The 113,091-nt window shown below is 70.0% G+C and carries 114 protein-coding genes, 3 tRNA genes and 1 pseudogene (2 of these 118 only partly in view); 94 read left to right on the top strand and 24 right to left on the bottom strand.

Features of this window, described 5'->3' with window-relative positions:
* The 8 genes and pseudogenes from FHY05_RS08395 to FHY05_RS08360 form a co-directional block, all read left to right on the top strand.
* On the top strand, positions 1-1,038 hold the 3' end of the coding sequence (locus tag FHY05_RS08395) for a PAS domain-containing sensor histidine kinase (protein WP_183943913.1). 1,299 nt of this gene lie to the left of the window's left edge; only the last 1,038 of its 2,337 coding nucleotides appear in the window; the start codon falls outside the window, past its left edge; it ends in the stop codon at positions 1,036-1,038.
* Positions 1,035-1,499 (top strand): tRNA (adenosine(37)-N6)-threonylcarbamoyltransferase complex ATPase subunit type 1 TsaE, encoded by a 465-nt coding sequence (gene tsaE / locus FHY05_RS08390; RefSeq protein WP_183943912.1) that lies wholly within the window; start codon positions 1,035-1,037, stop codon positions 1,497-1,499. The genes FHY05_RS08395 and tsaE overlap by 4 nt, the downstream gene beginning before the upstream one ends.
* Positions 1,484-2,473, top strand: coding sequence for an aminoglycoside phosphotransferase family protein (locus FHY05_RS08385; RefSeq protein ID WP_260181402.1), 990 nt, complete (start codon positions 1,484-1,486; stop codon positions 2,471-2,473). Before tsaE ends, FHY05_RS08385 begins: the two co-directional genes overlap by 16 nt.
* A complete protein-coding gene (locus FHY05_RS08380; RefSeq protein WP_311732410.1) occupies positions 2,470-3,225 on the top strand; it encodes a nucleotidyltransferase family protein in 756 nt (251 codons plus the stop codon). Before FHY05_RS08385 ends, FHY05_RS08380 begins: the two co-directional genes overlap by 4 nt.
* Complete coding sequence (gene addB / locus FHY05_RS08375; protein WP_183943911.1) at positions 3,218-6,214, top strand: double-strand break repair protein AddB; 2,997 nt, start codon at positions 3,218-3,220, stop codon at positions 6,212-6,214. The genes FHY05_RS08380 and addB overlap by 8 nt, the downstream gene beginning before the upstream one ends.
* Positions 6,189-9,662 carry a double-strand break repair helicase AddA gene (addA, locus tag FHY05_RS08370; protein WP_183943910.1) on the top strand — a complete coding sequence of 1,158 codons (3,474 nt, stop codon included), beginning with the start codon at positions 6,189-6,191 and terminating at the stop codon, positions 9,660-9,662. The genes addB and addA overlap by 26 nt, the downstream gene beginning before the upstream one ends.
* A gap of 39 nt (positions 9,663-9,701) precedes the next feature.
* Positions 9,702-10,034, top strand: a pseudogene (gene trxA / locus FHY05_RS08365) (thioredoxin); the annotation flags it as partial.
* 93 nt (positions 10,035-10,127) lie between these two features.
* Positions 10,128-10,412: a virulence factor gene (locus FHY05_RS08360; protein WP_183943909.1), complete on the top strand. Its 285-nt coding sequence runs from the start codon at positions 10,128-10,130 to the stop codon at positions 10,410-10,412.
* A gap of 109 nt (positions 10,413-10,521) precedes the next feature.
* On the opposite strand, the gene nagE is transcribed toward FHY05_RS08360, so the two are convergent.
* From nagE to FHY05_RS08330, 6 genes are all read right to left on the bottom strand, one after another.
* Positions 10,522-12,222, bottom strand: coding sequence for an N-acetylglucosamine-specific PTS transporter subunit IIBC (gene nagE, locus FHY05_RS08355; protein ID WP_183943908.1), 1,701 nt, complete (start codon positions 12,220-12,222; stop codon positions 10,522-10,524).
* The gene (ptsP, locus tag FHY05_RS08350) at positions 12,219-14,690 is read right to left on the bottom strand and encodes a phosphoenolpyruvate--protein phosphotransferase (protein ID WP_183943907.1); all 2,472 of its coding nucleotides are present in this window, start codon (positions 14,688-14,690) and stop codon (positions 12,219-12,221) included. Before ptsP ends, nagE begins: the two co-directional genes overlap by 4 nt.
* Positions 14,691-14,719: 29 nt before the next feature.
* Positions 14,720-15,889 carry an N-acetylglucosamine-6-phosphate deacetylase gene (gene nagA, locus FHY05_RS08345; protein WP_183943906.1) on the bottom strand — a complete coding sequence of 390 codons (1,170 nt, stop codon included), beginning with the start codon at positions 15,887-15,889 and terminating at the stop codon, positions 14,720-14,722.
* On the bottom strand, positions 15,886-16,944 hold the full coding sequence (locus FHY05_RS08340; protein ID WP_183943905.1) for an SIS domain-containing protein: 1,059 nt from the start codon (positions 16,942-16,944) through the stop codon (positions 15,886-15,888). Before FHY05_RS08340 ends, nagA begins: the two co-directional genes overlap by 4 nt.
* A gap of 69 nt (positions 16,945-17,013) precedes the next feature.
* On the bottom strand, positions 17,014-17,748 hold the full coding sequence (locus FHY05_RS08335) for a copper homeostasis protein CutC (protein ID WP_183943904.1): 735 nt from the start codon (positions 17,746-17,748) through the stop codon (positions 17,014-17,016).
* Entirely contained in the window at positions 17,745-18,767 is a 1,023-nt protein-coding gene (locus tag FHY05_RS08330) for a N(4)-(beta-N-acetylglucosaminyl)-L-asparaginase (RefSeq protein ID WP_183943903.1), read from the bottom strand. Before FHY05_RS08330 ends, FHY05_RS08335 begins: the two co-directional genes overlap by 4 nt.
* Positions 18,768-18,951: 184 nt before the next feature.
* Between FHY05_RS08330 and FHY05_RS08325 the strand changes: the two genes are divergently transcribed.
* Positions 18,952-21,993 carry a TonB-dependent receptor domain-containing protein gene (locus tag FHY05_RS08325; RefSeq protein ID WP_183943902.1) on the top strand — a complete coding sequence of 1,014 codons (3,042 nt, stop codon included), beginning with the start codon at positions 18,952-18,954 and terminating at the stop codon, positions 21,991-21,993.
* Between the two features lie 78 nt (positions 21,994-22,071).
* On the opposite strand, the gene FHY05_RS08320 is transcribed toward FHY05_RS08325, so the two are convergent.
* The 6 genes from FHY05_RS08320 to FHY05_RS08295 form a co-directional block, all read right to left on the bottom strand.
* Complete coding sequence (locus tag FHY05_RS08320; protein WP_183943901.1) at positions 22,072-22,470, bottom strand: DUF6165 family protein; 399 nt, start codon at positions 22,468-22,470, stop codon at positions 22,072-22,074.
* Complete coding sequence (locus tag FHY05_RS08315) at positions 22,427-23,356, bottom strand: glycosyltransferase family 9 protein (RefSeq protein WP_260181401.1); 930 nt, start codon at positions 23,354-23,356, stop codon at positions 22,427-22,429. Before FHY05_RS08315 ends, FHY05_RS08320 begins: the two co-directional genes overlap by 44 nt.
* Before the next feature lie 311 nt (positions 23,357-23,667).
* A complete protein-coding gene (locus FHY05_RS08310) occupies positions 23,668-24,888 on the bottom strand; it encodes a dihydroorotase family protein (protein ID WP_183943900.1) in 1,221 nt (406 codons plus the stop codon).
* The gene (locus FHY05_RS08305; RefSeq protein WP_183943899.1) at positions 24,885-25,874 is read right to left on the bottom strand and encodes an aspartate carbamoyltransferase catalytic subunit; all 990 of its coding nucleotides are present in this window, start codon (positions 25,872-25,874) and stop codon (positions 24,885-24,887) included. Before FHY05_RS08305 ends, FHY05_RS08310 begins: the two co-directional genes overlap by 4 nt.
* A gap of 12 nt (positions 25,875-25,886) precedes the next feature.
* Positions 25,887-26,417: a Holliday junction resolvase RuvX gene (ruvX, locus tag FHY05_RS08300; protein ID WP_183943898.1), complete on the bottom strand. Its 531-nt coding sequence runs from the start codon at positions 26,415-26,417 to the stop codon at positions 25,887-25,889.
* A 142-nt stretch (positions 26,418-26,559) separates the two neighbouring features.
* Positions 26,560-27,660, bottom strand: a complete 1,101-nt coding sequence (locus FHY05_RS08295) for a DUF3089 domain-containing protein (RefSeq protein WP_183943897.1) — start codon at positions 27,658-27,660, stop codon at positions 26,560-26,562.
* Positions 27,661-27,799: 139 nt separating this feature from the next.
* Here FHY05_RS08295 and gatC point away from each other — a divergent pair, with 139 nt between their 5' ends.
* From gatC to FHY05_RS08255, 8 genes are all read left to right on the top strand, one after another.
* Positions 27,800-28,087 (top strand): Asp-tRNA(Asn)/Glu-tRNA(Gln) amidotransferase subunit GatC, encoded by a 288-nt coding sequence (gatC, locus tag FHY05_RS08290; protein ID WP_183943896.1) that lies wholly within the window; start codon positions 27,800-27,802, stop codon positions 28,085-28,087.
* Positions 28,088-29,572 (top strand): Asp-tRNA(Asn)/Glu-tRNA(Gln) amidotransferase subunit GatA, encoded by a 1,485-nt coding sequence (gene gatA, locus FHY05_RS08285; RefSeq protein WP_183943895.1) that lies wholly within the window; start codon positions 28,088-28,090, stop codon positions 29,570-29,572. It begins immediately after the preceding gene.
* Between the two features lie 32 nt (positions 29,573-29,604).
* Entirely contained in the window at positions 29,605-29,901 is a 297-nt protein-coding gene (locus FHY05_RS08280; RefSeq protein ID WP_183943894.1) for an AbrB/MazE/SpoVT family DNA-binding domain-containing protein, read from the top strand.
* A complete protein-coding gene (locus FHY05_RS08275) occupies positions 29,898-30,314 on the top strand; it encodes a type II toxin-antitoxin system VapC family toxin (protein WP_183943893.1) in 417 nt (138 codons plus the stop codon). Before FHY05_RS08280 ends, FHY05_RS08275 begins: the two co-directional genes overlap by 4 nt.
* Positions 30,307-31,770, top strand: coding sequence for an Asp-tRNA(Asn)/Glu-tRNA(Gln) amidotransferase subunit GatB (gene gatB / locus FHY05_RS08270; RefSeq protein ID WP_183943892.1), 1,464 nt, complete (start codon positions 30,307-30,309; stop codon positions 31,768-31,770). Before FHY05_RS08275 ends, gatB begins: the two co-directional genes overlap by 8 nt.
* 79 nt (positions 31,771-31,849) lie before the next feature.
* Positions 31,850-32,617, top strand: coding sequence for a hypothetical protein (locus FHY05_RS08265; RefSeq protein ID WP_183943891.1), 768 nt, complete (start codon positions 31,850-31,852; stop codon positions 32,615-32,617).
* Positions 32,617-33,786 (top strand): M48 family metallopeptidase, encoded by a 1,170-nt coding sequence (locus FHY05_RS08260; RefSeq protein WP_183943890.1) that lies wholly within the window; start codon positions 32,617-32,619, stop codon positions 33,784-33,786. Before FHY05_RS08265 ends, FHY05_RS08260 begins: the two co-directional genes overlap by 1 nt.
* Before the next feature lie 11 nt (positions 33,787-33,797).
* A complete protein-coding gene (locus FHY05_RS08255; RefSeq protein WP_183943889.1) occupies positions 33,798-34,391 on the top strand; it encodes a hypothetical protein in 594 nt (197 codons plus the stop codon).
* A 39-nt stretch (positions 34,392-34,430) separates the two neighbouring features.
* Here FHY05_RS08255 and FHY05_RS08250 read toward each other — a convergent pair whose 3' ends face one another.
* Both FHY05_RS08250 and FHY05_RS08245 read right to left on the bottom strand, forming a co-directional pair.
* A complete protein-coding gene (locus tag FHY05_RS08250; RefSeq protein WP_183920670.1) occupies positions 34,431-34,631 on the bottom strand; it encodes a hypothetical protein in 201 nt (66 codons plus the stop codon).
* An 11-nt stretch (positions 34,632-34,642) separates the two neighbouring features.
* Positions 34,643-34,804, bottom strand: a complete 162-nt coding sequence (locus tag FHY05_RS08245; protein WP_165927005.1) for a hypothetical protein — start codon at positions 34,802-34,804, stop codon at positions 34,643-34,645.
* 410 nt (positions 34,805-35,214) lie between these two features.
* Here FHY05_RS08245 and FHY05_RS08240 point away from each other — a divergent pair, with 410 nt between their 5' ends.
* From FHY05_RS08240 to FHY05_RS08215, 6 genes are all read left to right on the top strand, one after another.
* Complete coding sequence (locus FHY05_RS08240) at positions 35,215-37,833, top strand: DNA-directed RNA polymerase (protein ID WP_183943888.1); 2,619 nt, start codon at positions 35,215-35,217, stop codon at positions 37,831-37,833.
* A gap of 189 nt (positions 37,834-38,022) precedes the next feature.
* Complete coding sequence (locus FHY05_RS08235; RefSeq protein ID WP_183943887.1) at positions 38,023-38,643, top strand: ssDNA-binding protein; 621 nt, start codon at positions 38,023-38,025, stop codon at positions 38,641-38,643.
* Entirely contained in the window at positions 38,591-39,058 is a 468-nt protein-coding gene (locus FHY05_RS08230) for a hypothetical protein (protein ID WP_311732408.1), read from the top strand. The genes FHY05_RS08235 and FHY05_RS08230 overlap by 53 nt, the downstream gene beginning before the upstream one ends.
* A 16-nt stretch (positions 39,059-39,074) precedes the next feature.
* Positions 39,075-39,578 carry a glycoside hydrolase family protein gene (locus FHY05_RS08225; RefSeq protein WP_183943885.1) on the top strand — a complete coding sequence of 168 codons (504 nt, stop codon included), beginning with the start codon at positions 39,075-39,077 and terminating at the stop codon, positions 39,576-39,578.
* A gap of 10 nt (positions 39,579-39,588) precedes the next feature.
* Entirely contained in the window at positions 39,589-39,825 is a 237-nt protein-coding gene (locus tag FHY05_RS08220; protein WP_183943884.1) for a helix-turn-helix domain-containing protein, read from the top strand.
* Positions 39,825-40,007 carry a hypothetical protein gene (locus FHY05_RS08215; protein ID WP_183943883.1) on the top strand — a complete coding sequence of 61 codons (183 nt, stop codon included), beginning with the start codon at positions 39,825-39,827 and terminating at the stop codon, positions 40,005-40,007. The genes FHY05_RS08220 and FHY05_RS08215 overlap by 1 nt, the downstream gene beginning before the upstream one ends.
* A 43-nt stretch (positions 40,008-40,050) precedes the next feature.
* On the opposite strand, the gene FHY05_RS08210 is transcribed toward FHY05_RS08215, so the two are convergent.
* Positions 40,051-40,452, bottom strand: coding sequence for a hypothetical protein (locus FHY05_RS08210; RefSeq protein WP_183943882.1), 402 nt, complete (start codon positions 40,450-40,452; stop codon positions 40,051-40,053).
* 232 nt (positions 40,453-40,684) lie between these two features.
* Here FHY05_RS08210 and FHY05_RS08205 point away from each other — a divergent pair, with 232 nt between their 5' ends.
* From FHY05_RS08205 to FHY05_RS08115, 19 genes are all read left to right on the top strand, one after another.
* Complete coding sequence (locus tag FHY05_RS08205; protein ID WP_183943881.1) at positions 40,685-42,451, top strand: DnaB-like helicase C-terminal domain-containing protein; 1,767 nt, start codon at positions 40,685-40,687, stop codon at positions 42,449-42,451.
* Positions 42,452-42,458: 7 nt separating this feature from the next.
* Complete coding sequence (locus FHY05_RS08200) at positions 42,459-42,764, top strand: hypothetical protein (RefSeq protein ID WP_183943880.1); 306 nt, start codon at positions 42,459-42,461, stop codon at positions 42,762-42,764.
* Between the two features lie 16 nt (positions 42,765-42,780).
* Positions 42,781-43,314 carry a hypothetical protein gene (locus FHY05_RS08195; protein ID WP_183943879.1) on the top strand — a complete coding sequence of 178 codons (534 nt, stop codon included), beginning with the start codon at positions 42,781-42,783 and terminating at the stop codon, positions 43,312-43,314.
* A gap of 84 nt (positions 43,315-43,398) precedes the next feature.
* A complete protein-coding gene (locus tag FHY05_RS08190) occupies positions 43,399-45,549 on the top strand; it encodes a DNA polymerase (RefSeq protein WP_183943878.1) in 2,151 nt (716 codons plus the stop codon).
* A gap of 222 nt (positions 45,550-45,771) precedes the next feature.
* Positions 45,772-46,257 (top strand): hypothetical protein, encoded by a 486-nt coding sequence (locus FHY05_RS08185; protein WP_183943877.1) that lies wholly within the window; start codon positions 45,772-45,774, stop codon positions 46,255-46,257.
* On the top strand, positions 46,257-46,508 hold the full coding sequence (locus FHY05_RS08180) for an amino acid ABC transporter substrate-binding protein (RefSeq protein ID WP_183943876.1): 252 nt from the start codon (positions 46,257-46,259) through the stop codon (positions 46,506-46,508). Before FHY05_RS08185 ends, FHY05_RS08180 begins: the two co-directional genes overlap by 1 nt.
* A gap of 17 nt (positions 46,509-46,525) precedes the next feature.
* Complete coding sequence (locus tag FHY05_RS08175; protein ID WP_183943875.1) at positions 46,526-46,924, top strand: hypothetical protein; 399 nt, start codon at positions 46,526-46,528, stop codon at positions 46,922-46,924.
* On the top strand, positions 46,905-47,084 hold the full coding sequence (locus tag FHY05_RS08170) for a hypothetical protein (protein WP_183943874.1): 180 nt from the start codon (positions 46,905-46,907) through the stop codon (positions 47,082-47,084). The genes FHY05_RS08175 and FHY05_RS08170 overlap by 20 nt, the downstream gene beginning before the upstream one ends.
* A gap of 2 nt (positions 47,085-47,086) precedes the next feature.
* Positions 47,087-47,293 (top strand): hypothetical protein, encoded by a 207-nt coding sequence (locus tag FHY05_RS08165; protein WP_183943873.1) that lies wholly within the window; start codon positions 47,087-47,089, stop codon positions 47,291-47,293.
* 2 nt (positions 47,294-47,295) lie between these two features.
* Entirely contained in the window at positions 47,296-47,736 is a 441-nt protein-coding gene (locus FHY05_RS08160) for a hypothetical protein (protein ID WP_183943872.1), read from the top strand.
* 22 nt (positions 47,737-47,758) lie between these two features.
* Complete coding sequence (locus FHY05_RS08155; RefSeq protein ID WP_183943871.1) at positions 47,759-48,112, top strand: hypothetical protein; 354 nt, start codon at positions 47,759-47,761, stop codon at positions 48,110-48,112.
* Complete coding sequence (locus tag FHY05_RS08150) at positions 48,099-48,296, top strand: hypothetical protein (protein WP_183943870.1); 198 nt, start codon at positions 48,099-48,101, stop codon at positions 48,294-48,296. Before FHY05_RS08155 ends, FHY05_RS08150 begins: the two co-directional genes overlap by 14 nt.
* The gene (locus tag FHY05_RS08145; RefSeq protein WP_183943869.1) at positions 48,293-48,535 is read left to right on the top strand and encodes a hypothetical protein; all 243 of its coding nucleotides are present in this window, start codon (positions 48,293-48,295) and stop codon (positions 48,533-48,535) included. Before FHY05_RS08150 ends, FHY05_RS08145 begins: the two co-directional genes overlap by 4 nt.
* Before the next feature lie 161 nt (positions 48,536-48,696).
* Positions 48,697-49,485 carry a hypothetical protein gene (locus tag FHY05_RS08140; protein WP_183943868.1) on the top strand — a complete coding sequence of 263 codons (789 nt, stop codon included), beginning with the start codon at positions 48,697-48,699 and terminating at the stop codon, positions 49,483-49,485.
* A gap of 279 nt (positions 49,486-49,764) precedes the next feature.
* Positions 49,765-49,971, top strand: coding sequence for a hypothetical protein (locus FHY05_RS08135; RefSeq protein ID WP_183943867.1), 207 nt, complete (start codon positions 49,765-49,767; stop codon positions 49,969-49,971).
* A 313-nt stretch (positions 49,972-50,284) separates the two neighbouring features.
* The gene (locus tag FHY05_RS08130) at positions 50,285-50,479 is read left to right on the top strand and encodes a hypothetical protein (RefSeq protein WP_183943866.1); all 195 of its coding nucleotides are present in this window, start codon (positions 50,285-50,287) and stop codon (positions 50,477-50,479) included.
* Positions 50,479-50,979, top strand: a complete 501-nt coding sequence (locus FHY05_RS08125; RefSeq protein ID WP_183943865.1) for a dATP/dGTP diphosphohydrolase domain-containing protein — start codon at positions 50,479-50,481, stop codon at positions 50,977-50,979. Before FHY05_RS08130 ends, FHY05_RS08125 begins: the two co-directional genes overlap by 1 nt.
* 193 nt (positions 50,980-51,172) lie before the next feature.
* A complete protein-coding gene (locus FHY05_RS08120; RefSeq protein ID WP_183943864.1) occupies positions 51,173-51,475 on the top strand; it encodes a DNA ligase LigA-related protein in 303 nt (100 codons plus the stop codon).
* Positions 51,476-51,949, top strand: a complete 474-nt coding sequence (locus FHY05_RS08115; protein WP_183943863.1) for a hypothetical protein — start codon at positions 51,476-51,478, stop codon at positions 51,947-51,949.
* Positions 51,950-52,012: 63 nt separating this feature from the next.
* Here FHY05_RS08115 and FHY05_RS08110 read toward each other — a convergent pair whose 3' ends face one another.
* From FHY05_RS08110 to FHY05_RS08100, 3 genes are all read right to left on the bottom strand, one after another.
* On the bottom strand, positions 52,013-52,282 hold the full coding sequence (locus FHY05_RS08110; protein ID WP_183943862.1) for a hypothetical protein: 270 nt from the start codon (positions 52,280-52,282) through the stop codon (positions 52,013-52,015).
* Positions 52,283-52,372: 90 nt separating this feature from the next.
* A complete protein-coding gene (locus FHY05_RS08105) occupies positions 52,373-52,549 on the bottom strand; it encodes a hypothetical protein (RefSeq protein WP_183943861.1) in 177 nt (58 codons plus the stop codon).
* 858 nt (positions 52,550-53,407) lie between these two features.
* Positions 53,408-53,959 carry a hypothetical protein gene (locus tag FHY05_RS08100; protein ID WP_183943860.1) on the bottom strand — a complete coding sequence of 184 codons (552 nt, stop codon included), beginning with the start codon at positions 53,957-53,959 and terminating at the stop codon, positions 53,408-53,410.
* Between the two features lie 183 nt (positions 53,960-54,142).
* On the opposite strand from FHY05_RS08100, the gene FHY05_RS08095 reads away from it, so the two are divergent.
* The 33 genes from FHY05_RS08095 (at position 54,143) to FHY05_RS07935 (ending at position 86,692) form a co-directional block, all read left to right on the top strand.
* A complete protein-coding gene (locus FHY05_RS08095) occupies positions 54,143-54,451 on the top strand; it encodes a hypothetical protein (RefSeq protein ID WP_183943859.1) in 309 nt (102 codons plus the stop codon).
* A gap of 507 nt (positions 54,452-54,958) precedes the next feature.
* Positions 54,959-55,132: a hypothetical protein gene (locus FHY05_RS08090; protein WP_183943858.1), complete on the top strand. Its 174-nt coding sequence runs from the start codon at positions 54,959-54,961 to the stop codon at positions 55,130-55,132.
* A 788-nt stretch (positions 55,133-55,920) separates the two neighbouring features.
* Positions 55,921-56,637: a phage tail protein gene (locus FHY05_RS08085; RefSeq protein WP_183943857.1), complete on the top strand. Its 717-nt coding sequence runs from the start codon at positions 55,921-55,923 to the stop codon at positions 56,635-56,637.
* Between the two features lie 5 nt (positions 56,638-56,642).
* A complete protein-coding gene (locus tag FHY05_RS08080) occupies positions 56,643-58,265 on the top strand; it encodes a hypothetical protein (protein WP_183943856.1) in 1,623 nt (540 codons plus the stop codon).
* Positions 58,262-58,462, top strand: a complete 201-nt coding sequence (locus tag FHY05_RS08075; protein ID WP_183943855.1) for a hypothetical protein — start codon at positions 58,262-58,264, stop codon at positions 58,460-58,462. Before FHY05_RS08080 ends, FHY05_RS08075 begins: the two co-directional genes overlap by 4 nt.
* A 22-nt stretch (positions 58,463-58,484) precedes the next feature.
* Positions 58,485-58,871, top strand: coding sequence for a hypothetical protein (locus FHY05_RS08070; protein ID WP_183943854.1), 387 nt, complete (start codon positions 58,485-58,487; stop codon positions 58,869-58,871).
* Positions 58,816-59,811: a hypothetical protein gene (locus FHY05_RS08065; RefSeq protein WP_183943853.1), complete on the top strand. Its 996-nt coding sequence runs from the start codon at positions 58,816-58,818 to the stop codon at positions 59,809-59,811. The genes FHY05_RS08070 and FHY05_RS08065 overlap by 56 nt, the downstream gene beginning before the upstream one ends.
* A 15-nt stretch (positions 59,812-59,826) precedes the next feature.
* Positions 59,827-60,621: a hypothetical protein gene (locus tag FHY05_RS08060; RefSeq protein WP_183943852.1), complete on the top strand. Its 795-nt coding sequence runs from the start codon at positions 59,827-59,829 to the stop codon at positions 60,619-60,621.
* A gap of 9 nt (positions 60,622-60,630) precedes the next feature.
* Positions 60,631-61,236, top strand: a complete 606-nt coding sequence (locus tag FHY05_RS08055; protein ID WP_183943851.1) for a hypothetical protein — start codon at positions 60,631-60,633, stop codon at positions 61,234-61,236.
* Entirely contained in the window at positions 61,236-63,623 is a 2,388-nt protein-coding gene (locus FHY05_RS08050; protein WP_183943850.1) for a hypothetical protein, read from the top strand. Before FHY05_RS08055 ends, FHY05_RS08050 begins: the two co-directional genes overlap by 1 nt.
* Before the next feature lie 52 nt (positions 63,624-63,675).
* Complete coding sequence (locus FHY05_RS08045; protein ID WP_183943849.1) at positions 63,676-65,556, top strand: hypothetical protein; 1,881 nt, start codon at positions 63,676-63,678, stop codon at positions 65,554-65,556.
* Positions 65,557-65,562: 6 nt separating this feature from the next.
* Positions 65,563-65,988, top strand: coding sequence for a hypothetical protein (locus FHY05_RS08040; protein WP_183943848.1), 426 nt, complete (start codon positions 65,563-65,565; stop codon positions 65,986-65,988).
* A 1-nt stretch (position 65,989) separates the two neighbouring features.
* On the top strand, positions 65,990-67,117 hold the full coding sequence (locus tag FHY05_RS08035; protein ID WP_183943847.1) for an SGNH/GDSL hydrolase family protein: 1,128 nt from the start codon (positions 65,990-65,992) through the stop codon (positions 67,115-67,117).
* Between the two features lie 163 nt (positions 67,118-67,280).
* Positions 67,281-67,664 (top strand): hypothetical protein, encoded by a 384-nt coding sequence (locus FHY05_RS08030; protein WP_221191068.1) that lies wholly within the window; start codon positions 67,281-67,283, stop codon positions 67,662-67,664.
* On the top strand, positions 67,661-69,331 hold the full coding sequence (locus FHY05_RS08025; RefSeq protein ID WP_183943845.1) for a hypothetical protein: 1,671 nt from the start codon (positions 67,661-67,663) through the stop codon (positions 69,329-69,331). The genes FHY05_RS08030 and FHY05_RS08025 overlap by 4 nt, the downstream gene beginning before the upstream one ends.
* Positions 69,332-69,335: 4 nt before the next feature.
* Positions 69,336-71,390 (top strand): hypothetical protein, encoded by a 2,055-nt coding sequence (locus FHY05_RS08020; protein WP_183943844.1) that lies wholly within the window; start codon positions 69,336-69,338, stop codon positions 71,388-71,390.
* A gap of 7 nt (positions 71,391-71,397) precedes the next feature.
* Positions 71,398-71,715 (top strand): hypothetical protein, encoded by a 318-nt coding sequence (locus tag FHY05_RS08015; protein ID WP_183943843.1) that lies wholly within the window; start codon positions 71,398-71,400, stop codon positions 71,713-71,715.
* A 14-nt stretch (positions 71,716-71,729) separates the two neighbouring features.
* A complete protein-coding gene (locus FHY05_RS08010; RefSeq protein WP_183943842.1) occupies positions 71,730-72,695 on the top strand; it encodes a hypothetical protein in 966 nt (321 codons plus the stop codon).
* Between the two features lie 60 nt (positions 72,696-72,755).
* Positions 72,756-73,658 carry a DUF5309 family protein gene (locus FHY05_RS08005; RefSeq protein ID WP_183943841.1) on the top strand — a complete coding sequence of 301 codons (903 nt, stop codon included), beginning with the start codon at positions 72,756-72,758 and terminating at the stop codon, positions 73,656-73,658.
* 64 nt (positions 73,659-73,722) lie between these two features.
* Positions 73,723-74,082: a hypothetical protein gene (locus tag FHY05_RS08000; RefSeq protein WP_183943840.1), complete on the top strand. Its 360-nt coding sequence runs from the start codon at positions 73,723-73,725 to the stop codon at positions 74,080-74,082.
* Positions 74,083-74,086: 4 nt separating this feature from the next.
* The gene (locus FHY05_RS07995; RefSeq protein ID WP_183943839.1) at positions 74,087-74,701 is read left to right on the top strand and encodes a hypothetical protein; all 615 of its coding nucleotides are present in this window, start codon (positions 74,087-74,089) and stop codon (positions 74,699-74,701) included.
* A complete protein-coding gene (locus tag FHY05_RS07990; protein ID WP_183943838.1) occupies positions 74,701-74,913 on the top strand; it encodes a hypothetical protein in 213 nt (70 codons plus the stop codon). The genes FHY05_RS07995 and FHY05_RS07990 overlap by 1 nt, the downstream gene beginning before the upstream one ends.
* Before the next feature lie 8 nt (positions 74,914-74,921).
* The gene (locus FHY05_RS07985; RefSeq protein ID WP_183943837.1) at positions 74,922-77,327 is read left to right on the top strand and encodes a hypothetical protein; all 2,406 of its coding nucleotides are present in this window, start codon (positions 74,922-74,924) and stop codon (positions 77,325-77,327) included.
* A 7-nt stretch (positions 77,328-77,334) separates the two neighbouring features.
* A complete protein-coding gene (locus tag FHY05_RS07980) occupies positions 77,335-77,841 on the top strand; it encodes a hypothetical protein (protein ID WP_183943836.1) in 507 nt (168 codons plus the stop codon).
* Positions 77,842-78,147: 306 nt separating this feature from the next.
* Positions 78,148-78,357, top strand: a complete 210-nt coding sequence (locus FHY05_RS07975) for a hypothetical protein (RefSeq protein ID WP_183943835.1) — start codon at positions 78,148-78,150, stop codon at positions 78,355-78,357.
* Positions 78,358-78,519: 162 nt separating this feature from the next.
* On the top strand, positions 78,520-78,867 hold the full coding sequence (locus tag FHY05_RS07970; RefSeq protein WP_183943834.1) for a hypothetical protein: 348 nt from the start codon (positions 78,520-78,522) through the stop codon (positions 78,865-78,867).
* 74 nt (positions 78,868-78,941) lie between these two features.
* Positions 78,942-80,072: a site-specific integrase gene (locus tag FHY05_RS07965; RefSeq protein WP_183943833.1), complete on the top strand. Its 1,131-nt coding sequence runs from the start codon at positions 78,942-78,944 to the stop codon at positions 80,070-80,072.
* A gap of 35 nt (positions 80,073-80,107) precedes the next feature.
* Positions 80,108-80,192: transfer RNA gene (locus FHY05_RS07960), tRNA-Leu, on the top strand.
* 58 nt (positions 80,193-80,250) lie between these two features.
* On the top strand, positions 80,251-81,969 hold the full coding sequence (gene tig / locus FHY05_RS07955) for a trigger factor (protein WP_183943832.1): 1,719 nt from the start codon (positions 80,251-80,253) through the stop codon (positions 81,967-81,969).
* A 144-nt stretch (positions 81,970-82,113) separates the two neighbouring features.
* On the top strand, positions 82,114-83,076 hold the full coding sequence (locus tag FHY05_RS07950; RefSeq protein ID WP_311732407.1) for a glycosyltransferase family 2 protein: 963 nt from the start codon (positions 82,114-82,116) through the stop codon (positions 83,074-83,076).
* Positions 83,077-83,132: 56 nt separating this feature from the next.
* Complete coding sequence (locus FHY05_RS07945; protein WP_183943830.1) at positions 83,133-83,822, top strand: ATP-dependent Clp protease proteolytic subunit; 690 nt, start codon at positions 83,133-83,135, stop codon at positions 83,820-83,822.
* Between the two features lie 253 nt (positions 83,823-84,075).
* Positions 84,076-85,341 (top strand): ATP-dependent Clp protease ATP-binding subunit ClpX, encoded by a 1,266-nt coding sequence (clpX, locus tag FHY05_RS07940; protein ID WP_183943829.1) that lies wholly within the window; start codon positions 84,076-84,078, stop codon positions 85,339-85,341.
* Positions 85,342-85,591: 250 nt separating this feature from the next.
* Complete coding sequence (locus FHY05_RS07935; RefSeq protein ID WP_260181397.1) at positions 85,592-86,692, top strand: calcium:proton antiporter; 1,101 nt, start codon at positions 85,592-85,594, stop codon at positions 86,690-86,692.
* Positions 86,693-86,702: 10 nt separating this feature from the next.
* Here the strand turns inward: FHY05_RS07935 and FHY05_RS07930 are convergent, their stop codons facing one another.
* Together FHY05_RS07930 and FHY05_RS07925 are read right to left on the bottom strand one after the other, a co-directional pair.
* Positions 86,703-86,963 (bottom strand): hypothetical protein, encoded by a 261-nt coding sequence (locus FHY05_RS07930; RefSeq protein WP_183943828.1) that lies wholly within the window; start codon positions 86,961-86,963, stop codon positions 86,703-86,705.
* A complete protein-coding gene (locus FHY05_RS07925; protein WP_183943827.1) occupies positions 86,933-88,714 on the bottom strand; it encodes a M1 family metallopeptidase in 1,782 nt (593 codons plus the stop codon). The genes FHY05_RS07930 and FHY05_RS07925 overlap by 31 nt, the downstream gene beginning before the upstream one ends.
* On the opposite strand from FHY05_RS07925, the gene lon reads away from it, so the two are divergent.
* The 5 genes from lon (at position 88,713) to FHY05_RS07900 (ending at position 96,696) form a co-directional block, all read left to right on the top strand.
* Entirely contained in the window at positions 88,713-91,109 is a 2,397-nt protein-coding gene (gene lon / locus FHY05_RS07920) for an endopeptidase La (RefSeq protein WP_183943826.1), read from the top strand. The two genes, FHY05_RS07925 and lon, sit on opposite strands and share 2 nt — an antisense overlap.
* A 160-nt stretch (positions 91,110-91,269) precedes the next feature.
* Positions 91,270-91,542: an HU family DNA-binding protein gene (locus FHY05_RS07915; RefSeq protein ID WP_183920663.1), complete on the top strand. Its 273-nt coding sequence runs from the start codon at positions 91,270-91,272 to the stop codon at positions 91,540-91,542.
* Positions 91,543-91,594: 52 nt separating this feature from the next.
* A tRNA-Val gene (locus tag FHY05_RS07910) sits at positions 91,595-91,669 on the top strand.
* Between the two features lie 437 nt (positions 91,670-92,106).
* Positions 92,107-93,741, top strand: a complete 1,635-nt coding sequence (locus FHY05_RS07905; protein ID WP_183943825.1) for a hypothetical protein — start codon at positions 92,107-92,109, stop codon at positions 93,739-93,741.
* 96 nt (positions 93,742-93,837) lie between these two features.
* Positions 93,838-96,696, top strand: coding sequence for a TonB-dependent receptor domain-containing protein (locus tag FHY05_RS07900; RefSeq protein WP_183943824.1), 2,859 nt, complete (start codon positions 93,838-93,840; stop codon positions 96,694-96,696).
* Positions 96,697-96,735: 39 nt separating this feature from the next.
* Here the strand turns inward: FHY05_RS07900 and FHY05_RS07895 are convergent, their stop codons facing one another.
* Entirely contained in the window at positions 96,736-97,362 is a 627-nt protein-coding gene (locus tag FHY05_RS07895; protein WP_183943823.1) for a 2OG-Fe(II) oxygenase, read from the bottom strand.
* A gap of 114 nt (positions 97,363-97,476) precedes the next feature.
* On the opposite strand from FHY05_RS07895, the gene FHY05_RS07890 reads away from it, so the two are divergent.
* The 14 genes from FHY05_RS07890 to FHY05_RS07825 all read left to right on the top strand — a co-directional run bounded on the left by FHY05_RS07890 (position 97,477) and on the right by FHY05_RS07825 (position 110,219).
* Positions 97,477-98,325: a type II secretion system protein N gene (locus FHY05_RS07890; protein ID WP_183943822.1), complete on the top strand. Its 849-nt coding sequence runs from the start codon at positions 97,477-97,479 to the stop codon at positions 98,323-98,325.
* Positions 98,325-100,538: a type II secretion system secretin GspD gene (gene gspD, locus FHY05_RS07885; RefSeq protein WP_183944039.1), complete on the top strand. Its 2,214-nt coding sequence runs from the start codon at positions 98,325-98,327 to the stop codon at positions 100,536-100,538. Before FHY05_RS07890 ends, gspD begins: the two co-directional genes overlap by 1 nt.
* Positions 100,539-100,579: 41 nt before the next feature.
* Entirely contained in the window at positions 100,580-102,121 is a 1,542-nt protein-coding gene (locus FHY05_RS07880) for a GspE/PulE family protein (protein WP_183944038.1), read from the top strand.
* Positions 102,122-102,309: 188 nt separating this feature from the next.
* The gene (gene gspF / locus FHY05_RS07875; protein ID WP_183943821.1) at positions 102,310-103,533 is read left to right on the top strand and encodes a type II secretion system inner membrane protein GspF; all 1,224 of its coding nucleotides are present in this window, start codon (positions 102,310-102,312) and stop codon (positions 103,531-103,533) included.
* An 8-nt stretch (positions 103,534-103,541) separates the two neighbouring features.
* A complete protein-coding gene (gene gspG, locus FHY05_RS07870) occupies positions 103,542-103,982 on the top strand; it encodes a type II secretion system major pseudopilin GspG (RefSeq protein WP_183943820.1) in 441 nt (146 codons plus the stop codon).
* A gap of 169 nt (positions 103,983-104,151) precedes the next feature.
* Positions 104,152-104,649: a GspH/FimT family pseudopilin gene (locus FHY05_RS07865; RefSeq protein WP_183943819.1), complete on the top strand. Its 498-nt coding sequence runs from the start codon at positions 104,152-104,154 to the stop codon at positions 104,647-104,649.
* Positions 104,636-105,025, top strand: coding sequence for a type II secretion system minor pseudopilin GspI (gene gspI, locus FHY05_RS07860; RefSeq protein ID WP_183943818.1), 390 nt, complete (start codon positions 104,636-104,638; stop codon positions 105,023-105,025). Before FHY05_RS07865 ends, gspI begins: the two co-directional genes overlap by 14 nt.
* Entirely contained in the window at positions 105,022-105,726 is a 705-nt protein-coding gene (gene gspJ / locus FHY05_RS07855; RefSeq protein WP_183943817.1) for a type II secretion system minor pseudopilin GspJ, read from the top strand. Before gspI ends, gspJ begins: the two co-directional genes overlap by 4 nt.
* Entirely contained in the window at positions 105,713-106,675 is a 963-nt protein-coding gene (gspK, locus tag FHY05_RS07850; protein WP_183943816.1) for a type II secretion system minor pseudopilin GspK, read from the top strand. The genes gspJ and gspK overlap by 14 nt, the downstream gene beginning before the upstream one ends.
* Positions 106,672-107,757: a type II secretion system protein GspL gene (gene gspL, locus FHY05_RS07845; RefSeq protein WP_183943815.1), complete on the top strand. Its 1,086-nt coding sequence runs from the start codon at positions 106,672-106,674 to the stop codon at positions 107,755-107,757. Before gspK ends, gspL begins: the two co-directional genes overlap by 4 nt.
* Positions 107,754-108,230, top strand: a complete 477-nt coding sequence (gene gspM / locus FHY05_RS07840; protein ID WP_183943814.1) for a type II secretion system protein GspM — start codon at positions 107,754-107,756, stop codon at positions 108,228-108,230. Before gspL ends, gspM begins: the two co-directional genes overlap by 4 nt.
* The gene (gene gspN, locus FHY05_RS07835; protein ID WP_183943813.1) at positions 108,230-108,949 is read left to right on the top strand and encodes a type II secretion system protein N; all 720 of its coding nucleotides are present in this window, start codon (positions 108,230-108,232) and stop codon (positions 108,947-108,949) included. Before gspM ends, gspN begins: the two co-directional genes overlap by 1 nt.
* Before the next feature lie 48 nt (positions 108,950-108,997).
* Positions 108,998-109,074: transfer RNA gene (locus tag FHY05_RS07830), tRNA-His, on the top strand.
* 92 nt (positions 109,075-109,166) lie between these two features.
* Entirely contained in the window at positions 109,167-110,219 is a 1,053-nt protein-coding gene (locus tag FHY05_RS07825; RefSeq protein WP_183943812.1) for a Glu/Leu/Phe/Val dehydrogenase family protein, read from the top strand.
* Positions 110,220-110,472: 253 nt separating this feature from the next.
* Here FHY05_RS07825 and eda read toward each other — a convergent pair whose 3' ends face one another.
* The 3 genes from eda to edd all read right to left on the bottom strand — a co-directional run.
* Positions 110,473-111,078, bottom strand: coding sequence for a bifunctional 4-hydroxy-2-oxoglutarate aldolase/2-dehydro-3-deoxy-phosphogluconate aldolase (eda, locus tag FHY05_RS07820; protein ID WP_183943811.1), 606 nt, complete (start codon positions 111,076-111,078; stop codon positions 110,473-110,475).
* 4 nt (positions 111,079-111,082) lie between these two features.
* Positions 111,083-112,048 (bottom strand): glucokinase, encoded by a 966-nt coding sequence (glk, locus tag FHY05_RS07815; protein ID WP_183943810.1) that lies wholly within the window; start codon positions 112,046-112,048, stop codon positions 111,083-111,085.
* An 86-nt stretch (positions 112,049-112,134) separates the two neighbouring features.
* Positions 112,135-113,091, bottom strand: the 3' portion of a protein-coding gene (edd, locus tag FHY05_RS07810; protein WP_183943809.1) for a phosphogluconate dehydratase. The gene runs 858 nt beyond the window's last position; the window shows 957 of its 1,815 coding nt (coding positions 859-1,815); its start codon lies off the right edge, out of view — the gene reads right to left on this strand; it ends in the stop codon at positions 112,135-112,137.

Genomic DNA, 113,091 nt, shown 5'->3' with positions numbered 1-113,091 from the left:
GGCGTCTTCGCCGCCGACGGCCGCCTCCAGCTGTGGAACAATCGCTTCCGCGCGCTGTGGGACCTCGACGAGGAATTCCTCACCGGCCATCCCCGCGTCGACGTCATCGCCGAGAAGGTCGCCGCCAAGCTGTCCAACCCGCGCCGCGCGCGCTCGATCGCCGAGCTGGTGCGCGTCGCCACCGTCGAGCGGCAGCAGCGCGCCGGGCACATCGCGCTCGCGGACGGGCGCAACTTCGAGTTTGCCGCGGTCCCGCTGCCCGACGGCAACGCGCTGTTCACCATGCTCGACGTCACCGACAGCCGCGCGATGGAACAGGCGCTGCGCGAGCGCAACGACGCGCTCGAGGCGGCGGACCGCGTCAAGACCGCCTTCGTCGCCAACATGAGCTACGAGCTGCGCACGCCGCTCACCTCGATCAGCGGCTTCGCCGAGATGCTGCACGGCGGCTATGCCGGCGAGCTGACGCCCGACGCCACCGCCTATCTCGACGCGATCCTCGACTCGGTCGACCGGCTCGGTCTGCTGATCGACGACGTGCTCGATCTCACCTCGACCGACACCGGCGCGCGCCCGCTCGAGCGCGGCGACGTCGACCTCGCCGCGGTCGCGCGCGCCGCGGCGGACGCGCTTCGCGCCGCCGCGAAGCGCCACCATGTCGAGCTGGTGGTGGAGGTGCAGCGCTCCGCCGGCCGGCTCACCGGCGACGCCCGGCGCATCCGCGAGGTGGTCGAGCATCTGCTTCGCCACGCCGTCGGCGCGGCGCGCAGCGAAGGACGCGTGCTGCTCCACGTCGACGGCAACGCCAAGAACGCGCGCATCATCGTCTCCGACGACGGCGAGGGCCTGCCGCCGGAGGTCGCCGCCCGCGCTTTCGATCGGTTCGCGCAGAGCGGCGTCTCCGCCGGCAGCGAGCGCGCGCTCGGGCTCGGCCTGCCGCTGGCCAAGCAGTTCGTCGAGGCGCACGGCGGGACGATCAGTCTGGTGAGCGAGCCGGGCGAGGGCACGCTGATCACGGTCGAGCTGCCGCGGCGATGAGCGTCGAGCGGGGATCGCTGCGGCTGAGCGACGCCGCCGCGACGCTGGCGCTCGGGGCTGAGCTCGCGCCGCTGCTGCGCGCCGGCGACGTGGTGACGCTGTCGGGTGGGCTGGGCGCGGGCAAGACCAGCCTGGCGCGTGGTGTCCTGGCGGCGCTCGGGCTCGCCGAGGAGGCGCCGAGCCCGACCTTCGCGATCGTCCAGCCTTACGCCCCGCCCGACGTGACGCTGCCGCTGCTCCACGTCGACCTCTACCGGCTCGACGAGCCAGGCGAGGTGGAGGAGCTGGGGCTCGACGAGGCGCGGCTCGACTCGGCGCTGCTGATCGAGTGGCCCGAGCGGGCCGGACCGGGGCGATGGGCCGACGCACTGGCGCTCACCCTCGCGGTCGAGCCGGACGGCGCGCGGCGCTTGACTTGGGCGGCGCCGCCCGCTTGGGGAGCGCGATGGCGACCCCGATGACGCCGCCGGCGGACGCCGCGGCTTTTCTCGACACCCACGGCTGGCACCAGGCGCGGATCGACCCCCTCGCCGGCGATGCCTCGTTCCGCCGCTATTTTCGCGTCGTCGCGGGCGAGCGGCGCGGCATCCTGATGGACGCGCCGCCCCCGCACGAGGATCCGCGTCCCTTCCTCGATGTCGCGCACTGGCTCGCCGAGCGCGGCTTCGCGGCGCCCGCCGTCCACGCGGTCGACCTTGAGCGCGGACTCGTGCTGCTGGAGGATTTCGGCGACGAGCGGCTGCGCGAGACCGCCGACGCGGATCCCGGCGCGGCGGTGCCGCTCTACGCCGCCGCGATCGACCTGCTCGTGGCGCTGCGCGGTCACCCGGCCGCGGCGGTGCGCGCCTATGATCGGACCGAGCTCCTGCGCGAGGCGGCGCTGCTCACCGATTGGTATTGCCCAGCGATCGGCGTCACGGTCGACGTCGAGGGCTATCGCGCCGCCTGGGACGAGGTGCTCGGCCACGCCGAGGCGGCGGTGCCCGTGACCGTGCTGCGCGACTACCACGCCGAGAATCTGATGCTGGTCGGTCCGGCGCGCTCGCTCGGGCTGCTCGACTTCCAGGACGCCCTGGCGGGGCACCCGGCCTATGATCTCGTCTCGCTGCTGCAGGACGCGCGCCGCGACGTCGACCCCGCGCTGGAGGAGCGGATGCTGGAGCGCTACCTTGCCGCGACCGGCGAGGGAGACGCGTTCATGCGCGCCTATCACGTGCTCGGCGCGCAGCGGAACGCCAAGATCATCGGCATCTTCACGCGGCTGTGGCAGCGCGACGGCAAGCCGCGCTACCCGGCGCTGTGCCCGCGGGTGTGGGGCTATCTCGAGCGTGACCTCGGCCAGCCCGTGCTCGCCCCGGTAGCCCGCTGGTTCGCGGACAACCTGGCGCCCGAGCTGCGCGGCGATCCGATGCTGATCGCCGGCGCGCGCGCGTGACCCGGCCGCGCTACATCCGCCCCGATCCTGGCGCGCGCGTGCCGCGCACCGCGATGGTGATGGCCGCGGGGATCGGCAAGCGCATGCGCCCGCTCACCGCCACGCGACCCAAGCCGCTGGTCGAGGTGGCCGGCCGCGCGCTGCTCGACCACGTCTTCGACCGGCTGCGCTCGGCCGGGGTAGAGCGTGCGGTCGTCAACGTTCACTATCTCGCCGACGCCCTGGAGGCGCACCTGCGTCATCGCGTCCACGGCATCGAGGTCATCGTGTCGGACGAGCGCGAGCGGCTGATGGAGACCGGCGGCGGGCTGGTGCAGGCGCGCGGGCTGCTCGGCGACGAGCCGTTCCTCGTCGTCAACAGCGATAACTTCTGGCTCGACGGGCCCACCGACGCGATCCGCCAGCTCGCCGCGCGCTGGGATGGCGAGCGGATGGATGCGTTGATGTTGATGGTGCCGTGCGCGCGCGCACACAATCATGGTGGGCAGGGCGACTTCCACCTCGCGCCAGACGGGCGCGTGACGGGGCGGCGCAAGCCGGGTCGCGTCGCTCCCTTCGTCTATACCGGCGTGCAGATCATGGCGCCGTCGCTTATCCGCGACTGGCCCGAAGGGCCGTTCTCGACCAACCTCTTCTGGAACCGCGCGATCGAGGCCGGGCGCGCCTATGGCTTCGTCCACCAGGGCCTGTGGTCCGAGGTCAATGTACCGGGCGCGATCGCGCGGACCGAGGCACTGCTCGCCGATGTCTGAGGCGCCCGGCCGCCAGCGCGGCCTGCGGCTCTACTCGATCCCGGCGCATCGCGCCTTCGCCGACGCGCTCGTCGCGGGGCTGCTGCGCCGCCACGGCGGAGACCGCATGGCGCTCGCGCGCGGTCTGGTGCTGGTGCCCAACAACCGCGCCGCGCTGGCGATCACCGACGCCTTCGTGCGGGCGAGCGGCGGTGCACTGCTGCTGCCACGCATCGTCGCGCTGGGCGGCGACGATCTGGAAGCGGCGGTCGGCGCCGCGCTCGACCCTGCCGACGCGGTTCCGCCGCTACCGCCAGCGATCGACCCGCTCGAGCGCCGCATGATCCTCGCGCGGCTGGTCAGCGAGGAGCGCGCCGCGAGCGGGCGCGGGGTCGACGCGGCGGAAGCGGTGCGGCTCGCGGGCGAGCTGGCGCGCACGCTCGACCAGCTGATCGTCGAGGAAGTGCCGCCCGAGACACTCGCCGCGATCGATCCGAGCGAGGGGTTGTCAGACCATTGGGAGGCGTCGCTGCGGCTGTTCCGGCTGCTGCTCGAGCGCTGGCCGCGGGAGCGCGAGCGGCTCGGCCGCATCGACGCGGCGTGGCGACGGGTGCAGCTGCTCGATCGGCAGGCGGCGCGGTGGCGCGCCGAGCCGCCGGCGCGCTTCGTCTGCGCCGCGGGCATCACCGACTCCGCACCCGCGGTGGCCCGACTGCTGCGCGTCGTGGCCGGCCTGCCGGAAGGTTCGGTGGTGTTCGCCGACCTCGACCTGCACCTCCCCGAGGAGGAATGGGAGGCGCTCGGCCCGCACCGGCGCGATCCGGTCACCGGACTGCGCCGTCGCGCCATCGAGGTTCACCCGCAGTTCCACCTCAAGCTGCTGCTCGAGCGGATCGGCGCCGCGCGCGGTGAGGTCGGTCGCTGGGGCGCGGCGAGCGAGCAGGACGCCGGCGCCGCGCGCGGCCGCGCGATCGCCAACGCGCTCGCGCCCGCCGCCTTCACCGCCAAGTGGACCCGGCTGGACGCCGGCGACCGTCGGCTCGCGGGAGTCGAGGCGGTCGAGCTCGCCAGCCCCGCCGAGGAGGCGCAGGCGATCGCGCTCAAGCTGCGCGAGGCGATCGAGACGCCCGGCCGCACCGCCGCGCTCGTCACGCCCGATCGTGCGTTGGCGCGCCGCGTCGCCGCGCACTGTCGCCGCTGGAACATCGAGGTGGACGACAGCGCCGGGCGGCCGTTGACGATCCTGCCGCCGGGCACGTTGCTCGCCGCGATCGTCGAGGTGGCGGCGCAGGACTTCGCGCCGATGGCGCTGCTGACCCTGCTCAAACACCCGCTGATCCGCGCGGGTGACGAGCGCGGGCAGTGGCTCGACGGGGTGCGCCGGCTCGACCGCGCGCTGCGCGGGCCGCGGCCGGGGCCCGGGCTCGACGGGATCGATCGCCATCTCGCCGGCGGGAACGAACGCGAGCGCGCGATCCGTTCGCGCGCGGCGGAGTGGTGGCGCGAGGCGCGGGCGCTGCTCGATCCGATCGCGCGCGTCTTCGGCGACGGCGAGACGAGGCTGGCGGTGCTGGTGGCGGGGCTGCGCGAGGCGGCGCAGCGGCTCGCCGGCGAGGAGGCGTGGCGCGGTCTCGCCGGGCGCGCGGCCGCCGATCTGCTCGCCGCGCTGGAGGCGCAGGCGCCGCACGGTCCGGCGCACGTCACGTCGGCCGGCTTCGCGACGATGCTGCGCCAGCTCATGGACGAGTCGGCGATCCGCCTGCTCCCGCGGGAGCGCCACCCGCGGCTGGCCATCTACGGGCTGATCGAGGCGCGGCTTCAATCCGCCGACCTGATGATCCTGTCCGGGCTCAACGAGGGTGTCTGGCCCGGTCTGCCCGCGCCCGACCCGTGGCTGGCGCCGCGCGTCCGCGCCGAGCTGGGTCTGCCTGGGCTCGAGCGCGGCATCGGCACGGCCGCGCATGACTTCGCGCAGGCGCTGGGGGCACCGCGCGTGCTGCTCACCCGCGCGCGGCGCGACCAGCGCTCGCCCGCGCTCGCCTCGCGCTTCTGGCTGCGGCTCGAGGCGATGGCGGGCGAGCGCTTCCCGCGCATGACCGCGCTAGCCGACTGGGCTCGCGCGCTCGATCATGGCGGACCGCCGCACCCCACGGCGCGCCCGGCGCCGCTTCCCCCCGCGACGCTGCGCCCGCGCGTGATCTCCGTCACGGAGGTCGATCGGCTCAAGGCCGATCCCTATGCTTTCTACGCGCGCCGGATCCTCAAGCTGCTGCCGCTCGACCCGGTCGACGCCGACCCGAGCGCGGCGTGGCGCGGCACCGCGGTTCACGCCGTGCTCGAGGCCTGGGCGCGCGACGATCGCTGCGATCCGGCGGCGCTGCTGCCGCGCGCGCGGCTGTTGCTGGAGGACCCGGCGGCGCACCCGCTCCTGCGCGCTCTGTGGCAACCCCGTCTGGTCGCCGCGTTCGAGTGGATCGCGACGCGCACGCTGGCCGATCGCGCGGAGGGGCGCGAGGTGCTCGCGGTCGAGGGCCGCGGTCGCGCCGAGCTCTCCGGGATCGCGCTCGACGGCCGCTTCGACCGGATCGATCGCATGCCAGACGGCGGGCTGGCGATCGTCGACTACAAGACCGGCAAGGCCCCGTCGGTCGCGGCGGTACGCGGCGGGTTCAACCTCCAGCTCGGGCTGCTCGGCGCCATCGCCGAGCAGGGCGGGTTCGACGGCGTCCGCGGCGCCGCCACCGCGTTCGAATATTGGTCGCTCGCCAAGAAGGGCGAAGGCTTCGGCTCGGTCAGCTCGCCCGCGGATCCCGCCGGCAAGGGCGGTCGCATCCCGACCGGCGAGTTCGTCGCTGCCGCGCGCGAAAGCTTCGCTCAGGCCGCGGCGCGCTGGCTCACGGGCGAGGAGGCGTTCACCGCCAAGCTTCACCCCGAGTTCGCGCCCTACGCCGAATATGACCAGCTGATGCGCCGCGACGAATGGTATGGCCGGGAGCAGGCGCGTGGCTGAGCGCGCGGTCGGACCGTTGCCCACCCTGCGCGGCGAGCAGCTCCGCGCCAGCCGGCCCGAGGCGCATGTCTGGCTCTCGGCCTCGGCGGGGACGGGCAAGACACAGGTGCTCGCCGCGCGCGTGTTCCGGCTGCTGCTGCGCGACGTCGAGCCCGGCGCGATCCTGTGCCTCACCTTCACCAAGGCGGGCGCGGCCGAGATGGCGGGGCGGATCAACCGCCAGCTCGCCGCCTGGGTGCGGATGGACGAGACCGAGCTCGCGGCCGACCTGCTCGCACTCGGCGAACGCACCACGCCCGCTCTGATCGCGCGCGCGCGCACGCTGTTCGCGAAGGTGCTCGACGCGCCCGGCGGCGGGCTGCGTATCCAGACGATCCACGGCTTCTGCCAGGGACTGCTCGCGGCTTTCCCGATCGAGGCCGGGCTGGTGCCGGGCTTCCGCCCGATCGAGCCGCGCGAGGAGGCGCTGCTGCGGCGCCAGGCCTTGTCGGACCTCATGGTCGAGGCCGAGCGCGAAGGTCGCACCGCGCCGGTCGAGACGATCGGCCAGCTCAGCCTGCGGCTGGGCGAGCAGGGCGCGGAACAGTTCCTCGTCGCCTGCGCGCGCGCCGGCGCCGCGCTGGAGGCGCTGCCGAGCGGGATCGCGCCGTTCGTTCGAGGCCAGCTGGGCGTCCCGCTCGGCGACCTCGACTCGCACGTCCACGACGCGTGCGGCGACGATCGCGTCGATCGCGCCGCGCTGGACCGGCTCGCCGCGCTCAACCGCGGCTGGGGCACCAAGAGCGGCGTCGAGCGTGCCGAGGCGATCGGCGCCTGGCTCGCCGCCGCGCCGGCCGAGCGCGCCGCCACGCTCGACACGCTCCACCTCGTCTGGGCGCGTAAGGACGGCGAGCCGCAGTCGTTCGGCAAGGGTCGCGCGCCCGCCGATCCCGAGTACGCCGACCATGCGCTGCGCCTCCACGGCTGGTGCGGCGAGCTGCTGCTGCTGCGCAGCCGCGCGGCCTACGCGGACCTGCTCGGCGCCGCGCTCGAGGTGGGGCGCGACTATGCGCGCGGCTATGCCGCCGCCAAGCGCCGCGCCGGCGCGGTCGACTTCGACGACCTGATCGGCGCCGCGGTCGCGCTGCTCCAGCAGGACGGGATCGGCGACTGGATCCGCTACAAGCTCGACCAGCAGACCGAGCACGTGCTGGTCGACGAGGCGCAGGACACCAACGTCGCGCAATGGACGATCGTCCGCGCGTTGGTGGACGAATATTTCGTCGGCCGCGGCGTCTTCGCGCCCTCGATGCGAACGCTGTTCACCGTGGGTGACCTCAAGCAGGCGATCTTCGGCTTCCAGGGCACCGACCCGTTCACCTTCCTCGCGGCGGAGCGCCACTTCCAGCGCAAGGCGGGCGAGGTGGCGGGCAGCGACGACATGCCCGACGACGAGCGCGGCCTGCCGTTCGACCGGCTCTCGCTGACCGAGTCCTTCCGCTCGACCGCGCCGGTGCTCGAGTTCGTCGACGCCGCGATCGGTCAGCTCGGCGCCGAGGCGCTCGGCTCGCTCGAGACCATCCCCGTCCACGCCAGCCGCGTCGCTGGCCCCGGCGCGGTGACGTTGTGGCCCGCGATCGCCGCGGGCACGAGCGACGCCGAGGAGGACGGTGAGGAGGGGTGGGCCGACGATGCCGTGCGCCGCAACGCCTCGGACATCGCGCGCCAGGTGCGCGACTGGCTGCGCCCGGTCGAGCACGGCGGTCTGCTGCTCGGCAGCAAGGGGCGGGGACTGCGCCCCGAGGACGTGATGATCCTGGTCAAGCGCCGCGGCGAACTCGCCCAGCTGCTCGTCGCGCGGCTCTACGCCGAGGGCGTGCCAGTGGCGGGCGTCGACCGGCTGCGCCTGTCCGCGCCGCTGGCGGTGCAGGACCTGCTCGCCGCGATCCGCTTCGTGCTCCAGCCCGAGGACGATCTCAGCCTCGCCAGCCTGCTCGTCTCGCCGCTGATCGGCTGGACGCAGGACGAGCTGATGGCGCGGGCGGTGCCGCGCGAGGGCGGGCTGTGGCGGCATCTCCAGCGCCACTGCGGCGACGCGGTCGCGCCGGTCGCCTCGCTGCTGGCCAGCGCCGACTATGACACGCCCTATCGCTTCCTCGAGCAGCTGCTGTCCGGCCCGCTCGACGGACGGCGCAAGCTGCTGGCGCGCCTGGGCGAGGAGGCGCGCGACCCGATCGAGGAGCTGCTCAACGCCGCGCTCGACTTCGAGCTCGATTCGACGCCCTCGCTCCAGCGCTTCCTCGACTGGTTCGAGCGCGACGAGGTCGAGATCGTGCGCGACGCCGCCGCGCCGCTCGACGCGGTGCGCGTGATGACCGCGCACGGGGCGAAGGGCCTGCAGGCGCCGCTGGTGATCCTCGCCGACGCCACCGCCGACCCCGACGCGACGCCTCGATCGGTGCTGGCCTGGACGCCGGAGGACATGGAGGCAGCGGTCCCCGTGTTCCGCCCGCGCGCGAGCGAGCGCGCCGGCGCGATCGACGCCGCGCTTGCCGCGGCCGAGCAGCGCGAGCGCGAGGAACATTGGCGCCTGTTCTACGTCGCGGCGACGCGCGCGGAGGAGCGGCTGGTGATCGCCGGCTCGCTCAGCGCCAAGTGGCAGGGCACGCCGCCCGAGGCGAGCTGGTATGCCGCGGCGGCGCGTACGCTCGACGCGCTCGGCGCCCCGTCGGCGGAGGACGGGAGCGAGCGGACGTTCCTCGGCCACGCGCCGACCGCTTCGGTCGCGGCCAGACGCGCCGCGGCGGTGAGCGCCCCCGCCGCGCCGCTGCCCGACTGGGCGCGTCGCGATGCGCCCGAGGACGCCAAGCCGCCGCGCCCGCTCACGCCCTCGTCGATCGGCGACGACTCGGTCGCCGACCCGCCGCCGACTCCCGCCACCAGCGCCGCGGCCGAGCGCGGGCGGTTGCTCCACGCGTTGTTCGAACGGCTGCCCCCGCTCGCGCCCGAGCGTCGCGCCGAGGCCGCGGCCGCGTGGCTCGGCCAACGCGGCGTCGCCGAGCCGGCACCGATGGTGGCAGCGGTGCTCGCGGTGCTCGACGGCCCCGCGCTGGCCCCCTTGTTCGGCCCCGACTCGCTCGCCGAGGCGCCGATCAGCGCGACCTTGCCGTCTGGGCGCGTGATCTCGGGCACGGTCGACCGTCTGCTGCTCGGCGACGGCGTGGTGCGCGTGATCGACTATAAATCGTCACGGGTCGTGCCGGAGAGCGCCGCGGACGTGCCCGACTATCACCTGCGCCAGATGGCGGCCTATGCCGCCGCGCTGGAGGTGATCGTGCCCGGCGCGCGTGTCGAGGCGGCGCTGCTCTACACCGCGGCGGCGCGGCTGATCGTGCTGCCCGAGGATCTGCTCGCGCCGATCAAGCGCCGCTTGGCGCGGCCGGAGCAAAGCTTGGGGCTGGACGGTTGAGCGCACGCGTGTCGCGCCCTAGCTAGGGAGCAACGAAGGAGAAACACGATGGCCACCAAGACGATCACCGACGCCAGCTTCCAGAGCGACGTGCTCCAGGCGGACAAGCCGGTGCTGGTCGACTTCTGGGCCGAATGGTGCGGACCGTGCAAGATGATCGGGCCGTCGCTGGAGGAGATCAGCGAGGAGCTGGGTGAGCAGGTGACGATCGCCAAGCTCAACATCGATGACAATCCCGACGCGCCGGGCCGCTACGGCGTGCGCGGCATCCCGACGATGATCCTGTTCAAGGGCGGTGCGCCGGCGGCGACCAAGATCGGCGCCGAGCCCAAGGGGCGGATTAAGTCGTGGCTCGAGGGCGAACTCGCCTGAGCCGCTGATCGCCGGAGCGGGTCAGCCCGGCCTCCCGGCAGCCGTTGCCCGCGCCTAGAGATAGGCGCGGGCTTCGACGTTTCAGGGGGATGCATGTACGCGATCGTGTTCGACCTCGACGCGACCATCCTCGAACGGCGCTATCCCAGCCCCTCGCTGCGCGACGCGTACCGCGAGGTGAGCGATATTCTGCGCCACCACGGCTTCGCCCAGCGAGACGGCGCCAGCCTTTACGTCAGCGAGGCCGCCAGAGCGGTCGACTGCGTGCTCGCGGTGCAGGACCTCAACCGGCTGTGCGCCTGGTTCGCGCCGTCGGTACTCGACATCCGCATGCTCCGCATCGACGAGGAGAGCGACCTCTCCGCCGCTTTGCGGTGAGAACCATCAGCCGTGCTCCTGCGCGCGCGGGAGCCCGGGATCGCGAGTGCCGGCATCGGCGATCTGTGCTCCGGTGTGCGGAGGACTACGGCGATGCGATCGGGGCTCGCTACGCCAGCAGCGCCTCCGGCTCGCGCGCGAGCAGATGGACGACGCTCTCGCTCGGCCGCGCCACCTGCCGGACCCCGGCGTCGCGTAGCGCCGCCTCGTCGATCGCCGCGCCGCTCAGTTCGACCCGTATCCGGCCGGCGTGGACGCTCGCTTCGCGCACGTTGCCGGCGCCGCCGAGCGCAGCGAGCAGCGCCGGCGCCAGTATCACCGTCGTGGTGGCGGCCGCCGGCTCCTCGACCGCCGCGACCGCGACGCCGCCGCCCGCCGCCAGCGCGTCGCGGATCTCGACCGCGACGCTGTCGGCGATCGGGCCGAGCACCACCTGGAGCGCGGTCGGGGAGGGGCGGATCACGCCGCGAGCGCCGAGCGCCTTGAGGGCGGTCTCGTCCACCGCCGCCTGGTCGCGCACGCCGAGCCGCAGCCGCGTCGTGCAGGCGCCGACGTTGGTGAGGTTGCCCCCCCCGCCGAGCGCACGCGCGAACGCCGCGCCGCGCTCACCCACCGCGATCGGCGCCGCGGCCGCCGCAGGAGCGTCGTCGCGCCCCGGCGTCTTGAGGTTGAGCCTGGCGATGAAGAAGCGGAACAGCCCGTAATAGAGCACGGCATACACCGCCCCGACCGGCAGCAGCAGCAGCGGCCGCGTCGCCTTGGAGAAGTTGAGCACGTAATCGAGCAGCCCGGCGGAGAAGCCGAACCCGAGCTTCACGCCCAGCGCTGCCATCAGCGCCATCGACAGCCCGGTCAGCACCGCGTGCACCGCGTAGAGCACGGGCGCGAGGAACATGAAGCTGAACTCGATCGGCTCGGTCACGCCGGTCAGCGCCGAGGTCAGCGCCAGGCTGAACAGCATGCCGCCCACTTCCTTGCGCCGATCGCGCGGCGCGGCGTGGTACATCGCGAGACAGGCCGCGGGCAGGCCGAACATCATGATCGGGAAGAAGCCGGCCATGAACGCGCCCGCGCTCGGGTCGCCCGCGAAGAACCGTCGCAGGTCGCCGTTGGCGCCGTGATAGTCGCCCATCACGAACCAGGCGATGTTGTTGATCAGATGGTGCAATCCGGTGACGAGGAGCAGTCGGTTGAGCAGCCCGAACAGGAACAGCCCGACGCTGCCCGCACCCGTGATCGCGTAGCTCAGCTGGTCGATACCGCTGCTGATCCCGGCGAAGCCGAGCCCGACCGCGACCGCCAGTACCAGCCCGGCGACGCCGCTAACGATCGGCACGAACCGTCGCCCGCCGAAGAAGGCGAGATACTCGGGCAGCTTCACGGTCGAGAAGCGGTTGTAGAAGCCGCCTCCGACGAGGCCGGAGATGATCCCGATCGGCACGTCGAGGCGCGCGATCGCCTTGGCTTTCCATGCCGCGACCGCGAGATCGACGCTCGCACCGGTCAGCCCGGCGGTGATCTCGGGCGGCACGGTCAGCAGCACCTTGCTCGCCTCGGTGGCGACGAGGAAGCACACCATGCCGGCGAGGCAGGCGGCGCCGTTGCCGTCGCGCGCGAAGCCGGTCGAGACGCCGATCGCGAACAGGAGCCCGAGATGGTTGAAGATCGCGTCGCCCGCCGCGCTGACGAAGGCGATGTTCAGGAGGTCGGGCTGGCCGAGCCGCAGCAGCAGGCCCGCGATCGGCAGCACCGCGATCGGCAGCATCAACGCGCGGCCGAGTGGCTGGAGCGTTCCCAGGATCGACTTCATCGTGCGAACTCCCGTGCGAGCTGGCGGACCTCGGCGGCACCCGCGCATTCGAGCGCGGCGCGGGCGTGATCGCGCGCGCGGATCATGTCGAGGTCGCGCACCAGCGCCTTGATGTCGGCGACCGCGGCCGGTGCGACCGACAGTTCGGTGACGCCGAGTCCGACCAGGATCGGCACCGCGAGCGGGTCGGAGGCGAGCCCGCCGCACACGCCGGTCCAGCGCGCGTGGCGCGCCCCGCCCGCGACGGTCTGCTCGATCAGGCGCAGCACTGCGGGATGAAGCCCGTCGAGCGCGCCCGCGACCGCCGCGTTGCCGCGATCCATCGCGAGCGCATATTGCGAGAGGTCGTTGGTGCCGATCGAGAGAAAGTCGGCCTCGCGCGCGAGCTGCGCCGCGGTCACCGCCGCGGCGGGCGTCTCGACCATGATGCCGAGCGCGACGCCGTCGCCGCCGCCGACGCGGTCGAGCGCGGCGCGCACCTGGCGCAGCTCGTCGAGCCCGACTACCATCGGCACCATGATGCGGCACTGGCCGGCGGGTCGCACCGCGAGGATCGCGCGCAGCTGGTCGTCGAGGATGTCGGGGTGGGCCAGCCCGACGCGGATGCCGCGCAGGCCCAGCGCCGGGTTCTCCTCCGGCCCGATCGGCAGATAAGGCGCGGGCTTGTCGCCGCCGATGTCGAGCAGGCGGACGATCACCGGCTTGCCCGGCAGCGCGTCGGCGACCGACTGATAGGCGGCGGTCTGCTCGGCGACGTCGGGGGCGGTGGCGCGGTCGAGGAAGAGCAATTCGGTGCGCAGCAGCCCGCAGCCCTCGGCCCCGTTGGCGGCGGCGACGCGCGCGTCCTCGGCCGAGCCGCAGTTGGCGACCACCTCGATCCGCGTGCCATCGGCGGTGCGGCATTCCTCGGCGGCGCGCGCGCGCGCGGCGGCGCGGCGCTCGGCGACGGCGGCGAGGCGCGCCTCGGCGTCGGTGACCAGTTCGGGCGAGGGCGTGACGTGGAGCAGCCCCTCGCTCGCGTCGAGCACGACGCGTGCGCCCTCGGCGAGCTCGCGTACCGCCGCACCGAGCGCCACCAGTGCAGGCAGTCCGCGCGAGGCCGCGAGGATGGCGACGTGCGAGGTCGGGCCACCCCGCTCGATCGCCAGCCCCGCGACGCGGTCGAGGTCGAGCGCCATCAGCTGCGACGGCAGCAGGTCGTCGGCGAGCAGGATCGCGCCGTCGGGCAGCGCCGCCACCTCCTGCTCCACTCCCATCAGCCGCGCGATCAGCTGGCGCTCGAGGTCGCGCATGTCGTCGGCGCGCTCGGCCAGCCGCGGGTCGCCGCCGGCGCGCAGCGCCTCGGCCTGCGGGCGGATCGCGTCGCGCCACGCCTGCGCCGCGCTCACGCCGCCGGCGATCGCGCGATGGGCGGCGTCGATCAGCGCCGGGTCGGCGAGCATGTCGGCGTGCGCCTGGACGATCGCGCGCGCCGGGCCGGTCGCGCCCGCCGAGCGCGCGGCGAGGTCGTCGACGAGCGCGGCGCGCGCCGACTCGAAGCACGCCTCCTCGGCGGCGATGCCGGCGCCGGTGGCGGGGACGTCGAGGTCGCGCACCTGCCAGCGCGCGACGGCGCCGATCGCCAGACCGGGGGACGCGGTGACGCCGGCGATGGCGCCCTCCGGCACCACGCGCGGGGCGGCCGGGGTGGAGGAGGCGGCGGGCGGGGCGCCCGCGTCGAGATCGGTGGCGAGCAGCTCGGCGATCGCGGCCACCGCCGCCTCGGCGTCGACACCGCGCGCCTCGATCGTCAGCTCGTCACGGTGCGCGGCGATCAGCGAGAGCAGGCCGACGGGGCTGCGCGCGCTGGCTGAGCGCTCGCCCTTGGTGAGCGTGACGTCCGCGGTGAAGGTCTTGGCCGCGGCAGCGATCTTGGCGGCGGGACGGGCGTGGATGCCGTGCGACAGGGCCACCGTGACGACGCGGCGAGCCGTAGGGCCGTCGCTCGCGTCCCCCACCGCCGCGGCCTCGCGCGCCACCAGCGTGAGCAGCGGCGCGCCGCTCGCCACCGCCCCGGCGTCGGCCCGCTCGGCGATGACGAAGCGCTCGCCGTTGGTGACGATCACCGGCGTGATCGCGGCCTGCGCCTCGCGCACGATCAGGTCGAGGTTGAAGCGGATCAGCGGCTGGCCGCGCGTCACCGTCGCCCCCGCCGCGACCAAGGGCTCGAACCCGCGCCCGTCGAGCGCGACCGTGTCGATCCCGAGGTGGATCAGCAGTTGCGCGCCCTCGGGCGTCTCCAGCGTGATCGCGTGCCCGCTCGGCTGCACCACCAGCACGCGTGCGTCACACGGCGCGACGAGTACGTCACCGGTCGGGTCGATCGCCAGCCCGTCCCCCAGCATCCGCTCCGCGAAGACCGCGTCGACGACCTCGTCGAGCGGGCTGACCCAGCCCTCCAGCGGTGCGGTCAGCGAGATGGTGGCCATGGATGCTCCGGACGGGAGAAGGGGAGGGGTCAGGCGACGCGCTCGCCGAGCGCCTGCGGCGGCAGCGCGACGCGCTCCTCGCCGCCGATCCAGGTGCCCAGCGGCTGGAGATCGGCGTCGAGCCGCACCCAGTCGGCGCGCAGCCCGGCCGCGAGCGCGCCGCACTCGGTCTCAAGGCCGAGGAAAGCGGCGGGGCTGGTCGCCGCCAGCGCCGCGGCGGTCTCGGGCGCGAGACCGAGCCGCCGGACCGCGTTGCGTACCGCGCCCGCCATGTCGAGGTCCGAGCCCGCCAGGGTGCCGTCGGCGCCGACGCAGCGCCCGTCCTCGACGTGGATCGGCTTGCCCTGGAGCACGAAATCCTTCCGCGCCGCGCCGACGCACGGCATCGCGTCGGACACCAGCATGAAGCGGTCGACGGGCCGCGCACGCAGCGCGATGCGCAGCGCGGCGTCGTCGACATGGAAGCCGTCGACGATGATCCCGCACCACGCGCGCTGATCGTCGAGCGCGGCGCCGACCACGCCGGGCGCGCGATGCACCAGCGGCGACATCGCGTTGAAAAGATGGGTCACGCCGGTCGCGCCAGCGGCGAAGGCCGCGGTGGCGGTGGCGTAATCGGCGTCGGTGTGGCCGAGGCAGACGCGAACCCCCGCCCGTGCCAGCGTCGTGATCTGCTCGGCGGTCACGCGCTCCGGCGCCAGCGTCACCATCACCACGCCGCGGCGGGGCTGGAGCAGCAGCGCCATCAGCTCGTCGTCGAGCGGCTGGAAGCGCGCGGGATCGTGGATGCCCTTGCGCGCGAGGCTCAGCACGGGCCCCTCGACATGGGTGCCGAGCACGCCGGGCACGCCCGCCGCGATCGCCGCGTCGGTCGCGTCGAGCCCGCGCGCGATCACCGCCGGGCGATCGCTGATCAGCGTCGGCATGAAGCCGGTCGTGCCGTAGGGCGCGTGCGCCGCGCCGATCGCGGCGATTCCCTCGACCGTCGGCGTATCGTTGAAGAGCACGCCCCCGCCGCCGTTGACCTGTGTGTCGATGAAGCCCGGCATCACCCAGCCGCCGGCGAGGTCGACCGCCTCGCGCTCGGCGCCGGCGCGCAGCGCCGCGATCGTGCCGTCGGCGGCCACCTCGATCGTCGCCGCGTCGAGCACGCCGTCGCGCGTCGCGATCCGGCCGTTGCGGAAGCTGTGCGTCGTCATAGCGTCTTGGTGACCTTGCTGAGATGGCGCGGCGAGTCGGGATCGAGCCCGCGCGCGACAGAGAGCGCGTTCGCCATGCGGTAGAAGCTCTGGATCATCAGCACCGGCTCGAGCGCGGGATGGTCGCGCAGCGCCGCCGGGCTGCCCGCGCCGTCCTGCGCGGCGTCGGCGAGCGCGACGCGCGCGTCGCGCTGGGCGAACTCGGCCGCCGCCTCGCGCACGCCGTCGCCGGCCTGGTCCGAGGTGGCGAAGGCGATCAGCGGGAAGCCGGCGTCGACGATCGCCATAGGGCCGTGGCGCACCTCGGCGCTGCTGAACGCCTCGGCGTGGAGCGCGCACGTCTCCTTCAGCTTGAGCGCCGCCTCCTGCGCGATGCCGAAGCCGAGCCCGCGCCCGATCACGAACAGGTTGCTGGCATCGCGCAGCAGCGCGACCACGCCGCTCCAGTCGAGCGCCCAGGCGGCGCCGAGCCGCTCGGGCAGCCGGTCGAGCGCGTCGGTCAGCGCGGCGTCCTGGCTCCACTCGGCGGTGAGCAGCGCCAGCGCGGCGAGGGCGGCGATGTACGACTTGGTCGCGGCGACCGAGCGCTCCGGCCCCGCCATCAGCGGCACCAACGTGTCCGCGGCCTCAGCGAGCGGGGAGGTCGTGTCGTTGACCAGCGCGACGACGTGGGCGCCCGCCGCTTTCTGCGCGGCGACGCTGGCGAGCAGGTCGGGGCTGCGCCCGCTCTGCGAGATCGCGATGCAGAGGCCGCCGGAGGGGGCGACGTCGGCGGCATAGACCGAGGCGACCGAGGGGGCGGCGGAGGCGACGGGCACGCCGACGAACGTCTCGATCAGATATTTGCCGTAGGTCGCCGCGTGATCCGACGAACCGCGCGCGCAGGTGACGACCACCGCGGGCGGCGCGGCGCGGAGCCGCTCGCCCAGCGCGGCGAGCGTCACGCGATTGGCGTCGAGCAGTCGCGCCACCGCGGCGCCGGCCTCGGCCGCCTCGGCGTGCATCAGCGTGGCGGTCGCGTCCTTGGCCGGTGGCTGGTCGGTCGTCGCGATCATGCTGGGCTCCCCTGCCGCGCGGGACCGCGACGGCGTTTCCCAGCGGGTTAAGTTATAAATTGGTATTGTTCAAGCGGCCTCGTCACGCAGCATCGCGGCGAGCCGCGCGACCGTAGCCTGATCGGTGGCGTAGCTGGTCTCGGCGACGAAGCCGAAGCGGCGCAGCGTGGCGTCGGCGGTGCCGGTGCGCGCGACCCGGCACGAGGCGTGGACCTCGCGCGCGCCGGTGGCGAGCAGGGCCGGCAGCGTCGTCGGCGAGACGCCGCTGCCGACCAGCAGGGTGATGCGATCGACCGCCGCGACGACGAGCGATGTCAGGGTGTCGATCGCGTCGGCCGCGCGCGGCGCGCCACCCGAGGTGAGGATCCGATCGAAGCCGAGCGCCACCGCCTGCTCCAGCGCGGCGAGCGGGTCCGGGGTGAGGTCGAAGGCACGATGCAGCGTCAGCGACAGTGCGTGTCCGCGCGCCACGTCGACCCATCGCGCGAGACAGTCGAGGTCGAGCGTGCCGTCGCGTTTGTTGGCGCCGATCACGACGCCCGCGAGCCCCGCGTCGGCCGCGGCTCGGATATCGTCCTCGACCAGCCCTCGCTCGCCCGCGTCATAGACGAAGTCGCCCGCGCGCGGCCGCACGAGCAGGTGCACCGCGATCGGCGCGACCGCGGCGGCGCGGATCAGCGAGGGCGGGGGGGTCAGGCCGCCGACGTCGAGCGCGGCGCAGAGTTCGATCCGGTCCGCGCCACCGTTCACCGCCGCGGCGATGCCGTGGGTGTCCTCGACGCAGACCTCGAGCAATCGCCTCACGCGCGGTACAGCGACGGGGCGGGGTGAACCGTCGTCGTCCCGCGCGCGTCGGTCACCGCATAGGTGAAGCCGGGCAGCAGGCAGAAGGCGCCGACGTTGCCCTTGGTGTCGAGCGCGAGGAAGCCGACCTGCATGCCCTTGATCGCGTCGCCGCGCAGCGCGGCGATGTGGCGCACCACCTCCTCGCACGCCGCCTGCGGCGAGCGGCCGGCGCGCATCGAGGCGACCACGCGCGCGCTGCCCGCGACGCGCGTCACCTCTTCCCCGACCCCGGTCGAGGTGGCGCCGCCGACCCCGCGCTCGACGTAGAGGCCAGCGCCCACCTGGGGGGAGTCGCCGACGCGCCCGCGGATCTTGAAGGCCATGCCCGAGGTGGTGCAGGCGCCCGCCATCCGCCCGTCGGCGGTGCGCGCGAGCAGCCCGATCGTGTCATGATCGAGCGCGCCCCCGGGGGTGCGATGCGGCGCGGTGGTGCCGTAGGTGCCGGTCTCGCTGTTGGCGACGGGCTGGTATTTGGCGGTCTTGAGCCACTCGCGCCACGCTTGCTCGGCGGGGGGCGTGAGCAGGTCGACCTTCTCGAAGCCCTGCTCGCGCGCGAAGCGGGTGGCACCCTCGCCGACGAGGAAGGTGTGCGGCGTCTTCTCCATCACGCGCCGCGCGACCGAGATGGCGTGGACGGTGTCCTCGAGCGCGGCGACCGCGCCGACCGCACCGGCGTCGTCCATGATCACCGCGTCGAGCGTGACATGGCCGTCGCGGTCGGGGTAGCCGCCGTAGCCGACCGAGTGGTTCTCCGGATCGGCCTCGGGCACGCGCGCCCCCGCCTCGACCGCGTCGAGCAGCGTGCCGCCCGCGCGCAGCCGCGCGAAGGCGGCATCGTTGGCGGCGGCGCCGAAGTCCCAGGTGGAGAGCACGCGCACGTCGCGCGCCGGCGCCGCGGCGGCACCGGCGCCGCGGGCCAGCGGCAGCGTACCGCCCGCCGCGGCGAGCGTCGCCAGCAAGGATCGTCTCGTCGTCATCCGCTCCCCTCCGTGTCGCCGCGGCGCGGCCCGGCGCACGCCAAGCACGGATCGACGCCGCAGCGCAACCGCTCGCGTGATTGGTCACGTCAGTGGTCCTGTCAGGTATTGACCTTCGTGGCAGATTGATGAAACAAAGACGAAAGCAAACTTTACCAATGAAAACAAATCAGAGGGTCCGCCGATGACGCCGCAGCACCATGTCTCCCTCGCGGCGCTCGCCGCGGCCCTCTTGGCGGCGACGCCCGCGCTCGCGCAGCAGGCGGGCACCCCGGCCGACTCGACCCAGACCGCGGGGCAGGCCACGCCGGAGCGCGCCGAGGCGATCGCGGGCGAGCAGGGCAATCAGGCGCCCGCCGCCGCCTCGACCGGCGACGTGGTCGTCACCGGTACGCGCATCCAGCGGCCCAACGTCACCTCCGCCGCGCCGATCACCTCGGTGACGACGCAGGACATCCGCGCGCAGGCGCCAGTCAACGTCGAGGACGTGCTCAACCGCCTGCCGCAGATCGCGCCGGACAGCCAGCAGACCTACAACGACTCGGACGGCCGCCAGCGCATCAAGCTGCGCAGCCTCGGCTTCGAGCGCACCCTGGTGCTGATCGACGGCAAGCGGCTGGGCACGCAGAACGGCCAGGACGTCGGCATCATCCCGCCCTCGCTGCTCGAGCGCGTCGACGTGCTGACCGGCGGCGCCTCCTCGGTGTACGGTTCCGACGCCGTCGCGGGCGTGGTCAACTTCGTCCTCAAGAAGGACTTCGAGGGGCTGCAGCTCGACGCCAACTACAATTTCTACAATCACAACAACAAGGACACGATCGTGTCGCCGCTGGCGCGCGCGGCCGGCCTCAGCAGCCCGCGCGGCTGGACCAATGACGGCGGTCGCGCGGACGTGACGCTGACCGCGGGCAAGAAGCTGTTCGACGGCGCGCTGCGCCTGAGCGGCTTCGTCAACTACCGCAAGACCGACGAGGTCGGGCTCACCGACCGCTCGAACGCCGGCTGCTACCTGACCCAGCTCCAGGCCAACGGCCCGCTGTCCTGCGGGCTGACGCCGAGCAGCTCGACCAGCGGCCTGATCACGCCGCGCGCGGGCGCCAACGCCGGCGCGCAATATGTCAACAACCCCGACGGCACGCGCAATTTCGTGCCCTTCGCGGCGGGCGCGGGCAACGCCTCCAACTACTTCAGCGGCTATGCCTATCAGCGGCCGTCGGAGCGGGTGAACGCGGGCGGCTTCGCCAGCCTCGACCTCGGGCCCGACGCCGAGCTCTACACCTCGGGCATCTGGTTCCGCGACAAGTCCTATAACAACTATCCGACGATCGCGAGCGGCACCGTCGACGTCAGCTGCGGCAACCCGTATCTGTCCGCGGCGCAGGCCGGCGCGATCGGCTGCGCGGCCGGCGTGGCGAGCGTACCGGTCGACCTGCGCTATCGCCTCGGCGAGGGCAGCGACCGGCCCGACACCTACATCAACACCGGCGTACGGCTGACCGGTGGCGTGCGCGGCAAGGTGGGCGACGCCTGGACCTATGACATCGGGGGCGTCTACGCGCGCAACCACCAGGACTACACGCCGAGCTTCGGCATCCCCGGTCGCCTCCAGGACGCCGTCAACGTCGGCGGCACCGCGGCGTCGCCGACCTGCGCGAGCGGCGCGGCGGGCTGCGTGCCGTTCGACATCTTCAGCGCGGGCAACAGCGACCCGGCGCTGATCAACTATCTGTTCGGCACGGGCACCTCGGCGACGACGGGCACCCTGTACGACGTCCAGGCCAACATGACCGGCGACCTGGGCAAATACGGCATCACCTCGCCCTTCGCCGAGCAGGGCCTCGCGATCGCGCTCGGCACCGAGTATCGCAAGGACACGCTCAAGTCGGTCGCCGACGCGTCCTACCGCGGCGTGCTGGGCGGCAACGACACCTACCTCAGCCAGGACGTGTGGGAGTCGAACATCGAGGTCCAGGCGCCGCTGGTCGAGCACAAGCCCTTCGCCGATCTGGTGCAGGTCAACGGCGGTTTCCGCGTGTCGAAGTACAGCAGCAATCCCAGCACCTTCACCACCTGGAAGGTGGAGGGCATCTACGCCCCGATCAGCGACCTGACCTTCCGCGCCTCGTTCAACAAGGCGCAGCGCGCGCCGACCGTGGTCGAGATCCGCCAGGCCACCAACATCGAGTTCGCCGCGGGCGGCTCGGGCACGTTCAACGACTTCTGCGCCCCGACCGTGATCAACGGGGCCAACGGCGTCAGCTACGGCGCGCCGGTCGCCTCGCGCGAGGTGTGCCGCGCCACCGGCCTGTCCGACGCGCTCTACGGCAGCCAGACGTTGCTGTGCAGCAACGGCACCACGCCCAACGGCACCGCGGCCTGCTCGGTGCGCTCGGGCGGCTTCACCGCCGACCCGGAGACCGCCTACACCCAGACCTACGGCCTGGTGGTGAAGCCGCGCTTCCTGCGCGGGTTCGTCTTCTCGGTCGACCGCTACCGCATCAAGATCAACGACTCGCTCGGCTACAACGACTATAGCTACTACACCGACGGCTGCCTGCGCTCGGGCGGGGACCAGTTCTTCTGTCAGGGCATCGTCCGCAACGCCAACGGCACCCTGTTCTCGGCGGCGGGGTCGAGCACCGGCTTCATCCGCCAGGGTACGACCAACTACTACACCTCGCTGGCGCGCGGCTGGGACTTCCAGGCGCAGTACACGCTCAACCTCGAGTCGGTCGGCCGCTTCGACATGTCGTTCAACGGCTCGCTGACGACGGACGCGGGTGGGCAGGACTCGCCGCTCCAGCCGGAACGCAACTGCGCCGGCTATTACGGCAACGGCTGCGGCCAGCTGATCCCGAAGTGGAGCCACGGGCTGCGCGGCACCTACACCACGCCTGACCAGAAGTTCGGCGCGTCGCTCAACTGGCGCCACGTCGGCTCGCTGACCAACGCCAACAACTCCGGTGATGAGGCGATCGGCGGCACGCCCGAGCGCGCGCTGACCGACTATTATCGCGTCGACCCGGCGGACTATTTCGATCTCGCGCTCAACTTCGCGGTGTCGAAGCAGTTCTCGCTGCGGCTGATCGCGAACAATCTGCTCGACAAGGCGGCGCCGATCGTCCCCGACTCGTACAACATCAGCCTCGCGCGCAGCAACACGATCCCGCAGCGCTACGACTCGCTGGGCCGCAACATCGCGATCGCCACGACGATCAAGTTCTGATCGGTCCGGTGATGCCTCCGAGGCTTCGCCTCGGGGGCGTCCCGCCCGGCGGGTAGACCGCTGCCGGTGGGGCGGCGGTCAGTTCATCGTCGCGTAGCTCTTCTCCTCGATCAGCTCGGACTCGAGCGCGAGATTGATCGCGCGCTTCAGTCGCGCACGCTCGTCGTTCTTGTGATAGACCGCGCGTGCGAGCTGGATGAAGTCGGAGCCGAACGACGCGGCCGCTTCCTCCTGCCGGATCGCGTCCTCGATCTCCCACAGTTCGCGGTTGACTGACTTGAGCTGACCGAACAGCGGCGCGATCGCCTGCTGGCCGATCACGCCGGCGCCGATGTCGCGGAGCGCCTCATGCTCGCGCGCCACGTTGGCGCGGGCGTCGGCGCGCGCGATCCGCTCGCGCTTGATCTCCAGGATCGTGATCTTGTCGAGCAACTCACCCCAGGACACGGGCACCGACGGGCTGGGCAGGCTGGCCATGGATCGTCTCTCCCTGATCGTCGAAGAAGGCGTCGAGTTCGCGGCTCACCTCGGCCACGACCGGCTCCCAGTCTCCCGGGCGCGCCTGCGTGTGGAGGCGGAGCGTCGGGTACCAGTCGCTGTCGTGCCGCGCAGGGTCCCAGCGCCAGTCGGGCTGGTGCTTGAGCAGCAGCCACGTCGGGCGGCCGAGCGCACCGGCGAGGTGCGCCACCATCGTGTCGACCGTGACCACCGCCGCGCAGCCCGCGACCAGCGCTGCGGTGGCGGCGAGATCGAACGGGCAACCGTCGGGGTTGATCACCGGCAGCCGCGACGGTGCGGCGACGAGCGTGAGGCAGCGGTGGCGCTCGGCGAGCGGAGCGAGCAGCGCCTCGGTCAGCGAGCGATCGACGTCCCAGTCGCCGGCCTGGTGGCAGAGCCCGGTCGTCAGCGGCGGGATCGGCGCCGGCGCGGCGCGAAGATAAGGAAAGGGGACGGCGCCGGGCGCCAACTCGAGCGCGCCGGGCAGTTCGGTGATCTCGACGTCGCAGGCGCGCGGCTTGAGCGGATGCGCAGGATCGAAGGCGTGGAGGCTCACGTCGGCGATACTCGCGAGCAACGGGTGCAGCCGCGCCTGAGCCTCGACCGTGACGCTTCCCGCCCGGCGCACGAGCGCGGGAAGGTAGCGCGCGAACTGGAGCGTGTCGCCGAGCCCGTGATAGCAGCGGACCAGCACGTCGGCCCCGTCGACGGAGCGCCCGTCCCACACCCAGCGCTGGTGGTAGGGCAGGCGCGGGTCGTCGCGGGTCGCCCGATCGCGCGAGGCGATCACCTCACGCTCGAGCGCCCAGGCGGCGGGATAGTCGCGCGCGCGCATCGCCTCCGCCCAGCTGCTATGTAGCTCCATGCGAGACGAACCGCGTGAGGGTCGCGTCGGTTCCCTCGTTGCGCCAGCGTGACGGATTAAGCGGCTGATTCAATGGTGGATGCGCGTCTGCCCGCGCTCCGCTCGCGAGCTACTCCCGTCATCCCGGCGCTGGGGCTGGGATACACGGCGCCGTCGACGCGCAGAGCGGGGCTCACGCTGGAAGATGGATCCCGGTCGAAGGCCAGCATGACGTCATGCGGCGAGTCTCATCGGAGTGCTCGAAACCCGCTGATGCAGCGCGAGGTCAGCAGCAAGTCGCGCGGCCCAGGCGGTGGCGACAAACCGGCCGCTCACTCCACCAGCTCGCGCCCGCCCTTCCACATGCGCAGCAGCTTGCCTTGCACCGGCAGTCCGTCGAACGGCGTGTTGCCAGCCTTGCCGGGCAGCGTGTCGGTGTCGATCCGCCACGGCGCCTCGGGATCGACGAGGATGACGTCGCCGGGCAGACCGGGCAGCAGCGCGCCCGTCTGCAGACCGAGCAGCGCCGCCGGCGCGCGCGCGAGCAGGGCGAACAGCCGCGGCAGCGACACGCGCCCGTCGCGCGCCAGCCCGAGGCCGAGCGCGAGCAGCGCGGACGCATCCCCTGCACCCGGACTGGCGTCGGCGAAGGGGAGGCGCTTCTCCTCCGGCCCGCGCGGGTCATGACCGGAGCAGAGCAGGTCGATCGTGCCGTCCGCCAGCGCGGCGAGCGCGGCGTGGCGGTCCTCCTCGCCGCGCAGCGGCGGCGACAGGTGCGCAAAGGTGCGGAAGTCGCTCATCGCATTGTCGGAGAGCAGCAGGTACGCCGGGGTGATACCGCAGGTCACGCGCACGCCGCGCGCCTTGGCCGCACGCACCAGCGCGAAGCCCGCCGCCGTGGTGACGGCGCGGAGGTGAAGCCGCGCGCCTGTCTCCTCCGCCAGCATCAGGTCGCGCGCGATCGCCAGCGCCTCCGCCACCGCGGGAGCGGCGGGCAGGCCTAGCCGCGACGCGGTCTCGCCCTCGCTCGCCACCGCACCGCGCGTCAGCCCGCCGTCCTCGGCGTGCGTGATCACGACGGCGTCGAGGTCGCGCGCGTAGCGCAGCACGCGGTGCATGACCCCTGAGTCGGCGATCCAGCCGCGGCCGGTGCCGACCGCGCGCGCGCCCGCGGAAAGGCAGATCGCCATCTCCGCCAGGTCGGCGCCCGCGAGCCCGCGCGTCGCGGCGGCGATCGGGTGGATCCACAGGTCCGGGCGACCGATCAGCGCGAGCCGCTGCACCGCGCCGGGCTCGTCGAGCACCGGCACCTGGTCGGGCATCGGCGCGACCCGGACGATCCCTCCCGCGCGCGCCGCGGCGCGGTCGATCCGCGCCACGCCGATGTCGATCAGCCCGGGCGCGAGCAATCTGCCGCGGCAGTCGATGGTCAGCGCGTCCGCCGGGGCTGGACCGTCCGCGATCGCGCCGTCGACGATCAGCAGCTCGCCGTCGCGCTCGCCGCGGTCGGGGCAGACCAGCCGGGCGTTGGTGAACAGGATCGCGCGGTTCATGCCCAGCCCTCCACGCCGCGGGCGCGCCGCGTCAGCACGTCGAGACAGGCCATTCGCACCGCCACGCCCATCTGCACCTGCTCGGTGATCGCCGACTGCTCGACATGATCGGCCACCGCCGAATCGATCTCAACGCCGCGGTTCATCGGCCCGGGATGCATGATCAGCGCGCCGGGCGCGTGCCTCGCGAGGCGCTCGAGCGTGAGACCGTAGCGCAGGTGATACTCGCGGCTCGACGGCACATAGCCGCCTTCCATCCGCTCGGTCTGCAGCCGCAGCATCATCACGACGTCGGCGCCCTCCATCGCACGGTCGAAGTCGGTGAAGGCGGTGACGCCGAAGCGCTCGATCGCGGGCGGCATCAGCGTCGAGGGCGCGCACACGCGCACCTCGGCGGCGAGCGCGGTGAGCGCGAGGATGTTCGAGCGGGCGACGCGGCTGTGGAGCAGGTCGCCGCAGATCACCACGCGCTTGTGCGCGATGCCGCCGAGCCGGCGCCGGATCGTCAGCGCGTCGAGCAGTGCCTGGGTGGGATGCTCGTGGCGGCCGTCGCCGGCGTTGAGCACGGGGCAGTCGACTTTGTCCGCGATCAGCCGCACCGCGCCCGACGACATGTGGCGGATCACGATCACGTCGGCGCGCATCGCGTTGAGCGTCTGCGCGGTATCGATCAGCGTCTCGCCCTTTTTCACGCTCGACTGCGCGGCGTGCATGTTGACGACGTCGGCGCCGAGCCGCTTGCCCGCGATCTCGAAGCTCAGCAGCGTGCGGGTCGAGTTCTCGAAGAAGGCGTTGATCTGGGTGAAGCCGGCCAGGCGGCGATCCGGCGCGGCGCGGGTGCGATTGGCCTCCACCCAAGTCTCGGCCTCGTCGAGCAGGAAGGTGATCTCGTGCGGTTCGAGCCCCTCGATGCCGGTGAGATGGCGATGCGGGAATACCGCGCCGCCGGGTATCAGGGTTCCGGGGCGGTGGTCCGACTGGGTCATCGAGCGCGGTGCCTAGTCCGCGCTCCCCGGCGGCGCAAGCGGTTCGCCCTGCTCGACCGGAGCCAGCACGAGCGCGTCGATGGCGGCCTGGAGGATCGTGGCGGCGGCGTGATTGTCGATCCGCTCGGCCCGCTTGGCGCGGCTCATGTCCTGCGCGATCAGCGCGCGCTCGGCGCTCACGGTGGACCAGCGCTCGTCCCACAGCAGCAGGGGCAGGCCGATGTCGGCGCAGTTGCGCGCGAAGGCCCGGGTCGACTGGGTGCGCGGGCTCTCGCTGCCGTCGAGGCTGAGCGGCAGGCCGATCACCCAGCCGACGACCTGCTGCTGAGTGGAGAGCGCCAGTAGCGCGGCCTTGTCGGCGGTGAACTTGGTGCGGCGGATCAGTTGCGCGGGGCTGGCGAAGCTCCAGCCGGCGTCGCACAGCGCGGTGCCGATCGTCTTGGTGCCGACGTCGAGCCCGAGCAGCCGGCCGCCGTGCGGGAGCGAGGCGCGGAAGGCGGCGGCGGTGGTGGCGATCGCGACCCGGGGCGCGGGGGCGGTCATCGGTGGTGGCCCGCTCTGCCGCTCATCCCGGTCTGGAGCCGGGGTCCATCGTGGCGCGTGCGAAGCGGCCGATGCTCCCGCGGGAACATGGATCCCGGCGCGAGGCCGGGATGACCGGGGAGGGCAGATCGCTGCTCCACGCTCACTTCGCCGCCAGCCGCCGCGCGGCGTCGGCGCGGAGGTTGGCCCAGAAGAGGCTGTAATCGTAGACGTGGTAGTTGTTGCCGGGCAGCGCGTACGGTCCGAGGTCGGGCGGGTTGCCGATCAGCAGCAGCCCGCGCCCGGCGCAGCGCGCCCCGATCGTGCCCGCGCGGATGGTCGCGCTCGACAGATCGGCGTTGGGGTAGAGCGTGCCCAGGTTGGCGCTCGCCGGCGCGCTGCCGCCGTTCGCCCCCGTGAGCGGGTTGGTGCACAGCAGCGGCGTGCCGCGGCGCGGGCGGCCGTCGAAGCCGGCGGTGCGATCGAACGTGTCGAGGATCAGCGACGGGTCGGCGGGCTCGGCGAAGCTCTGCCACGCCAGCACGCAGCCGCGCTGCTCGGGCGCGGCGCAGGCGGGAAGGCCGAGCGCGGGCAGGTCCGTGGTGGTCGAGATCGGCCAGCCGATCGCGTAAGCGGCGACGATCCTGTTCGCCAGCGGCTTGCCCGCGACACGGTCCTTGAGCAGGTGGGTCAGGTGCAGCGCGCCCTGGCTGTGCCCGGCGAGGATGATCGGCCGGTCGGGCGCGATCTCCGTGAGGAAGACGTCGAAGGCGGCGAGCAGGTCGCGATAGGCGAGCGCCAGCGCCTGGTCCGCCGCGGCCTTGTCGGTGAGGAAAGCGCCGAAGGTCGCCTGGCGGTAGCGCGGCGCCCAGATCTCGCCTGCCTCGTTGAACGCGCTCGCCTGGCCGCGAAGGAACAGGGCGGCGCGATCGTTCGCCTCGCGATCGTCGAGCGGCGCATTCCAGTGCGCGCGGCTGAGATAGGAGGTCGGGTGGATGAAGAACACCGCCGCGCCGCCGTGGGTCTGGCGGGGCCGATAGCCCGGCGGCGTCCAGCGCGACGGGTCGTTCGCCAGCGACGGGCGCGCCAGCCACAGGCGATCGGCGCGATAGTCGGCGGCGCTCAGCCCCGGCTGCGCGCGGAAGCTCTCGCCTGGCACGAGCGCGGCGCGCATGAGCGGAACGCCCCAGAGGCGGTAGGCGAGCAGACCGGCGAGCGCGAGCACGATCAGACCGGCGATGACGTAGAGGAATTTACGGACCAAGCGTATGTCACCATGCTGCGGTGCAGCAAAGTCGCCGGCGCCGCAATCGCAAAGGAGGTGCCTCAGAGTTGCGATCCGCGCAACCGCGCGCGTGCCGGCGCGGTTGCGTTGCGGCGGGGCTCGCGGTAGCGCGCCGGCTATGTCCGTTGATATCGCAACCGTGCGGCGCATCGCTGGGCTCGCCCGCATCGCCATCACCGAGGAGGAGGCCGAGCGGCTCTCCCCCGAACTGGGTAACATCCTCGACTGGATCGAGCAGCTCGGCGAGGTCGATACCGCCGGCGTCGAGCCGATGACCGCGGTGATCGCCAACCGGCTGCGACTGCGCGACGACGTCGTGACCGACGGCGGCATCCGCGAGTCGGTGCTCGCCAACGCGCCGCAGGCGGAGCACGGCTTCTTCACGGTTCCCAAGGTGATCGAGTAAATGACGACGCTGACCGATCTCGGCATCCGCGACATCCGCGACGGCGTGCGCGCCGGCACGTTCAGCGCGCGCGAGGTGGCCGAGGCCTTCACCGCCGCGGTCGCCGCCGCCAAGCCGCTCAACGCCTTCCTGGTCGAGACCCCCGAGCACGCGCTCGCTGCCGCCGACGCCGCCGACGCGGCGCGCGCCGCGGGCGCGGCGCCCAAGCCGCTCGCCGGCGTGCCGATCGGGATGAAGGACCTGTTCTGCACCAAGGGCGTGCCGAGCACCGCCGCGAGCCACATTCTCGAGGGCTTCACCCCGGAGTATGAGTCGACCGTCTCGCAGAAGCTGTGGGACGCGGGCGCGGGCATGCTCGGCAAGCTCAACATGGACCAGTTCGCGATGGGCTCGTCCAACGAGACGAGCCACTTCGGCAACGTGGTGAGCCCGTGGCGCCGCGCCGACGGCGGCAACGCGCCGCTCGCGCCCGGCGGCTCGTCGGGCGGCAGCTCGGCCGCGGTGGCGGCGCGGATCGCGCCGGGCGCGACCGGCACTGACACGGGCGGCTCGATCCGCCAGCCGGCGGCGTTCACCGGCATATCGGGCATCAAGCCGACCTACGGCCGCTGCTCGCGCTGGGGCGTGATCGCCTTCGCCTCGTCGCTCGACCAGGCCGGGCCGATGGCGCGCGACGTGCGCGACTGCGCGATCATGCTCGAGGCGATGGCGGGCTTCGACCCGAAGGACGCGACCTCGCTCGACCTCGAGGTGCCGCGCTGGGAGGCGGGGCTCAACGCCTCGCTCAAGGGCAAGCGCGTCGGCATTCCGAAGGAATATCGCGTCGACGACATGCCGGCCGAGATCGACGCTTTGTGGCAGCGCGGCGTCGACTGGCTGCGCGACGCCGGCGCCGAGATCGTCGAGGTGTCGCTGCCGCACACGCGCTACGCGCTGCCGGCCTATTACATCATCGCGCCGGCCGAAGCCTCGTCCAACCTCGCGCGCTACGACGGCGTCCGCTACGGCCTGCGCGACCTGCCCGACGGTGCCAACCTGCAGGATATGTACGCGCGGACTCGCGCGGAGGGCTTCGGCGACGAGGTCAAGCGGCGCATCCTGATCGGCACCTACGTGCTGTCGGCGGGCTTTTACGACGCTTACTACACCCAGGCGCAGAAGGTGCGCACGCTGATCGCGCGCGACTTCGAGCGCGCCTGGGAGCAGTGCGACGTGCTGCTGACGCCGACCGCGCCCTCCGCGGCGTTCGCGCTGGGCGAGAAGGCGGCCGACCCGCTGGCGATGTACTTGAACGACGTCTTCACCGTGCCCTCGTCGCTCGCCGGCCTGCCCGCCATGAGCGTGCCGGGTGGGGTCGACGCGGGCGGGCTGCCGCTGGGGCTGCAGATCATCGGCAAGCCGCTCGACGAGCAGGGCGTGCTCGACGCCGCGCTGGCGATCGAGGAGCGCGCCGGCTTCGTCGCGCGACCCGGGCGCTGGTGGTAGACGGTATTACCGCTAGCGAGAATACTCTTCCCATGGGCAAGCTGACGAATCTCACCGTCAAGGGACAAGTGACGATCCCCAAGGACGGGCGCGATGCGCTCGGGCTACGGCCGGGTGAGCCAGTCGAGATCGAGCTCCGTGGCGAGGGCGAGGCGGTGATCCGCCGCGGGCCCGTCGGCGCCGTACCCGATCCGGGGTGGGTGGCTGCGGCCCTAGCGCGCATCCGTCGTGTTCAGCAGGACCATCGTCACCTCGCCGAGGGGCTTGACCCCGATGCCTATATGGCGGAGCTGCGCGAGCCCGTCCCGCTGCCGAGCGGGGAGGCATGATCATTTTGCTCGACAGCAACGTCCTGCTCGACCTGCTCGCCCACGCGTCGACGTTCGGGGACTGGAGCACGGCGCGGCTCGCCACGGCGGCTGCGATGGGAACGGTGGCGATCAGTGTGGTCGTCCTCGCGGAGTGCGCGGGACGGTTCGCCGATCTTGCCTCGCAGCGTGATTATCTCGACCTTCTGGGCGTCGCGGTGCAGCCGGTCGACGCGCTGGCCGCGTTCCGCGCTGGGCAGGCTCATCGCGTCTATCGTCAGGCAGGCGGCTCCCGCTCGGCTGTCCTCGCCGACTTCCTGATCGGGGGACAGGCCGAGACGCTCGGCGCCGCGCTGATCACCCGCGATCGCCAACGCTTCGCCGCCGACTTCCCCGACCTTACCCTCATCACACCCGAGACCGATCATGGCTGACGCATCCACCCCCTATCGTATCAAGGGCGACACCGGCGACTGGGAGGTCGTGATCGGCCTCGAGGTCCACGCCCAGGTGACCAGCCAGGCCAAGCTCTTCTCCGGCGCGGCCACGGCTTTCGGCGCGGAGCCGAACACCCAGGTCTCGCTGGTCGACGCGGCGATGCCGGGCATGCTGCCCGTGCCCAACCGCGAGTGCATCCGGCAGGCGGTGCGAACCGGCATGGCGATCGACGCGCAGATCAACCGCTGGTCGCGCTTCGACCGCAAGAATTATTTCTACGCCGATCTCCCGCAGGGTTATCAAATTTCCCAGCTTTATCATCCGCTTGTCGGCGAAGGCTCGGTCGAGATCGAGGACGGCGAGACGGTCAAGACGATCGGGGTCGAGCGCATCCACGTCGAGCAGGACGCGGGCAAGCTGATGCACGATCAGCACCCGACGCGCTCCTATGTCGACCTCAATCGATCGGGCGTGGCGCTGATGGAGATCGTCAGTCGCCCCGACATGCGTTCTCCCTCAGAAGCAGGGGCTTACCTGCGTAAGCTGCGGGCGATCCTGCGCTACGTCGGCTCGTGCGACGGCAATATGGAGGAGGGCTCGATGCGCGCCGACGTCAACGTCAGCGTGCGGCGCCCCGGCGCCGAGTTCGGGACCCGCACCGAGACGAAGAACGTCAACTCGGTTCGCTTCGTGATGGCGGCGATCGAACATGAGGCCAGGCGCCAGGTCGAGCTGATCGAGGGCGGCGGCACGGTCGTGCAGGAAACTCGGCTGTTCAATCCCGACAGCGGCACCACGCGGTCGATGCGCTCCAAGGAGGACGCGCACGATTACCGCTATTTTCCCGATCCCGACCTGCTGCCGCTCGAACTCGACGACGCTTTCCTCGAGGCGTGTCGCGCGAGCCTGCCCGAGCTGCCCGACGCCAAGCGCCAGCGCTACGAGTCGCTCGGCATCACGCCGTACAATGCCGAGGTGCTCACCGCCGAGGTGGAGAGCGCGCGCTGGTTCGACGCGCTGCTGGAGCAGGGCGCGGCGCCGGTCGCGGCGGCGAACTGGGTGACCAGCGAGCTGTTCGGCGCGCTCAACCGGCTGGGCAGGTCGATCGGCGACAGCCCGGTACGGCCGGGCCAGGCGGCCGAGCTGCTCGCGCTGGTCGCGGATGGCACGCTCTCGGGCAGCCTCGCCAAGCAGGTGTTCGAGGCGATGCTCGAGAGCGGCGACGCGCCGGGCAAGATCGTCGAGGAGCGCGGGCTCAAGCAGACCAGCGATACTGGCGCGATCGAGGCGGTGATCGCCGAGGTGCTGGCCAGGAACCCGGGGCAGCTCGAACAATATCGCGGCGGCAAGGTGGCCTTGTTCGGCTTCTTCGTCGGGCAGACGATGAAGGCGATGGGCGGAAAAGCAAATCCACAGGTCGTCAACGACTTGCTGAAGAAGGCGCTGAACTGAGCCAGTCGCCCGCTTGCCGCTCGGCGGGTGGGCCGTCATCTCTTTCCTCGCCGGCGGGGTCGTCGACGAGGGGGAACGAATGTCGGTCTGTCGCGCCGTCGTGGTGGCCTGCTGGGTCGCACTCGGCTCCATTGCCGCCGCGGGACCAGCGGGGGCGCAGGAACGATCGGCGGTGCGGCCTGGCTTCACCCTGCCGCGCGGCGCCGCGCCTATCCTGCTGCTGCGCCCGCGTATCATCGTCGGGGCGCAGTCGACCGCCGGTCTCTTCCAGGCCAACGCTGACTGGACCGCGCAGGCGCGCGAGCAGATCGAGGCCGCGCTGGCGGCGGCGCAGCGCACGCTCGGCAACGAGGTGGTGCGCGCGCCCGAGGCGATCGGCGCCGACACGCGGCTGATCGCCGATTATCAGGCGCTGTTCGCGGTCGTCGCGCGGTCGGTGATCGACGATCAGTTCTTCAAGCGCAATCGGCTGCCCACTAAGAGGCGCGCGGGCCAGTTCGACTGGACGCTCGGCCCGGACGTGGCGCGGATCGCGCGCGGGCAGGGGTGCGGCTATGCGCTCTTCGTCGACACCGAAGACGCTTATGGCTCGACCGGGCGCAAGATCTTCCAGGTGCTCGCCGCGGTGACGGTCGGGGTGGGGGTCAGGTCGGGGGAGCACACGGGCTATGCCGGGCTCGTCGACCTGCGCACCGGGGATCTGGTGTGGCTCAACGCCGACCGGCAGATGGGCGGGGACGTGCGCACGCCCGAGGGCGCCGCTAAGCGGGTCGCCGAGCTGCTCGACGGTTTTCCCGGCCGCGCCGAGGTGCCGGTTACCTCCGTCGCCGCGCCCAAGGCGCGTTGATGTCGCGCCCGATCGTCCGCGTGGCGCTCGCAATCGCCGCACTCTGTCTGCCGGTCGAGGCCGTCGCGGCGCGAGCGGCCGACCTGACGCTGCCGCCGTTCGTGAGCGCGTATCAGCCCAGCACCGCGGCCGAGCGCGGCATCTGGATGCAGGCCGACGAGGACGAACGCCAGCTGCGCGACTCGCACCTGCTGATCGACGATGCCGCGCTCAACGCCTATGTCCGGCACGTGCTGTGCCGCACCGTCGGTGGAGAACGCTGCCACGCCGTCCGGCTGTACGTGCTCCGCATCCCGGCGATGAACGCCACGACCCATCCCAACGGCGCGATCTCGGTGTGGAGCGGGCTGTTGCTGCGCGTGCGCGACGAGGCCGAGCTCGGCGCGGTGCTGGGGCATGAGTTCGCGCATTTCGAGCAGCGCCATATGTTGGCACTCCAGCACCGCAAGCTCGGCGCCAGCGATCTCGTCGCCTGGACGGCGCTGTTCGCGGGCGGGGCGGCGCCGCTGGTCAGGCTGATCACGGCGGCCAGCACCTATTCGTTCAGCCGCGCGCAGGAGAGCGAGGCCGACTCGCTGGGCCTCCGCTTCGTCGCCGCCGCGGGCTATGATCCGCGCCGCGTCGCCGAGGTGTGGGCCCGCCAGATGGACGAGGCCGATGCCAGGGCGGCGGGGCGCAAGCAGCGCTCGCGCCGCTACGACGGAGTTCACCTTCTCTCGACGCATCCGACGGACCTGCAGCGCATGACCGCGCTGCGCGCCGCCGCGGCGACGCTGCCCGCCGGCGGCGTCACCGAGGCGGCGGCCTATGCCGCGGCGCTGCGGCCGTGGCGCGCGGCGTTCCTGGCCGATCAGATCAAGCTCAACGACTTCGGCGGCACCGACTATCTGCTCGGCCGGCTGGCACAGGACGGCTGGAGCGAGGATCTGCTGTTCGCCCGCGCCGAACTCTATCGCCAGCGCGGCAATCCGCGCGACTTGGTCGCCGCGGCCGACTTCTATCGCCAGGCGCTCGCGCTCGACCAGCGCCACGCCGAGAGCCACCGCGGGCTCGGCATGGCGCTGTTGCGCGGTGGCGAGACCGAGTCGGGGCGTGCCGAGCTGCGGCGCTATCTCGAGCTCGCGCCCGCCGCCGGCGACGCCGCGATGGTGCGCGCACTCGTCTCGTGAAGGACCGCCCGATGGATCGCTCTCTCGGCGCCTGCGCGCTGCTGCTCGTCGCCACCGCCACGCCCGCTCGCGCGGGCGATCGCCTGATCGATGCCGGTCGCCCCCGCGCGGTGGCGCATGGCACGCTGACGGTGACACCGGATCGCGAGTGGAACGAGCTCGGCCGGCGCCCCGGCCCGCGGTGTGACCGCTGGACGCTCGACGGCGAGGGGCTCAACGCGGTCACCTTCTGTGGCGCGATCGAGAGCGGTCGGCCGCTGTTCCGCGAGGTGTCGAAGCACGATCAGCCGTTGCCGCATTTCGCCACGACCATGCTGCTCACCGACGTGCCCGATCTCGTCGAGAAGAGCTATCGCATCGCGCTGGGCGCCTCGCTGATGACGATCGACTCGGCCGACCCGGCGCTGATCGACGGCGAGCGCGCGGTCCGCTTCCGCTACACCTTCACGCGGCAGGACGAGGAGGTCGAGCGGCACGGCGAGGCGGTCGCGGCGATCCGCGGCAAGAGGCTGTACTGGATGAGCTACGAGGCGCCCGCGATCCATTACTATGCGCGCGACCTGGACAGCTGGCGCCGACTCGTCGCGACCGCGCGGTTCCGGTGAACCGGCCGAGGCACGCGCGCCGGCCGGCTCAGCCGCGCCTCACTGCTGGTTATATTCCTGGTTCTTCACCTCGCCGCCGGTGCCGCTGTTGCCGTCGAACTCGCCGGTGTCGGTGAAGCGCGCCGGCTCCTTGCCGCCCTCGCCGCGCGCCACGGCGTCGCTGCGCGCCTCGACCGCCTGCTGGATGTCGGGGCGCTCGTCGTCGCGGTTCGGAATAGGGTCGATCTCTCGCTCGGTCATGTCGGTCTCGCTCAGATGCTGGGATTGGCCGGGGCCGGGTCGCCGGCGGGCGCGCCGGGGGCGGGGACGTCGATGTCGGGGCCCGGCGGGTTGATCTCGGGCGGCGGCGCGTCGGGCGTGCCCGGCGAGGTCGGCTGCGGCACGTCGGGCGGGCTGACGGGGTTGGTGGCCATCGGCTTTCTCCTTTCAGGGTCAACGTCCCGCCGCGCGCGGAGTTGCCCGTTCACGGCGCTTGCTCCGGCCGCGCCCGCGGTATAGAGCCCGCCGACCGGCGGTGTCCGACTTGCGGGCGTGGCGGAACTGGTAGACGCGCCAGATTTAGGTGCTTGTGTCCGCAATTGCAGACAATCGCCGTCTGAGACAGTCCGCAGACGCAGACTTTCGCCATTTTCTGCCCCTCGGGGCCTGACCCCTCAAGCGGTCCTCTGCCGAGCCTCGGTGGGGGACCGTTTTTCGTCGCGGCGACCGCTCGCCCCCAGCCATTTAATCCCACCCTCCCGGATTGACGCCGAGTCTCGCTGTGCCTAGAAAGTACTCATATGCGGACGGTCGGTCCGCGCAGACACCGCCAGAAGGACCCGCCATGTATCACCCCGACACGATCATCCAGGCCCAGCGCAACCTGGAGCTGGCCGGCCTCGAAGACGGCGCGAACCGCTACTACAACCGCGAGGACCTCAAGGCCCGCGCCGAGGGCTTCGAGCGCCGCGCGGACGTCCGGAAGATGAGCGCCGACGCCCTGCCGATCCTCACCGCCGCGATCGGTCGCTGGGTCGACGAAGCCAAGGCGAAGAAGGGCCGCCCCGCCGCCGCCCTCGCGCCCCTCAAGGAGGTCGCCGCCGACAAGCTGGCCCTCGCGGCCCTGTCGCGCACCTTCCACACCGTCGCGAAGGGCGAGGCCCTGTCGACCACCTCGGAGGCGATCGGCAAGGCCGTCCAGGTCGAGATCGAGGCCCAGATGATCGAGGAGACCGACCCCAAGGCCGCCAAGCGGTTCCTGGCGATGGTCGAGGGCGAGAGCAACGAGCGCGTCACCGCCAAGCGCCACAAGGCCCTCGCGGACGACCTCGGCGTCGGCCTGGAGTGGTCCCGCCGGACCCAGGTCCTCGTTGGCTCCACGCTCCTCAACCTGACCCTCACGAGCCTGCCGACCATCTTCGAGCGCGGCATGGTCCACGACCACCGCGGCACCACCCCGGTCGTGAAGCTCTCCGAGGAGGCCCTCGAGACCCTCGCGGACATGGCGGCCCAGGTCGCGTGGATGCAGCCCATCCTGAAGCCGATGATCGTGACGCCGCGCCCGTGGACCCGCTTCGACAGCGGCGCCTACCTGGAGCACCGGGTCTCGAAGACCGTCCCGCTCATCCGCACGTTCAACCGCGAGCACCAGCAGCTCGTCCGCGACGCCATCAAGGACGGCTCGATGTCGGAGCTGCTCCTGGGCATCAACGCCATCCAGGAGACACCCTTCGCGATCGACCGCCGCGTCTTCGACGTGATGCGGTGGGTCCGCTCGGAGAACAAGTCGCCCAGCAAGACCTTCGCGGTCGCCGACCCGATCGCCAAGCCGGAGAAGATGGGCCAGGAAGAGTGGGATCAGCTCAGCCCCGAGGCTCGGGTAGCGATGTCCCGCAAGCGTCGGTCCATCATCAACATCCGCACCGCGGCCCAGACGAACCTCGTGGTCCTGGAGACCGACCTGGGCGAGGCCGAGCGCCTCCTGGACGTCGATCGCTTCTACCTGCCGCACTCGCTCGACTTCCGCGGCCGGGTCTACGCGGTGCCGCACTTCAACCCGCAGCGCTCCGACCACATCAAGGCGCTCTTCCGCTTCGCCGACACGCACCCGCACGGCGCCGAGGGTGGCCGGTGGCTCGCGATCCATCTCGCCAACTGCGGAGACTTCAAGACCACGTCGGGCCGGAAGTGCAGCAAGGCTAGCTTCGACGAGCGCTGCGCCTGGGTGGACGAGAACGAGGAGATGATCCTCGGGATCGCCGCGGACCCTCAGGGCACCTTCGACCAGTGGGCCCAGGCCGACTCGCCCTTCTGCTTCCTCCAGGCCTGCTTCGAGTGGGCCGAGTTCGCCGCGACGGGCTACGACGAGTCCTTCGAGGGCTGCGTGGGCGTGGCGCTCGACGGCTCCTGCTCGGGCCTCCAGCACTACTCGGCGATGACCCGCGCGGCCGACGAGGGCTACCACGTCAACCTCCTGCCCCGCGAGACCCCCGGCGACATCTACCAGGTGACCGCCGACAACGCGACGCCGATGCTCCAGGCCCTGACCCTGCGGGATGACGACATCGGCGTGGCCGCGGGCCTGGTGCTCACCAACGGCTTCGGCCGCGGCGAGACCAAGCGGAACGTGATGACCTACTTCTACGGGTCGGGAAAGTTCGGGATGCGCGACCAGCACATGTCGGACCTCATGCGCCCCTTGGCCGACGAGGTGGCCCTCGGGGAGCGTGAGGCGCACCCGTACGCCATGCAGACCGTCCGCAAGAACAAGGAGACCGGCGAGGAGACCACGGCCCTCGACGGCGGCTTTACCTGCGCCCAGGTCTTGGCGAACACCGTCTACGCCGCGATCGTCACCGTGGCCCCCAAGGCCGACGAGGCGGCCAACTGGTTCCAGCAGGTCGCGGCGACCCTGGCCCATGAGAGCCTTCCGGTCATCTGGCGGACCCCCACGGGCCTCCCGGTCGTCCAGCGGTACAACGAGTACACGACGAAGCAGGTCAGCCTCTGGCTCTACGCTAGGGGCATCCAGGCCGCCACGGGCCACGACAAGGTCGACGCGGACGGCAACGTGATGACCGAGGTGAAGGTCCTGATCCGCGAGGCGCCCACCAAGCGCATCGACAAGAAGAAGGCGCGCTCGGCCATCTCGCCGAACGTCATCCACAGCCTCGACGCGGCGCATCTTACCCGGACGGTCGTCTTTGCGGTCTCCGAGGGCATCGGCTCGTTCCAGCTCATCCACGACAGCTTCGCCACGCACGCCGGCAACACCGGCCGGTTCTTCCGCATCATCCGCGAGGCCTTCGTGAACCTCTATGAGACGTACGACCCGTTCGTGGAGCTGGACCGCTACGCGCGGAGCGTTCTGTCCGAGGAGGGCCAGGAAAAGCTCCCGGCGATCCCCGCCAAGGGCACCCTGGACCTGAGCCACATCCTCACGTCGCCGTATGCCTTTGCCTAGATGGTACGCATATGAGGACAGTCGCCGATCGCGGCATTAATCCCACCGTATGCACAACCACTCCGGCCAGTGCCCACAATCTCCCACCGGGGGCCGTCCTTCTCGACGGCTCCCGGTTCTTTTTTCTCCACAATTGCGGACTGTCCCATCCGGCAGTCACCCGCACCCTACGGAATACCCTACGCCGTCATGGCAAAACGACCCACGATCGACGCGACCTTTGGTCCCTTCACGCTCTCGTTCCCGAACCTCGTCGAGCCCGATGAGAAGTACGACGTGTACACCGCGGACGGCGTCGACGATCCCAATTCCGCCGCGATGAAGGAGGCCAAGCGCATCCTCGCCGCCGCGGCCAAGTCCTTCGACCTCGACCCGGCCGAGATCAACCTGCCGCTCAAGAAGGAGATGGTGAAGGACCCGAACGCCCCGGCCGGCGCCAAGAAGCCGAAGAAGATCGCCACCGGCAAGCTCGTGCTGAAGAGCAAGAGCAAGCGCCCGCCGGCCCTCTTCGACGCCGCCGGCAAGGAGATCGACCCGAGCAAGGTGACGCCCCGCGGCGGCACCGTGGCGCTCGTGCAGGGCTTCCTGTCGCCGTACGACATGTCGGGCAACGAGGGCATCTCGTTCACGCTGACCGGCGTGCAGATCATCAAGCTCGTCGAGGGCGGCCGGAAGGCCAGCTTCGGCGCCTACCAGGGCGAGGGCGGCTACGTGGCCGACGACAGCTCGGCGGGTGACGAGCTGAATATCGGCGCCGATGGTGACGACAGCGGCGACGAGCAGGACGATGCCGGCGGCCTGGACATCTAAGGTCCGGGTCCACGGCCGCTCAGGCCTCGAAGACAAGACGATGGAGGACCTCGCCAAGCGCGGGGTCCCCTATCGCTACGAGGAGGTCCGGCTGGGCTACGAGAAGCCCGCCAGCCGCCACAAGTACACCCCCGACTTCATCCTCCCGAACGGCGTGATCGTTGAGACCAAGGGCCTCTTCGACAGCGACGACCGCAAGAAGCACGAGTTGCTCCGCAAGCAGCATCCCGCGCTCGACATCCGCTTCGTCTTCTCCCGGTCGGCCTCTCCGATCCGCAAGGGCTCGAAGACCACCTACGGCGCCTGGTGCGCCAAGCTCTCCATTCCATTCGCCGACAAGGTCATCCCCCAAGCCTGGGTCGATGAGCCTGACGACCCCGCACGACACGCCGCCATCGCCGCGGCCAGCGCCTGACCCCGAAGGAACCCCCATGGACGATTTGAACCGCGAGGTGCTCCGCGCCGAGCTGACGCGCGACGAGGGCGAGAAGCTCCGCGTCTATCGCTGCACCGCCGGCAAGCTGTCGATCGGCGTCGGCCGCAACCTCGACGACGTCGGCATCACCAAGGCCGAGACCGAGGCCCTCAAGATCACGAAGGCCTCCTGCATCGCCAAGGGCATCACCAAGGCCCAGTCCCAGGCGCTCCTGGACAACGACATCGACCGCTCGATCAAGGACCTCGACCGCGTGCTGCCCTGGTGGCGCAAGCTCGACCCGGTCCGCCAGCGCGTGCTCGTCAACATGTGCTTCAACATGGGGATCGGGAACGGCGGCAACGGGCTCACCTCGTTCCGCAACACCCTCCGGTACATCCAGGAGGGCCACTACGGCGACGCCGCCGACAACATGCTGGCCTCCCGCTGGGCCAAGCAGGTCGGCAACCGCGCCACCCGTCTCGCCGAGCTGATGCGCCTCGGCCCCCGCAAGCTCTGAAGGAACCCCGATGACCCAGAAGACCACCTACCTGACGCCCCGCGCCCGCGAGGTCCTCGACTACCTCCAGGCCAAAGGCTCCGCATCGCCCCGCGAGGCCCTCCTGGACCTCGACATCAACTCGGGCTCACTGACCCGTCGCATCACCGAGCTGCGTGACGCGGGCTACGAGATCGGCGCGGTCGCCAAGCGGCACCCGGTCAGCCGGCGTCGCTACACCGTGTACACCTACGCGGCTCACGCCTGATGGCCGCGGCACCCAAGCCCAAGCTGGGCACCCCCGAGGCCCTCGACGCCGCGGTGGAGAACCTCGTCGCAGCCGCTGAGGCCTTCGCCGCCGCTGACGGGACCACGACCCACGAGCACGTCTCGGGGTCCTACCGCGTTCGCTTCCAAGGCGAGCAGCTCTTCGGCGTCGAGCGCCGCTGATCCCCACGGGGGTCGATCACACCCTGGTCGGCCCCCGTTTTTATCATCTATAGTGGTTCGCAATCTCTTGCTGGAACGCCAGCTTCTGATTGGTCTCGTCGTGGCTGAACAATCTATGATGGCCAATTGTGACAGTCTCATCCTCAAACATGACGGGAACGACTCCAACAGGATTTCCGTTGAGGTACATCTCCAGTTTGTAGTTGAGTAGCGGCGCGTTTAGATTGTCATAGTAGCTTCGGTCCTCGACGAGGAGTGCCATGCTATTTGGACCGAACCTCTCGCCGAGAGCGCGGCTTGTTGCTTGGATCATATGAACCAGGAAGCTGTATTTCTCTAGCAGCCTCTTAGAGACTTGCTCGTAGCTCGGAGCCGCCGCGCTGGAGTCCGGCTGACTTCCAAGCGAGGCCACAAAGTCAGCCGCGTCCTTATCGATGTCGTTCAAGAGCCTGCTCCAGTCGTGTGCGCACGTTGAATAAGGCGTCCCCCATCGAACGCCAATAGCGGACCTCCGGTGGCCCCAGCGGGCTTTCTCCCTTTCACCGCTGAGGCCTCCCGAGGCTCGGAACACTCCCTCCGCCCACTGTAGCGGAGGCGGCGAACTAGACGTGCCGAGCAGGCCAGGAACGCGCGAACCTGCCACGGCCTCGACCCACCCAACACCACCGAGAACCACCATGACCAGCGAACGCGACGAGAGCGCCTTCGTGGGCCACGAGTCCTGCCCCAAGTGCGGCTCCAGGGACAACCTGGCCCGCTACGCATCCGGCCGAGGCCATTGCCACGGCTGCGGGCACAACGAGTTCCCAGACGACGACGGCCGGCCCCCGCGGCAGGCGACACCCAGGACCCACACCATCGAACCTTTTGAGCCCTACGAGGGCACCCTCGGCGGCGAGGAGGTCACCAAGGCCTACGGCATCGCCACCAGCGTCCGCCGGGCCCTCGGCATCTCCCTGGTCCCCATGAGCGTCACGCACCTCGACGTGGACTACCCCCGCAAGCCGTGCATCTCCTTCGAGTACCGGCTGGCCGATGGCACCCTCTGGGGCCAGAAGGTCCGCTACAAGCTCCCCGAGGGCGCCGAGGACGGGAAGACCTTCCGGTTTCCGCACGCCAAGGGGAGCGCCAAGCCGCCGCTCTACCTCCAGCACAAATGGCCGCTCGGCACCGATCGCCGCTCGCTCACCATCTGGGAAGGGGAGGGCGACTGCGCCGCCTACTACCAGGTCACCGCGGGCAAGTACCCGTGCGTGTCGCTCCCCAACGGCGCCAAGGCGGCCGAGGAGACGATCCGGGACCACTACGAGTGGCTCTCCGGCTTCGAGAAGATCGTCCTGGTCTTCGACGGTGACAAGACGGGCCGCGAGTGGGCCCAGCGAGCCGCCGCGCTCCTGCCGCCCGGCAAGGCGTTCGTCGGCGAGGTCGCAGGCCACAAAGACGCCCGCGAGGCGCTCATGGCCGGCGACGCCAAGGCCATCACCAACGCCTTCTTCAACGCCGAGCCCTACCGCCCCGAGGGCATCTTCCGGGTCCGCGACCTGATCGACGAGGCCCGGCGCCCCGTCGTGATGGGCCTGCCCTGGTGGAGCCCCACGCTGACCCGCTGGACCTTCGGGCGCCGGCCGGGCGAGCTGTACGTCCTCGGCGCCGGCAACTCGATCGGGAAGACCGACTGGACCACCCAGTCCATCTCCTACGATGCGCTCGTCCTCGGCGTGATGACCGCGGTCATCTACCTGGAGCAGCCACCCGTCGAGACCCTCAAGCGCCTCGCGGGCAAGAAGGCCGGCAAGCCCTTCCACATCCCGATGGAGGAGGGGGGCTATACACAAGACGAGCTGGACCGGGCCCTAGATGACCTGGAGGCCTCGCCGAACCTCATCTTCGGCGGCAACTTCGCGTCGACCCAGTGGGACGAGGTGAAGGAGAAGATACGCTACCTCGTCGTCGCCGAAGGGGTCCGCATCGTCTACCTCGACAACATGACCGCGCTGATCGACGAGACCAACGAGCGCGCGTCGGTCGAGGGCATCATCAAGGAGATGGCGCTGCTCTGCCAGGAGCTAGGCATCAACATCATCCTGCTCTGCCACCTCGCCACGCCGGACGGGAAGAGCCACGAGGAGGGCGGCCACGTCTCCCTCAAGCACTTCAAGGGCTCCCGAGCGATGGGCGCCTGGCCGCACTACGCCTTCGGGCTGGAGCGGAACACGCAGCACCCAGACCCGGCGATGCGTAACTACTCGACGTTCCGCTGCGTGAAGGACCGCTACACCGGCCGCGCGAACGGCAACACCATGTGCCTCCGGTTCCTCCAGGACACCGGCCAGCTCGTCGAGACCGAGTTCCCCGAGGGCTACGACGCCGCGGCCGAGAAGACCCAGACCAAGGGCTTCGCGGCGTACGTCGCCAGCCCCGAGGCCGACACCCTCCAAATCTGAGGTCCCCATGACCGACACCCTCGTCCTCCGTGAGGCGGACCTGGGAGACGTGCGCCTTGCGGCGTCACCTCTCTCGGGCTCAGCCCATCTCGTCCGCGTGCTCACCAAAGGCTCCACCCAGTACGATCGTATGATCGCGGTCGTGGAGGAGGAGGGCGGCGCCATGCTGCACCTCGTCGGCTGGGTCGGCCGCCCGCTTCTCCTGTCCCAGTGGCGCCGCGCCGCGGCCGAGCTGTTCCCCAAGGCCCGCGCGGTCCGCTTCGAGCGCCGCGGCGAGGGCGGGGACCTGCGGGCGGCCGTGCTGCCTCTCTAACACTCAAGGCTCTCCCATGCTCATCCCTGCCGCCTATGCGGCCACCCTTGCGGCCGTCCGCGAGGTGTTCCCTGGCGCCCTCATCGCAGGCGGCGCCCTCCGCGACCTCGACAACGGCCGAGAGGTCAAGGACCTCGACATCTTCGCGCCCAACGTGCCGGACCTCGACACCTTCCGTGCCCTCGCGGCTCGCTTCGGCGTCCTCCTGTCCGTGATGGGCGGCTACGAGTCCTGGGCCACCGCCGAGTGCGTGGGGGTCATAGACCTCCAGATCGGCGACCAGCCCTTCCAGCTCATCGGGCTCCGCTCGGGCCCCGAGACGATCCTGCCGCGGCTCGACTTTGGCATCTGCCGCATCGGCTTCGACGGCTCCGAGGTCATCCGCACCGACGAGTACCTGGCCGACCAGGCCACCCAGACCTTCACGCTCCTGCGGGCCGACGACGACGCCCAGCGGGACCGCAGCCTTCGCCGCTTCGATCGGCTGAGCGCCAAGTATCCCGGCTGGAAGTTGTTCGATCCCGACGCTCCAGACCTCGTCACCTTCTAACTACCACGGCGTCCAGCGAGACGCCCCAGGACCTCCATGAAATTACCACCGCGCCCCAAGTCTCGGGGTCGCTACGTCTTCGACTTGGAGACGAACGGCCTCCTGGCCGAGGTCTCCCGCGTACACTGTGCCGTCGCCTACGACATCGACACGGACGAAATCCACGACTTCCGGCCTCACGAGATCGGCAAGTTCCTGGAGCTGTACACCCGAGCGACGCTCCTCATCGGCCACAACATCATCGGGTACGACATCCCGGTCCTCGCCAAGCTCTACGCGGGCATCAAGCCCTCGCCGACCTGCGAGATCGTCGACACCCTGCCGCTGGCGCGTGTGGTCTATTCCGACATCAAGCAGTCAGACTTCCCGCTCGCCAAGGCGTGGAAGGCCTTTAAGGCGAAGCTCGACGCCTGGGACGCCCAGGAGGCCGACAAGGTCTCGCGCTCTGAGGCCGACCGCGACGAGCTGATCGCCTGCTACGGCCACGAGGCCGACCTGCCGGCGCTCTACGCCGCCCAGGCGTACCCGTACATGTCCGAGGCTCCGAAGGAGTTCCCCGGCCAGTTCGTCGGGGCGCACTCGCTGGAGGCCTGGGGCTACCGCCTCGGGGCCGAGCGGAAGGGCGACTACTCCAAGGAGATGAAGGCCCAGGGGCTCGACCCGTGGGAGGCCTGGAACGAGGCGATGCACGCCTACATGATCCAGGACAGCCGCGTGAACGTGGCCCTGTATCGCCACCTCATGGACGAGGGCATCGAGCCCCTCGCCGTGGCCCTGGAGATGGCCTGCCAGGCCCTCGTGTGCCGCATGGAGCGCAACGGGTGGCCGCTCAACGTGGCCGCCGCCCAGGAGCTGTACGCCCGCCTCTGCCAGCGCCGCCAGGAGCTGTCGACGGCACTCGCCGAGGCCTTCCCGGCCTGGGAGGTCCAGCTCGAAGACTTCATCCCCAAGCGCGACAACAAGGCCAAAGGCTACAAGGCCGGCGTCCCTGTTGAGCGGTGGGAGACCATCGAGTTCAACCCGGCGTCCCGAGATCACATCGCGGACCGCCTCACCAAGAAATACGGCTGGGAGCCCAAGGAGTTCACCGATGGCGGTTCGGCCAAGGTGGATGACGAGGTCCTCCAAGCACTCCCGTATCCAGAAGCCAAGCTCCTCGCCGAATACTTCCTGATCCAGAAGAGGATCGGACAGCTCGGTGAGGGCAACCAGGCCTGGCTCAAGCTCGTCACGAAGAAAGGGAAGATACATGGACGCTACAATAGCAACGGCGCTCTCACGGGCCGCGCGACTCACTCCTCCCCGAACGTCGGGCAGGTCCCGAGTGTGGGTGCGGAATATGGATGGGACTGTCGAAGTCTGTTCCATGTCCCGATCGGTTGGCGCCAACTAGGAGCCGACCAGTCCGGGCTGGAGCTTCGCTGCCTCGGCTCGTTCCTCGCCACCTTCGACGGCGGCGCGTACATCAAGACGGTCCTGTTCGGCGACATCCACTGGGAGAACGCCAAGGCCCTCTTCGGGCTCCACCCGGACACTGTTCGGGACGAGGAGAACCACCCCGAGCACAAGCGCTACCGCAACGTCGCCAAGACCTTCATCTACGCCTTCCTCTACGGAGCGGGGCCGGAGAAGCTCGGCTCGATCCCAGGCGTCACCGCCGAGGAGCGGAAGGAGTGGCTGGCATCCCCGGAGCACCGGATTGCCCTCAAAGCCATCCAGGAGCGCTTCCGTCGCCGCCGCCAGCCTGTGCCCAACGGGACCCAGCTCTGCCACATCTACAAGGGCGAGCTGCTCACCGCCCGGTTCCTGAAGTCCTTCCCGGCCCTCAAGAAGCTCCTCAAGGTCGTCAAGGCGGCCTCGAAGAAGGGCTACCTGAAGGGCCTCGACGGGCGAAAGCTCCCGATCCGCAGCGAACACGCTGCTCTCAACACCCTCCTGCAATCGGCAGGCGCCGTCATCTGCAAGAGCTGGATCACCATGGCCGAGAAGGCCCTGGTCGATGCCGGCTTGAAGCTGAGCGAGGGCCTGCATGGCGACTGGGACCCAGACGCCGACGTCGTGCTCCTCGGTTGGATACACGACGAGTTGCAGGTCGCCGTCCGCGACGGCCTGGAGGAGAAAGTCTCTGCCATTCTCATCGAGACTGGCCGTCAGGCGGGCTCTCCGTTCGCTACCTGGAAATGCCCCACCGACGTCGAAGTCAAAGCCGGCGCCAACTGGGCCGAGTGTCACTGACGACCACCCCGAGCTGCTCCCCGTCCTCCGCAGGGCGTGGGAGCAGCCCTTTCTAACCCGCTCCGACTTCGTCCGCGCTCATGCCGACGAGGTCGCAATCGCTGCGTGCCTCGGTCTCCTGACCGTCCGGCACGACCAGCAATCATGGGGCCGTGCGTGGCGCATCACCGCCGCCGGCCTCGCTCTCCTGGGCATCCCGGAGACACCGAAGGAAGTCATCCCATGAAGTTCCGTTTCTCCAATCCCTTCCGCACGATCGCCAACCTCCGCGCCGAGCTGGCCTCGTCCCGCTATGAGGCCGCCAACCTGGCCGACCAGCTCCGCTTCGTCCGCTCGAACCGCGACAACTACCGCCAGTCGGCCGCGCTGCTCTCGCAGGCCCTCCAGGTTGCCGACCAGGCCCTGGACGCCTTCATGGTGGAGCGCGAGGTCCTCAACCAGGTCGTCGACACCCACATGGACGAGCTGGGCGACCTCGGCGCCGCGATCGACGCCTACAAGGACGAGCGCATCGACCAGGCCCGCGACACCGTGACGGTCGTCGACTACGTCAAGCGCGTCGAGGCCGCCCTGGGCGCCGCAGGCATCACGATCGAGGACACCCTCGAAGGCCCCGCGGTCGTCGTCGAGCAGGCGAAGATCATCGAGTCCATTCGCACCTCGATCCCGACCGTGCCCGGCTTCAACCTCATCCGCGCCGCGGCCTGATGTTCGCCGCCGTGCGCCGGTTCGGGGGTGCCTTCAAGCACCTCCTGACCGCCAAGGACGGCAGGACCTACACGCCCGCCCGCGTCTACTGGCTCCTCGGGGCCCTGACGCAGGTCGGCCTGTCCATCTGGCACACCGTGGCCCTCCAGCAGGCCTTCAGCTCCACCGACTTCGGGACGGGCATGGGCCTGGTCTTGGCGGCCGGCGGTGCTGGCGTGTGGCTCACCCGCAAATCCGAACCCGACGACTGACGCCTAAGGAGGCAACCGTGCTCGACCCCAACACCAACTACCAGACCAGGTCGGGCCTCCGCGCCCGCATCGTCTCCGACCAGCTCGGCGGCGACTACCCGCTCGGCGTGCTCGTCACCCTGCCGGACGGGCGCGAGAGCTTCGCCAGCTACACGGCCGAGGGCCGCGAGTGGACCGATAGGGAGTCGCCGTCCGACCTCATCACGCCGCCGGTCGTTCGCGTCCAATACTGCAACCAGCTCCGCGACGGCTCGCTCGGGACCGTGGCTGACTACGTGCCCACCGCGCCCCGCGGCGGCTCGTCGGGCCGCATCGCCATCCTGCGGATTGAGACCCAGATCGAGCCCTCGATCCTGCCGCCGGTCTTCTCGGTCCACGAGGCTTTCACGGGAGCCGATGCCGACAGCCTCGTCTGAGACCTTCCGGCGCCCCGATGGCGCCTGGAGCTACCGCATCCTCGTCGACGGCACGCCGCGGCTGACCTCCGGGCCCTTCCAGCTCCAGCACGACGCTGAGCGCTGCGGCCGGCACATCGCCGCCGACCCCCTGATCCTGCTCGACTTCCTCACGAGGTAATCATGTCCCGCTACGTCACCCTCCCGCGGTGCGGCTGGGTGCCGTCCGTGGACCCTGACGACCACCACAAGGCCCCGGAGACGCACCTCCCGGACCTGACCGTCGACGGCCCTCGCGACCCTGTCGCCACCGGCCTCCTGGACCCCTCAGGGCGCCAGCTCTTCCGCCTGCCCGAGCCGCTCGGCTTCCATCATCCTCTCAAGGACTGACGATGTTTCCCTTCATCACAACGAAGCTGCTCGGCTACCTGTCGGGCGGCCTGGGCGCCTTCGCGCTCGCTGCGGGCGCCTTCGGGGCCGTGCAGACCCATCGGCTCCACGAGACCCAAGGCACCGTCAAGGTCCTGCGGGACTCGATGGCCCGAGCCGACAACGCCTTCGCGACGGTCGTGACCGCAGCCAACGAGCGCGGCGAGGCCCTCAAGGCCCGCGACGGCATCATCTCGGAGCAGACCGCCTCCATCGACGCCATCCAGGCCCAGCGGTCCGCCGACCGGGCCCGCTACGTCCGCTCGATCGTGGCCGCCGACGACGGCGCCAAGGTCCACGAGGCCCGCGCCGCCGAGCTGGTCCGCCAGCCCACCGTGGCGCCCGCCGATCGCTGCGAGGCCGCCCGGACCCTCATCATCCAGGAGCTTCAGAATGTCCGCTAATCCCCGGCGCCTCATTGCGCTCGTGGCTGACGGTCCGACGTTGATCGGTCAGCTCGCCCGCTACTGGGCCATCCGCGGCTTCGTCTTCGTGACGCCCGCGCTCGCCATCGCCTGCGCCCCCGCCAAGGCGCCGCTCCCGCAGCTCAACGCCGCGCCGCCGGCTCCCGTGATCGCCAAGGTCGCCGTACCGGTGGCCTGCGAGATCGAGCAGGTCCCGGCGCCCGCGTATCCCGGCGAGCTGATCCGCGACAACGACGACATCTACGCCGCCTCGCGCATCGCCATGGCCGACCGCCGCGCCCGGATCGCCGAGCGTGACCGCCTACGTGCCGCCAACTCCAACCCTTGCCCAGGAGGCGCCAGTGCTCCTCGGTAACAACCGCGGCCCGAAGGTCGCCTACGAGGTCCGCTACCAGGGCGGCCGGAAGACCTTCGAGCGCCTGGAGGGCACCAACCCGACCGAGTGCGCCCGAGCGTTCGCCGAGCAGCAGCGCGAGGAGCCCAAGGGCTGGGCCGAGATCGCCCGCGTCACCACCGAGATCGTGGAGCGCAAGCGGTGAGGATCACCCGTATTCGCGTGCCCGCCTCCTGGCTCACCGAAGGCGGCAGCACGCGCCACCTTCCGGCCGAGTTCACCCTCGGGCTGGGGCCCTGCGGCCTCACCGTCACGACCCTCCAGCTCTGGTGGAGCGACGGGTGCCTCTGCATCAAGCAGTCCCACACGGACGGCACCGTCAAGCGGTTCATCTACCCGCTCACGCAGCTTCATGGCCGCGTCGAGGTCGAGTACGGCGGATGAGTAGCGACTTGCCCATCCGGGCGCTCTGCCACAATCTGTATAGAGCGGTGGCTGCGTGCCTCATGCTCCACGCGATCCCGGTCGCGACCCCCATGCCTCCCTTCATCATCCCACAACCGCCCCGGTGCCGTTTCGCGCCGCGGTGAACCCGTAGGCACGACATGACCACCCAACTCCTGATCGACGCGGACTTCGTCCTGTACCGCGATTGCTGCGTCGTGCGCCGAGACCACGTCTGGACCAACCAGGCGGGCCAGAAGGTCCACACGCAGTCCGCCAGCGAGGACGAGGCGCTCGCCAAGTTCACGCAGTCCGTCGAGGGCTACGTCACCAAGCTCTACGCCGACGAGGCCATCCTTGTCTTCTCGGGCGAGGCCAACTTCCGCAAGGAGGTGTGGCCCCAGTACAAGGCCGGCCGCGCCTCGCTGAAGCCTCCCGCCTACTGGGCCGTCATCGACAGCCTGCGGGACGCCGGCAAGTACCGCGTCGTCTCCGAGGCCTGCTTGGAGGGCGACGACTACATCGGCATCCTGGCGACGCGCCCCTCAGGGACCCGCCGGGTCATCGTGTCCGAAGACAAGGACATGCAGACGCTGCCCAACGCCGAAATCTGGCGTCAGGACAAGCTCGTCGAGACCACGCCGGAGAGCGCCGACCACTTCTGGCGCCTCCAGACCCTCATGGGCGACACGACGGACGGCTACTTTGGATGTCCCGGCATGGGCCCGGTGAGTGCCGCCAAGGTCCTCGCGAAGGCCGGAGACCCCTGGGAGAACATCCTGGAGGCCTATCGCGCCGGATGCCGCAAGAAGCCCGAGGCGCTCGACAAGGCCGGCGTGGAGACCCCCGAGGACCTCGCGCTCCTCAACGCCCGGCTCGCCCGCATCCTTCGCCACACCGACTGGGACGGCACGCACCGCCGCCCGATCCTCTGGAGTCCCGAGGCATGATCGACGCCCTCCTCAACGTACTGCTCTTCGTGGTGCTGGAGCTGGCCGCGCTCCTCCTCTTCAATCCGAGCTTACAATGACCGCACCGCACCCCAAGCACCCCCACGACTGGATCGCTGCCGGCAACATCTTCGGAGGTGACGCCGACTGCGCCCGCTGTGGCGCAAACTCGTGGGACGTTTCGTTCCGCTCGGAGTGCCCCAAGCACCCGGCCGTCCTCACCCGCAACCTCTCGGACTTCGCATGGGCCGAGTGGGTCGAGACCGGGGGGCTTCCCGAATGACCCAGCCTGCCGACCACCTGGACGCCCAGGCCCAGGAGCTGCGCTCGATTGCTACGGGGGTGCTCCAGTCGGGGCGCCCCTTCGACGTCGCGTGGCCGAACGGGGGCCGCAAGACCCTCTACGCGCTCACCGCCCAGAACATCCTGGAGGACGCCGAGGCGTTCGAGCGGGACGCCGTGAAGCTGCGGGCCCTGCATAGCTGACCGACATCTAGCTGTACGACGACTTCGGCGAAGCGAGGCGAGTCGCTCCCAGATAACGGCCCTCGAACAAAAACCGACGCACCAGCTATGGCGCTGTATGGGGCTAAACACCCCTATATGTTGTGCTTTGGCCTCGCGGTGTGTCGGGCGTCGGTATTGCTCCGTACCGCGACTCGCCGTAAATCGAAGCCATGCCGCATTAGCAATCGCGGCCTTAGACCTGAACACGTGACCAGACTTGAAGTGTCCGGGCGGCCGATGATGGCTGCTTTCGGAAGTGATGAACTGCGCTTTGCGCCCTGGAGACACTGATATGCCCGAATTGAACACGACCCAGTCCGTCGAGATGTTCGACGAGGACGGCTTCGATACCCTTACCGTCGTCGACATGGGCGAAGGTATCTTCGCTCTTTCGCAGCTCGCCGAGGACGGCACGTTCCACAACAACGTCATCGGCCCCGAGCAGGCCGAGCGCCTCATCAAACATCTCATCAAGGTAATGGGCTAATGCTCTCCGACAACTACTGGTCTCACCAGCGCTCCAAGGGCCTGGACGGCTACGCCAAGAGCCGTAACGCCCTCACGGCCGCGGCGCTCGACGGGGTTCCGCTGGCCGACCTCGGCAACGAGAAGAGCGAAGAGCCGCCCGCGGTCGACCTTTCAGTCCTCTCGCTTCCGGACGACGACGCCAAGCGCGGCGAGTACCCGATGGCGGACGGCCTGCTCGACTACTTTCCCAACGCGCTCGCCGAGATCGCGAAGGTCTCGAAGATCGGCAACGACCAGCACAATCCCGGCCAACCCATGCACTGGGCGCGGGACAAGTCGACCGACCACGCCAACAAGATCATGCGCCACCTGGTCGACCGTGGGCGCCTCGACGGTCGCGGGGTGCGCCACACGGCCCGGCTCGCCTGGCGGGCCCTCGCGATGCTCCAGACGGAGATCGAGCAGGAGGAGGGCTTCCCGCAGTCCCGCCGCTCGACCGGCCAGGCTCCGATCCAATGACCAGGATAGACGTGATCGTATGCCCGAGCTGTAAGGGCATTGGGCACCAGTCCCACCACGAGTACACGAGTTATCATCGGGGCGAGTACGACGTGATCTTCTCCGACTGCCGCGCCTGCTCCAACTCGGGGCTAGTCAAGCAAACCACCGTGACGACCTATGAGCCCTTCGTGGCCGGACGTCCCGACCAGCGATGATCGAGGCGGCCTGGGGCTCCCCGATCGAGGTTGAGCGCCGTCGCCGCATCCGGCTGGCCGTCTGGGCCTACGCCTACGAGTTCCTCGACGTCTCCCTCGTCAGCGACCACCGCTTCGACGAGGAGGCCCAGCTCGTCGACCTCAAGGTCTCGACGGGCCATCGCCAGCTCGACGCCTTCTTCCGCAAGCACTTCCAGGCCTACACGGGCCAGTGGGTGCGATCCCATCCAGACCTGAGGCGCCTTGCCGCCTACACCCAGGCCGTCGTGGACGGCTTCCAAGCACAGAAAGCTCCCTGAATGTCCCTCACCGGCAAGCTCATTCTCGCGGCCCTCGCGGCCGTGCTCGCGGTCATCTTCGTGCCGCCGCTCCTGGCGACCCTCCTGGTCCTCGGCTTCCTCGTGGGCCTCTTCGGCGCCTCGGTCGCGCTCTGGGCCGTCGTGCTCCTGGGCGAGCGCTGGTACGACGAGGGCCTCGGGGCCTACAACTACCTCGACGCCCTCGACGATGCCCTCAACGACGTCTTCCGGGGCCTGCGGCGCCTGTTCGTCCCCAAGGCCCGCCCGAGCCTGAAGTCGCGTCTGGTGGCCTCCTGGCCGCTCCTGTCACGCCGATTGAAGCTCGCCGGGGCACTCACCCTAGGGAGCCCCGTGCTCCTTCTCGGCTTCCTGGGCGACGCGCTGCGCTTCGGCTTCCCGCGGGCCCTCCAGGACCTGCGTGACCTGCTCGTCCGTCACGTCCCCTACATCTGGCGCGGCGAACGCTCCTTCTGACCCTACCGACCCTCAGTTCCTTCGCGGAGCTGGGGGTCTTTTTTCGAGTGTCAGGTACGCACGTCAGCGGATTGCGTCGCCGAACGCGATGAACGCGCAACCGACGACGAGCACGAGCATGAGCGGCCACATGATCCTGCCGACCGCATACGCAAAGAGCGCGAGGATGGCGGACGGCACCCAGCCGAAGCCGAAGCCGAGGAGGAAGCCATACGTGTACATGCAGTACACCCAGGCACCGAAGAAGGCGATGGCCGCGGAGATGCCGCCAACCCAGCTACCAATAGCGGCCTGGAGGCGCTCGTCTGCGATGTGTCTCTGGGCTGGCGTCATGGCCGTCAGCATATCGCGGCCCGCCGGCAAGAGAAAGGGCCCGGCAGGTCATCCCCCTACCGAGCCCTCTCTGTTTCCTGCCGTCTCGTCCTAGCACATGCCCAGCATCCGCCTGAGGTCCTCCTCGCTCAGAACGAGGCTCTGCGCCTCGCCGTCGACCTCCTGGAACAGCACGAACATGCCGTCTCCCATGGCCTCCGCGTATCCATCATCCAGCGCCACGCGCAGCGCCCGACCGACCTCTCCCAACGCATCACTGTCCACCACGACCGTCTTTTCCCTGCACGATCCGAGCGCGACTCACCCGTTCCCCGTGTTCTACTTTCGTTCCGCGATGTAGGAAATATCCTCAGTCGGGACCGATGGGACGAATGTGCAACACCCGATGAGGCCCGATGGCGCGACGGGGCCTTGTCGCCGGGGGGTGGAAACCAGCTTCACAGACTGGTCGACGGTTTTTAAGCAAAGCCCTGGACATGACACGCCGCCCCCGGCTCGAAAGCCAGATTGGACGCGCCGCCAAGCGCTATCCCCTTTCAGCGCGGGCCCTGTGGGCCTCAAGCTGCCTATGTGAAGTCCGGGTTTCCACACCCTGCGAGCGCCCTACGGGTGCCCGCGGTTTGTCGCTAGAGTCCGCGCGGTTAACAAGCCCCTAACGCTGACCTAGCGAGTCTTTTTCGTCACACCGGGTCACGGGTCGGGGACGGGGAGGCCTGCGTGGGCCCTCTGGTCCGTGTTGAGCCATAGGCCGCGCTTCTCCAGCTCGGCCATGCAGGCCTTCTGGTCCTCGCCCGTGCTATGGACGCAGCGAATGATGAGCGCCCAGTCCTTGAGGCACTCCGGAGGCACGAGCCGCGAGGTCATCGGACCTGCTCCAGGCGCCCGTCGCAATACTCATCGGGGCACCGCAGCGAGCGGCCCTCCAGGTGCTTGCGGGTGACCCGAGCGGTCCAGCCGCACTCGTCGCAGCACGTCTTGAGGTAGCGGGTCGACTGCGGGGCCTTGGGGGCCGGCGAGGGGGCTGCGAGGGCCGTCATGCGAACAGCTCCGAGAGGGAGTCAGCGAGCGACCATGAGGCCGCGGCGAGGGCGCCCAGGAGGACGCTGGCGTGGAGGACGTCGGCGATCACAGCGACATCGCCAGGGCACGCACCCGCGCCTTGAAGAGCGGCTCGATAGCGGCCTTCAGGTTCTCGCAGGCCCCGTCACGCACCCGGTGACCGCGATCGTCGTGGAGCACCACGCCATAGTGGACGCCGCGGCGCACCCATGCCGTCGTGACGCGCTCGTGAGACGGCGAGGCCCAGAAGCGGTACGTCTTGCCCGTATCGGCCGAGACGATGACCCCGAGGTCGCTGTGGGTCCGCGAGGTGCCGTCCTGGATGCGGCAGGGCTTGGCGTCGTCGAACGTGATGGTGTGACCGGGCTCAGGATCGGCCTCGTAGGGATCAGCAATGGGAGCGACGGTCACCTTACCGTTCGCAATCGTGATTTCCGCCCAGCCGGACAGCTCGTTGCCCCGGTAGATGCGGCGGCCCAGCGTCTTCCCGCTCGGGTGGGCGTCCATGCCGTGCTCTGCGAGCCACTCGTGAGCGTCGCCGACGTACAGGAAGTCGCGCGGGCCATCCTTCGGCGATGGGGCGAGGGCGGGGTCGATTGAGGCGCTGTACGTGGTCATCGGGCTTCTCCTTCGAGGCGCCCGTGATCCCGCTGGACCCGTCTGCGTTGTGGGACAGTCTGTATATGCGGGAGAACGTGTACACAAGCCCCAACGTTCCGCAGTAGCGGACTATCCCGACTCGGTTCGTCGCAAATGTCGCCAGCTCGTGACCCGAAGGCCCTCGCAGGGTATTGAGGGCCCATGGACTACTCGCAGCAGCACATCCGCCCCACCGGGCCCTCCGAGGCCACCTGGAGCCAGAACCTCGCGATGCTGTGTCGAAGGGAGATCGACGGGGGCCGGCTGGTGCGTGTGGCGCTCCCAGGCGCCTCCCAGCCCATCCTGGTCGAGGATGCGTACGACTGGGCCCAGATGCTCGTCATCGTCGACCCGCAGGGCCGCTCGTACCACACAGCGAGCCCGGCCGGCGTGGTCGTCCTCTGTGACCCGGTGACGCCCTCGAAGCCCGGCGAGAAGCCCTACTGGATGAGCGTCGACGAGCCCGACTGACACGGGGGAACCGGGCGGCCCACGGCAAGTTATGCGGTTGAGACTGGAGCATAATCCCCCGACCCGGTGAACTCCCCAACGCCGTGCTCCAGCCGCCCGCCGAGGGTGAAACTTCTGCCATCCTCGGCGGGCTCTCGCCTTACTCCAAGGCTTGCGGCGCTAGGGTCGCACAGCGCCCCGCACGGCCTCGTAGGCGCGCTCCAGGCCATGCCGGCGCCCGATGTCCACCTCGGCGCTCAAGGCCTCCCAGAAGGCCCTGAGGAGCGCCCTGTCGACGCCCAGGCCCATGAGGCACCTGAGAGCCAGGCGTAGCCCAGCGTCCTCCCTCGGAGGCTGCTCGATGGCCTCTCGCAGGATGTCGAGGGATAACTCTGTGACGACTCGGCGGGACTTCGGGGACATGGTGTGTCCGGGAGAACACATGAGGAACAGAATGTGAAGGGCTGACGTACGGGCCCGATGGACGCCGGGGGCCGTTAGGTCCTTCGAGTGACCAGGAGACACACGATGGCCGAAGTAGAGACGAGTGACGGCAAGGTCCTGGTGTATGCCGGGACGCCCAGCCGGTGCTGCATGGCCCTGGAGAGCCACGAGGCTATCGACCTGGCCCAGCAGCTCATTGCAGCGGCCGTGGACGTGAAGCCCGCCGCCAAGTTCCGACCGGGTCTCGTGAGGGCCTGAGGTGCCGGCGAGAGCCTGCTCGGTCCCTCTGTTCCTAGTTAGCTAATGTAACCTCATCCCGGCTCTCTCCACTGGGCCTAATGTCCCCGGCGAGGGGCAGGCAGGCCTGCTCGATCGGCCGCAATGTCATGGCCCGACGAGGGGGAGTGGGGGACGCAGCAGCATCTGCATCCAGTGCCGACCCCAGGACTTCCGCGGCTTTCAGCCCAGGTGGGGGACGACGTGGAGGGGGAATAGCTGCCACGGGTCCCCTGCCGGGGGCGGACGGGAGCCCGCTGGGATCGAGGCATATCGGGCTCGAAATCGACGGCTTCGCTCAGCGCCGGAAATGCAGGTCCGAGCCTGCTCAACAGCGCGGTTTCCCTGGAGTTTTCAGGCCCTCGCCGGACCCTAAAGCCCCTCGCCGGCATCACCCGATTATTTTTCGGGTCCCATCCGGGTCCCATGCGGCGCCCCGCCGGCCCTGATAGGCACCACCCCGCCCCTTTCAGACGACCCCGTGCCTTAGCAGCTCAGGGGACCCCAGGGGACTCCCCGGCCACCCCGAGGCACACTCAGGCCCTCCCCGGAACTTGATCCAGATTTAATCCCACCGTATGCACAACTGTCTGCATCTGCGGACTGTCGTGCCCCTTAAGGCCCCTCAAGGACCCTTATGGGATGGTCTTATTGTATATCATCAAAGACCCTTAAGGACCCTCAAGGGCCCTTCAGTCTCTCGATGCTCGCCTAGATGTGAGCCACCAACGAAATCACCATCGCAGGCCGTCCGGGCCCTCAGGAACCCCATGGCCCTCGAAACTGCCCAGTTCGTCCACCAGCTCAATCCGTCCTACCCCGCCGGGTCCGATCGGCTGAAGCAGGGCGACGACCACATCCGTCTGCTCAAGGCGGCCCTCCAGGCGACCTTCCCGAACATAAAGGGCCAGGTGGACGTCAGCCACGACTTCCTCAACGCCCTCAAGTCCCAGCTCATCCCGGTGGGCACCATCACGCTCTTCTCGGGCGCCGCGGCCCCTTCGGGTTGGGGCATCTGTGACGGCACCAGCTACGCCAAGGCGGACGGCAGCGGGACCCTCGTCTCGCCGGACCTCCGCGGCCGAGTGGCGATCGGCGTCTCTGCCGACAACGCCCTCCTGAGCCTCGCCGGCCAGAACGAGCGGACCGTCACCTCCGAGGTCGCCGGGGCCCACACGCACACCGCGAGCGCCGCGGAGGCCGGAGCCCACACGCACACCGTCTCGGGGTCCGTGGGGTCCAGCAAGGCCGGCGTGACCGCGACCACCTCGACCCGCTCGGTCGACGGGGGCAGCTCCGCGACCAACCTCGTCACCGGGGTCACGATCAACGATCCGGGCCACAGCCACACCCTCGACGCCTCGACGGCCCAGGCCGGCGCCCATACTCACGGGATCACGGTCGAGCAGGCCGCGGCCCACAGCCACTCCGTCAAGGTCGACGTGCGTCAGCCCTCGATCGCGCTCCACTACATCATCAAGCTCTGATCCACATGCCCATCTTCCCGGTACGCCGGCTGGGGGCAGGGGGCATCATCGCGGACGCTCACCCCGCCGACATTGAGGACCCCGCGGTCTTCACGGCGGGCGTCAACGTCCGCTTCAGCAACGGCCGGGTCTCTCGGGGCCCCGTCGCTCGCACGATCGCCACCCTCGACTTCCAGCCAGGCCACGCCCTCGCGATCCCTCCCAGCTCGGGCGGCTACGACGAGATCATCATGGTCTCGAACGACTTCGGCAAGGTGAAGCGCCTGAACGGCGGCTCGCTGGAGGACCTCACCCCCGAGGGCCTCGTCGGCGTCCAGGACGCCAAGCCTATCACGAGCTGCTTCCTCGGCGGCGTCTCCTACATCAGCCGCGAGACGCACCACCCCATCTACAAGACGCCGAACGACGACCGCTATGCGCCCCTCACGGGCTGGCGGGCCGGCGACCGCGCCAAGGTCCTGCGGGCCTACAAGGACCAGCTCGTCGCCTTAGGGATCACCAAGGGCGGCGCCTTCTACCCGACCATGGTGAAGTGGTCCGACATCGCGACCTTCGGGGGCCCGCCGGGCTCCTGGGCGACCGACGACCCGACCAACTCGGCCGGCGAGAACATCGTCAACGAGATGCAGCACTCGTTGGTCGACGGCCTAGCGCTCCGCAACAGCTTTATCCTCTACTGCACGAACAGCGTGTGGAGCATGGACTACACGGGGGGCATGGAGGTCTACCAGTTCACCAAGCTCTTCGACGAGTCCGGGGTCATCAGCCCCAACTGCGTCGTCCAGGTGGGCGGGCAGCACTTCGTCTTCGACAAGAACGACATCTACGTCCACGACGGGATCGCGCCGCGGTCGATCGCTGACGGCAAGGTCCGCGAGTTCGTCTTCGACGCGCTCGACACCAGCCGCTCGCACCTCTGCTTCGTCACGCACGACAGCAAGCTCAGCGAGGTTCGCTTCTGCTACCCCTCGGCCGACCGGCTCGTCAGCTTCCAGAACCCGACGACCGGCTGCAATCGCGCGGCGGTCTTCAACTACGCCAACGGCACCTGGACGTTCTACGACCTGCCCAACGTCACCGGCTACTGCCGCTCCTCGCTCATCTCGGGCGCGAACTGGGACGACGATCCCGACGTGACCTGGGACGACGCCGCCGGCCTTTTCAGCTCCACCGAGGGCGATGAGAGCCAGCACGGGATGTACGTCTCGCCGTCCGACCCCTCGCAGGGCCTTAGTGCCCCGCGGCTCTACGGCTTCGACCTGGTGAGCGGCGGTCTCCTGACGAACCTCGCCGAGCCCGAGGCTCTCAAGCCCGCGTTCGTAGAGCGAACCGGCATCGACCTGGACATCGCCGGGAAGAACCTGACCCAGTACGTCCACATGCAGGCCATTTGGCCCCAGGCGTCCGTCGAGTTCCCTCAGGACGCCTACTGGCAGTTCGGCGGCAACGACCTCGTCAACGCCGAGCCCGTCTGGAGCGAGCGGCTGACCTACGATCCCGCGACCGAGGCCAAAATCGACATCAACGAGGCCGGCAAGTACCTCGCCTACCGCTTCGGCGTGGGCGGGACGGGCGACTTCAAGCTCTCGGGCTTCGACATCCAGCTCGTCACCCGAGGCCGCCGATGATCGACCCCGTCGACCTCGCGGCCATGCGGGCCCGAGTGGCCTCGCTGATCCCCTACCGGCGCAATCCGCGCCCCGTGGGCCCCGACAGCTTCCCTCCATTCGTGGAGCGGGAGCTGCAACGGGCCGCGGTCACCACCGCCGCGATCGTCCAGTCCCTCAAGGACCTCGACGAGCGGCTCGCCGCGCTCAGCGGCTGATCCAACCTCCGGGAGACCCCGAATGGGAGCCACTCTCCCGGAGCCAGACCACCAGCTCAAGGTCCCGGTCGTCCGCCGCCCCGGCTACACACTGTATCTGGAGCAGGCGACGCCGGCCCACACCTTCATCCATTGCGACGTCCATCGCCGCTGGTCGCCCCGCCTCAAGCGGGCGCTGACCGCCGACTGGACGACCCTTCAACAGCTCCACGGCGGGCCGCTGTACGCCCTGCACGAGCACGGCGACCGCAGGCACGCCAAGTTCCTCGCCATGTTCGGCTTTCGGTGGGCCGCGTCGTTCACCGATCGCCACCACCGCCGCATGGAAATCCACATTTCACACCAGGACCACCATGGGCGACCTCTTCGGCGGCAGCACCAAGCAGACCAGCACCTCGACGACCGATAGCGGGCCGTCCAAGTTCCAACAGCCCTACCTCCAGGGCGCCTTCGATGCCGCGCAGAAGGACTTCACGTCCAAGCAGGGCACGCCCTACTACCAGGGCGCCACGTACGCCGGCATGACGGACAGCGCCAAGGCGACGCTCGACAAGCTCAAGGCCTACGCAGGCTCGACAGGCCTCAACTCGGCCAACACGCTCAGCTCGATCGGCACGGACCTGGCCGGCTACGCCGGCAAGGCAGGCTCGACTATCGACAGCTACCTCGCGGCGGCCAGCGAGGACCCCACGGCCTCCATCACCGCGTCCGCCCGCGCCTACGCGGCCGATCCCAGCATCCAGGGCGTCATCGACGCCAGCACGCGCGACGTGGCCCGCACGCTCAACGAGGACACGCTCCCGACGTTGAACCGCAACGCTTCGGGCACGGGCAACATCAACAGCTCACGGGCCGGCATCGCCGAGGGCATCGCTCGCCGCGGCGCCGAGGACCGCGTTGGCGACATCTCGGCGACGATCCGGTCCGATGCGTACAACCGCGGGCTCTCGCTGGCCTCGCAGGAGCGCTCCAACAAGCTCAACGCGATGGGCTCGGCCGCGTCCGCCTACCAGGGCATCGCCGGGACCGGCATCAGCGCCCTCGGCGCGGGCACCGCGGCGGGCTACGGCGCCTTCGGGGCCATCGCCGGGGCCGATCAGTCGCTCCAGGCCGACCAGCAGGGCCAGCTCGACGCCGACTTCGACAAGTGGCGCGGCGAGGACACTCGGGCGGCCGACCTCCTCTCGCGCTACTACGGCATCATCGGCAACAACGCCTGGGGCTCGTCGGGCACCTCCACGGGCACGCAGGAGACCAAGCAGTCCCAGGGCTTCCTGGGCGGTCTCGCGGGGCTCGCATCCACCGGGCTCGGCATTGCCGGCGGCCTCGGTTGGAAGCCCTTCAAGTAACCCCACGGACGATCCATGAACCCGCTACTCATCCCCGCGGCGGCAGCGGCACCCTTCGCGCCGACCCGCCAGCCTGACCTCCCGCCGGCCCCGCCAGCCCGAGCGGGCCTTTGGGAACCCGGCAACCGCCACAAGACCCTCCTGGCGATCGGCACGGGCCTCCTGTCCGGCCGCAGCTTCGGCGAGGGCGTAGCCCAAGCCGGGGCGAACGTGATGGGCCTGGGCGACCAGCTCGACGCCCGCGCGCGCAAGCAGCGGGAGTTTGGCGGCCCGGACGATGCCTTCGAGATCATCACGGACCCGGCCACGGGCGAGCGATCCGTCCGGCAGGTCCCGGTCTTCCAGGACTACCTGGCCCGCAAGCGGGTCAAGGTCAAGGACACCGCCGACATCAACGGCCGCGCCATGTACGCTCTGGGGCAGCTCCCCGAGGCCGACCGCCCGGCGGCGTATGCCGCGATGCGGGCGAACCCCGAGCAGTACGGGATCGACCCGGACTCCATGCCCGAGCAGTACGACCCCCGCTACGTCGCCCTCACGGGCAAGATGGGGATGACGGTGGCGCAGGCGCAGACGCGCGAGCAGGCCGGGGCGAACGCCCAGGCGACCGCCGCCTACCGTGCCGATGTCCAGGAAGACCGCAAGGAGCGCACCGGCATCTATCGGGCGCGCTCGAACGCCGCGACGGCGCAGGGCGAGGCCCGCATCGGGATCGCCAAGGCCCGAGCCCTTCCCAAGGCAAAGCCGGCGGGCCGCGGCAAGGCCAAGGCCTCCAGCGGCAACGCCGACCTCTCCTACCTCCTCAAATAGGACCACCACATGGCAGACCCGCTCAAGGAGCGCATCAGCCTCCTCACCATGGGGGAGGCCCAGGGCAAGCTGAAGCCCGAGCACATCGCCGAGCTGGAGAACTACCGCCGGCAGGGCTTGGCGAAGCCGAGCGCCGCCACGGTGGCCGCCAGCGCTGACTCCGGCGGGGCTCTGGAGACCAGCAAAGGCCGAGACGACGCCCGCAAGGCGATCAAGACGATCGAGCTTCTCCAGCCCCAAATCGCCCGCGTGAGGGAGCTTCAGCGGAAGACGCTGGGCGCCACCGGATTGAGGGCGCTGGGGGAGTTCAATCCCTTCAGCGAAGATAACCAGCAGTACGACTCCGCGGTGGCTCAGCTCACGTCGGTCGCCCGTCCTGCTACCCGGACCCCCGGCGAAGGCTCGATGTCTGACTTCGAGACCAAGCTGGCGACCGCGACACTCCCGAACCGCTGGAAGCGCGACAAGTACAACGAGGAGGCCCTCAACGGTCTCCAGCGCCTCGTCGACACCAGCCGCACCCTATACAGCCGACAGCTCGGCCTCCCCGTAGCCCCGCCCTCCACGCCGAAACCGGCGAGCAGCGCCGGCTGGAAGATCACCAGGAAGAACTAATGGCTCAGACGTACGAGGTCCGCGGACCCAACGGCGAGACCTTCGAGGTCGAGGCCCCCGATGGCGCGACCGAGCAGGACGTGCTCGCCCAGGTCCAGAAGGCCTCGCGGCTGGCCCCGGCTGACGAGGAGGCATACGCCTCGCTCGCGGCCAACCCAAGCACCACCAAGGCGGACCTCAAGGGCTTCGCGTCCCAGCACGGCATCACGCTCCGGGACGGCGACATCGACGCCTTCCTCGCCGCCCGCAACAAGGGCAGCAGGGTCTCCAAGCGGGTCGTCTACGAGAACCTCCCGCGGGCACCCAAGGCCTCGCTGGCTCAGAATATCGGTGCCATGGTCGGGACTGCGGTCGACGGGGTCCTCCCTGGCGTCGCTCGCACCAATCGCGGCATCCACGGGGCCATCAGCAACGCCGCCAAGTCCCTCGTGGGCTCGGAGGAGTTCGACCCCGCCGCGGCCTTCCAGCAGGGCAAGGACGAGCAGGATTACGCCCAGGCCCGCTTCGGCGTGGAGCACCCTGACGCCAGCACCGTCGCAACCGCGGCCGGTCTCGTCGGCGGTCTCGCGCTCCCCGAGGCCCGCGTCGTCCGCGGCGCTGGCCTGCTTCCCGGCATGGCGAACGCAGCGCTCACCTCGGGCGGCTACGGGGCTCTCTCCGGCATCCTCAACGAGACCGGAGGGGGCAACCTGGAGAATATGGCGCTTGGCGCTGGCGTCGGGTCCGTCCTGGGCGCCGGAGGCACCGCAGCCTTCCGCGGCGCGGCCAACGCAGCCGGCGCAGCCCGGCGGACGATCCCCGGCGTCGACGCGACCGCTCGCTTCCTGGAGAACGTCCCCCGTCGCTTCCGCGGTCAGCCGCAGGCGCAGCCGGGCGACGCCGCACGAGCGCAGGGTGAGCGCATCCTGGCGAACGAGCTGGGGCAGGGCACGATCGCGACCGGCATGGGCGCGGGCACCGTACCCTCGTCTCCGGCCAACATCGCCGCCGAGGTCAACCGCCGCGCCGCCATGGGCGTCCCTGCCGTCCCCGCGGACGTCTCGGAGCCCGGCCGCCGGATCACCTCGTGGGCCCTCCAGGGCAACGGCCCGTCCACCTCACGCGCCCGGCAGATGCTGCTCGGTCGCCAGGCAGGGCAGGGCGCCCGCGTCCGCGGTCACATCACGGACGAGCTGGGCCCGGCGGTCGACCCGATCCGCGCTGTCGACGACATCAATCGCCGCGCGTCGGAGGAGGCCGCTCCGCTCTACGAGGAGGCCTATGCGCTCCCCATGAGGATCACGCCGGAGATCGAGGCGATCGCCCGCACCCCGGCCTTCCGGGATGCCGTGCCGACCGCCATCCGCAACATCCGCAACGCCGGCCGCGACCCCCGCGCCATGGGCTTCCGTGACCGTCGCATCCCCGGCGAGGAGCCCGAGTTCGACCTCCCGGCCGAGCAGGTCCGCACGCTCTCGACCGAGGGCTTCGACCAGGTCATCCGCGCCATGCGGGACAACGGTCAGGCGGCGATGGACACGAGCGGCTTCCGCCCGCGGAACACCACCAACTCGGTTCACATCAACGCCCGAGCTGGCGACCTGCGCCGGGCCCTCGCCGACCAGAATGACCCCTACGCTCGGGTCACCCGGCAGTATGCCGACGCTATGGACGTCCGCGGCGCTCTGGAGAACGGCCAGGACGTGGCGAAGCTCACCGGGCCGGAAATCACGGCCCAGATGGGCGACATGCGGGCACCGAACGCCCGTGAGGCCTGGGCGACCGGGGCACGGACGGCACTCGCCGACGACGCCACCCAGGCGGGCCTCAAGCCCACCGCGAACGTCGCTCAGCGCATCCGGCAGGCCATCGGGCTCTCCGGCGCTGGCCGGCAGGCCGCGGGTGGCGACGTCGCCAAGCAGCAGGCCATCGAGGCCATGGCACAGCGCCCCGGCGCCCTCGGCCGCCTCGACGATCGGCTCGAAGGCGAGGACCAGGCCTTCAAAACGGCCCAGGAGGTCTTCGGCAACTCGAAGACGGCTCCCCGCGAGGCGCTCGACGAGGCGCTCTCCGGCCACGGCCTGTCCGTTGCCGCGAAGGCGGCGACCGGCAACCTCGCTGGCGCCATCAGCTCGCTCCTGTTCCAGGGCAACCCGCGCGGCGCCTTCGCCTTCAAGCGGGACGTCCAGGAGCGCATCGCCGAGCTTATGACCGCCCAGGGCGCCACCAACGTCGGCGAGGCCATGCAGGCCATCATGCGACGCGCCCAGACGGACGCCGAGTTCGCCGAGATGCTCAACCGGGCCGGCGTGAAGCCGTCCAAGCTGGCCGCCGCCTATGCGGCCTCGATCGACGCCGACGCGGAGCCCGAGGACCCTGTGATCCAGGGCCCGGCGTACAGACGATAACCCGAGGGGCTGGGAGTAACATCCCGGCCCCTACAACCCCTCCAGGAAGACTATGCCTGCCAAGAAACCCGCCCCGGCGGGCTACGACTTCTCCGCGTTCCGGCGCGGCGCTCTCAGCGACATCACCGGACCCAATTTCAGCTCCCGACTGGGGGCACTCGCCGAGGAAGAGCGCAAGCGGCCCACGGGCAACGCTGTCCTCCGCTCGGCATCCAAGCCGCGGGGCGTGCTCACGCGCCTCGCCTCCGACGCCATCAAGGCGGGCTCCAGGGCCCTCGGCAGCTCCGAGCGCGACGCTACCCAGCGGGCCGCTCGCTTCGAGGAGTTCAACCACGACTGGAACCCTCTCGCCGCGGCGGACACCATCGGCACCCAGGCGGGCTACGCGCTCACCGGGGACCGCGACTTCAGCCGCAAGGCCCTCGCCGAGGCATCGGTCGCCACCGCTCTCGGCGCTCTGCCCGAAGTAGGCGCCCCGATCGTCAAGGCCCTCGGCAAGACCAAGGCCGGCAAGCGCCTCGCTGGCGCCCTGACCGAGGTCTCTCCGATCGTCGAGGACACCGCAGTCGACGCGACGGCCAAGCTCGTCCGCTCCGATCGCAAGCTCAGCCCGGTCCGCACGAAGGACGGCGCGATCCCGCAGCCGGCCCCCGCCGCGCCCCGTGGGGTCCTGTCGACCCCCGACGAGACCACGATCCCGGTCCGCCACTACAGCTCCAAGCGGGACCTCACGGTCGCCGATCCGGCGAAGATGGGGACCAACCCCCGCGGCAACATGGGGCGCGACGAGCGCTCGCAGAAGCCTCGCGTCTATCTGGGCGAGGCCCGTGGCGCGGCCACCGACTACAGCCCGGCCCGCGACACCGGCATCCCGCCCTTCAGCTACGACGGCGCCGTCCCGAAAAGGAAGGTTGTCGACGTGGGCTCCGAGCTGCACGGCCGCTTCAAGGCCCAGGCGGACCACATCAGGGGCAACCCGGACCTCATGGAGGCCTGGGGGCTCCCGCCGCACGCAGGGGCCCAGAAGGTTGTCGAGACGCTCCAGGAGGCCGCCGGCTTCCCGTACCGGCGCTTCTCGGCCGAGCAGACGCCCTACGGCGCCACGCTGCACTCCTTCGAGCCCGTGCCGCTCACCCGGACCCCCGAGGCTCCGCTCGCCGGCCAGCCGCTCAAGCTGGACGTCCAGGGCCCCGACCAGGCGCTCCGCGACACCGCCCGCGGCTACATGTGGGATCGCAAGCTCCCCTATCAGCCGACCCCGGATTACCTCCAGGTCGACCCGCAGCGGGCCCGCGCAATCGCCGACGCCTACGAGCAGATGCCGCACGCCCCGAACGATCCCGAGGTCCGCAAGGCCTACGGAGCGCTCTCGGAGGAGACGCTGGCCCAGTACGCCGCCCTCAAGCAGGACGGCTACTCCTTCAACTTCTACCCGCGCACCGAGGCGGGCGAGGTGGCCGGTGACTACTACCCGAGCCCCTTCGACGCCCTTCGAGACCTCCGCGGCTCCAAGCACATGAAGGTCTTCCCGACCGACGATGGCTATGGGGCAGGGGGCATCACCGAGGACATGATCGCCGACAATCCGCTGCTCCAGCTCGTCCCCGACGAGACCTGGGGAGGCCAGCCGGTCCGCGTCAACGACGTCTTCCGGGCCGTCCATGACGCCATGGGCCACGGCAAGAACGGTGTGGGCTTCCGCGCCGCGGGCGAGGAGAACGCCTGGGCCGCTCACCGGGCAATGTACACGCCCGCCGCACAGCGAGCGATGACGACCGAGACCCGCGGGCAGAACTCGTGGCTCAACTTCGGTCCGCATGGCGATGCCAACCGCAACGCGGCGACGGAAGACACCGTCTTCGCCCCACAAAAGATCGGCCTCCTGCCTGACTGGGTCCTCGACCCGGCCGGGATGCCACCCACCCCACACTAGGCCTCCATGTCCTTCAACACCCGAACGGTCCCCGTGGCCGACATGGTTCCGGTCACGCCTAGCGACACCGTCGTCTTCAACCCGCTCCCGCTAGGTATCTATGTGGGCGTGGGCGGCGACGTGGCGCTGACGGGATCGGGGCCGCAGGCTCAGAACGTCGTCCTCAAGAACGTTCCGAGCGGCACGACCCTCAACATCGCCGCCGCGGCGGTGCGGGCAACCGGAACCACCGCGACTAGCATCGTCGCGCTGTACTCCGCGCTCGCTTACCGCCCGCTCTACACCCCGCCGACTCCGGCACTCCCGGTCGGTATCCCCGACCCGATCCAGCCGCCTGAGAACCAGTTCCCCGCGAACGCTCTGACCAGCCCGATCGACGGCGAAATCCTCACCAGCCCCATCGACGGGCAAATCCTCACTGGACTGATTTAACGTGTCACGCGACATCAACTCGAACGACCTCATCGCCGCCGGGATCGGCGCAGCGGTTAGCGGCCTGGGCGTTCCTGCGCCTTACTCCGGCCCGCTCCTCCCGAAGTGGCGTAAGGCCCTCAACGGCCTTCGTGCCGGCAACGCGGGCAACATTCGTCTCGCTTTCTACGGCGACAGCAAGACTCGCTTCTTCCCGCTGGCGGGAGGTGCCCCCAAGAGCAAGTCGCGCCGTGTCGGCGAGCTTCTCGCATCGGCAGGCGTGCCCGCCATCACCGACACCATCTTCGGGTGTGGCGGCGCGGGTACGATGGCCGAGGCGGTCTCTTACGACCCGAAGCTGTCCGGCTTCTCGGGCTGGGCCGGCGGCAACGTCTCGCTCGGCGGCGCGGCCTTCTACACCGCCGGCACCAACCCCGGTACGTTCACCCCGTCGAAGCCTGTCGACCGCGTGACCGTCTACTTCGTCCAGGCTCCCGGCCAGGCGACTTTCTCGGTTACCAAGGGCTCCGAGACGTTCGCGCAGACCAGCAACGGAACGGCCGCGCTCGGCAAGGTCGATGTGGTGTTCACGACCAAGGACGCGAGCGCCATCACGATCGCCCGCACGGGCGGCGGCAACTTCAACCTTGTCGGCATCGTGGCATGGGACAGCGCAGTTTCGGCGGTGGAGATCGCAAACTTCGGCGTGTCCGGCGTGAAAAGCTCGTTCCAGGCCGACATCTCCGCGCCGCACAGTCCGCTCAATGCGCTCGGAAGCTACGCACCTCACCTCACCGTCATCAACCTCGGCACGAACGACCTCAACGCCGCCGACGTGCCGCTCGCGACATTCCTCGCAAACATGGGCGCCATCATCGATAAGGCGAAGGTGAGCGGCGACGCTATCATCCTTTGGCCCTCGATCGGAGGCGCGGGGACGAATGGCGGCAGCGACGCCGACCGCTTGACCTGGAAGACCGCCCTCCGGGCGCTTGCGGTGACCAAGAGCGTGCCCCTCCTTGACGAAGAGGTTCTCCTCGGCGGCCGTGCGGCGGCTGCGGCGGACTGGATGTACGACGCGCTTCACGAACTGCCGCCTGCTACGTTCCTCGAAGCCACGGCGCTGACGCACCTCATCCTGCGGGTCTAACCGCTAGATGCCGTCTAAGCCCACCGGGCGGCCTCGCGGTCGTCCGCCGGGCGTGCGGAACAAGCCGAAGACGATCGAGCACTTCGTCATCGCCCAAGTCTCCGAGCCCATCCAGCCGCCTCCAAGGGCCGCTAAGATGGCCGCTCGGGGCCCTTGGGCATCCATGACGCCTGAGGAGCGGTCGGAATACAGCCGCCGCCTCAACGCGGCCAACCACGCCCGCACCACCCGCCAAATCCCAGGCAAGCCGGCCCGCCTCACGATCCCCCAGTGGGAGGAGGTCCTGGCCGTCGCTCGCCTGGACACCAAAAGGATCATGCAGAAAATGAAGGACGCCGGACAACTCCCGGACGACCCGAGGGCCGTCGAGGCCCTGGAGAAAGCCGTCGTGACCCTCCGCGCCTCTGAGTCCCCCAAGGACGTCGCGGCGCTCGGGCGGCTCATCCTCGACTTCACGAAGGCCAAGCCGGCCGCGAAAATCGACCACACCATCCGCAGCCACGAGGACTTCCTCGACGAGCTGGCCGGGGAGGTCGACCCAGCGTGACGATGACCGTCGAGGAGCGGCGTCTCGCGATCCGCAAGCGGCTCCTGACGGACTTCGAGTTCTACGCCACGAAGTGCCTGAAGATCAGGACCAAGGACGCCCAGATCGTCCCCTTCCGCCTCAACCGGGCGCAGAAGGTCTTCCTGGAGGCGATCCTGGAGCAATGGCAGCGCACCGGCCGCGTCCGCGTGGTCGTGCTCAAGGCCCGCCAGCTCGGCCTCTCCACGCTGTGGGGCGGCTTCATGTATTGGTGGATCAGTCAGCACCGGGCCACCAAGGGCATCGTGGTGACGCACAAGGCCGACGCCACGTCCGCCCTGTTCGACATGACGAAGCGCTACCACTCGCTCATGGAACCCACGATGCGCCCCTCGACCGAGCGGGCCAACGCGCGGGAGCTGAAGTTCGACAAGCTCGACAGCGGCTACATGATCGCGACGGCCGGCGCTGACACCGTGGGTCGCGGCGAGACCCTCCAGCTCGCGCACCTCTCCGAGGCCGGGCTATGGCCGAAGAGCAAGGCCGCCGAGATCGGCAACGGCCTGCTCCAGGCGGTCCCGAACGTCGACGACACCTTCGTCTGCATCGAGAGCACCGCCCGCGGGAAGTCCGGCTGGTTCTACCAGCAGTACCTCGCGGCCACTACCGACGACCCCAGCATGGGCTCCGGCTACGAGCTGGTCTTCCTGCCGTGGCACGTCGACCCCGAATACACCGCGCCGGTCCCCGAGGGCTTCGAGCGCAACTGGGACGAGCAAAAGCTCGACGAGGACGTGTACACCCAGTGGGGCTATCACCTGACGGACGGCCAGCTCATATGGCGCCGCCAGAAGGTCGCCCAGGATGGCATCGACCTTTTCAAGCAGGAATACCCCTCGACCCCCGAGGAGGCCTTCCTGACCTCCGGCGCTCCAGTCTTTAACCTGGCGTACCTCGCCGAGTGCGAGAAGCGCGCTCCCGAGATCAAGCACCGGATGGAGTTCGACCCCGTCGAGGGCCGCTTCGCCCCGAGCGAGCGCGGCCGGCTCTTCATCTACGCCGAGATCGACCCGCACGAGACCTATGTCATCGGCGCGGACGTCGCGAAGGGCGTGGGCCGTGAAGAGCGCCGCGACGCCAAGGGCAACCTCTTGTCGGCAGGCGAGGGGGACTACAGCGTCGCCCAGGTCCTCGACAGCAAGAAGAGGATCGCCGCCAAGTTCCGCGGCCAAGTCGACCCGCACTACTACGCGGACATCCTCGAAGCGCTGGGCTACCTTTTCAACACCGCCAGGATCGCGGTGGAGTTCAACAACCACGGCATCCTGCCCAACTCTCGCCTCTGGCGCGACAAGGCCTACCCGAACCTCTACGTCCGCGAAGTCTACGACAAGACGACGGACCAGGTGAAGGAGGAGGTCGGCTTCTACACCGACGTCAAGACCCGGCCGCTCATCATCGACCAGCTTCGTGAGACTATCCGCAGTCGCGAGATGGACCTCACGGACAAGGACACCATCCGGGAGCTGACAACGTTCGTCGCCGACCCGGACACCGGGAAGATCGAGGCGGACGTGGGGTGCCACGACGACTGTGTCATGGCCCTCGCCATCGCCAACCACATCCACGAGGGATGCTGGGAACCCTTGGAGTCCTCGGATGACCTCTACTACGAAATGACCGGATAACCCCATGAAACTGAAGCCACAGGTCCTCACCGACGAGGACCTCGTGGGCGCTTGCGTGGCTCGTGCCGAGGCCGGCTCGTCCTTCGTGGACAGCAACCTCCAGGCCGAGCGCCGCGAGGTGACGATGTACTACCAGGGGAAGCGCCCGCTTCCTCTCCGCGAAGGCGGCTCGAAGTTCGTCTCCCAGGACGTCTACGAGAGCGTCGAGGCCATCAAGGCCCACATCACCGAGGCGTTCGCCGCCGGCTCCAACATCGTCGCGTTCCGCCCCCAGGGCGCCGCTGACGTCCCGCTGGCCGCCCAGGGCACCGAGTATTGCGAGCACGTCCTCTTCGCGCTCAACGACGGCCTGGAGATCATCAACGGCGTCACGCACGACAGCGCCCTCAACCGCGTCGGCATCGCCAAGGTCTACTGGGACCGCTCGGAGCTGACGACCGGGGAGACCTTCGAGGCCATCCCGATCGAGCAGGCTCAGCAGCTCATCGCCGATCCCTCGGTCCGCCTCACCGCGAAGCCGAAGATCGAGCAGGGCCAGGACGGGACCACCGTGGTCTCCGGCGAGTTCGATCGCGTCGAAGACACGAGCCAGACCCGCATCGAGGTCGTGCCCCCCGAGGAGTTCATCGTCGCCGGCCGGTTCAAGGACCTAAGTCGGGCGCCCTACCTGGCCCACAAGACCCGGCGGACCCTGGGCGAGCTGGTCGACGACGGCCACGACCCCGAGATCGTCTATTCGATCCAGGGCGCCGAGGACGACCTAGCGCTCGACCACGAGAAGCTCCTCCGCGAGGAGGACACCGTCGTCACCTACCTCGACGACGAGAGCGCGGACGAGGCCGGTAGGATCGTCACGGTCCACGAGAGCTACATCCGCATCGACAAGGACGGCACCGGCACGCAGCAGCTCTGGAAGGTCATCCACGTCGGTCGGACCCTCCTGGACAAGCAGAAGGTCGCGGACCACCCGTTCGTCACCTACGCCATGCTCCCGGAGCCCCACACCTTCTGGGGCGGCAACTTCGCGGCTCGCACGATCCAGCACGCCAACACCAAGACGACGCTGACCCGTGCGATCATCGAGCAGGCCGTGGACGCCACCAACCCCCGCTGGCAGGTCGCCCGAGGCGGCGTGGCTAACCCCCGCGAGCTGATCGACAACCGCCGCGGTGGCATCGTCAACGTCCGCGACGTCAACACCTCGGTCGCCCCACTCCCGCAGACCCCGATCAACCCCTTCGTCCTCCAGACGATCGGCATGGTCGACCAGGCCCGCGAGGACACCACGGGCATCTCGCGGCTCTCCCAGGGCCTCGATAAGAAGGCGCTCTCGCACCAGAACAGCGCCGGCCTCGTCGAGCAGCTCACGAGCAACAGCCAGGTCCGCAGCAAGGTCATGGCCCGCCACTTCGCGGTCCAGTTCCTCACCAAGCTGTACCTGAAAATCTACGCCATCGGCATCGAGAACGACCGCGACCGCATCCTGGAAATCCAGGGCAGCTTCGTCGAGGTCTCGCCGCAGTCGTGGAGGCGCCGCACGCACGTCCAGGTTAAGATGACCCTGGGCTACGACGAGCGCGACCAGGAGGCCCAGGAGCTTCTCACGTACGACAAGTACATGAAGGAGACCGGCGGCCGGCTCTACGACGAGACCAAGCAGTTCCACGTCCTGTCCCAGGTGCTCAAGACCAAGGGCCACAAGAACGTGCAGGACTTCCTGATCGACCCGGCGACCCTTCAGCCCCCGCAGCCGGACCCGAAGGCCGCCGCGGAGCTGGCGAAGCTCCAGAAGGAGACCGAGGTCCTCGACCGCGAGATGGTCCTCAAGGAGCAGAACGCGGCCCACAAGGTCCAGGTCGACACCTTCGAGGCTCGTCTCAAGGAAGCCATGCAGGCGGCCACGATCGACCTCAAGGTCCGCGACGCCGACCGCAAGGACGACGAGACGGCCAACCGCATCGACACCGCTCAGGCCGAGCTGGAGCTGGCGATCCACCAGGCGCTCAACGCGCCCGCGGAGAACGTCAAGGCGTCGGCGATCATCAGCCCGAACGGGTAAGGAGCCCATGTCCCAGGTCGTACTCACCGACCAGGAGCACGAGATCGTTGTAAAGGGGGAAGCCGCGCGCTTCCTCCTGGACAACCCTCTGTTCCTCACCGCGATCGAAGCCGTCCGCGCCCAGTGCGCCGAGGGCATCCTCACGAGTCCCCCGCAGGCCGTCCAGGCCCGAGAGGACGCCTACAACCTCTCGCGCGGTCTCTCTGCCATCACGGCCGAGCTGACCGCAATCGCCGCAGCCGGGGAGCAATTGCTCGCCACCGCGGAAGCCCAGACCGAAGCCGTGGACCAGGCCAAGCCCGTCCATGAGCCCGGCGATTACTGAAAGACCCCAGACCCTTGTCCATCCTCCAGGACGACAATGCCCCCCTCGACTCGATGAGTGAGGAGGCCGCCGAGGCCGCCCTCATGGCGAGCTTCGAGAAAGCCGCAGACAACACCAACGACGACCCAAGCGACGACGACGAGGCCGAGGAGCCTGGCGCCGACGAACAGGAGCAGGCCGCTGATGAGGACGAAGCCGACGACGCCGATGAAGGCGAAGAGGGCGACGACTCCGAGAGCGACGACGCTGACGCCGAGCCCGCCAAGGCCCCCGCGGTCACCGACGAGGCCGAGGTCGAGGTCACCGTTAACGGCGAGACCCAGAAGTTCACGATCGGCTCCCTGAAGCGCCTCGCCGGCCAGGAGGCCGCGCTGACGCAGAAGAGCCAGGAGGCCGACCTGGTTGGGGGCCGCGCCGCTGCGGCTCTCCAGGCGGCCATCGAGGCCGTCCAGGAAGACCTGAGCCCCTACGCCGACGTCGACTGGCTGGTCCTCCAGCAGCAGCTCGACCCGGAGGAGTTCGCCTGGCACCGCGAGAACGCCGCCAAGGCCCACAAGCGCTACACCAAGCTCGTCGGGACCGCGCAGGAGTTCGAGCAGACCCTCCAGGCCCGCCAGACCAACGAGAGCCGGCGGCAGGCCCAGGCGTGCCTCCAGGAGCTGAAGGCCGACGTCCCCGAGTGGAACGACAAGCTCTACAGCGACATCCTGGCGTTCGGCGTCAAGGAGGGCCTCCCCGAGGCTGACGTCTCCGCGATCACGAACCCGAAGGTCCTCAAGCTCCTCCGCAAGGCGATGCTCTACGACCAGGGCAAGGCCGTCGCGACCAAGAAGGTCCAGGCGGCGCCCACCAAGGTCCTCAAGGGCACCGCTCGGCAGGAACCGGCGAAGGCCGCAACCGCCAAGAAGGCCGAGAGCCGCCTCGCGCGGACCGGCTCGGACTCCGACGCCGTCGCGGTCCTCATGGGGCGCTGGGCCTAACAGCCCGGCCACCCCGACACCCAACCAAACACCCATTTTCTAAGAAGAAACACACCCACCATGGCAACTTTCAAGACCTACGACTCGGTCGGCGCCAAGGAAGACGTCTCGGACGTCATCTCGATGCTGGATAAGCACGAGACCCCGTTCTCCAGCTCGCTTACGACCCGCACCGTGACGCAGAAGCAGTTCCAGTGGCAGGAGGACGAGCAGGAGGGCGGCAAGGACAACGCCCAGGTCGAGGGCTTCGACGCCACCGAGGAGGACCTGAGCACGACCCAGATGCGGTCGAACACCACTCAGATTTACTCGCGCACGATCAAGCTCTCGGGCTCGGTCGAGGCGACGGAGCACTACGGCCGCAAGTCCGAGCTGGCCCGCCAGATCGTGAAGAAGGGCAAGGCCCTCAAGCTCGACCTGGAGCGCTCGTTCGTCGGCGTCGACCAGGCCTCGGTCCTCGGCTCGAACACCGTCGCGCGTCGCACCGCGTCGGCCAGCCAGCTCATCGACGCGAACAACAAGATCGCGAACAACGCGACCGCAGCGCCGCTCAAGGAGCAGACGCTGCGCCTCGCGATCAAGAAGAACTACGACGAGGGCGGTCGCGCTCGCCGCTTCATGGTCGCCCCGTACGTCGCGGAGCAGACCGCGGAGTTCGCCGGCAACGCGAGCCGCACCCGTGAGGTGACCGGCGCGAAGGCCAACGAGATCGTCCACGTCGTCGACGTGTACACGACCGCGCTGGGCACGCTGACGGTCGAGACCAACCGCGAGATGAAGGCCGACTTCGGCCTGCTCTGGAACCCGGCCAACTGGAAGAAGGCCGTCCTGAAGGGCCGCGGCTGGTTCCGCGAGACCCTCGCCAAGACCGGCGACAACACGAAGATCATGCTGGCCGGCGAGTACGGCCTGGAGCACGACAACTTCAAGGCGTCGACGCTCGTCACCAACATCGGCGCGTAAGCCGCAAGTGCCCCCGGCCCCTCACCGGGTCGGGGGTTTCTTTTCACCTCCCACCGAATACCGAATGACCTCCCCCTATCGCTTCGTCGGCCTCGACGAGGACTTCATCCCCGATACGGTCGACGGCGACCTCCAGGTCACCGGCACGATCGTCGCCGAGCAGGAAATCCCGCAGTCCTTCCTGGACCGCGTGGCCGCCACTCGGAACCATCAAGACGCCTCGACCTTCGCCCAGCTCACCAAGGGCGACGACATCGAGCGCATCCACCTCGCCCGCATCCCTGTCGCCGTCGTCAACAACTGGCGCCGCCAGGGCTTCGACATCTTCGAGGCCATCCATGACCCGAACGGCGCCGCGATCATCCTCGCGAAGCTCCGCGCCGAGGACCTGACGGCCTTCCAGACCACCTCTAAGAGCTTCTGATCCCATGAGCTTCGGCAAGTGCAAGCGACGCCTCCAGTCGATCATCAACCGGCGCGACCTCACCGACGCTCTCGCCGGAGACTTCATCACGGACGCCATCGCCGACATGGAGCGCAAGCTCCGCATCGGCTGCATGGAGACCATGCTCACCCAGGGCGAGTGGGACGGCGAGCGCAACGCCATCATCGTCCCCACCGGCTTCCTGGAGGGGATCAACCTGTTCACCGACACGACCGAGCTGGTCCAGGTGGACATCGCCCAGTTCCTTGCGATGCGCGAGACCGCGGGCGTCCCCACCCACTTCGTGAAGATCGGCGACCGCTGGCTCCTGAAGCCCACGCCGGCCCCGAACACGAACGTCTACTTCCACTACTACACCCAGTCGCCGCCGCTCGCCGCGGATGACGACGAGAACGTGTGGACACGCTCGGCGCTCAACGCCGTCGTCTACACGGCCGCGGTCCTCGCCGCCGACCACTTCCAGATGGAGGATGAGTACGCCCGGCGCTTTCAGGCCCGCGCGGACGGCTACGTCGCCGACATCTCCGGCCAGGACCTCGACGAGAAGTGGTCCGGCCGCATCAACATCCCACTCCCCACCGACCGAGGCGATTATTGATGTCTCTCGCCCAGACCTCCTTCTACGGCGACGGCGACCAGGAGCGCCTCCGAGGCCCCCGCGGGGAGCCCGGCAAGGACGGCATCCAGGGCCCTCCCGGCCCGCTGATCCCCCTCCCGACCTACACCACCAACGCCGCGGCTAAGGCCGCCGGCCTGCCTCTCGGCACCCTCTACATGCGAGCCGATGGGCAGGTGTTCGGGGTCATCTAGGAAACACCATGAACCAGCTCCCCTCCTTCTACGGGAAGGGCAACGTCGACCTCCGCGGCCCCCGAGGCGAGAAGGGCGACAAAGGCGACCAGGGCGAGCCCGGCCCTCGCGGCGAACGAGGAGAGCCCGGCAAGGACGCCACGGGAGGCGCAAGCCCCGCGGACCTCAAGCGCCTCTCCGACGACGTCGCGCTCCTCAAGTCCAACGTGATCGACGAGGTCACCGCACGTACCGATGGGGAGGAGGCTCTCGCCGGCCGCCTCCAGTCCGTCGAGGCCTCGTACGCCAAGCGGACCGACGTCGACTTCGCGCTCGATGCCCGCGTCTCCGAAGAGGCCACCGCACGGGCCAACGCGATCCTCGCCGAGGCCACCACCCGACAGGAGCTTGCGGCGACCCTGCGGTCCGAGACGACCACCAAGGTCTCCGCGGCCATCCAGGTCGAGCAGAAGGCCCGTGCCGACGAGTACGGGGCCATTGCGTCCCGCCTGGGCGCGATCGAGGCCGACTATACCACGGCCGGTGAGGTCGACACCAAGGTCACCGCGAAGGTCTCCGAGGAGGCCCAGGCCCGCGCCGATGCCGTCTCCGCAGTCGCCAGCCGCGTCCAGGCCCTTGAGGCCTCCTCAGGGTCCGGTGGGAGCGGGGAGGACCCTGTCGCCCGCGCCGCGATCCAGGAGGAGGCTCGGGTCCGCGCCGACGCCATCTCGGCCGAAGCGACCGCCCGCCAGAACCTTGAGACCAAGCTCCGGGGCGAGACCTCGGCGGCCGTGTCGAGTGAGGCGCAGGCCCGCTCCGACGCCGTGAGTGCTGAAGCAACGGCCCGCCAGAACCTTGCCGCCACCCTGAGGGGCGAGACGGACCAGAAGGTCGCCGCAGGGGTCCAGGAGGCCACCAGCGCCTCCGCTACGGCCCTCGGGTCCCTCGCGACCCGGACAGCGGCCGTCGAGGCTTCTGTGGGCGGCTCGCCGACCTACCTCAACCGTGCGGCCTACTTCGCAGACTGGCCCGACAGTCGCGGAGAAATCCCGAACGGGTGGGGCCTCGCTACGCAGACGGGAGGCGCCGTTGTCCGACGAGACGGGGTCATCGGTCGGTATGCGATGGAGACCTCCTGGCCTGGCGGCCAGGGCAACCTCTTCCATGCGGTGAGCGGGCTGTCCTTTGGCGATGCCGGAGGCGGAGTGGACCTCGGCATGATGATCGGGCCGGGCTGGTTCGTGGTAGAGGTCGACGTGAGCCTTGTCGAAGGACAGCTCAACGGATCGGGCTGCTACCTCGCCGGATACAACACGAGTGGCGTCGCGATCGTCACCGCTTCGTGGGACTTCGCGCTCCAGCCAGACGCCACCGATACGGCTCCGGGCGCAGGACTAGCAGGGCGCCGCTACCGTTTCGCCCTCCTAGTCGACTTCAGCGTCAACGACCTCGCTTCCCTGCGTTTCCACCCGATGACGGCTTGGGAGTCCTTCCTCCCCAACGTGCCGGCCAAGCGGCTGCGCTGGAACCTGGCGGGCGTCCGGCAGGCCACCGCCGAGGAAGTCGCCAATAAGAAGGCCCGAGTGAGCCTTGGGGCCCTCACCGGCCGCGTCGCCACGGAGGAGACCGTTCGGGCTCAGGCCGATGGCGTTCTGTCCCAGCGGCTCTCGACGGTTGAGGCACGTTTCGACGGGGGCGGTGACGTCGACCAGCGGGTCTCGGCCAAGGTCGCCGAGGAGGCTACCGCCCGAGCGAACCAGGATGGGGCTCTCGCGTCCCGCATCGACACCGTCGAGACCACGGCCAACGGTGCCAAGGCGTCCTTGCAGACCGTCTCCCAGGCCGTCTCGACCCTCGACGGCCGCCAGGAGGTCTACTGGGGCGTCACCGGCACCACCCCGGAAGGGCGGGTCGCCATCGGCCTCCGCAAGAAGGACGGTTCGGCCGGCGAGTTCCTTGTGGACACCAACATGCGGGTCACGGGGGACCTCCTCCTCGACGGCACGCTGACGACCCGCACGATCGGGGCCAACCAGGTCACCTCGACAGCCTACGCGGTCAACGGCACCGAACAGACTTCGCCTGCCGGGAGCGGATTGACGGTGCGGGACCTCGTCTCGACCACGGTGACCTCGTCCGCGACCGACACCTACCTCGTCAACGTCAGTGCGGACTTCGGAGGCTCTTCGCCGACCACGTCCTACCTGTACTTCCGCATCCTCCGGGACGGCGTGGTCATCTACGGCCCGCTCACGATCCGCCCGACTGCCTTCGGCCAGTTCGGCGTCACCTTCGGCGGGATGCTCGCAACCAGTGTCGTCGACCAGCCGGGTCCCGGCACGCACACCTACACGCTCCAGCTCTACGCCGACCAATCGGGGGCAAGCTGGACCAGCTCCTACAAAATCATGACCGCCACGGCGTTCAAGCGCTGAGAACCCAATGGAACACTACATCGTCTACGACACCGTCACCGGCCGCGAGCTGTGGCGAGGAGGGGCCCAGCCGGGCACCTTGGCGGCCATACCGCTCCCGGAGGGCGCCGCCATCGTCGCGGTCCCTCAGGCGGTCATCTCCAGTCCCGAGCTGGACCTCACGGCCCTCAAGGTCGCCGCAGCGGCCAGGATCGACGAGGAGGCCGAACAGGTGCGCCTCCGGTTCCTCACGCCCGGCGCAGGGCAGGGCATGACGTACCTCCGCAAGGAGGCAGAGGCTCGGGCCTACCTGAAGGACCCGAAGGCCCCCACGCCCTTCCTGGCCGCCGAGGCCGCCGCGTGTGACATCACGGTCGACGCTCTGGCGGCCGAGGTCGTCGCGCAGGCAGACGCCTGGGTCCCGGTGGGTGCCGCGATCGAAGGCCTCCGCATGGCCGCCAAGCGCAAGTCCGCTAGCGGTGAGACTGTGGGGGCCATCGTGTCCGCCGCAGCGGTGGCCTGGCCGGCCCCGTGAGGCCCCGAGCGCTCCTCTGGGGCCGTGCGTGGCTCATCGCGTTCGACCAGCTCCTCCACGTCACCTTCGCGGGCCCGCTGTACCTGGCGGGCTTAGCGGCCCTCCCGCGCCCTCAGGAGACCATCAGCTCCGTCGTGGGCCGTAAGTCCCTGGAGGGGCGCCGCTGGGCCCGAGTCGCTGAGAAGCTGCTCGACGGCCTCTTCGAGGCGCTGGGCGAGCCTCCGGGCCACAGTCGCCGCTCCATCATCTCCTTCTGAAATACCCATGGAAGAACACACCTCCCTGATCCTGGACCTCCGGGATCGCATGACTCGCATCGAGACCAAGCTCGACGGGCACAACGAGGCGCACTCGCTCATCGACCGGCGCCTCGACAAACTGGAGGCCGACTCGGCCACCCAGCGCCAGCTCCTCTCGGCCTTCCAGGTCCGGGCGGCTACCGTCGCCAGCATCTTCGCGGGCTTCGTCGCGATCCTCGGCGCAGTCGGCGATCACGTCTGGTCCCTACTTTTCTAACCACCTGTCCCAAAATGCCCCGCCTTTCCTGGCGGGGTCTTTTTTCGTTCCCCTTGTCGCTACAGACGGTCGGTGGAATGGAACCGGACATCATCACTGACGTTCCGCAGCGACTGACAGTTCACCGTTGCAGACCGTCGCAATTTGCAGTAGGGGCAGCACATGGCACGCGAAGCTAACGCATCTCTCGGCCTGAAGAAAATGGATCGGGCGCTCACCGCGTGGCGGCAGGCCACGAGCGGAGCCACCCCGGTCCAGCTCTTCCACACCTTCGTCCTGGTCTGCCTCAACGAGGGGATTGGGGTGCAGGCGCTGGCGGACAAAGCAGGGGCCTCGAAGGGAACGATGAGTCGCCACCTTCTGGACCTCTCGTCGACGCTCAGGAACGGCGAGGAGGGCTACGGGCTCCTTTCGCGCATCCAGGACCCGACGAGCCTGCGGAACGTGCAGTATGTCCTCACCAATAAGGGGAAGCTCCTCAAGAACCAGATTGAGGATGCTCTGGAGTAGAATGATCGACCGCAATCACAGACAGATCACCGGGGGCAGCGCCTACCGGGGTCGGCACAAGGAGGCCTGATCCCGTGGCAATCTATCCCGACAAGAAAGACGGCAAGCTCACCGGGCGGTTCCGGGTCGAGCTACAGCGCGGCAAGGAGCGCTATCGCAAGCGCTGGGACAGCCTGGCGCAGGCGCAGCAGGACGAGAAGGCCGTGCTGGCCTCCTGGGCGGCCGGAGAGGCCCTCCCAGGCCCTGGAGCGGCCGTAGGTGCCCCGGAGGTCCACACGCTCTCCTCGGTCATCCCGCTGGCTAAGGGGATGCTCTGGGCCGGCATGGACAGCGAGTCGGGGTGCTGGCAGCACATGGCGATCATGGAGACGCTCCTCGGCCGCAACCTGCGCCTGGACGACATCGACACCCACACGGTCGACGGGCTCATCAAGAAGCTCAAGGCCCTCGGGAAGGCGGACGGGACCGTGAACCGCTACCTGTCGCACCTCAAGACTTTCCTGACCTGGGCGCAGAAGCGGAAGTACCGAGTCGCGCCCGTCTCGGAGATTGAGTTCTCGTGGCGCGAGGAGAGCGTCGGCCGTATCCGCTGGATCACCGTCGAGGAGGAGCAGGCCCTGGGCGCGTTCCTGACCGGCCGGGATCACCCCAAGGCCCAGCAGGCCCACGCCGTCTGGAAGCTCATCCAGGTCGCCATCGCCACCGGGTGCCGCCGCGACGAGCTGCTCACGGTCGAGCCGGGCCAGATCAACGGCAACCGCCTCCACCTCTGGAAGACCAAGACCGACACGCCGCGCACCGTTCCCATGTCGGACCACACGAGGGACCTTCTGCTCGATCTTCTGCAATCGGGGACAATGCCGACGCGCCGCGGCCTGCGTACCTGGTGGGAGCGGGCGAGGGAGCACATGGGGCTTGCGGAGGACGAGAACTTCGTCTTTCACGCCTGCCGCCATACGTGCGCGACGCGCATGGTCGACGCCGACATCAACGTCTTTGTCATCAAGGAATGGATGGGCCACAAAGTGATCGAAACGACCCTTCGGTACGCACATGTGAAGCCCCAAAATCTTGAGGATGCGCTGGTGAAGGTGGGGAACTACGCTCCCTCGGCCGGCCAAAATCCGCAGTTTTCCGCGGGTTTCCAGCTCCCCCCACCGTCCCCCACGGGTGGGGCATATGGGCACTTTTCCCGAGCCGCCTGACCTGATAGAGCCCCTCGCTCCGAGGGTGCTCCCTTGCGGGCGTGGCGGAACTGGTAGACGCGCCAGATTTAGGTTCTGGTATCGCAAGATGTGGGGGTTCGAGTCCCTTCGCCCGCACCAGTCCCCGCGCTTGACGCGGGGTGGCCATCACTCATCCTATTCCAGACGAAAGCGGCCTATGCAGACTGTCGAGACGTTGAACGAGGGCCTGAAGCGCGCCTACACCGTGACCATCCCCGCCAGTGCGATCGCGGGCCGGGTCGACGCCGAGCTGAAGCGCGTCGCGCCGCAGATCCGCATGCCGGGCTTCCGCCCCGGCAAGGTGCCCGCCAACCTCGTGCGCAAGATGCACGGCCCGGCGTTGCACCAGGACGCGCTGAACACCTCGATCCAGGAGGGCATCCAGGCGCTGATCAGCGAGAAGCAGCTGCGCCCCGCGATGCAGCCGTCGGTCGAGCTGACCGAGGGCTATGAGGCGGGCAAGGACGCCGAGCTCAAGGTCGAGCTGGAGGTGCTGCCGCAGGTGCCGGCCCCCGCGATCGAGGGTCTGAAGCTGGAGCGCCTGACCGTGCCGGTCGACGATGCGGCGATCGACGTCCAGCTCAAGCGCTTCGCCGACATGCAGAAGCGCTGGGAGGATGCCGGGGACAAGGCGGCCGAGACCGGTGACCAGGTGACGATGGACTTCGTCGGCAAGACGCTCGACGGCGTCGCCTTCGAGGGCGGCACCGGTACCGACATGGCGGTCGAGCTCGGCGCCGGCCAGCTCATCCCGGGCTTCGAGGACCAGGTCGTCGGCGTCAAGGCGGGCGACGAGCGCCAGATCACCGTGACCTTCCCTGAGGAGTACGGCGCCAAGGAACTGGCCGGCCAGCAGGCGACCTTCGACCTCACCATCAAGGCGGTGAAGACCGCCGCCGAGAGCGTGATCGACGAGGAACTCGCCAAGCAGCTCGGGCTGGAGAGCCTCGACCAGCTGCGCGGGCTGCTGCGCGGCCAGATCGAGCAGGAGCACAACCAGCTCACGCGCACCTACATGAAGCGCAAGCTGCTCGACCAGCTCGCCGAGGGGCATGACTTCGAGGTGCCGCCGTCGATGGTGGAGGCCGAGTTCAACCAGATCTGGCAGCAGCTCCAGCACGAGGCGACGCACGAGCCCGATCCCCAGGCGGCGCTGGCCGAGATGGAGGCCGAGCGCGACGATTACCGCAAGATCGCCGAGCGCCGCGTCCGCCTCGGGCTGCTGCTGAGCGAGATTGGCCAGGCCAACGGCGTCGAGGTGACGCAGCAGGAGATGAACCGGCTGATCGCCCAGGCCGCGCAGCAGTATCGCGGCGAGGAGCAGCAGCGCTTCGTCCAGTACATCCAGCAGGAGCCGATGGCGGCAGCACAGCTGCGCGCGCCGCTCTACGAGGACAAGGTCGTCGACTTCCTGTTCGACAAGGCCGAGGTGACCGAGCGCGAGACGACGCGCGAGGAGCTGGAGGCGGCGATCGAGAGCGAGGACGGCTTCGCGACCGGCACGCACCATCACGACCACGACCATCACAAGCCCAAGCAGACGCGCGGCAAGAAGAAGCCCGCGGCGAGCGACGGCGAGGGTGGCGCCACCGAGGGCGAGGCGCCCGCGGCCGAGAAGCCGGCGAAGAAGCCCGCCGCGAAGAAGGCGGCCAAGGTCGAGGAGGCGGCCTCGTCCGACGCCTCCACCGGCGAGGCAGCGGCCGAGCCGGTCACGCCCGAGGTGGCCGCGAAGAAGCCGCGTGCCAAGAAGGCGGCGCCCGTGAGCGAGGAGACTCAGGTGCTCGAGTCTGACCCGGCGGCCGCCGCGGCGGCGGCGGGCGCCGAGGCCGCCGACGCGCCGGCACCCAAGCGCACGCGCGCCAAGAAGGCCGAGTAAGCGGCCGACGACGTCGTCGCGTAAGAGCAAGAGCCGGGCTGCCGCGACGCAGTCCGGCTCTTTCACGTTTCGACCGGGATCATCGCCTAGGATGGCGGTAGGGTGTGCGGATCAGGGGCGGCAGGACGGCGGATGCGGAGCGGGGTGAGGGCGGACGGGGCGCGGGCGGCGGCGCGGGTGGCGGTGCTGCTGCCGTGCTACAATGAGGAAGCCGCGATCGCGGACACGATCGCCGGCTTCCGCCAGGCGCTGCCCGACGCGGTCATCTACGTCTATGACAACAACAGCCGCGACGGCACTGTCGCGGTCGCGCGCGCCGCGGGCGCGGTGGTCCGGACTGAGCGGATCCAAGGCAAGGGTGCGGTGGTACGCCGCATGTTCGCCGACATCGACGCCGACGTCTACGTCATGGCCGATGGCGATGCGACCTATGACGCCGCCTCGGCGCCGGCGATGGTGGACCGGTTGCTCGACGAGCAGCTCGACATGGTCGTTGGCACCCGGGTGGGCGACGCGGCCGCCGCCTATCGCCGCGGCCACCGGCTCGGCAACAGCCTGCTCACCGGCATGCTGACGCGGCTGTTCGGGCGCAGCTTCAGCGACATCCTCAGCGGCTACCGCGTCTTCTCGCGCCGTTTCGTCAAGAGCTTCCCGGTGCTGTCGGTCGGCTTCGAGATCGAGACCGAGATCAGCGTCCATGCGCTCGAGCTCAAGATGCCGCTGGGCGAGGTGGAGACTCGCTATTCCGCGCGCCCCGCGGGCTCGGTGTCGAAGCTCAGCACCTACGGCGACGGCTGGCGCATCCTGCGCACGATCGCGACCTTGTACCGGATCGAGCGCCCTCTGTGGTTCTTCGGCGGGGCGGGGGTGCTGCTCGCGCTGCTCGCGGTGGTGCTCGCGCTACCGCTGGCGGTGACCTACGCGCACACCGGGCTGGTGCCGCGGCTGCCCACCGCGGTGCTGGTGACCGGTCTGATGATCCTGGCGGCGCTGTGCGGCTTCGCCGGGCTGATCCTCGACACGGTGGTGCGCGGCCGGCGCGAGGTGCGGCGGCTCGCCTACCTCGCGCATGCCGCACCCGGGCGGGCCCCCGGCGACGGGGCTTGAACAAGCTGGAGCGAGCGCCGATGTTGGCCGCCTTGAGGGCATAAGAGAGTCATTCCATGCACAATCCGTTCGAGACCGGCGATTTCGCAGGCGCTTTGGCGCGCGCCGGCGTCGGCATGCAGCAGACCCAGGCCGGGCTCGTCCCGATCGTCATCGAGCAGTCGAACCGCGGCGAGCGCTCGTTCGACATCTTCTCGCGGCTGCTGCGCGAGCGGATCGTGTTCGTCACCGGCGGGGTCGAGGACGGCATGGCGTCGCTGATCTGCGCTCAGCTGCTCTTCCTCGAATCGGAGAATCCGAAGAAGGACATCTTCATGTACATCAACTCGCCGGGCGGCGTCGTCACGGCGGGCATGGCGATCCACGATACGATGCAATACATCCGCCCGCGCGTCGGTACGCTGTGCATCGGGCAGGCGGCGTCGATGGGCTCCTTCCTCCTCGCCAGCGGAGAGCCGGGCATGCGCGTCGCCACCACGAACAGCCGCATCATGATCCACCAGCCCTCGGGCGGGGCGCAGGGCATGGCGGCCGACATCGAGATCCAGGCGCGCGAGATCCTCCGTATGCGCCACTTCCTCAACACGCTGTACGCCAAGTACACCGGCAAGCCGCTCGAGGAGATCGAGCGCGCGATGGATCGCGACAAGTTCATGAGCGCCGAGGAAGCCAAGGAGTTCGGCCTGATCGACGAGGTGTTCGACAAGCGCCCGGTGCCGAGCGAGGACGTCAGCGCCGCGGCGTGATCGGGTTGACCGGCGCGGCCCGTCGCGCCGCGCCGGCGTCGCGCGGCGGGCTCGGCGCTCCGGGTCAACGCCGCGCCGCTACGCCCTTGAAGCCGCGGGGTCGAGGATAGATATTGCGGTTCGGCGACACCGCGTGACCGCGCCGACCACGGCCCTAATTTACGCGGCTTTGTACGTTGTTGCTTAAGGTGCAGTGCGGTAGCCTGCGCCGCGCCCAGGGCAGGCGCCATGCCTGCGACGAAGGATGATCTGAATGACGAAACTCAGTGGCGGCGATAGCAAGAGCACGCTCTATTGCTCGTTCTGCGGCAAGTCGCAGCACGAGGTGCGCAAGCTGATCGCCGGCCCCACCGTGTTCATCTGCGACGAGTGCGTCGAGCTGTGCAACGACATCATCCGCGAGGAGACGAAGTCGGCGCTGGTCGCGAAGAAGGACGGCGGCGTGCCGTCGCCGCAGGAGATCTGCGACGTGCTCGACGACTATGTCATCGGGCAGAAGCAGGCCAAGCGCGTGCTCTCGGTGGCGGTGCATAATCACTACAAGCGGCTCAACCACGGCGCGAAGGGTGCCGACGTGGAGCTTGCCAAGAGCAACATCCTGCTTGTCGGCCCGACCGGGTGCGGCAAGACGCTGCTGGCGCAGACGCTCGCCCGTATCCTGGACGTGCCCTTCACCATGGCGGACGCGACGACGCTCACCGAGGCGGGCTACGTCGGCGAGGACGTCGAGAACATCATCCTCAAGCTGCTCCAGGCGTCCGACTATAATGTCGAGCGCGCGCAGCGCGGCATCGTCTACATCGACGAGATCGACAAGATCAGCCGCAAAGCCGAGAACCCGTCGATCACGCGCGACGTGTCGGGCGAGGGCGTGCAGCAGGCGCTGCTCAAGCTGATGGAGGGTACCACCGCGAGCGTCCCGCCGCAGGGCGGCCGCAAGCACCCGCAGCAGGAGTTCCTCCAGGTCGACACGACGAACATCCTGTTCATCTGCGGCGGCGCTTTCTCGGGGCTCGAGAAGATCATCGGGGACCGTCTCCAGGGCAAGTCGATCGGCTTCGGCGCCTATGTCGCCTCGCCCGAGGAGAAGCGCACCGGCGAGGTGCTGCGCCAGACGGAGCCGGAGGATCTGCTCAAGTTCGGCCTCATCCCCGAGTTCGTCGGCCGCCTGCCGGTGATCGCGACGCTCGAGGACCTCGACGTGCCGGCTTTGGTGAAGATCCTCGCCGAGCCGAAGAACGCGCTGGTGAAACAATATCAGAAGCTGTTCGAGATGGAGGACGTCAAGCTCGGCTTCACCGACGACGCGCTCACCACGGTCGCCAAAAAGGCGATCGAGCGCAAGACCGGCGCGCGCGGGCTGCGCTCGATCCTGGAGGCGATCCTGCTCGACACGATGTTCGACCTTCCGGGTATGGACTCGGTCGACGAGGTGATGATCGACCGTGACGTGGTCGAGGGTCGCAAGGAGCCGGTGCGCGTCTACGCCGAGAAGAAGAAAGCCGGCGAGGTCGCCTGATCGTCTCTCGGCCGCGCGCGTAGGAGAAGGGGTGAGATCGGCAGGTCTGCCCTGATAGACCGCCGTCCCGGACGAGGCGCGGGATCCCCCGCGTCGTAGTCTCCGCAGGTTTCTTACGGGCGGACTGGTCGATCCTGAGACAAGCGCGGGGGAGCCCCGCACCAGGGCGTCGCGGCATCACCGCGGCGCCCTTCTTCTTTGCTGATGACGTTCGGCGGATCGCACGGGACCGCTCGCGCATTGCCCTGGCATGCAGACGACGATCGACGCCTCATTGCCGCCGTCCCCGACGCTGATGCCCTGGTGGGCGGTCGGTTTTCCGCTTGCCGGCGTGGCCGCGGTGCTCGTCGGCCTGGCCACGTTCGGCACCGTCGGCACGGTGGCGGCCGCGCTGGTCCTGTTCGGCGCGGTGCTCGCCGCGGTTCACCACGCCGAGGTGGTGGCGCATCGCGTGGGCGAGCCGTTCGGGACACTGGTGCTCGCGATCGCGGTGACCGTGATTGAGGTGTCGCTGATCGTCTCGCTGATGCTGTCCGACGCGGGCGACGCATCGGCGCTGGCGCGCGACACGGTCTTCGCCGCGATCATGATCATCCTCAACGGCATCATCGGCCTGTGCCTGATGGTGGGTGGCGTGATCCACGGCGAGCAGCGCTTCTCGCTGCGCGGCGCGAGCGCGGCGCTGTGCACGCTCGCTGCCCTAGCGATCCTGACACTGGTCCTCCCGAACTACACCTCCACCACCGCGGGGCCGAGCTATTCGACCTCGCAGCTGATCCTGGTCGCGTTGGTCAGCCTGTTCCTCTACGGCGTGTTCGTGATGGTGCAGACGCTGCGGCATCGCGATTACTTCCTCGGCGCCGAGGGTGACGAGCATCACGGTGCGGTGCCCGACGCGCGCACGACCTGGATCGCCTTCGGGCTGCTGCTCGTCGCACTGGTCGCGGTGGTGCTGCTCGCCAAAGCGCTGTCCGCCACGATCGAGCGCGCGGTGCTCGACGCGGGGCTGCCGCTCGCCGTGGTCGGCGTGGTGATCGCGGCGCTGGTGCTCGCGCCGGAGAGCCTCGCCGCGGTCCGCGCGGCGCGGCGCAATCGGATCCAGACCAGCCTCAATCTCGCGCTCGGCTCGGCGCTGGCGACGATCGGGCTGACGATCCCGGCGGTCGCGATCGTCAGCCTGGTGCTCGATCTGCCGCTCGCGCTCGGGATCGGTTCGAAGAGCCTCGTGCTGCTGGCGCTCTCGCTCTTCGTCGCGACGATCTCGCTCGGCAACGGGAGGACGACGGTGCTACAGGGAGCGGTGCACCTGATGATCTTCGCGGTCTATCTGTTCACGACGGTGGTGCCATGAGCGGGGCAGCTCACCGTATCCGCTGTCGCGCCGCCAGCGCGATGCCGGCCGCGATCTGCAGCACCGCATAGGCGCGCCGCCGCCCCGGCCGGTCGACGAACGGCGCCACCAGCGCCTCCGCCCCGAGCGCGCGCTCCTGCCACAGCGCGACATGGCGGCGTGGCTGGAGCAGCCCGAGGATCCCGTCACCGATCATGAAGACCGCCGCCATCTCGGCGCTGCGTCGTGCCAGCAGCTGGCTCACTTCGAGGTCGTCGATCGCGTGCGCCATGCCTGATACTCCTCCACCGCGACCGAGCGACGCAGCACGCGCGCCGCCGGGTCGATCGTGACGTGCGCCCCGGCGGGGACGCGCACCTCGCCCGGCACCGCGACGCGGCGCACGTCCTCGCCGACCTGGACCTCGACCGGCATCGCGAAGGCGCGCGGCCGCTCGGTCGTCCAGGCCAGCCGCAGCACGTCGCCGTCACGCCTCGCCAGCAGCTCGGGTAACGCGCGATCGCGCAGATAGGTGTCGAAGAACCAACCGTAATCTTTGCCGGTCACGCGCGCGACGATCGCCTCGAACTCGCGCGTCGAGCCGTAGCGCGGACGGAAGTTGCCCGGGCGCGGGTCCGGGCGACCGTAGACCAGCCGTCGCACCGACTCGTAGAAGGCGGCGTCGCCGATCAGCCAGCGCAGGGTGTGGAGCGTCCACGAGCCCTTGTAGTAGATGTCGGTGCCCGCGCCGCCCTTGGCGGGCTCGTACACCTCCTCCTCGGTCAGCACGCGGTCGCGCACGACCGGCGCGCGGTTGGCGATCTGGTTGCGCTGCGCGTCCAGCATCACGGCATAGCGCGCCTCGCCCTCCCGCCAGCGTCCGTAGAGCGGCTGCATGTAGCTGCCGAAGCCTTCGTGCAGCCAGTAATCGTCCCAGTTGGCGGCGGTGAGCTGGTTCCCGAACCACTCGTGCGAGAATTCGTGATGGAACAGCCAGTCGAACCCCTCCGGCGCCTTGGCATAGCCGTTGCCGTAGGCGTTGATCGTCTGGTGCTCCATCCCCTTGTGGGGCGTCTCGACGACGCCGAGCTTCTCGTCGCCGAACGGGTAGGGGCCGATCACCGCCTCGAAGAAGTCGAGCGTCGGCGCGAACTCGGCGAAGAGTGCGCGCGCCTGCTCCTCCTCGCCGGGCAGATACCAGTAGGCGAGTGGGATCTGGTTGCCATAGCGGCTGCGATACTGGCCCTCGATGACCTCGTAGGGACCGAGGTTGATCGCGATCGCATAGGTGTTGGGCTGGCGTGCCCGCCAATGCCAGATGCTGCGGCCATCGGGCAGCGCGTCGACCCCGAGCAGCCGCCCGTTCGACGGTGCCTTCAGCCCGCGGGGCGCGGTGATGTGGAGTAGTGCCTCGCCTGGCTCGCCCTCGGGGAAGTCGAGACAGGGCCAGAGCAGGTCGCAACCATAGCCCTCGGTGGTGGTCGCCGCCCAGGGACGGCCGTCGGGCGTCCGCGACCAGACGATGCCGTCGTCCCACGGCGCGTTGACCGCGACGTGCGGCGTCCCGTCGTAGACGATGTCGACCGAGGCCGTCGCGCCCCTTGCCAGCGGTGCCGCGAGGGCGAGCTGACCGTCCGGGCGCTGCACGGCGGCGGCTGGGAGCGCGCGGCCGCCGATAGTAACCGAGCGCACCGCATAGTTGGAGTCGAGATCGAGCAGCAGCCGCGGCACTGTCGCCTCGGCGCGCAGGCGGAGCCGCGCGCGCGCCGCCAGCGTACGCCGCGACGGGTCGAGCTCGAACCAGAGTTCGGTCGAGACGAGCCGGAGCGCCGCCTGCTCGGGTGGGCGGACCCCGCCCGAGCGCTGCGTCTGCGCGCTGATCGGCGGCTCCCCCTTCTCGGGGAGGTGTGACCCGCGCGCCGCGGCGGCCCCGCCGATCGCCAGCGCCAGCGCGGGCGCGAGCACTGCCAGATTGATGCGGCGCCCCCACACACCATATAAAGCGCGTTGGCCGTCCTCGTCGGGCGGCGCCGGAGTACCCATGACGTCCACTTTCCCCGTATTGCCGCTTCGCGACATCGTCGTCTTCCCGCACATGATCGTGCCGCTGTTCGTCGGGCGCGACAAGTCGGTCGCCGCGCTGGAGGCGGCCATGGCCGCGGACAAGGAGATCTACCTGGTCGCGCAGCTCGACCCGGCGGAGGACGATCCCTCGCGCGACGATCTCTACACGATGGGCGTCACCGCCACGGTGCTCCAGTTGCTCAAGCTGCCCGACGGCACGGTGCGCGTGCTGGTCGAAGGGAAGGCGCGCGCCACGCTGGAGACGCTGGAGGAGAGCGGCGCCTATCTCACTGCCACGGTCGCGCCGGTCGCCGATACCGCGGTGGAGGGGCCGGAGCTCGCCGCGCTGATGCGCTCGGTGGTCGACCAGTTCGAGAATTATGCCAAGCTCAATCGTAAGCTTCCCGCCGAGCTGGCGGCGCAGCTGGCCGAGATCGAGTCCGCTGGGCAGCTCTCGGACACGGTCGCCGGCAACATCCAGGTTAAGGTCGCCGAGAAGCAGTCGCTGCTGATGGAGGCAGATCCGCTCAAGCGGCTCGAGATGGCCTATGCGCTGATGGAGGGCGAGCTCGGCGTCCTCCAGGTGGAGAAGAAGATCAAGAGCCGCGTCAAGCGTCAGATGGAGAAGACGCAGCGCGAATATTATCTCAACGAGCAGCTCAAGGCGATCCAGCGCGAGCTCGGCAACGAGGGCGAGGAGGGCGAGGGCGACGAGATCGCCGAGCTCACCCAGAAGATCGCCACGCTACGGCTCTCCAAGGAGGCGCGCACCAAGGCGACGGCGGAGCTGAAGAAGCTCAAGACGATGGCGCCGATGAGCGCCGAGGCGACCGTCGTGCGCAACTATCTCGACGTGCTGCTGGGCCTGCCCTGGGGCAAGAAGAGCAAGATCAAGAAGGACATCGCCGCCGCGCAGGCGGTCCTCGACGAGGACCATTACGCGCTCGAGAAGGTCAAGGACCGCATCGTCGAGTATCTCGCGGTGCAGGCGCGCACCAACAAGCTGAAGGGGCCGATCCTGTGCCTCGTCGGCCCGCCGGGCGTGGGCAAGACGTCGCTGGGCAAGAGCATCGCCAAGGCGACCGGGCGCGAGTTCATCCGCCAGTCGCTCGGCGGCGTGCGCGACGAGGCCGAGATCCGCGGCCATCGCCGCACCTACATCGGCTCACTACCGGGCAAGGTCGTCACCAACCTCAAGAAGGCGGGGACCAGCAATCCCCTGTTCCTGCTCGACGAGATCGACAAGCTCGGACAGGATTTCCGCGGCGACCCGGCCTCGGCCCTGCTCGAGGTGCTCGATCCCGAGCAGAACGCGCGCTTCAACGACCATTATCTCGAGATCGACATCGATCTCAGCGACGTGATGTTCGTCTGCACCGCCAACTCGCTCAATCTGCCGCAGCCGCTGCTCGACCGCATGGAGATCATCCGGCTCGAGGGCTACACCGAGGACGAGAAGGTCGAGATCGCCGAGCGTCACCTGATCGCCAAGCAGGTGCAGGCGCACGGGCTCAAGCCCGGCGAGTTCACGCTCACCGACGAGGGGTTGCGCGCGCTGATCCAGCGCTACACCCGCGAGGCGGGCGTGCGCACGCTCGAGCGCGAGGTGGCCAAGCTGTGCCGCAAGGCGCTGCGCCAGATCCTCGAGGGGAAGGTGGCGAGCGTGACCATCACGCCCGACAATCTCGCCGACTTCGCGGGCGTGCAGCGGTACCGCCATGGCCTGTCGGAGACCGAGGACCAGATCGGCGCCGTCACCGGCCTCGCCTGGACCGAGGTCGGCGGCGAGCTGCTGACGATCGAGAGCGTCACGGTGCCGGGCAAGGGCCAGGCGAAGGTGACGGGCAAGCTCGGTGACGTGATGAAGGAGTCGGTCCAGGCGGCGTACAGCTTCGTCCAGGCGCGTGCGCCCTCGTTCGGGATCAAGCCCAGCCTGTTCCACCGCAAGGATATCCACATCCACCTGCCCGAGGGTGCGGTGCCCAAGGACGGACCGTCGGCGGGTATCGGGCTGGTGACCTCGATCGTCTCGACGCTGACCGGCACCGCGGTGCGTAAGGAAGTGGCGATGACCGGCGAGGTCACGCTGCGCGGCCGCGTGCTGCCGATCGGCGGCCTGAAGGAGAAGCTGCTCGCGGCGCTCCGCGGCGGGATCGAGACGGTGCTGATCCCCAAGGAGAACGAGAAGGATCTGGCGGAGATCCCCGCGAATATCCGCGAGGGGCTGCGGATCGTGCCGGTCAGTCATGTCGACGAGGTGCTCAAGCTCGCGCTGACTCAGCCGCTCGAGGCGATCGACTGGACCGAGGCGGACGAGCTGGCGGCGCTGCCTCCCGCCCCGATCACCCCGGTCGGCGGCGAGCTGCATCATTAATTCAGGTTAACGCAGCGCGACTTACTGCCGCCGCGTCCTGTCCCGGGGCGCGGCGGTTTCGTTTGACTCGACGCCGGGCGCGCGCCTTACTGGAGGGATGCGGGCGACGCTCCGCGAATCCATCACGAACGCGTAACGGTAAGGAACGGGGTCTTCTCGCATGAACAAACAGGAACTGATCGCGCAGGTCGCGACGGCGGCCGGGCTCGGCAAGAGCGAGGCGAGCCGCGCGGTCGAGGCGGTGTTCGACGCGATCTCGACGAGCCTGAAGAAGGGCGACGAGGTGCGCCTGGTCGGCTTCGGCACCTTCGCGGTCAGCCGGCGCAAGGCGTCGACGGGGCGCAACCCGCGCACCGGGGAGCCGATGACGATCAAGGCCTCGAGCCAGCCCAAGTTCAAGGCGGGCAAGGTGCTCAAGGACTCGCTCAATTAAGGGCTGGACAGGGCCGGCGCGCTCCCGTAGGTGCGCCGCTCCCGACGCGGATGGGCGCGTAGCTCAGCGGTAGAGCACACCCTTCACACGGGTGGGGTCACAGGTTCAATCCCTGTCGCGCCCACCATCCGACCGGCCGAAGCGCCCCGCTTGTCCCAGCGACCGGCGGGGCTTCTCGTATCTGGCGGCGGTCCTCGCACGCGATCCCCCACGCGGCGTGTCCGACGCGCAGGCATCAGCCATGGTTCTGAGGCACGCCGCTTGTGGCGCTGAGTTTCTGTCAGCGCGGCATCACGTCCCCATCCGGCGTCAGGGCTGAGCGATTAACGGGGCGGACGCTCGCGTCCCTCCGCCCTGACTCCGGCCGATCGACGAGTCCCAGATCGGGGCACAAGCCAGGCTGTCACGTAAGCGTAACGGAAACGACGCCGAACCGTCTCCGAAGACTCATTCAGCTGTCATCGTGCGCGCCTAGCGGCGCTGCTCAGGGAGCGAGCGGGCGCACACAGTTCGACTCGCCGCACCGGGCCCCAGCGCGGGGTCCGTCCTAACAGGGAGTGAGTCATGGTCAGCTTCAGCCGTCGCAGCAAGTTCCTGCTGGCGACCTCCGCCACGTTGTTCCTCGCTTCGTGCGGTGCGGACGACGTCGCCTCGCCGGGCGCCGGCAGCCTGCCGATCACGATCGTCCAGCCCGCCCCGACCCCGACGCCGACCGGCACCCCGACCCCGACCGCCCTGACCAACGCGCAGATCGCGCTGGCGACGACCCAGTCGGGCGTCACCGTCACGGCGGACGAGCAGGTCGCGATCCTCAACGCCGGGCAGAACAACAACCTGCAGGGCTTCGGCAGCACGCTCAACGGCGTCTACCCGGTCAGCGGCACGTCGCTGGCCACCGCGAGCAACCCGCAGACGGTACTCGGCAACAGCAGCTTCATTCAGAACACCAGCTACGTCGGCGCGCTGAGCGGCCCCAATGACGGGGCCTTCTCCGGCTGGACCTGCAGCTCGACCGCGGCGAGCTTCCTCAACAGCGCGAGCTGCACCGCGGTGCCCTCGATCGGCAGCGGGACGCCGGCGGCCTCGTGCCCGACCGGGCTCACCGACGACGGGCTGAACACGTCGAATGGCGCCAGCAACCCGGCGACCTTCCGCTACTGCCGCCTGCCGCAGGTCATCACCGCGGACCTCACGCTCGCGAAGATCCCGGGCCTGGTCTACCGCTTCCGCGGCCAGACCGAGGTGGGCGACATCAACGCCGCCACCGGCGTGACGCTGACGATCGCGCCTGGCGTCGTGCTCGCCGCTGACTCGACCGAGTCCTCGAACGACCTGCTGCTGGTCAACCGCGGTAGCAAGCTCAACGCGGTCGGCACCGCGGACGCGCCGATCATCTTCACCGCGCAGCAGAACCTCGCCAACAACGGCGTGTCGGACGCGACCCAGGGCCTGTGGGGCGGCGTGATCCTGCTGGGCCGCGCGCCCACCGCGGTCTGCGCCGCGGGTACCGGGCCGAACGACGCCAACGGCAGCTCGGCCACCTGCCAGCAGGCGATCGAGGGCGTCACCGGCCGCTTCTACGGCGGCACCAACCAGGCCGACAGCTCGGGCACGCTCCAGTACGTCCAGATCCGCTACACCGGCATCGCGATCAGCGAGGGCAACGAGCTCCAAGGCCTGACGCTCGGCGGCACCGGCTCGGGCACGACGATCGACCATGTCCAGAGCCACAATTCCTCGGACGACGGCGTCGAGATCTTCGGCGGCGCGACCAACCTGAAGTATTTCGTCGTGACCGGCGCCGACGACGACGGCTTCGACGTCGACAACGGCTGGCGCGGCTTCATGCAGTTCATCATCGCCGCCCAGAAGGTCTCGGGTTCGACCGCCGACTCGTTCGCGACCGAGATCGACTCGAACGGCGCCGAGGACCTGCTGCCGCGCACCTATGGCCGCTACGCCAACTTCACCTTCATCCAGACCAACTCGGCCCCGGCCGCGATCCGCCTGCGCGGCGGCGCGGACTTCGCCTTCGTCAACGGCGTGGTGAAGTCGGCTGCCGGCGCGGCGTGCGTCAACATCATCGCCGGCGCCGGCGACGGGGCCACGCGCACCACGATCCGCGCCGCCGACAGCGCGCTCCAGGACGTCGGCCCGCCGACCTTCAACTCGGTCTACTTCCAGTGCCAGGGCCGCTGAGGCGCCACCGGCCCTCGTGAAGCTCGGCGGAGCCCGGGGAGCGCCTCGCAGCGCCGCCCCGGGCCCGCTCATAGAAACAGACTGGAACCTTCCGCCATGCGCCAGCGCACCTATGCCTCGCTCCTTCTCCTGACGACCACGTTGGTCGCCCCCGCGGCGCTGGCGCAGGTCGCGCCGCAGACGGGCGCGCCCACCACGTCCTCGCCCGCCGGCCCGCCGCCGACGAGCACCACCACCAACCCCGACGCCGCGCCGACCGCGCAGAACCAGGCCACCACCACCGCGACCCCCGGGACGGAGCAGGGCGCGGAAGGCACGGCCGACGAGCCCCAGGCCGAGGTCTCCGCCCCCGGTCTCGACGCCAGCGGCGGCGGCGACATCGTCGTCGTCGGGCGCAACATCCCCAACACGATCCGCGCCACCGCGCAGGTCGTCAGCGTTCTCTCGAGCGCCGACATCGCCCGCACCGGCGAGGGCGACATCGCCGGCGCGCTGACCCGCGTCACCGGGCTGTCGGTGGTCGGCAACGGCTATGTCTTCGTGCGCGGCCTCGGCGACCGTTACTCCTCGGCGCTGCTCAACGGCTCGCCGCTGCCGAGCCCCGAGCCGCTGCGCCGCACGGTGCCGCTCGACATCTTTCCGACCACGGTGGTCGGCTCGGCGCTGGTGCAGAAGACCTATTCCGCCAACTACCCGGGCGAGTTCGGCGGCGGCGTCATCAACCTGACCACCAAGGCGATCCCGGACGAGAATTTCTTCACCGTCGGCGCCTCGGGCGGGATCGACACCGAGACCACCGCCAAGCTCGGCTACACCTATTTCGGCTCGAAGACCGACTGGCTCGGCTATGATGGCGGCGAGCGCAACGTCCCCGACTTCATCAGGCAGGCGCCGGCCGGCAACGGCGTGATCCCGAGCGCGCAGGTTCTCCAGCTCTCCAACGCGCGCACCACCCTGCTACAGCGCACCACCGACACGCCGGCCAATTACTCGGGCAGCATGGACCTGGGCGTGACCGGCGACATCGGCGCGACCCGCGTCGGGCTGATCGGCAGCCTCGGCGTGTCGAACACCTGGCGCACGCGCGACGCGACGCAGCAGGACACGGTCAGCGTCGACGGTACGCTGCGCAACGACTTTCAGACCGTGATCACCGACAATCGCGCAGTGGTGAACGGACTGCTCGGCTTCGGCGCCGAGTTCGGCGAGAACAAGGTGCGCTGGACCAACGTTTACATCCATGACACGCTCAAGCAGGGGCGCGCCTCGGGCGCGACCGTGTACAACAACTCGAGCGGCAACCCGCTCTTCCAGCAGAACACCAACTGGTTCGAGCGCAAGCTGATCGAGACCCAGCTGGTGGGCGAGTTCAAGCCGATCACCGATCTGTCGATCGACGTTCGCGGTGCCTACGCCAACACGCAGCGTAACTCGCCTTATGAGCGCCAGTTCATCTATCTCTGCAACACCAGCCTGACCAACCAGACCGGGGACGTGCCGGTCAGCGACCGTGGGCTCAACTGCCCGGGAGCGTGGCAGGCCACCAACGCGTTCGACCGCTTCGCCACGGTGGTGTTCAGCGAGCTCAACGAGGACCTCTACTCGGGCCAGGCCGACGTCGCCTACAAGATCCCGGGCGAGCGTCCGATGACGGTGTCGGCGGGTTACTACTTCTCGGAGAACGATCGTACCTCCACGCGCCTTCCGTTCGTCTATCAGACCGTCTCGGGCGGCGCGATCCCGTTCCCGTGCAACCTGCTGCGGCCGGACTATCTGCTCTCGCCCGACGTCGTGAACGGCTGCCCGACGCCGATCTCGGGCGATCCCGCCAACACCGCGGTGCAGCTTCGCTTCGATGCGGGGCAGAACGGCTCCTACCAGTATGACGCGCTGCTGCGCGTCCACGCCGGCTACGCCCAGGTCGAGGCGGAGGCGCTCGACGGGCTGCGCGCGATCATCGGCGTCCGTTACGAGACCGCGACCCAGCGGGTCACCCCGATCAACGCCACGTCGACCCGGCTGAAGAACGATTACTTCCTGCCGGCGGCGACGATCACCTGGAACTTCGCCAGCAACCAGCAGCTGCGCCTGGCGGCCTCGAAGACGATCGCGCGGCCGCAGTTCCGCGAGCTCGCCCCTCAGGCGTTCCGCGATTTCGAGTCCGACCGCCTGTTCTTCGGCAATCCGCGGCTGAAGGACTCCGAGCTGTACAACCTTGAGGCGCGATACGAGTGGTTCTTCGCGCGCGACCAGCGAGTCACGCTGGCGGGCTTCTACAAGCGGATCGACAATCCGATCGAGCAGGTCGGCTTCTTCCCGACCCCCGATGCGCGTCTCCAGACCGGCTTCACCAACCTGCCGCGCGCCAAGCTGTATGGTGCCGAGATCGAGGCGCAGAAGTACGTCCCGCTCGACTTCCTCTCGGCGGGCATGGCGGGCAAGCGCGCGGTGCTGATCGCCAACTATACCTGGACCCACTCGGCGATCACCGCCGACGACAGCTGCGTGCCGGGTGTGCTCGAGGGAACGACGCTCGGCGGCTGCCAGGCGAACTTCGCGCCGGCGCGATCGCTCTTCCGCGACGGTGCGCCGCTCACCGGCCAGTCGGACCATCTCGTCAACCTGCAGTTGGGGTACGAGGACACCGAGAACGGCACCCAGGCGACGCTGTTGTTCAACTACGCCAGCGAGCGAGTGACCAATCGCGGCCCCTCGCTGCTCGACGGTTCGGGCTTCCAGCCCGACATCATCGAGAAGCCCGGCATCCGGCTGGATTTCGTGATGCGCCAGCAGGTGCAGCTGGTCGGCCAGAAGGTCGAGATCAAGGCCGAGGCGCGCAACCTCACGGGCACGCGCTACCAGGAGTTCCAGACCTTCGACGGCGGCGGGCGTGTCGACATCAACCGCTACCGGCTGGGGCGGCTCTTCACGCTCGGCGCCAGCGTGAGCTTCTGATGACGAAAGTGACCGGCGGCGGACGCCGCCGGTCACCGGTCAGCTCCAGGGTCGCTCGCGAAACCATTTGGTGATGACGTACTTGACGCCCGAACGCACCTTCATGCCGTGGTGCAGCGTGGCAGGGTTGGGCGTGTCGTCGGGGCGGCGGTTGTTCCAGCAGACCAGCTTGCCGGGCTCCGGCTGGATCGTCTTGTCGATGGTCTTGAACCGCGTCGCGCCGCCCGCCTCGGGCGCGTTGAGATAGACCATCATCGTCCACGTGCGATTTCCCGCGACGCTGCAGAAGCGCGCGAAGTCGGCCCCGGTCGGCTCGAAATAGTCGGTGTGCGCCTTGAATTCCTGGCCGACGGCGTAGCGCTGCCCCTGCAACGGCTCACCGTGGCGCGGGTCCAGCCCGGCGAAGTCGGCGAGACGCCTGTTGATCGCCGCGACGAGCGGCTCGTCGTCGCGCAGGTCGCAGGTCTCGCTGGTGCGGAAGGCGGTGTCGCCGTTGGGATCGGCGATGGTCGAGGGGCGCCGATCTGCGTCGATCAGCGCGATCAGCGCGGTGCACTCCGCCGCGGTGAGGAAGTCGCGTCGGATGAACAAGGTGAGCTTGGGAGAGGGGACTCGCTGGATCAGCGGCTGCGCACTCAGTCGCGCGATGATGGGGTCGGTCGCCATGAGCCTGCTATATTCCACCTGAAGCAAGTCGAGCCAGCCACAGAAATATTACACAAGCCGCCGACGCCGATGTAACAGGGTTCTCGTGGTGGCGCAGGGAGTTCAGCCGAGCGCATGCGTTTGAAGTTCGACGCCCGGGCACGGGCGATCCTGCGGCGGTTGCCGGCCGTGAACGCTTACTCGGCGGTCGAGCTGCTGCTGCTCGCCGGGCTGGCCGTGCAATGCGCCCGATTGATGTGGGTGATCGTGACTCCGGTCGCCCCGCTCGGTGCCTGGGTGCCGGCCGGGCCGACGGTCCCCGTCGACCCCGCCGGCGTGCTCGCCAGCGTCGATCCTTTCTATCGGGTCAGCGGAGCGCAGGTGCAGGGACCGGCGGTGGTCACCTCGCTCCAGCTCACGCTGTTCGGCACGCGGATGGACGACGCACAGGCGCGCGGCGCCGCGATCCTGGCGGGGCCGGACGGGTTGCAACGCAGCGTCAGCGTGGGCGAGGAGGTCGTGCCCGGCGTGGTGCTGCGAGCTGTCGCCTTCGACCACGTCACGCTCGAGCGCGGCGGCGCGCGCGAGGACCTGTTCCTCGACCAGTCGACCAAGCCGAGCGCCGAGGTGCCGCCACCCGGCGCCGCCCCCGCCGCGATGCCGGGCCCGGACCCGCGCGTGCCGCGCGACTCCGACGCCGGCGGCGGCGCCATGTCGCCCGACCGGCTGCGCACCGACATCACTGCCATCCCGCAGATCGAGGGTGGCCGCGTCGTCGGCCTGACCGTGCGCGGGCAGGGCGGCAACGCTTTTCGCGCGTCGGGGCTGCGCGACGGCGACGTCGTCACCCAGGTCGCGGGACGTCCGGTCTCGGGACCCGCCGACCTCGACCAGTTCACGCGCGAGCGCGCCCCAGGCGGCTCGGTCCCCGTCACCGTCCAGCGCAACGGCCAGACGGTCGCGCTCGCCATCCCGGTAAAATGATGAAGCGTTCTCAGGTCCTTCTCGCTCCCCTCGCGCTCGCCGCGGCGGCACAGCCGGCGCTCGCGCAGACGACGCTCAACGTGCGCGACGCCGATATCCGCGCCTTCATCGCCGACGCCGCCAAGGTGACCGGGCGCACCTTCATCATCGACAATCGTGTCCAGGGGAAAGTGACCGTCGTCACCGATCGGCCGCTGTCGCGCTCCGAGTATCTCGAGGTGTTCCTCTCGACGCTGCGCGCCAACGGCCTGGTCGCGGTGCCGAGCGCCAACGGTGCCTTCCGCGTCCAGCCGATCGACAATGCGGCGAGCCAGCCAGGGCGGATCGGCCTCGCCGGCGCGCCGCGCAACCAGCTCGTCACCGAGATCATCCGGCTTCGCTCGGTTGACGCCGCGCAGGCGGTCGACACGGTACGCCCCTTGGTCAGCGCGCAAGGGTCGGTCACGGCGAACCGCGGCGGCAACAGCCTGGTGGTGGTCGATTTTGCCGACAACGTCCGCCGCGTGCGCGAAGTGGTGCGTCGGATCGACTCGGATACCTCCGCGACGCGCATCATCCCGCTCAAGAACGCGCGTGCCAGCGAGGTCGCTACCGCGCTGCAGGGGCTGATCGGCGGCGGCGGCGCGGGGGGCGCCGCGGCGGCGGCGGGCGGCGCCTCGGCGGTGGCGATCGAGAGTTCCAACGCGGTGGCGCTGCGCGGTGACCCGCAGACCGTGGCGCGGCTGGCGGCGCTGGCGCGCGAGCTCGACCAGAGCGCGCGCAACGCCACCGAGATCCGTGTCGTCTTCCTCGAGAATGCCGACGCGAACCAGCTGCTGCCGGTGCTCCAGCAGCTCGTCGGCCAGGCGCCCGACGCGATCGAGGAGCAGGCGCTCACCCGCTCGGGGCTCAGCAGCTCGAGCACGGGCTCGACCGGCGTGGGCGCGACGCCGCAGCCCGCGACGCGCTCGCGGCCGACGCAGTCGACCACGCAGCAGTCGGGCAGCCAGCCGCAGCAGGCGGCGATCACCGGGCAGGGCAACCGTACCGCCGCGGTGGTGACCCGCTATGCCGGCGCCAATGCGATCGTGATCGCGGCGCCCGCCGACATCCAGCGTCAGCTCGCCGACGTGGTGAAGCAGCTCGACCAGCGTCGGCAGCAGGTGCTGGTCGAGGCGATCGTGGCCGAGGTGTCGGATACGACCGTCAACCAGCTCGGCGCGCAGTTCATCCTGGGCAACCTCGACGGCGGCGCCTTCGCCGCGTCGACGTTCAGCAACTCGGCGCCCAACATCCTCCAGATCGCGGGCGCGATCGGGGCGCGCTCGCTGGCGAGCTCGACGACCACCACGGTGGCGAACGGCGTCACCACGACCGTGACCAACAACGCGCCGTCCGACACGCTCACCCAGTCGGCGATCCAGTCGATCATCGGCTCGTCCGGCGGCTTCGGCGGCTTCGGCGGGCAGATCGGCAGCACCGTTTTCGGCGCGATCATCAACGCTGTGAAGCGCGACAATACCTCGAACCTGCTCCAGGTGCCGCAGATCATGACGATCGACAACCAGGAGGCGCACACGCTGGTCGGGCAGGAGATCCCGATCACCACCGGCGAGGCGCTGTCGAACAACTTCGACAACGCCTTCCGCACCACGCAGCGGCAGAATGTCGGCATCGGGCTCGACGTCCGCCCGCAGGTGAACTCCTCCGGCACGATCAAGATGAACCTGCACCTCGAGGTGAGCTCGATCGCGGGGCCGGTCTCGAGCAACAACTCCGACCTGATCCTCAACAAGCGCGAGGTCGAGACGGTCCTGACCGTCGACGACGGGGCGATCGGCGTGATCGGCGGGCTGCTCTCCGACGAGGAACGCCGTACGATCGAGAAGATCCCGCTGCTCGGCGATATCCCGGTGCTGGGCAACCTCTTCAAGTCGCGGGCCAAGTCTCGGTCGAAGACCAACCTGATGATCTTCATCCGCCCCACCGTGATCCGCAGCGCGAGCGACAACCGTCGCGTCACCGAGCAGCGCTACGGCTACCTTCGCCTCCAGCAGGCGGCGCAGGAGCCCTTGTCCGAGCCGTCGATCGACACGCTGGTGCGCGACTATATGGGCACGACGCCGCCGCTGCCGCCCGCGGGCCAGCCTGGCAGCATCGAGGACCCGCGCGTGGCGGTGCCGGTCTATCGCAACTCGACCACCGTCATCCCCGGAGGAGAGCGGCGCAAGTGATCGTGCGCACCGGAGCCGAGATCGACGCCGCCGCGGCGCCGCTGCCGCCGCCCGGCGACGGGGTGACGGTGCCGCCGGCGGTGCTGCCGCCGGCGGCGCTACCCTATTCCTTCGCGCGCAAGTTCGGCGTGGTGCTCGACCAGGGCGGGACGGTGGGGACGCCCAAGGTGGCGCTGCGCGAGGGGGCGGACCCGCGCGCGCTGATCGAGGTACGGCGCGTGCTCGGCCGCGCCTTCGACGTGGCGGTGGTGCCGGTCGCCGCCTTCGACCGGCTGCTCAGCGACAATTACGCGATGGACGGCCAGGCCACCGCCGCGGCGGCGGTCGGGATGGGTGACGAGCTCGACCTGCTCGCCGAGGGGCTGCCCACCGCCGAGGACCTGCTCGACACCGCCGACGACGCCCCCGCGATCCGGCTGATCAATGGCATCATCGCCGACGCCGCGCGCAACGGCGTGTCGGACATCCATATCGAGCCGTACGAGACCGGTCTGGTGGTGCGCATGCGGATCGACGGCGTGCTGCGCGAGACTCTGCGGATGCCGCCGCACGTCGCGCCGGTGGTGGTGAGCCGCATCAAGGTGATGGCGCGGCTCGACATCGCCGAGCGGCGCGTGCCTCAGGACGGGCGCATGGGGCTGACGCTCGGCGGCAAGCTGCTCGACGTCCGCGTCTCGACGCTGCCGAGCCGCGCCGGCGAGCGCGTGGTGCTACGTATCCTCGACAAGGAGAATGCGGGGATCGACCTCGACGCGCTCGGCATGACCGCGCCGATGTACGCGCTCCTCCGCGAGGTGATCGCCGAGCCCAACGGCATCGTGCTCGTCACCGGGCCGACCGGCAGCGGCAAGACGACGACGCTCTACGGGTCGCTGCGCCTGCTCAACGACGGCAGCCGCAACATCCTGACGGTGGAGGACCCGGTCGAATATGCGGTGGAGGGCGTCGGACAGACGCAGGTCAACAGCAAGGTCGGGCTCACCTTCGCCGCCGGGCTGCGCGCGATCCTGCGCCAGGATCCCGACGTGGTGATGGTCGGCGAGATCCGCGACCGCGAGACCGCCGAGATCGCGGTCCAGGCCTCGCTCACCGGGCATCTCGTGCTCTCCACCGTCCATACCAACGACGCGGTGGGCGCGATCACGCGCATGCGCGACATGAAGGTGGAGCCGTTCCTGCTCGCCTCGACCTTGCGCGCGGTGATCGCGCAGCGGCTGGTGCGGCGGCTGTGCACCAACTGCCGCCGCGCGGTGCGCGCGAGCGAGACGGTGGCGCCGTTGCTCGGGGTCGACCCGGGCGCGACCGTCTACGAGGCGGTCGGCTGCGAGCAGTGCAACCGCACCGGCTTCCGCGGCCGGATCGGCGTGTTCGAGGCGGTGCGAGTCGACGCGGTCGTCCGCCGCATGATCAACGAGGGCGGCGACGAGGACGCGATCGCGCGTCACGCCTTCGCGACCGGCGACACGCTCGCGACCGCGGCGCGCCGGCTGGTCGAGAACGGCCAGACCACCGCGGAGGAAGCGGTGCGCGTGTCCCGCAGCGAGAATGCCGACGCCGCCGAGGTGGCCATTACCGATGCGTGATGGGGTGAGCCGCTGCAACATACCCTTCCCGTCATCCCCGCGCCGGCGGGGATCCAGACGCGCGGACCTTCGCGATCGAGTCGCCACGTCAGCGTATATGGATCCCCGCCTGCGCGGGGATGACGGTGGGAGAGGGGGCAAGCCGGTGCGTGCCGGCGAGCGAGCGTCCCTTTGTCCGGCCACCCGCCATGGCTGACTTCGACTATCTCGCGATCGACACGCGCGGCAACGAGACGCGCGGGCACGTCGCCGCGGCGGACGTCGCCGCCGCGCGCGCGACGCTCGACCGCCGCCGCCTCTACGTCGTCCGCCTGGAGCCGGGCAGTGCGCCCGCGACGCGTCAGCGCCCACTGTTCGGGCTCGAGCTCGGCCGCGCCAAGATGTCGGGCAAGCAGCTGACGCTCTTCACCCGCCAACTCGCCACGCTCAATCGCGTCTCGCCGCTGGAGGAGTCGCTCCGCACCATCACGCGCCAGACCGAGCAGGAGAGCGTGCGCGCGATCGTCCAGACGGTCCACACCGGCGTCGTCGAGGGCCGCCGGCTCGCCGACGCCATGGCGCGCGAGCCGAAGAGCTTCCCGCCGCTCTATCGCGCGATGGTCGCGGCGGGCGAGAGCTCGGGGACGCTGCCCGAGATCATGGAGCGGCTCTCCACCCTGCTCGAGCGACAGGCGGAGATTCGCGGCAAGCTGCTGACCGCGATGGCCTATCCCAGCGTGCTGTCGGCGGTGGCGTTCAGCGTGGTGATCGCGCTGATGACCTTCGTGGTGCCGCAGGTCGTCGAGCAGTTCGACACCGTCGGGCAGGAGTTGCCGCTGCTCACGCGCATGATCATCGCCTTGTCCGACCTGCTGGTCGGCTGGTGGTGGCTGCTGCTGCTGATCGTGGTCGCGGCGGTCGGCGGCGCGGTGCTGGCGCTGCGCCAGCCGCCGATCCGGCTCGCGTTCGACACCTGGCTGCTGCGCGTGCCGTTGATCGGGCGGCTGCTGCGCGACCTTCACGCCGCGCGGATCGCGCGCACGCTCTCCACCATGGTCGCCAGCCGGCTGCCGCTGCTCGAGGGGCTGACGCTCACCGCCGGCACGATTCACAACCGGCGGCTCAAGGCCGCGTCGGACGAGATCACCGAGTCGATCCGCGGCGGCGGCAGCCTCTCCACCGCGATGCGACGTACCGGCGTGTTCCCGCCCTTGCTTGTGTACCTCGCTGCCAGCGGCGAGGCGGCGGGACGGCTCGACGAGATGCTCGAGCGGGCCGCCGATTATCTCGAGCGCGAGTTCGACCGCTTCACCGCCACCGCGCTGTCGCTGCTCGAACCGCTGATCATCGTCGTGATGGGCGCCATCGTCGCCACGATCGTGCTGTCGATCCTGCTCCCGATCCTCCAGCTCAACACTTTGGCCGGCCAGTGAGACCCTTGATGCATACCGAACAGACCCAGCGCCGCAAGAAGAAGAACGGCTTCACTCTCGTCGAGCTGATGGTGGTGATCGTGATCATCGGCCTGCTCGCCACGATCGTCGCGCTCAACGTGCTGCCCTCCGGCGACACCGCGCGGATCCAGAAGGCCAAGGCGGATATCGCCACGATCGAGCAGGGGCTGGAGCTGTACCGGCTTCAGATCGGCAGCTATCCGACCACGTCGCAGGGCCTCCAGGCGCTGGTGACGGCGCCCGCGGGGGCCGACGCGGCGCGCTACCAGGCCGGCGGCTACGTCAAAAAGCTGCCCAAGGACCCGTGGGGCCGCGACTATCTCTACGCCTCGCCGGGCCAGCACGGCGCCGCCGACGTATGGACCCTGGGTGCCGACGGCAAGGACGGCGGCGAGGGGATCGATGCCGATATCGGCTCCTGGCAGTAAGCGCGGACCGACCCGCGTCCCCCGACGCCGTCCGCGCGGCGCCCGGTGCGCCGTGGAGCCCTGCGCTACTCTCGCGCTCCTCCATCCCGGACGTCTTTCGGGATCCACCCGTCCGCGTCCTGCGCAGCCGCGGCTCTCGCGGGACGGCGGACTCTGGAACGAGTCCGGGATGGCGGTAGAAGAGGGGGCGCTCGTCGGCGCAGGAGCAGCGCGCGTGCACAGCCGCGAGCCTGCGCGTACCACCGGCGGCTTCACGCTCATCGAGCTCATGGTCGTGATCACCGTCATCGGTCTCGCCTCGGCCGCGGCGGTGCTGGCCATGCCCGACACGCGCGGCCGGCTGACCGACGAGGCGGCGCGCTTCGCCGCCCGCGCCCGCAGCGCGCACGACGCCGCGATCGTCGAATCGCGGCCGGTCAGCCTGTGGGTGACCGAGACCGGGTACGGCTTCGACCAGTGGCGCGGCGGTCGCTGGTCGCCGATGGAGCCGCCGCTCGGGGTCGAGCAGTGGCGTCCCGGAACCGCGGCCGCTGGGCTGGTGCGCGAGCGAGTCACCTTCGACACCACCGGGCTCGCCGATCGCCCGCTGACGATCACGCTGACGCGCGAGGGCGCGCGCACCGATGTCGTGATCGAGCCCGACGGGCGCGCGCATGTCGCGGGCTGAGCGCGGCTTCACGCTGATCGAGATCATGGTGGCGCTGGCGGTGTTCAGCCTCGCCGCGCTCGCCCTGGTGCGGCTGGAGGGGCAGACGATCCGCTCCACGGGCGTGCTCTCGGCGACGCTGCTGGCGCAGGCGGTGGCGCGCAACGTCGCGATCGAGGCGGTGACCGACGCCGAGCCGCCGGTGCGCGGGCGCTCCTCCGGCGTGGAGCAGAACGGCGGCCGCGCCTGGACCTGGGTGCGCGAGGTGCAGCCGCTCGGCGACGGCGATGTGATGCGGGTCGACGTCAGCGTCAGCGATCCCAGCGGCGCGGTGCTCGGCCGCATGACGATGGTGCGCCCGCCGGCGCCCGCGCTGTCGGTGGACGTGGCGGGATGAGCGCGCGTCGCGACGCCGGCTTCACGCTGGTCGAGGTCATGATCGCGCTGATGATCTTCGGCATGATCGCGGCCGCGGGCGTGGCGCTGCTCGCCTTCAGCGTTCGTGCGCAGGGCGCCAGCGCGATCGCGCTCGACGACACCGGCGCGCTGAGCCGGCTCTCCTCGATCCTCACCGCCGACCTGGCGCAGGCGCAGGACCGTAACACGCGCGACGTGAACGGCGTGCTGGTGCCCGCCTTTAGCGGCGATGCGGCGGCGACGCCGTTGCTGCGGCTGGTTCGCGCCGGCTGGAGCAACCCCGACCAGGCGCCGCGCGCCGAGCTGCAGAAGGTCGAATACCGCCTCGCCGGCGACGGCCTCGAGCGAGTCGCTTATCCGGCGCTCGACGGCGCCGCGCCGCTGCCGCCGGCGCTGCTGCTCGACCGCGTGCGCACGGTGCAGCTGCGCTTCCGCTATCGCGGCGCCTGGAGCGACACCTGGCAGGGCAACCCGCGCGCCGCGCTGCCCCAGGCGGTCGAGCTGGTGGTGACTCGCGCCGACTCGCGCCTGTATCGTTTGCTGTTCCTCGTCGGCACGGGTGCGGGGCGTGTCCAGGAGAGCGGTAGCGGGGCGCCGGGGGGTGCCGCGGGCGGCGGCGCGGTGTCGCCGGGCGCGGGTGCGCCGGTGCGGGCGCCGGGAGGCGGCGATGCGGCACGGTGAGCGCGGCGCGGCGTTGCTGACGGTGCTGCTCCTGGTCGCGGTGATCTCCGTCATGGCGGCGAGCGCGCTCGAGCGGCTGCGGCTGTCGACCCGGCTCGCCGGCAACGCGGTCGCGCTCGACGCTGCGCGCGGCTACGCCTACGCGGCCGAGACGCTGGCGACCACGCGCGTGACGTCGCTGCTGAGCCAGGCGCGCGATCGCGTCGCGCTGACGGGCGGATGGAGCGGGCGGCCGTTCGGGCTGCCGATCCCGGGCGGTTCCGCGACCGCGCGCGTCACGGACGGGGGCAATTGCTTCAACCTCAACAGCCTCGTCGCTCGCGCGCCGGACGGCAGCTACGCCGTCAACTTCGAGTCGCTCCAGCAACTGCAGCGGCTGGCGCGGCTGCTGCGTGTGCCCGACGGCGACCGCGTCGCCGCCGCGGCGGCCGACTGGATCGACAGCGACGACAGCCCGCTCCCTGGCGGCGCGGAGGATAACGACTACCGCGGCTACCGCACCGCGGGCGTGCTGATGGCGGACGTGAGCGAGCTGCGCGCGGTGCGCGGCGTCACCCCGGAGGTGTATCGCGCGCTGCGGCCGTATCTCTGCACCCTGCCGCTGGCGCAGCGCAACGTCTTCAACGTCAACACCTTGCTGCCCGAGCAGGCGCCGCTGCTGGCGATGCTGGTGGGCGAGTCGCTCAGCGTCGAGGCCGCGCAGGGCGTGCTGCTGCGGCGACCGCCGAACGGTTGGTCGACCGTCGACCAGATGTGGGCACAGCTCTCGACCCAGAGCGGCGGTGCGTCGCAGGTGGGCGCGGCGCAGTCGACCAGCGTGAAGACGGTGTGGTTCGCGCTGCGCGTCGACGTCACGCTCGGCACCGCGGAATTGCACGAACAGGGGCTGATCGACGCACGGACCCTTCCCGTCCGGCTCGTGACGCGGCAATGGGGAGATGCGCCATGACCGCTGCCACGCTCCTCTTCCTTCCGTCCGCCGACGACCAGCCGTGGCGCTGGTGGCGCATCCGCGACGACCAGGTCGAGCGTGAGGGCGAAGGCGTGCCCGCGCGCGACGAGGAGGTGCCGGTGATCGCGGTCGCCCCCGCCGACGCGGTGACGCTTCACTGGGCCGATCTGCCGGCGCGCTCGCCGGCGCAGGCGCTGGCCGCGGCGCGGGTGGTGGTGAGCGACGCCACCGCCGAGCCGGCACAGGAACTCCACGTCGCGGTCGGCGGCGAGAAGGGCGGGGAACGCGCGATCGCGGTTGTGGCGCCGGCGCTGATGCGGGGCTGGCTCGAGGCGCTCGCCCGCGCCGGGATCGACCCGGGCGCGATCGTCCCCGCGCCGCTGCTGCTGCCCGCGCCCGAGGACGGGTATGTCGCCGCCGACCTGCCGGGACAGCGGGTGGTGCGCGGCCGCACTAGCGGCTGGGCCGACGAGCCGCTGCTCACCGAGCTGATCACCGGGGGCGAGCGCCCTTCGCCGCTCGCGCACGACGCGGTGCGCGGCGCGGCGGTCGCCGCGATCGCCGCGCCCGCGATCGACCTGCGACAGGGCGCGTTCGCGCGGCGGCGCCAGCGCGCGGTCGATTGGGCACTGCTGCGCCGCATGGCGGTGCTGGTCGGCTGCATCCTGCTCGCCACCCTGGCGATCGATCTGGTGCGCATCCTCCGCTACTCCTTCGGCGCCGACGCGATCGAGGCCCAGGCCGACACGGTGGCGCGCCAGGCGCTGCCGCGCGGCGCGAGCGCGGGTGATTCGACGCGGCTGCTCGGCGAGCGGCTGACGCGGCTGCGCGGTCCGGGTCAGGGCTTCACCCGCACCGCGGCGGCGGTCTACGCGATCGTCGACGCGGTGCCGGAGAGCGAGGTCATCGCGCTCCAGTTCGAGCCCAACGGGTCGCTGCGCGTGTCGCTGTCGCTCGCCGGCGAGGCGCAGGCCAACACGATCAAGCAGCGGCTCGCGGCGGCGGGCTTCACGGTGGAGTCGAGCGTGTTCCAGCAGGCCAACAACCGGCTCACCGGCGACATGACGGTGCGGCCGTGAACGCGGCGCGCGCCTGGTTCGAATCGCGCTCGCTGCGCGAGCGGCGGCTCATCGCGGTGATGGTCGCGCTGGCCGCGGTCACGCTCGTCTGGGCGGCGGTGATCCTGCCGGTGCGCAACGGCCTGTCGTCGTCGCGCGCGCGCTACACCGACGCGGTCGTGCGGCTCGGCGCGGCGCAGAGCGGGCTCAGCCAGATCAAGGGATTGCAGCGTCGTGGCGCGACTGCGCTGGGCGGCTCGCTCGCCGATGTGGTGCGCGCGCGCGCCGATGCGGCCGGCTTCGCGCTGGCCTCGCTCGACGTGGTCGCGCCCGATCAGGTCCGCACCTCGATCACCAGCGCGCGCGCCGGGGCGCTGATGCGCTGGGTGGCGGGGCTGGAGCAGGAAGGCATCCTCGTCGACTCGCTCAGCGTCACGGGCAGCGGCGCGGGTAGCGTCACCGCGCAGCTCAGCCTGCGCCAGCGGGGCGAGTGATGCGGATCCGTCTCGCCACCGGGCGCCGCGCGCTCTTCATCGCGCTGTTCGCGCTGGCGGTGCTGGTCTTCCTGCCGATGCGACTGGCGCTCGGTTGGGCCGGGCTCGACGCGCAGGGCTTCACCGCGCGCGAGGTGACCGGCAGCCTGTGGTCGGGCCGGCTGGTCGAGGCGCGCTTCGGTGACATCGCGCTGGGCGACCTCGACGCGGGTGTGTCGCCGCTGGCGCTGATGATCGGGCGCGCCCGGATCGCGCTGGCGGGGGCGAGCGCCGACCCGTCGCGCCAACTGTCCGGCACGGTCGAGCTGGCGCGCAACCGCGCCGCGATCATCGGCGCCCGTGGGCCGCTGACGCCCGGCAACGCCTTCCGCCCGCTGCCCGTGACCGCGCTCGACCTCGACGACGTCACGGTGCGCTTCGTCGATTCGACCTGCGAGCAGGCCGAGGGTCGCGTCCGCGCGACGCTGTCGGGCCAGTTCCTCGGCCAGCCGCTGCCCGGTGCGATCAGCGGCGCGGCCCGCTGCGACGCGGGCGCCCTGCTGCTGCCGTTGAGCAGCGGCACGGGTGAGGGGGTCAACCTGCGGTTGTGGCCGGACGGCCGCTATCGCGCCGAACTGACCCTGGTGCCGACCGACCCGACGGTCGCGGCGCGGCTCGACGCCGGCGGCTTCGTCGCGAACGGGGCCGCGCGCACCTTCGCGGTGGAAGGAAGATTCTGAGCGCCTTGACGAGGGGCCACGCGCCCCGCTAGGGGACCGGCCTTCGCGGCGATCGTAGCTCAGTTGGTTAGAGCATCGGTTTGTGGTACCGAGGGTCGCGGGTTCAAGTCCCGTCGATCGCCCCATTTACTCCCATCTGCATTTCGCGCTGGCGTCTGCCGTCGGCTACGAATATTGCGCTACGCGGTAATATTCTGCTGCGCTTGACGGAGGCGTGATGACCTCGCTGTGGGACTATCCCGATTTCGACGCCCATGAAGGGCTCCACCTGTTCGCCGATCCGGCTTCCGGGCTGAAGGCGGTGGTCGCGGTCCATTCCACCGCGCTCGGGCCCGCGGCGGGCGGGGTGCGCTTCTGGCATTATGCCGACGACTCGCGCGCGCTCACCGACGCGCTGCGACTGTCGCGCGGGATGAGCTATAAGAACGCGATGGCGGGTCTGGCGCTGGGCGGCGGCAAGGGCGTGGTGCTCGCGTCGCGACCGGGCGAGACGATCAGCGAGGCGCAGCTTCGTGCCTTCGGCCGCGCGGTCGAGTCGCTCGGCGGGCGCTACGTCACCGCGGAGGACGTCGGCATGTCCGAGGCGCGCATGAAGGTGATCGCCGAGGAGACGCGCTATGTCTCCGGCCTGCCCGTGGCGCAGGGCGCCGCGGGCGGCGACCCGGGGCCGTACACCGCGCACGGCGTGTATCTCGGCGTCCGCGCCGCCGCCAAGCGCGGGCTCGGCAGCGACGACGTGCGCGGCGTTCGGGTCGCGATCCAGGGGCTCGGCTCGGTCGGTGGCGGGCTCGCCAAGCTGCTCGCGCGCGACGGCGCGGTGCTGACGCTCGCCGACGTCGACCAGGCGCGCGCCGAGCGGCTGGCGGCCGAGCTGGGGGCGACCGTGGTGGCGCCTGACGCGATCCTGAGCGCCGACGTGGATATCGTCAGCCCCAACGCGCTCGGCGCGATCCTGACGGAACAGTCGATCCCTTCGCTCAAGGCGAAGATCGTCGCGGGCGGCGCCAACAACCAGCTCGCCACCGCGGCGGACGGGCGACGCCTCCATGACGCAGGCGTGGTCTACGCGCCCGACTACGTCATTAACGCCGGCGGGATCATCAATGTCGGGCTCGAGTATCTCGGGCACGGCGACGAGGCCGAGGTGATGGCGCGCATTGCACAGATCCCGGGCCGCCTCGATCAGGTATGGGACGAGGCCGCGGCGACGGGCGACCCGACCGCCGAGGTGGCGGACCGGATCGCGCGGCGGCTGATCGGGCGGGAGTGAGGGGCGCGAGCGCCTCTGAGGCGGCGCGCGACAAGCGACTTACGTGGGCATGAGAAACGCCGTGGCGGGCGTAACCTCGTCATCCTCACTACCGTCATCCCGGACTTGGACAGGGATCCACTGACCCGCGCACCCAGACGCCGGTAGGTAAGCGGCACCGTGGATCCCGGACCAAGTCCGGGATGACGGCAGAGGGGGGGCGGGGTCCTTCGCCACGATCGTGCCTACCGCCTCCCGCCACCCCTGGCTCGCCCTACCGCGCCAGCCCCGCCGCCGCCCGCGCGCGCGCCTCGATCTCGGGCAGCGTTCCCTCGGTCACCCAGCTGCCGCCGACGCACAGTACCGGGTCGAGCGCGAGCCAGTCGGGCGCACTCGCCTCGGTGATGCCGCCGGTCGGGCAGAAGCGGCACTGGTAGAAGGGCGCTGCCAGCGCCTTGAGCGCCTTGATCCCGCCGCTCGTCTCGGCCGGGAAGAACTTGAAATGCGACAGGCCCATGTCGAGCCCGCGCATGATGTCGCCCGCGGTGGCGACGCCGGGCAGCCAGGGGATGCCGCTCGCCTGGATGGTCTCGCCCAGCTTCTGCGACAGGCCCGGCGAGACGATGAACTCGGCGCCGGCGTCCTTCACCTGCGCCACCTGCTCGGCCGTGACGACGGTGCCAGCGCCGACGATCGCGCCGGGCACTTCCTTCATCGCGCGGATCGCGTCGAGCGCGGCGGGGGTGCGCAGCGTCACTTCCAGCACCTTGAGCCCGCCGGCGACCAACGCCTCGGCCAGCCCGCGCGCCTGCGCGGCGTCCTTGATCACCAGCACCGGGATCACCGGGCTGGTGCGCATCACGGTCTCGATGTCGCTCATGGTCTCACTGATGCTCCTGCGCGAAAGCCGCCGCGGCGCCGAACAGGCCGGGCTGGGGATGGGTGATGAGCTTGACCGGGATCGCCGCCATCATCGACTGGAACCGGCCCTTGGAGACGAAGCGCTGGTCGAAGCCCGAGCGCAGCAGCTTGTCCTTGATCCGCAGCCCGAGCCCGCCGGCGATCACCACGCCCTGCGCGCCCTGCGCCAGCGCGAGGTCGCCTGCCACCGCGCCGAGCGCGAGGCAGAAGCGGTCGAGCGCGGCGAGCGCGATCGAATCGGTACCCTCGAGCGCCTCGGTCCAGATCGCCTTGTCGTCGCGGCGCAGCACCGCGCGGCCCTCGAGCTCGGCGAGCGTCTCGTAGATCGCGACGATGCCGGGGCCGGCGACGATCCGCTCGGCGGAAACGCGCGTGTAGGTCTTGCGCAGCCGCTTGAGGATCGCGTCCTCGATGCCGTCGAGCGGGGCATAGTCCATGTGCCCGCCCTCGGTCGGCAGCACCCAATAGTGCCCGTCGCGCTTGAACACCTGTGCGACGCCCAGCCCCGTGCCCGGGCCGCAGACGGTGGTGACGCCGTCGCCGGGCAGGTCGGTGTCGGGGCCGCAGAGATGCTCGAAATCGCCGGCGGGCAGCTGCGCCACGGCATGGCCGATCGCGCCGAAGTCGTTGATGATCGTCCACTGCTCGGCGCCGAGCCGCTCCGGGATGAGCGAGGGGCGGATCACCCAGGGGTTGTTGGTGAGGCGGATCACGTCGCCGGTGATCGGCGAGGCCACCGCGATCGCGGCGGCGGGGGGCAGGGTGCCGCCCTGGCGCGCGCGGAACGCCTCGTAGGCGGTCTGCAGGCTGGCGTGCTCGGCGGTCTTGAGCGTCACCGGCTCGCCGAGCGACTGGACGCGGCCCTTGTCGACCTCGGCGATCGCGAAACGGGCGTGGGTGCCGCCGATGTCCACCGATACGATCTGCATGCTCTTCTCCCTCTCCCCGCCGAGCGTCGGGGGCGAGCGCCCCGGTACCCTCCCGACCCTCCTCCCGCGGGAGGGGGCCTAGCGAATCACAATCCGGCGCCCGCCAATATCGCGCTGGCACCCTTCTCGGCTTCGTCGGCGAGCCCGCGGAACAGGCCGAACAGCTCGCGTCCCATCCCGCTGGCGGGCGGCGGCGCCGCGGCCGGCGCGCGCGCTGCCCACTCGTCGGCGTCGACCAGCGCGGTGAGCGTGCCCGCCTCGGCGTCGACCCGGATCAGGTCGCCGTCGCGGATCAGCCCGATCGCGCCGCCGCCCAGCGCCTCGGGCGAGCAGTGGATCGCGCACGGCACCTTGCCGCTCGCGCCCGACATGCGCCCGTCGGTGACGAGCGCCACCTTGAAGCCGCGGTTCTGCAACACGCCCAGCGGCGGGGTCAGCTTGTGCAGCTCCGGCATGCCGTTGGCACGCGGTCCCTGGAAGCGGACCACCACGACCACGTCGCGCTCGAGCTCGCCGTTGCGGAAGGCGGCGAGCACCTCGAGCTGGTCGGCGAAGACGCGCGCGGGCGCCTCGACCACCCAGCGCTCGCGCTCGACCGCCGAGACCTTGATGCAGGCGCGGCCGATGTTGCCCTGGAGAATGCGCATCCCGCCGTCGGGCGAGAAGGGCCGGTCGGCGGGGCGCAGGATCGTCTCGTCGCCGCTCGCCGGCACCGCCTGCCACGTCAGCTGCTCGCCCGCGATCACCGGGCGCTCGCCGTAGGCGGAGAGATCATCGCCGGCGACGGTCATCAGGTCGCGGTGGAGATAGCCGGCGCCGATCAGCTCGCGGATCACGAAGGGCATGCCGCCCGCGGCCTCGAACGCGTTCACGTCGGCTGAACCGTTGGGATAGACCCGCGCGACGGTCGGCACCGCGGCGGAGAGGCGATCGAAGTCCTCCCAGTCGATCACGATCCCCGCCGCACGCGCGATCGCGGGAAGGTGGAGCAGGTGGTTAGTCGAGCCGCCGGTGGCGAGCAGCCCCACGGCGGCGTTGACGAT

It is taken from the genome of Sphingomonas sp. BK580, from assembly GCF_014194975.1.
Lineage (GTDB): Bacteria > Pseudomonadota > Alphaproteobacteria > Sphingomonadales > Sphingomonadaceae > Sphingomonas.
Note: the sequence above shows the minus strand (reverse complement) of the source record. Positions and strands in the feature narration are given on the sequence as shown.

Coding starts and splice junctions, on each gene's coding strand:
- glk (WP_183943810.1), bottom strand. CDS start 112,048: ATGCAGATCGTATCGGTGGACATCGGCGGCACCCACGCCCGTTTCGCG.
- FHY05_RS08065 (WP_183943853.1), top strand. CDS start 58,816: ATGGGCGACCTCTTCGGCGGCAGCACCAAGCAGACCAGCACCTCGACG.
- FHY05_RS07825 (WP_183943812.1), top strand. CDS start 109,167: ATGACCTCGCTGTGGGACTATCCCGATTTCGACGCCCATGAAGGGCTC.
- gspN (WP_183943813.1), top strand. CDS start 108,230: ATGCGGATCCGTCTCGCCACCGGGCGCCGCGCGCTCTTCATCGCGCTG.
- gatA (WP_183943895.1), top strand. CDS start 28,088: ATGACGACGCTGACCGATCTCGGCATCCGCGACATCCGCGACGGCGTG.
- ruvX (WP_183943898.1), bottom strand. CDS start 26,417: ATGACCGCCCCCGCGCCCCGGGTCGCGATCGCCACCACCGCCGCCGCC.
- addB (WP_183943911.1), top strand. CDS start 3,218: ATGTCTGAGGCGCCCGGCCGCCAGCGCGGCCTGCGGCTCTACTCGATC.
- FHY05_RS08115 (WP_183943863.1), top strand. CDS start 51,476: ATGTCCCTCACCGGCAAGCTCATTCTCGCGGCCCTCGCGGCCGTGCTC.
- FHY05_RS08120 (WP_183943864.1), top strand. CDS start 51,173: ATGATCGAGGCGGCCTGGGGCTCCCCGATCGAGGTTGAGCGCCGTCGC.
- FHY05_RS08020 (WP_183943844.1), top strand. CDS start 69,336: ATGAAACTGAAGCCACAGGTCCTCACCGACGAGGACCTCGTGGGCGCT.
- FHY05_RS07970 (WP_183943834.1), top strand. CDS start 78,520: ATGGCACGCGAAGCTAACGCATCTCTCGGCCTGAAGAAAATGGATCGG.
- FHY05_RS08230 (WP_311732408.1), top strand. CDS start 38,591: ATGGTGACGACAGCGGCGACGAGCAGGACGATGCCGGCGGCCTGGACA.
- gspG (WP_183943820.1), top strand. CDS start 103,542: ATGCATACCGAACAGACCCAGCGCCGCAAGAAGAAGAACGGCTTCACT.
- FHY05_RS08215 (WP_183943883.1), top strand. CDS start 39,825: ATGGCCGCGGCACCCAAGCCCAAGCTGGGCACCCCCGAGGCCCTCGAC.
- lon (WP_183943826.1), top strand. CDS start 88,713: ATGACGTCCACTTTCCCCGTATTGCCGCTTCGCGACATCGTCGTCTTC.
- FHY05_RS08185 (WP_183943877.1), top strand. CDS start 45,772: ATGAAGTTCCGTTTCTCCAATCCCTTCCGCACGATCGCCAACCTCCGC.
- FHY05_RS07985 (WP_183943837.1), top strand. CDS start 74,922: ATGAACCAGCTCCCCTCCTTCTACGGGAAGGGCAACGTCGACCTCCGC.
- gspF (WP_183943821.1), top strand. CDS start 102,310: ATGGCTGACTTCGACTATCTCGCGATCGACACGCGCGGCAACGAGACG.
- nagA (WP_183943906.1), bottom strand. CDS start 15,889: ATGACGACGCACAGCTTCCGCAACGGCCGGATCGCGACGCGCGACGGC.
- FHY05_RS07975 (WP_183943835.1), top strand. CDS start 78,148: ATGACTCGCATCGAGACCAAGCTCGACGGGCACAACGAGGCGCACTCG.
- FHY05_RS08260 (WP_183943890.1), top strand. CDS start 32,617: ATGTCGCGCCCGATCGTCCGCGTGGCGCTCGCAATCGCCGCACTCTGT.
- ptsP (WP_183943907.1), bottom strand. CDS start 14,690: ATGGCCACCATCTCGCTGACCGCACCGCTGGAGGGCTGGGTCAGCCCG.
- FHY05_RS07900 (WP_183943824.1), top strand. CDS start 93,838: ATGCGCCAGCGCACCTATGCCTCGCTCCTTCTCCTGACGACCACGTTG.
- FHY05_RS08000 (WP_183943840.1), top strand. CDS start 73,723: ATGACCTCCCCCTATCGCTTCGTCGGCCTCGACGAGGACTTCATCCCC.
- FHY05_RS08085 (WP_183943857.1), top strand. CDS start 55,921: ATGGCCCTCGAAACTGCCCAGTTCGTCCACCAGCTCAATCCGTCCTAC.
- FHY05_RS08250 (WP_183920670.1), bottom strand. CDS start 34,631: ATGACCGAGCGAGAGATCGACCCTATTCCGAACCGCGACGACGAGCGC.
- FHY05_RS07915 (WP_183920663.1), top strand. CDS start 91,270: ATGAACAAACAGGAACTGATCGCGCAGGTCGCGACGGCGGCCGGGCTC.
- FHY05_RS08170 (WP_183943874.1), top strand. CDS start 46,905: ATGCCGACAGCCTCGTCTGAGACCTTCCGGCGCCCCGATGGCGCCTGG.
- gspD (WP_183944039.1), top strand. CDS start 98,325: ATGAAGCGTTCTCAGGTCCTTCTCGCTCCCCTCGCGCTCGCCGCGGCG.
- FHY05_RS08110 (WP_183943862.1), bottom strand. CDS start 52,282: ATGACGCCAGCCCAGAGACACATCGCAGACGAGCGCCTCCAGGCCGCT.
- FHY05_RS07995 (WP_183943839.1), top strand. CDS start 74,087: ATGAGCTTCGGCAAGTGCAAGCGACGCCTCCAGTCGATCATCAACCGG.
- FHY05_RS08225 (WP_183943885.1), top strand. CDS start 39,075: ATGGACGATTTGAACCGCGAGGTGCTCCGCGCCGAGCTGACGCGCGAC.
- FHY05_RS08165 (WP_183943873.1), top strand. CDS start 47,087: ATGTCCCGCTACGTCACCCTCCCGCGGTGCGGCTGGGTGCCGTCCGTG.
- FHY05_RS08235 (WP_183943887.1), top strand. CDS start 38,023: ATGGCAAAACGACCCACGATCGACGCGACCTTTGGTCCCTTCACGCTC.
- FHY05_RS08245 (WP_165927005.1), bottom strand. CDS start 34,804: ATGGCCACCAACCCCGTCAGCCCGCCCGACGTGCCGCAGCCGACCTCG.
- FHY05_RS07925 (WP_183943827.1), bottom strand. CDS start 88,714: ATGGGTACTCCGGCGCCGCCCGACGAGGACGGCCAACGCGCTTTATAT.
- FHY05_RS08195 (WP_183943879.1), top strand. CDS start 42,781: ATGCTCATCCCTGCCGCCTATGCGGCCACCCTTGCGGCCGTCCGCGAG.
- FHY05_RS07905 (WP_183943825.1), top strand. CDS start 92,107: ATGGTCAGCTTCAGCCGTCGCAGCAAGTTCCTGCTGGCGACCTCCGCC.
- FHY05_RS08315 (WP_260181401.1), bottom strand. CDS start 23,356: ATGGAGCTACATAGCAGCTGGGCGGAGGCGATGCGCGCGCGCGACTAT.
- FHY05_RS08005 (WP_183943841.1), top strand. CDS start 72,756: ATGGCAACTTTCAAGACCTACGACTCGGTCGGCGCCAAGGAAGACGTC.
- addA (WP_183943910.1), top strand. CDS start 6,189: ATGGCCGGGAGCAGGCGCGTGGCTGAGCGCGCGGTCGGACCGTTGCCC.
- FHY05_RS08275 (WP_183943893.1), top strand. CDS start 29,898: ATGATCATTTTGCTCGACAGCAACGTCCTGCTCGACCTGCTCGCCCAC.
- FHY05_RS07990 (WP_183943838.1), top strand. CDS start 74,701: ATGTCTCTCGCCCAGACCTCCTTCTACGGCGACGGCGACCAGGAGCGC.
- FHY05_RS08200 (WP_183943880.1), top strand. CDS start 42,459: ATGACCGACACCCTCGTCCTCCGTGAGGCGGACCTGGGAGACGTGCGC.
- FHY05_RS08070 (WP_183943854.1), top strand. CDS start 58,485: ATGGGAGCCACTCTCCCGGAGCCAGACCACCAGCTCAAGGTCCCGGTC.
- FHY05_RS08100 (WP_183943860.1), bottom strand. CDS start 53,959: ATGACCACGTACAGCGCCTCAATCGACCCCGCCCTCGCCCCATCGCCG.
- nagE (WP_183943908.1), bottom strand. CDS start 12,222: ATGAAGTCGATCCTGGGAACGCTCCAGCCACTCGGCCGCGCGTTGATG.
- FHY05_RS08135 (WP_183943867.1), top strand. CDS start 49,765: ATGACCCAGCCTGCCGACCACCTGGACGCCCAGGCCCAGGAGCTGCGC.
- FHY05_RS07945 (WP_183943830.1), top strand. CDS start 83,133: ATGCACAATCCGTTCGAGACCGGCGATTTCGCAGGCGCTTTGGCGCGC.
- FHY05_RS08305 (WP_183943899.1), bottom strand. CDS start 25,874: ATGACCCAGTCGGACCACCGCCCCGGAACCCTGATACCCGGCGGCGCG.
- FHY05_RS08330 (WP_183943903.1), bottom strand. CDS start 18,767: ATGACGACGAGACGATCCTTGCTGGCGACGCTCGCCGCGGCGGGCGGT.
- FHY05_RS08360 (WP_183943909.1), top strand. CDS start 10,128: ATGTACGCGATCGTGTTCGACCTCGACGCGACCATCCTCGAACGGCGC.
- gspJ (WP_183943817.1), top strand. CDS start 105,022: ATGAGCGCGCGTCGCGACGCCGGCTTCACGCTGGTCGAGGTCATGATC.
- eda (WP_183943811.1), bottom strand. CDS start 111,078: ATGAGCGACATCGAGACCGTGATGCGCACCAGCCCGGTGATCCCGGTG.
- FHY05_RS07865 (WP_183943819.1), top strand. CDS start 104,152: ATGGCGGTAGAAGAGGGGGCGCTCGTCGGCGCAGGAGCAGCGCGCGTG.
- gatC (WP_183943896.1), top strand. CDS start 27,800: ATGTCCGTTGATATCGCAACCGTGCGGCGCATCGCTGGGCTCGCCCGC.
- FHY05_RS08265 (WP_183943891.1), top strand. CDS start 31,850: ATGTCGGTCTGTCGCGCCGTCGTGGTGGCCTGCTGGGTCGCACTCGGC.
- FHY05_RS08075 (WP_183943855.1), top strand. CDS start 58,262: ATGATCGACCCCGTCGACCTCGCGGCCATGCGGGCCCGAGTGGCCTCG.
- FHY05_RS08240 (WP_183943888.1), top strand. CDS start 35,215: ATGTATCACCCCGACACGATCATCCAGGCCCAGCGCAACCTGGAGCTG.
- tig (WP_183943832.1), top strand. CDS start 80,251: ATGCAGACTGTCGAGACGTTGAACGAGGGCCTGAAGCGCGCCTACACC.
- clpX (WP_183943829.1), top strand. CDS start 84,076: ATGACGAAACTCAGTGGCGGCGATAGCAAGAGCACGCTCTATTGCTCG.
- FHY05_RS08340 (WP_183943905.1), bottom strand. CDS start 16,944: ATGATCGCGACGACCGACCAGCCACCGGCCAAGGACGCGACCGCCACG.
- FHY05_RS07935 (WP_260181397.1), top strand. CDS start 85,592: ATGCAGACGACGATCGACGCCTCATTGCCGCCGTCCCCGACGCTGATG.
- FHY05_RS08140 (WP_183943868.1), top strand. CDS start 48,697: ATGACCACCCAACTCCTGATCGACGCGGACTTCGTCCTGTACCGCGAT.
- FHY05_RS08090 (WP_183943858.1), top strand. CDS start 54,959: ATGGCCGAAGTAGAGACGAGTGACGGCAAGGTCCTGGTGTATGCCGGG.
- FHY05_RS08255 (WP_183943889.1), top strand. CDS start 33,798: ATGGATCGCTCTCTCGGCGCCTGCGCGCTGCTGCTCGTCGCCACCGCC.
- FHY05_RS08060 (WP_183943852.1), top strand. CDS start 59,827: ATGAACCCGCTACTCATCCCCGCGGCGGCAGCGGCACCCTTCGCGCCG.
- FHY05_RS08205 (WP_183943881.1), top strand. CDS start 40,685: ATGACCAGCGAACGCGACGAGAGCGCCTTCGTGGGCCACGAGTCCTGC.
- gspL (WP_183943815.1), top strand. CDS start 106,672: ATGACCGCTGCCACGCTCCTCTTCCTTCCGTCCGCCGACGACCAGCCG.
- FHY05_RS08320 (WP_183943901.1), bottom strand. CDS start 22,470: ATGGCCAGCCTGCCCAGCCCGTCGGTGCCCGTGTCCTGGGGTGAGTTG.
- FHY05_RS08050 (WP_183943850.1), top strand. CDS start 61,236: ATGGCTCAGACGTACGAGGTCCGCGGACCCAACGGCGAGACCTTCGAG.
- FHY05_RS08180 (WP_183943876.1), top strand. CDS start 46,257: ATGTTCGCCGCCGTGCGCCGGTTCGGGGGTGCCTTCAAGCACCTCCTG.
- FHY05_RS07930 (WP_183943828.1), bottom strand. CDS start 86,963: ATGGCGCACGCGATCGACGACCTCGAAGTGAGCCAGCTGCTGGCACGA.
- FHY05_RS08130 (WP_183943866.1), top strand. CDS start 50,285: ATGCCCGAATTGAACACGACCCAGTCCGTCGAGATGTTCGACGAGGAC.
- FHY05_RS08045 (WP_183943849.1), top strand. CDS start 63,676: ATGCCTGCCAAGAAACCCGCCCCGGCGGGCTACGACTTCTCCGCGTTC.
- FHY05_RS08310 (WP_183943900.1), bottom strand. CDS start 24,888: ATGAACCGCGCGATCCTGTTCACCAACGCCCGGCTGGTCTGCCCCGAC.
- FHY05_RS08095 (WP_183943859.1), top strand. CDS start 54,143: ATGGACTACTCGCAGCAGCACATCCGCCCCACCGGGCCCTCCGAGGCC.
- FHY05_RS08325 (WP_183943902.1), top strand. CDS start 18,952: ATGACGCCGCAGCACCATGTCTCCCTCGCGGCGCTCGCCGCGGCCCTC.
- FHY05_RS08385 (WP_260181402.1), top strand. CDS start 1,484: ATGGCGACCCCGATGACGCCGCCGGCGGACGCCGCGGCTTTTCTCGAC.
- FHY05_RS08040 (WP_183943848.1), top strand. CDS start 65,563: ATGTCCTTCAACACCCGAACGGTCCCCGTGGCCGACATGGTTCCGGTC.
- FHY05_RS07895 (WP_183943823.1), bottom strand. CDS start 97,362: ATGGCGACCGACCCCATCATCGCGCGACTGAGTGCGCAGCCGCTGATC.
- FHY05_RS08055 (WP_183943851.1), top strand. CDS start 60,631: ATGGCAGACCCGCTCAAGGAGCGCATCAGCCTCCTCACCATGGGGGAG.
- FHY05_RS08030 (WP_221191068.1), top strand. CDS start 67,281: ATGACGCCTGAGGAGCGGTCGGAATACAGCCGCCGCCTCAACGCGGCC.
- gatB (WP_183943892.1), top strand. CDS start 30,307: ATGGCTGACGCATCCACCCCCTATCGTATCAAGGGCGACACCGGCGAC.
- FHY05_RS07890 (WP_183943822.1), top strand. CDS start 97,477: ATGCGTTTGAAGTTCGACGCCCGGGCACGGGCGATCCTGCGGCGGTTG.
- FHY05_RS08280 (WP_183943894.1), top strand. CDS start 29,605: ATGGGCAAGCTGACGAATCTCACCGTCAAGGGACAAGTGACGATCCCC.
- FHY05_RS08220 (WP_183943884.1), top strand. CDS start 39,589: ATGACCCAGAAGACCACCTACCTGACGCCCCGCGCCCGCGAGGTCCTC.
- gspI (WP_183943818.1), top strand. CDS start 104,636: ATGTCGCGGGCTGAGCGCGGCTTCACGCTGATCGAGATCATGGTGGCG.
- FHY05_RS08125 (WP_183943865.1), top strand. CDS start 50,479: ATGCTCTCCGACAACTACTGGTCTCACCAGCGCTCCAAGGGCCTGGAC.
- gspK (WP_183943816.1), top strand. CDS start 105,713: ATGCGGCACGGTGAGCGCGGCGCGGCGTTGCTGACGGTGCTGCTCCTG.
- tsaE (WP_183943912.1), top strand. CDS start 1,035: ATGAGCGTCGAGCGGGGATCGCTGCGGCTGAGCGACGCCGCCGCGACG.
- FHY05_RS07980 (WP_183943836.1), top strand. CDS start 77,335: ATGGAACACTACATCGTCTACGACACCGTCACCGGCCGCGAGCTGTGG.
- FHY05_RS08015 (WP_183943843.1), top strand. CDS start 71,398: ATGTCCCAGGTCGTACTCACCGACCAGGAGCACGAGATCGTTGTAAAG.
- FHY05_RS08160 (WP_183943872.1), top strand. CDS start 47,296: ATGTTTCCCTTCATCACAACGAAGCTGCTCGGCTACCTGTCGGGCGGC.
- FHY05_RS08080 (WP_183943856.1), top strand. CDS start 56,643: ATGCCCATCTTCCCGGTACGCCGGCTGGGGGCAGGGGGCATCATCGCG.